Genomic DNA, 115343 nt, shown 5'->3' on the forward strand with positions numbered 1-115343 from the left:
CGAAAAAGGAGTTCCGCTAGTGGGAACTCCTTTTTTTGATCCGCTTTTATTTGTTTTCAAATAAGCTTGTGGAATGAAGAGGCTGTACACGGGCTTTCGGGTCCATGTAGGCTTTCGCATTGTTGACAGCCGTTGGTGCTTCACCAAATCCGCTGGCAATCAATTTGACCTTTCCTTCATACGTGCAGATGTCTCCAGCCGCATAGAAGCCTTCAATGTTTGTTTCCATTGTGGATTTCACGACGATCGAGTTCTTTTCGATTTCAAGACCCCATTGTTTAATTGGTCCAAGGGAGGAAACAAAACCGAAGTTGACGATCACGTCGTCTACATCAAGCACTTGTTTTTTGTCGCCTTTGACTTCTTCGAGCACAATCTGTTCAATGCGGTCTTCACCAATGAGCTCAGTTGGCACAAATGGTGTCACTACATTGACTTTCGAATTGTGCAGGTTTTCTACACTGTGCTCATGGGCGCGGAATTTATCACGGCGGTGAATAATGGATACTTCTTTTGCGATAGGTTCAAGCATTAGTGCCCAGTCTACTGCAGAGTCTCCGCCGCCAAGAACGGCCACACGTCTGCCGGCAAATTGGTTCAAATCATTAATGAAGTAATGCAGGTTGCTTCCTTCAAATGATTCTGCTGCACCTAGCTCAAGCTTTCTCGGTTGGAATGCACCGTTACCAGCTGTAATGATGATCGTTTTAGAATAATGAATCTCTTGATTTGTCACAAGTTTAAAAATGCCATCTGCCTGCTTTTCAACCGTTTCAACTGCTTGCTCTAAGCAAATGGTTTGATCAAATTTATCCATTTGTTCCTTTAAGTTATCAACTAATTCTTGTGCGCGGATTTTTGGAAAACCAGCCACATCATAAATGTATTTTTCAGGGTAAAGAGCGGATAATTGACCGCCGAGCTGAGGAAGGCTTTCAATGATTTTCACACTTGCCTGTCTCATGCCACCGTAAAACGCAGTAAACAATCCTACTGGGCCGCCCCCGATAACGGTAATGTCATATACCTTAGAATCTTCTTGCATTCCTTTAATCCTCCCAAATGAAAATTGTTATCACTATATCATATCATACCACATATCGTCGTTTGACTTGTTTTGAAAAACTTGTCGTTTTTTGATGCCGAAGCTTTGAAAAAGAGGAAAAAGTGAGAAAGACCGTTTATCATAAGGATTTTCAGTTTAAAGCCTTGAAAAAAGGAGCAGAACTCGCTATTATTGTTAAGGGAACTAAATATTAATTTTTTATGAATTTTTGTCGGATACGGTCAAATGCTTTCGTTTTATGTAGGTGAAAGTTCAGATTTTCACATACTTATTTTTTTGTTTAAATTTCATAAAATGCCGGAAAGCGGTTGAGAATAGCAATATGTAATTCTTTATCCGTTTTACAGCAAATTTAAAAAAGGTGGATGTGATTCCAGTGAATAAACCGAAAATCGTTGTATTAGGTGCAGGTTATGGCGGATTAATGACTGTAACAAGATTAACAAAACAGCTTGGCACAAATGATGCGGACATTACTCTTGTGAACAAGCATAATTATCATTACGAAACAACATGGTTACATGAAGCAAGCGCAGGTACACTTCATCATGACCGCTGTCGTTATCAAATCAAAGATGTGATTAACAGTTCCCGTGTCAACTTTGTACAAGCAACAGTTGAAAGCATTAATAAGGAAGCAAAGAAAGTTGTGACATCAGATGGCGAACTTTCTTACGACTACCTTGTTGTTGCACTTGGTGCTGTTCCTGAAACATTTGGTATTGCAGGACTGAAAGAATATGCATTCTCAATCTCTAATATCAACTCTGCTCGTCAGCTTCGTGAGCACATTGAGCTTCAATTTGCGACGTATAATACGGAAGTTGAAAAACGTCCAGAGCGCTTGACAATCGTTGTCGGCGGTGCAGGCTTCACAGGTATTGAGTTCCTTGGTGAGCTTGGAAACCGGGTGCCTGAGCTTTGCAAAGAGTATGATATTGATCAAAAAGACGTACGTATCATCTGTGTAGAAGCTGCACCAACAGCTCTTCCAGGATTCGATCCTGAATTGATCGACTATGCAATGAACTACCTTCAAGGTAAAGGTGTTGAGTTCAAAATTGGTACAGCGATCAAAGAATGTACGCCTGAAGGCATCATTGTTGGAAAAGACGATGATACAGAAGAAATCAAAGCTGAAACTGTTGTTTGGGCTGCTGGTGTACGCGGTAACCCAATCGTTGAAGAAGCTGGATTTGAAAACATGCGCGGCCGCGTAAAAGTGTCTCCAGATCTTCGTGTACCAGAAAATGATGATGTATTCATCATCGGTGACTGTTCATTGATCATCAATGAAGAAATCAACCGTCCATACCCACCAACTGCACAAATCGCGATGCAGCAAGGTGAAACAGTAGCGAAAAACCTTGCAGCACTAGTTAAAGGTGGTTCTCTTGAAAGCTTTAAGCCAGACATCAAAGGAACAGTTGCTTCTCTTGGTGAACACGACGCTGTAGGTGTTGCGTTTGGTAAAAAACTTCAAGGAACAAAAGCTTCTGCAATGAAGAAAATCATCGACAACCGTTCTTTATTCATGGTTGGCGGCCCAGGACTTGTTCTGAAAAAAGGAAAATTCAAGTTCTTCTAAACCGATATAGACAAAAACGTGTATCCTCGTGATACACGTTTTTTTATGGCATATTTTCTTACTTGGTCATCGGAAGCAAAGTATGGTATGATAAATTATCAGAAAATTTAGATTAAGGGAGTGAGCAATATGAATGCACATACAAAAGAGAAGAAGACCACCTGTCTATATTGTTCGGGGAAAGGATATTTTCAGCTATTGCTCGGCGGATCTGAAACATGTGAGGAATGTAAAGGGACAGGAAAGAAGCTTTAATCCAACTGCTTTTTCCATTGATTGACTTCATCTCTATTTCCAAGTTAAACTAATGATGGGATATTTGGGGGTGGAGATGAAGTGATCAGTTTACCAGTCGTTATCATTTCAGTTATTTTATTTTTCGTGTTATTCTTCGGTATTGGCTTTTTGCTCAATATGCTGCTGAGAATGTCATGGATTATGGCTATTTTATATCCAATTGTATGCCTTTTCATTATCAATAATCAAAAGATGATCGCTTATGTCAGAGAACCGGGCACCGCTTTTTCAGGAATAGGAGACCGCATCGTCTCTCTCGCAGCGGCAGATATCATTATCTTGTTAAGCGGTCTGATTGGTGCAATTGCATCAGGTTTTGTCATCAATGCACTTCGAAAAAGAGGGTATCAAATGTTTTAACTCACTTGTAGACATGCAAGTGGGTTTTTTTGTTTCTCCTTTGCATAGTTTCCATTTTGTTTGGAAACAAATAGATGGGTAGAGGAGTGACAAATAAAGATGAAAACATGGATGAAACGATTGTTCATGACAGCCCTTTTCATGCTTGCTCTCTTGACAAGCTTTACGGGCATATCTGGAGTTGAACCAAGTGATTTAGCTGTCTGGGTGAAAGAGACTGATCCTGGCAAGCAAGTATCTTCTTTTTTCCAACAGCAAAAAAGGGAAACGATGGCACTCAAAAGTGATGACTTGCGGGCTGTTTCTCTCGAAGAAGCGTTTAATTGGAATGATTACCCGAAGCAAAAGGTTGTCGCCACAGGCTATACAGCAGGTGTGGAATCAACAGGTAAAACGAAGGAACACCATGCATATGGCATTACATATTCAGGCGTCAAAGTGAAACGTGACCTATATTCAACTGTGGCAGCAGATCCATCAGTCTTTCCGATTGGAACCGTGCTGTTTATCCCAAACTATGGCTACGGAGTGGTCGCAGATACGGGAAAAGCCATTAAAGGTCATAAGCTTGATTTATACTATGAAACCGTAGATGATGTGTATAGAGAATGGGGTAAAAAAGTGCTTGATGTGTATATCATCAAAAAGGGCGAAGGGACGTTAACGGAAAAAGACTTAAACCAGCTCAATGAAGCAGAATCAATGCAAGTGTTCCGTCAGCAGTTTCAAGCCAATAAAGAATAAAAAAGCTTTGGACAAGTTTTAGGTCCAAAGCTTTTTTCGCTTCTACATGAAGTAATAATCTAAGATGAGTGTCAGTAAGATCCCTGTTAAGCCGCCAAAGAAGACTTCAATCGGCTTATGACCAAGAAGCTCTTTTAATTTCTTTTGCTTTTCTTTTTCTTCCGCACTCGGGAAATTCTTTGCTTCAGAAACAAATCGGTTAAAATCTGTCACCAACTTGTTAAGTACAGTCGCCTGTTCTCCTGCCTGTCTGCGCACACCTGTCGCATCGAACATGGTAATAATGGCAAAGATGGCGGAAATGGCAAAGATAGATGTATCTAGCCCGTGCTCTAAAGCCACTGCTGTTGAGAGTGCTGTTACGGCTGCGGAGTGTGAACTTGGCATTCCGCCTGTGCTTGTAATGAGCGACCAATCTAGTCGTCTAGAAATGATAAATTGAATCGGTACTTTTACAAATTGAGCAAAAAAGATGGCTGCAAGGCTGGCAAGCAGCGGAAAATTCGTCAGTACGCTCATGAACAAGAAACATCCTCTCTGTAAGAAAAAATATGGTGCGAAATGATGGACTGTGTACCCTAGTAAGATGAAAAAATGATAGCAGTATAAAATGCTGCCAAGTCCATGTTCAATTATAACATTAAAGAAAGTAGATGTGGAACGAGGAGAATGCAGGCGGGCTGCTCAAGTTTTCATCGCTTTTTTCATGATGCCCTTCCGCGTGTGAAAATATAAATGTTCATCAAGTAAAGACAGACTGGCAATGATCGTATAGGCACGTAAATTTTGATATAATAGAAGTTCCAATGTGAAAAATGGAGTTCATTGAAGGAGCGTGTGATAAATATGTTTTTCTCGACAAATGAATTGCAACATAAAGATACACTGGTGATCGGACTTTTTCAAAAGAGCCAATTATCAGGAAAAGCAAAAGAAATGGATGAATTACTTGAAGGAAGAATCACTGAATTATTAAAAGAAGGCGATATTTCATCTAAACGAAATCAGCTTTCGAAGTTTTTCCCATCCCCTGAAACAGGCATTAAACGCATTTATTTTGTCGGGCTTGGGAAGGAATCAGATTACACGTTTGAAGAGGCAAAAGAAGGGTTTGCCCATTTATTTAAAAAGCTCCATCAAGATAAAAAGCAAGCGGTTTCGGTCTTGCTGGATACGTTTATTGGAAAGGATCTGCCTGCCCAAGATGCAGCCCATGCCCTTTCTGAAAGCTGCCTTTTAGCTACATATGAATTACAAGATTTTAAACATAAAACAAATGAACCGGATCGCTTCATCGAGTTTGTTTATGCAACGACGGATCATGATACAGCTGAAATTCAGGCAAGTCTGAAAGTGGGCGAGGTCTACGGACAGTCCGTCAATTCGGCCCGTACCCTTGTGAATATGCCGCCGAACATGCTCACATCCTCTGATCTGGCTTCGTACGCGGCAGAGCTTGCGTATAAATACGAATTTGAGATTGAAATTTTAGATAAAGAACAGATGGAAGAGCTCGGGATGGGCGGGATTCTAGCTGTCAATAGAGGCTCAACAGAACCACCAAAGCTGATCGTTCTGAAATATCAAGGCAAGGAAGAATGGACAGACGTCATCGGGCTTGTCGGTAAAGGTATCACGTATGATACTGGTGGCTATTCTTTAAAGCCAAGAGCCAGTATGGTTGGGATGAAAACAGATATGGGCGGCTCTGCCTCTGTTTTAGGCGCCATGGAAATCATTGGTGAACTGCGCCCAGAGCAAAATGTCATTGCTGTCATTGCCTCGACAGACAATATGATCTCAGCTGACGCCATGAAACCGGATGACGTCATTGTGTCACTTAGCGGTAAAACAATCGAAGTGCTGAATACGGATGCAGAAGGACGTCTTGTTTTAGCAGATGGTGTGACATATGCGAAGCAGCACGGTGCCTCTGTCCTTGTAGACGTGGCCACATTAACAGGCGGGGTCATTGTGGCACTTGGAAATGAGACAACAGGCGTCATGACGAATAACGATGAACTATATGCTCAGTTTAAAGAGGCATCAGAAGAATGCGGTGAAATGATTTGGCAGCTGCCAATCACTGAAAAAGATAAAAAGCGCGTACGAAACAGCAAAATGGCGGATCTCAATAACTCACCAGGCCGCGATGGTCATGCGATCATGGCAGGAGCATTCATTGGTGAATTCGCTGAGGATACGCCTTGGGTTCACTTAGATATTGCAGGAACAGCAACAACAGAAAAGCCTTCATGCTTTGGGCCAACAGGGGCGACAGGTGTGATGGTACGGTCATTGGCCACATTTGTGGAACGATTTGAAGGAAAGAAATAAAGGATCAGGCTCTGCCAAATGGCGGAGCTTTTTTTATGTAGGACATACGCCATTTGACGAAGAAAATTTTCTATGGTAACATACGTTGGTACTTTAATTATCTACTACATTAGTAAACTAAAGGATTTCGGGGGTTTCACCATGAATGCAGTTGTTTTAGCGGTTGTTTTAATGTTGATATTAAGCTTGCTGCGGGTCAATGTCGTGATTGCGCTGGCACTCGGTGCTTTAGCTGGCGGACTTGTAGGTGGATTAGGCCTGGGAGGAACAGTGGAAGCCTTTACTGACGGGCTCGGAGGAAATGCGACAGTTGCCATTAGCTATGCACTTTTAGGGGCATTTGCTGCGGCGCTGACAAAAACGGGTCTTCCAGATGCCATGGTTGAAGGAGCAGTGAAGCTTCTAGGAAAAGAAGGCGACTCAAGAAGAAAAACATTATCAAAAGTACTGATCATTCTTGTGATTTTGATCGTATCTTGTTTTTCACAAAACGTCGTTCCTGTTCACATTGCCTTTATTCCGGTCTTAATTCCGCCATTATTAAAAGTGTTTAACGAGCTTCAAATTGACCGCAGACTGCTAGCGTGTGTCATGACCTTCGGACTCACTGCACCATATATTTTACTTCCAGTCGGTTTTGGACAGATTTTCCACGGAATGCTCCGTGATAACATGAAAGAAGCAGGATTGACTGTTCAATTAACAGATGTTCCATTGGCCATGCTTATCCCTGTAGGGGGCATGATGCTCGGGTTGCTTGTTTCCCTTTTTGTGTATCGGAAGCCAAGAGTATATGAGGATCGAGATATCACGGACGTAGAAAAATCAGCTTATACAAAAAAGAGCTTATTGTTCGCAGTGCTGGCTATCTTAGTATCACTCATTGTCCAGCTTTATTTATCTCAAAGCCTTGGCGTGGAAGGAATGATCTTCGGTGCACTGGCAGGCCTTCTTGTTCTGTTTGCCACAGGCATGATGAAACGAGATGAAGCTGATGCGCTGATTACTTCCGGTATGAATATGATGGCATTTATCGGCTTTGTCATGCTTGTAGCGGCTGGATTTGCCAACGTATTAACGAAAACAGGAGATATTGAACAACTAGTGAAAGCATCTTCTCAGTTCATTGGAAACAATCAAAGCGTAGCGGCCATTTTAATGCTATTAGTTGGTTTACTTGTGACAATGGGGATCGGTTCATCCTTTGCGACGATTCCAATCATTACAACCATTTTTGTTCCGTTATGTATGCACTTAGGATTTAGCCCACTAGCCACCATTGCCATTATTGGTTCAGCTGCGGCTGTTGGGGATGCAGGTTCACCTGCAAGTGACAGTACGCTTGGACCGACATCTGGGTTGAATATGGATGGACAGCATCACCACATTTGGGGTACTTGTGTTCCAACCTTCGTATTTTATAATGTTCCGCTTGTCCTGTTCGGCTGGCTTGCGGCAATTATTCTTTAACATAAAAAGCTTGTAGAAAAACGTTGTTTTTTCTATAAGCTTTTTTGTGATGTTTTCTCCATTTTTTTGCTGTCCAAAGGTGAAAAAATAATTAGGACAAAAGTATGAATTAAATGAATCTTTCTTCCTCTTTCTTACGTATATATGCTGATAAAAATGAAAAGGGGAAGAGGAGAGATGTCATTTTTTAAAAAGCTAGCGGCAAGTGCTGGGATTGGTGCAGCGAAAGTAGATACTATTTTGGAGAAAAACGCCTATTATCCAGGACAAGAGGTAAGGGGAACCGTCCATGTAAAGGGCGGGAAAATCTCTCAGGACATCCGCTATATCAATGTCAAGATTCAAACACAATATGTGATTGTGCAAGATGATGAAGAGCATAGAAAATATGTGAATATCTTTACTTTACGGGTGACGGATTCTTTTACCATCCAGCCTGGAGAAAAGCATGAATTTCCGTTTTCATTTATTCTTCCTATTGATACCCCGATGACTATCGGAAAAGTAGAAATTGCAGTGGTGACAGACCTTGATGTCCAAGGCGGAATCGATAAATCTGACTATGACCGTATTTTTGTTGAAGCACATCCTTGGGTGAAAAATATACTGGAAGCCACTAGAAATCTTGGCTTCCACCTGAACGAAGCAGACTGTGAACAAGCGCCTTACTTCCAGCGCCGTCTGCCATTTGTTCAAGAATTTGAGTTTATTCCGACATCAGACGACTATCGCTATATGCTTGATGAGTTAGAGCTGATTTTTCTGATAGATGAGAATGGATTAGACGTTATTTTCGAAGTCGACCGCAGAGCAAGAGGCCTGCGAGGGTGGCTGGAGGAAATGTATAATGACGGAGAACAGCTTGTACGCCACCGCTTCAGTCAATCAGATCTTGAAGATGTAGAAGCGCTTGAAGGAATGCTAGAAGAAATCATAGATCAATACGCTGAGTAATGATGAAAAAAGAGCTTGAATGAAGACAGGCTCTTTTTTCTATGATCCACTTGAAGATGATGTCTGCACTTATGACGCAGCTTGTTGTTTTCGAAAGGATGTGGCTTTTGATACAGAGCGATAAATTTTAGGTGCCAGCATCGCAAGTAATATGGTCAATGCGTAGTCTTTCACCATAAACCAGATCATAAAGAACCATGTGGTTTGATAGGAAATGGGTGCATTCAGCCACACATTTAATGCGAGGTACGTATAAGTCGTTCCGATCACATACATGACGGTCGTACCTGCAATAGCTGCAAGCAAAAAGCGGCCAAAGCCAGGATTTTTTCTTTTTTCTAAAATAAATCCAGCTAGCCAGGCAGCAGGAATATACGATAATACAAAACCACCGCTTTTGCCTAAAATAACCCCAAAGCCCGCTGAGAACTGTGCGAATACAGGTGCACCAGCAATTCCAACTAAGGCATATACAATCATAGCCAATGCGCCAAGCCGTCTGCCGAGCAAGAGACCAGCAAGTACACAAAAAAACGGCTGCATCGTAAGTGGAATTCCGCCGACCTGCAAAAACGGCACAATGGATGTGATATTGGCTCCAATCGCCATGAGTGCAGCAAACATTCCGACTAGCACAAAATCAGCGGTTCTTGTTTTCTGTTGCATGATGTTTCCCCCTGTCTTATCTGTACAAATAGATTAAGGGGATGAGAAGTATTTGTCAACCTGTTTTTATTATTGGTTAACAAAAAACCCACCCATGAAAAGGGCGGGTCTGTATTAAGCTTCTGTCATAGAAGACGCATCGATCGCTTGATGAACAGGCACATAATCATAGCCGAGATCACGAGCGACGGCTTCATATGTGATATGTCCGTTCATGACATTGACACCTTCTGCGATGGCTTTGTTTTCTTGAATGGCTTTTGCAGCGCCTTTATTAGCAATTTGCAGTGCGTAGGGAACGGTGACATTCGTTAAAGCAACAGTCGATGTCCGTGGAACTGCTCCAGGCATATTGGCGACTGCATAATGTATAATACCGTGTTTTTCATAAGTAGGCTGATCATGTGTTGTGATATGATCTATTGTTTCGACAATGCCGCCTTGGTCAATCGCTACGTCTACTATGACGGAACCAGGTTTCATTTGCTTCACCATTTCTTCCGTCACAAGCGTTGGTGCTTTGGCACCTGGGATCAGCACCGCACAAATGAGAAGGTCTGCCTCACTGACTGAATCTGCAATGTTGACAGGGTTAGACATTAACGTTTTCATTTGATGACCAAATTGATCGTCCAGCTGACGCAAGCGTTCTGCGTTTACGTCAATAAGAGTGACATCTGCGCCAAGTCCAATCGCCATTTTCGCTGCGTTTGTTCCAACAACACCGCCGCCTATAATTGTGACTTTCCCTCTTGATACCCCTGGTACGCCTGCGAGCAAGATGCCTTTACCGCCTTTTGGCTTTTCTAAAAATTGTGCACCGATTTGAGCGGCCATTCTTCCTGCCACTTCAGACATTGGTGTTAAGAGAGGGAGTGATGTTCCGTCCGTTACTGTTTCATAAGCAATAGCTGTGACGCCTTTTTGTTTTAAAGCTTCAGCCAAGGAGGGCTCTGCGGCAAGATGCAGGTACGTAAATAAGATGAGTCCTTCTCTGAAATATGAATATTCCTCAGGTAATGGTTCTTTTACCTTCATGATCATATCAGAAGATGCCCACACATCTTTCGCTTGATCAAGAATTTCTGCACCAACAGATACATAATCGTCATCAGTGAATCCGCTTCCAAAACCAGCGTTTGTTTCAATTAAAATCTGATGTCCAGCTGAAAGTAATTGAGAAGCTGCTCCTGGTGTTAATGCCACTCGGTTTTCATTGTTCTTAATCTCTTTCGGAATGCCGATGATCATGTTTATTCCTCCCATGCTTATCTATTCATATTGTATGTCTAGTGTATCCTGAATGTTTAAAAAATGCTTCGGTTGAAATAAAAAATAAAAAAACGCCTCTTTGTGAAATTTCACAAATGGACGTTTTTAAGCTTCATATCAAGGTATATGGTCATTTTCTCATTCATGTTTTTTAAATCTATTTCTGCAATGTCTGTAATACGTTTTAATCTGTAATTCAATGTATTGATGTGGATGTTTAATTGCTTTGCGGCAATATTGGCATTGCTGTCACAGTCAATAAATCGTTCAAGGGTTTCGACTAGGTTGGAATGATGCCTCAGGTCGTAATCTTCCAGCTTTGATAAAGAGTAACTGGAGTAAGATGAGCCCCTTCGTTTTTCAGCGAGGACATCTAAATATTGATAAATACCAAGTTCAGAAAAACTGTGTAAACGTTCGGTTTCAACAGGAAAGCGCTCTTTTGTTTTTAATACAGCCAGTGCTTCTTTATAGGAAGGCTGAATATAAGAGATGTTATCGTAAATTCCACCAATCGCTGCTTGAACGTGATGGATATGATAACGGTCAGACAGCTGCTGCAGCATGCCGCTTGTGAATTGTTTAATATCGTGCAGCGGGTGTTCCGTTTTGGGTGAGACAAGAATAATGAATTCGTGAAAATCAACAGTTGTTAACAGCACTTGGACTTGCTGCGTTGTTTCAAGCAGGTAAGATAGCTTTTTTTCTGTGTCTTCTGTGAGTTCGTCACGAAGGCGGAAAATGATGATGGCATACGTGTCTGGACATCTGATGCCAAGTCTTAAAAATAGGTCTAGCATCTCATCTTTTTCATGAATATGACCTGTGAGCATCTTCCAGAAAAGCTCCTGATTGCGTTCTTCTGTTTTCGTTTTGCGAATTTGTAAGTTAAGTAATTTGTTTTTAACAGCATGTGCTGCCATCTTCAGAAGGTCCATTTCTTCTTCTGAAAAAGGCTGTGTGGACTCAATCGCCCAGATAAAACCGAGTACTTCTTTGTCCTTCCAGATTGAAATGGCAACCCTGCTAGATAAACCCACCTCTGCAATTTGAGGGACACGAAGCGGTTCGTCTGTTTTAAGGAGTGTAGGAATGATGCCGTCCTTCCAAAGCCGATTAATGACTTTTTCCGGTACCCGGCGGGAGATAATGGTTGAAGTTCTGGCGGGATCAGTAAAATCATTATGTGTGCTATAAGCCAACAATCGATGATGCGTATCTTCTATAGTAATAGGGCAATTGAGCACATCACTAATTTGGTCTGCCACATCCTCTAAACGATCAAGACTATACTTGAATGGATCTGTCTTTTTTGTCATAAAAACCCCTGCTTTTTCGAATATTTCACGTACTTACATTATGAAGAGAAAGAGGTACGTAAATCAATAACAAAATGCCATAAATTTAAAAAAAGAGAAAGCCCAGAGAAGTAAGCACATCGATGCTGAATGAAGGCGAAAAAGAAATAGTACAATAATAACGTAGTAAAAAATCAATAGGCGGAAAGATTCAGTGAAGTGTGTCTACACTTATTAAGAATATATGACCAAAAAAATGTTAAATACTAGATAAAAAGCGAAAAAACAGTAATTCCATAGACTCATTTTGTAAAATAAAAACAGATTTGTTTGACTGTGTATCATTTCTGTTTTTATAATAATAACGTCAAAAAATAAGTGGATTAGCCCATTATATGGCGGCTATGCACGGGAGGTAATGAGGAATATGTCAGGAATTATTCGCGTAACCCCAGAAGAACTAAGAGCGACCGCTAAGCAATATGGTGTTGAAAGTCAAGAAGTGTTAAACCAAGTTGATCGTCTAAATAGAATGATCTCTGATTTAAAAGGAATGTGGGAAGGTGCTTCTAGTGAAGCATTTGCTGATCAATACGAGCAGTTAAAGCCTTCATTCATCAAAATGTCTGATCTATTAACAGATGTCAGCAATCAGCTTGATCAAACGGCAAATACACTTGAAAGCACTGACCAAGACATCGCAAGCCAAATCCGCGGCTAATCAAAGGGATTTCCTTTCTAAGTGTGAAAAGCAGAAAAAGCGCCGAGTGTGTCAATGGATGCCGGCGCTCTTTCTATTTTGTGAGGTGGAAATTTGTGTATATCGATATTACCATCGACTTAAAAAATTATGATGGCAGTGTGTTTGATTTGAGACTATCAAATTATTTACATATTAAACAAGTCATCCATATCGCCTGGCAGGCAAAACAAATCTCACTTCCTAAGCGAGAAGGCGGCTGGGTGCGAGTAGTCAATAAGAAAGCTGTGTTTTCAGGCGAATATAAGCTGTCAGACTGTGGAATCACCACAGGAGACAGGCTGGAAATACTATGAAAGGACTTTTGTAAATGGCAGATAAAAAGAGTTCCTATTTAGAAGAACAATTAGAAGCAGTTATGAAAAAAGAGGGTGGCACCTACAGCTTCATTTTTCAAAGAGAGACAATTAAACTCTTAGACGGTTTAGAAGCGGCACCGATCAAAGACATCAATCCTTCATTCAAAAAAGAGATTCAATTAACTGAAGATGAGGTCATCATTTCTATTCAACCGCCTCCTGCCTATCAGGAATTTCGTTTCATCCATGCAAAGGATGAAAAAAGCAAATGGATTTTTTCATACCAGCTTGTCGATGCAGTTTGCAAACACGACGTGAAGCGGCTGCATCCTATTGTTTCTCCTGAAAACATTGTTTTTCATCAAGGCTTAGCTCCTGCATTTTTGCATTACGGGGTCAAAGAAAGCATCCCGCCATATGAAACGGATGAACATCGTTTATTAAAAGAAGTCAAAGCCGTCATTCTTCGAGTGGTGGACCATGAATATCAGTTTCAAGAATATGTGGCTTACAGCGAAACGCTGAAACTATCTGAACTGGCAAAAGAGATCAGCGAAACGCAGTCTTTGGAAGAATTGTCTGCCCTCACTCAGCAAAAAATCGAAGCGATTGAAACGAAAGAGAAAACGCTATTAACTATTCCGAAAAAGAAATGGAAGATCGAACGATATATCGGACTAGGTCTGCTTGTCCTATTAATCCCGGCATTGGTGTACACCATTTACACCTTCTTTTTTGCGATGCCGAAACAAGAAGCGTATGTCGAGGCAAACAAATATTATCTCAACAAACAGTACAGCCAAGTGGTGGATACGTTAGAAAAATATTCAGCCAATCAAATGCCGGTCTCTCTTCAATATGAACTGGCCATTTCGTATGTACAAACGAATCAAGGCAACCTGTTACTCGATCAGCATAAAAAAGAAATCACAGATACATACACATTACAGACTGATCCGCAATATTTCCTTTTCTGGATTCATATTGGACAAGGCAATAGCAAGGAAGCACTTGATATTGCACGTGTACTTGGAGACGACCGGTACATATTCACGGCACTCGTCGCCTACCGCAATGACATTCAAAACGATGACAGTCTTACTGCAGAAGAAAAACAAAAACAGCTAGACCCGATTATTAAGGAAATGGCGAAATATGAAGAAAAAGAAACAACGGAGACAAGCACCAACGACTCCTCGGGTGCAAGCCAAACAGATGAAACAGCTGAACAAAAAGAGCAGTCAAAAGCCGATCAAGAGAAAAAAGAGAAAGAATCTGAAGCGAAAAAGAAAACCTCTCAGACGAAAAAAGATGAGAAAAAATAATTCTTTCGATACAACTGACAGTTGCTGCTGTCCCATGAGGAGGTGGAGCGTTTGAGTCTTCTTTGGGTTTTTTATGAGGAGGATTATCAAACCGTCCGTTTAGACGAGCAGTTCAATCGAGAAGCTGTGATTGGACCTGAAATAGAGCATACGGTGACAATCCCTACACTTTCGTTTGATGAAGGGGTCATCCGTTTATCTCCCGATGAACCGAATGATGGCTTTTTCATTTATCAGGGTGAAGGGAAGAAAGGCACATTACTTCTACATGAACCATATAAACTTGGATCACTTACACTTATGTTAATGGAAGCACAATATGACCAACACATTTATTACCTAGGAAATAGAGTCGAGCTGTCTTTTTCACGTGAGGAAAAAGATGGTATTGATGTGTGGAAAGAACAAGCGCATTCCATGTTTCAAGATGCGAGCCAGTTTACTTTGGAGAAAATCGAAGGAACTTGGTATGTCATGCCTCAGGACGAGACGATTTATGTGAACGGGAAAAAAATCCATGGTCCAGAGAAGGTTTATACTGGAGATGAACTGTTCTGGAACTTTCTAACGGTGACATTGAAAGATGATGATTTATTGCAGGTGACTGCATATGAACCATTTCAAACACGTTTGGAAAAAACAAGAGCACCAAGCACAGAAACAAAACAAAAATATCCTTTATATAGACGAACACCTCGTTTAATTTATGACCTGCCAGATGACCGGGTTTCCTTTAGCTTTCCTTCGCAGGAGAGTGAAAATAACAGCAGAGGGCTTTGGCTTGTTGTCCTTCCGCCGCTTGTGATGCTCCTTGTGATGGGAATTGTCGCTCTTGTCCAGCCGCGCGGGATCTTTATTGTCGTGTCGATGGCGATGTTTATCATGACCTTAATCACATCGTCCGTTCAATACTTTAAAGAGAAATCACAACGCAAAAGACGGGAAGAGAAACGGCAGCGAGTCTATTCTCTATACTTAGAAAATAAACGAAAAGAGCTGCAAGAGCTCTACGACCGCCAGCAATATATTTTGACGTATCATTATCCGTCATTTGAACAAATGAAGTACTTAACGTCAGAAATTAGCGGCCGGATTTGGGAAAAAACACTTGTGAGTGACGATTTCTTGCAGCTGCGTCTTGGGACGGGTGCAGTCCCATCAAGCTATGAATTATCGATGAGCGGCGGCGATATGGCCAATCGTGACATGGATGACTTAATGGAACAAACGCAGCACATGCAACAGGTCTATCGTGAAGTGAAGGATGTACCCATTACATTTGGTCTTGCAGATGGTCCAACAGGCTTGATTGGAAAGCCAGCCATTGTGAAAAAGGAGCTTCATCAACTTGTCGGACAGCTTGCTTTCTCGCACAGCTATCACGATTTGAGATTTGTCTTTATTTTTCATGAGCAGGAGTATGAGAATTGGGAATGGATGAAATGGCTTCCGCATTTCCAGCTGCCTCATACATACGGCAAAGGGTTTATTTACAACGAACAAACACGCGATCAGCTGTTGTCCTCGATTTATGAAATTTTACGTGAGCGTGATTTAGAAGAAGAAAAAGAGAAAAAAATCTTTACGCCTCACTTTGTGTTTATCGTGACAAATCACGAGCTTATTGCTGAACATGTGATTTTAGAATATTTAGAAGGCAGCCGGACAGACCTTGGCATCTCAATTATTTTTGCTGCTGAAACAAAGGAAAGCTTAGCTGAAAATATCTCGACGCTTGTCCGTTATATTAACGAAGAAGAAGGAGATATTCTCATTCAGCACAAGAAAGCCGTCCGAATTCCATTTCAGCTTGATACACATGAGCGCGGGGACAATGAGCTGTTTGCCAGAACACTGAGAACATTAGATCATCAAGTTGGAATGACCAACTCGATTCCTGAAACGGTCTCCTTCCTTGATCTTTTTCATGCCAAACAGGTAGACGACATTGGCATTCGTGAAAAATGGCTCACATCGGAAACGGCCAAATCACTATCTGTGCCAATCGGTTATAAAGGGAAAAATGACATTGTGGATCTGAATCTGCATGAAAAAGCACACGGTCCGCACGGCCTGTTGGCGGGAACAACAGGATCAGGGAAAAGTGAATTTTTACAGACGTACATTTTATCGCTCGCTGTACACTTTCATCCACATGAAGTCGCTTTCCTATTGATTGACTATAAAGGAGGCGGAATGGCGCAGCCGTTCCGAAATATTCCTCATTTACTTGGCACCATCACCAATATTGAAGGCAGTAAGAACTTTAGTGAAAGAGCGCTTGCCTCAATTAAAAGTGAATTGAAGAAAAGACAACGGTTGTTTGATCAATATCATGTGAATCACATCAATGATTATACGAAGCTCTATAAGGAGAAAAAGGCTGAACAGGCAATGCCTCATTTATTCTTAATCTCTGATGAGTTTGCTGAATTAAAAAGTGAAGAGCCGGACTTTATCAGGGAGCTTGTCAGTGCTGCACGTATCGGCCGAAGCCTCGGGGTCCATCTCATTTTGGCTACACAAAAGCCAGGCGGAGTCATCGATGATCAAATTTGGAGTAACTCCCGCTTTAAGGTGGCACTAAAAGTACAAGATGCGTCAGACAGTAAGGAAATTTTGAAAAATAGTGATGCGGCGTCCATTACCGTTACAGGCCGCGGCTACTTACAAGTGGGGAACAATGAAATTTATGAATTGTTCCAATCAGCTTGGAGCGGTGCGCCTTATATGGAAGATGGCTACGGATCAGAAGATGACATTGCCATTGTGACAGATACTGGACTCATTCCGTTATCAGGGGTAAGCACAGAGCCGGCAGTGAAGAAAGAGACAGTATCGGAGATTTCTGCTGTTGTGGATGAAATTGAACGTATGCAGCAGGAGCTTGGGATTGAGAAGCTTCCAAGTCCATGGCTTCCACCGCTTGAAGAACGGATTCCAAAAACACGTTATGCGTCGAGTGAAGAGCATGTCTTCCATTTTGCGCTTGTCGATGAGCCAGATCAGCAAAGCCAGCATCCACTTTCTTATCAAATGATGGAAGATGGGAACATTGGCATCTTTGGTTCCTCCGGCTACGGCAAATCACTTGCTGCGACAACACTGCTCATGAGCTTTGCGGAGAGATATTCACCTGAAGAATGGCATGCGTATATTTATGACTTCGGAAACGGGACATTGCTTCCGTTAGCCAAGCTGCCGCATACGGCGGATTATTTCTTAATGGATCAAATGAGAAAGATTCAAAAGTCGATGACGCGTTTGCGGGAAGAGGTTGAATACCGCAAGCGGTTATTCAGGCAGCAAGAAATGAGTCATATCAAAATGTACAACGCCTTAAATGAGAAAAAGCTCCCGTTCATTTTCATCGTGATCGACAACTTTGACATTGTCAAAGACGAAATGCATGAACTTGAATCTGAATTTATCCAGCTGAGCCGTGATGGACAATCATTAGGAATTTACTTCTTGATTACAGCGACTCGGGTAAACGCAGTCCGCCAATCTCTTATGAATAACCTGAAAACAAAGGTTGTTCATTACTTAATGGATCAAGGAGAGGCGTATTCGATTATTGGCAGACCGAAATTCAGCTTAGAACCGATTCCAGGACGAGTCATTATCAATAAAGAAGAGCTTTACTTTGCGCAAATGTTCCTGCCAGTTGAAGGAGAGAACGATCTCGAACTGTTTGAGCATTTGAAAGAAGAGATACAGCTTCTTCATGATCGCTTTGAATCAGATGAAAAACCAAAGCCTGTGCCAATGCTTCCTGATAAACTGACCATTTGGGAGCTAGAGAGTCGTTTAGAAGAACAAAAACAGCCGTATGACATTCCAGTCGGACTAGATGAGGAATCTGTTGCACCTGTTTACTTTGACTTGAAAAAGAATAAACACTGCCTCATCATCGGTCAAACGCAGCGAGGGAAAACAAATGTGACAAAACTGATGCTTGATCAGCTTTTAGCAGCAAGACCTGAGAAGCTGGCCGTGTTTGATTCGATTGATCGGGGTCTTTCCCATTATGCAAAGGAAGAGAATATCGATTACCTTGAAACAAAGGATGATATCACTGAATGGGCAGAGGAAATAGACCGTTTATTCAAGGTGCGGGAAGAGATGTACGTCGAAGCTGTACGCAGGGGAGAGACCGATAAGTTGTCGTTCCCTCAAATTGTGCTTGTGATTGATGGCATTACGCGTTTTCAGCAGACGATCGATCCGCGTCTTCAAGATCAATTGGCTGATTTCATGAAGTCATATGCACACCTAGGCTTTAGCCTGATCGCATCAGGGAATCATACCGAATTCAGTAAAGGCTATGATGCACTCACAAACGAAATTAAACAAGTTCGTCATGCCATGTTACTCATGAAAAAATCAGAGCAAAACATCATACCGCTTCCATATGCAAGACAAGAACCAGACATTCAGCCAGGGTTCGGGTATTTGGTTGAAAACGGGAAAGAGAAGAAAATCCAGGTTCCTTTATGTGCGGTAGAAAGGAAGAGTGTTCAATGACAGAGCAGCAAAAAAGCTCCATCAAAATCGTATCGACCATGATATTGATTCTTGTTCTGCCGGTTTTATTTTTCCACCTCATTGGAGATGACCCGGCAAAACAGAAAAAGAATGCCACACGTAATATTGCTGTGGTCAATGAAGATATGGGAGCGAGCGAAAGTGAAAACACCGCTCGTTTCGGACAGGATGTCGTGGCAGCATTATCAGAGCGTCCAGATTATACATGGACCGTAGTGAATCGCAGTGCGGCGGAAAATGGACTGAAAAACAGAAAGTATGACGCTGTCCTCTATATTCCGTCTGATTTCTCTAAAAATGTGCTCAGCTATGATAAAGACCACCCTGAAAAGGCATCCATTCAATTTTCTATTCAAGACCAGCTCAATTCAGTCAATAAAGAGAAAGTGCAAAGAGAGCTGGAAAATGCGCAAAAGAAAATGAATGAACAGATGTCAACGTTATACTGGAGTTTTGTATCACAGGAAATCGGCAATGTTAGAGAAGAGTTTGAGCATATTGTCGGCAAAGAAGTCGAATTCCAAAACACAATGTATAATTTCTATAAGCCGAACTCAAACAAACTATCAGATGCCGTTCAGCAGCAGAAGAAACAAATAGAAGAATTAAAAAATGCGATGACCGACTCACAGAAGCAGTATAAAGATGGTTTGAGTACAACAGAAGAAGCTAAGAACCAGTTAAAGGACTTTGTGAAAGCAGTCGATCAATACCAGCAGTATCAAGACAAACAAAAGGACCTCTTGATCAAAGCGCAATCGACAAGCAAAAAACAAATCCAGCAAGGGCTTAAACAGCTCGCTGATATTCAAAACCAAAATGCCCGCAGCTTTAGTGATCAAATGGGTGGGCTCAAAACAGACATCAACGGGGTACAAAGTCAGCTGAACACAACGGACAGCGCCATCCAATCTGTTCAAAAGTCGAGAGAGGACGCCATTCCTAAGCAAGCAACGGGATTAACGGATCTTGTGATGGCGTCTCAAGAAGAACTGATTAAAAAGTATGAAGATCGTTACTTAGAAGACTATCGAAATAAGATATCAGCCTTGCAAACGAAGCTATTGGCTAAACGGCAAGAGTTGATGGATGAGCCTGAGCGTCCAGTTGACTCTGATGATGACGAGCCATCAGATCAAGATAATGAAAAACCAGAAGAGATTGGGATTAACCTAGATGAAGAAACAAATGAACTCTCGCAAATTTCAACAGAAATGAACAACCTTGCAGATGAATTAGGAGAACAGGAGACGCCGCCTTCTACTGAAGATGGCAAAGAAGGTGAAGGCGATGAAAATCCTGCTCAGCCAGATACCGGCAGCACGAATTCATCTCAGGATGACCTTAAAGCACTCTCTACTCGTTTAGAAGAAGTGAAAAAGAAGATTCAAGAAAAAGCTGCCGCTCATAATGACGAATTGAAAGACAAAGTGAGTCAGATGAGTAAAGAGCTTGAGAGCCTTACGAAAAAAGTAGAAAAGCTTGAAAAGATGTTCCTATGGTTACAAGATCGATATAATGTGATTCCAAATGAAATCAAAAATCAGGAATCCTCTATTTTAAGCAAAGTAAAAGAGCTGAAGCGCAGAAACTCACCGATTGGTGAAGCCTTTAATGATAACCTTTTTGAGAAAAAATTTGAAACAAATTCAACAAGAACTAAAAAATTAATGAACTATTCCAATCAACTCTCCCAGCTAGAGCTGATGATTGCAAATGTCTATCAACCATCTAATAACTCTTCTCTACTAGACACAAAAGAAGAGAAAATCCAGTCCATCCTCTCCATCAAAAAAGAGGAAACAGAAAACTGGGATACGCTCAAAAACCAGATGTTGACGTCAAACGATGATGTGTCTACTTTTATTGATGAGATGCAGAAGTTTTCAGATGGCTATGCAGAATACATTTCGACTCAGCAGGCAAGCATGGAACAGGAATTAAATACAATCTCTGAAAGTGCGGACAATGTTGCGGAGCAAATGGCTGATCAAGGAGATGCAGTGTATACGGCAGACCTTGCAGGCAGTTCAATTGTTGTCAGTGCACAGGATTCAATTGGTCAAGAAGTGCTTCGTCTTTCTGATAATATGAGTTCGTTAACCGACCGCCAAAAAGGGGTGGCGGATTATACGAATAACATTGAAGAGAGTGTGACAACAGTTCAAGAAAAAGCGGATACGCTGAATGAAAACTGGAGCAAGAATGTCAACTCTACGAAGCTTGTTCAGCAAGATTTGAAAGGTATTTTAGGAAACACATTGAGTGATCAAGGCAACAGCAACTATGTGTATAACCACTTAGCCAATCCGCTGAAAATCAGCGGTGATGTGCCGGAAGAAAAAACGCAGACGGTACCGCCAGTGGTCATTTTGGTCATTGTGATGATCAGTAGTTTGTTAATTGGCTTTTTCAGCTCGTATTATGCGGCAGCTCCGATGCTGGTTAAAGGTGCACTGTTTGGCATCTTAAATCTATTAGTCGGACTCATGATCAGCTTGTTTGGACTGAACATTTACAAGCTTGCAGATGATCAAGCGATTCAGTGGTCCATTTTCACGATTTTACTATTAGTGGCTTGTTCCGCCTTTATTCGCACGGCGTTCCTTTTCGGCTCTATTGCCGGATGGATGGCAGCAACGGCGCTTATTTTCTTCTTTGTCGCACCATTAATTGATTTGGTGATGCCGAATTTCTATTTCACAAATCCAGTGACAGACGTGTACCTGTCCATCCAATATGGAAATGGAGATCACTTTGGAATGGGTGTTATAGGATTAGTGATTTTAACTGTCCTCTTCATGGCCATCCCGCTTGTGACAAAGCTATGGAAAGATAAAACGGAGGAACGTGATGTGACTCATGAGGCTTAATCTGTTCGTGAAAGGGGTGGCACTTGGTGTCATGTCCCTTTTTCTCCTCATTCCTGCTGCTTTCGCTGCTGGTGAAGATACGGATACAAATGTCAAGCCGAATGAATATCAGGAAAAAGAACTCAATATTAACTCAAGTATATTGAGGGATCAAACGAAATACGAACAAAGCAAAAAGACATCAACAGTCAAAACAGACATTCATTTTGCTGAACCGCCTAAAACTCCGGGAGGGTCTCTTTCTCCGCAGCTTTTCAGTGATCTAAAAGAGAACCCGCCCAAAACATCAGCTCACATGATGGAAGAGATGAATATCTCTTTTCGTGATGCCGCTGTATCAGCACCTTCTGGCGATGATCACAAGAAGCAGACATCAGCACTGCTTCCGATCATCTTTGGTTTCTTAATCGTCTTTGGCATTGTCGTGATGTTCATTCTGATTCCTAAGGTGAATGTGAAGGCTGAAAAGAAATAGCCTGTCTCTTTGAAAAGAGGCAGGCTTTTCTTATGCAGATTGCTTGATGTCATACCGTTCCACTACGTAAAATAGTGTTATCAAGGGAGGAGATTGTCATTCGAATTTCAATCGTTACAGGCGGATCAAAAGGATTTGGTCTAGCACTTGTGAACCGGCTGCTTTCACGCGGGGACCATGTGTATACGGCAGCAAGAAGTGCATCGCCGATTTACCATCCGGAGCTCACACATACACAGGTCGACCTGACAGATGAGAAAGCAGCAGCCAAATGGCTTCAAGATAGTCTCACGCCGCAAGCACTGGCAGCTGCTGATGACATCTTATTCGTCAATAATGCAGGCATGGTGACACCTATCAAACGTGTGGGGCAAGGCGGACAGGATACGCTTCATCAGCATTATACGTTGAATCTTGTCATCCCTGTTTTGCTGAGCCATGTTTTTACCAAGCAGACTCAATCATATAGCGGAAAGAAAACGATCGTTCACCTTTCTTCTGGAGCGGCGAAAAACCCTTATAAAGGCTGGAGTGCGTATTGTAGCTCAAAGGCAGGACTTGATATGTTTATGAGGACTTTGCATGAGGAACAGCAGGACGAGGCGTATCCAATCAACACGTTTTCATTTTCCCCCGGCACCATTGATACAGATATGCAGGGGGAGATTCGGAAGTCATCAAAACAGGACTTCGAACAAATTGACCGTTTTCAGCAATTATATGAAACAGGCACGCTGAAGAGTCCAGATGAAGTCGCAGGTATTTTGCTCGATCTTTTAGCGGATGATCCAGCTGGCGGATGCGTATACGATGCACGTGAGTATGTGAAAAAGCAGTCATAACGACTGTAGCAGCGTGAAGACAAACCCTCGCATTCGGTGTCAGTCCTGCATGCCGGTGCTCACGAATCTCAAATTCGCTCCGCGCCAGCTAGACTTCAAGGGTTTTCATATCACGCTTTACAAGAAGAAAAAAGCAGTCATCACGACTGCTTTTTTTCGTCTTGTACAAGCAAAACCAGCTGATTTGACATAAGCTAATCTTGAGACTCATAGAAAATATAACAGAACATTTGAGTTTCTTTTCAGAATATGTTAGGATGCTAAAAATATAGATAAGGAGGGGTTTCCATGAGAAAGGTTACATTAATGGATGTTTACACCCATCCAGTTGCTCAAAAGTATTTAAATCGTTCAGGAAAAGCCCATGCGATTGCTTGTGCTTATCACGCATTCAAGCTGGCGATGCAGGCGGGAATTAACCCAGATCTGGCTGTGAAAGCAGCACTCTTGCATGATATCGGCCACTATGAATGGTATACAGCCGGCGGAGAATGGGATTACGAGACATATAGAAGAAATGATATTCATGCCATTAAAGGTGCAGAGCGGGCACACAAACTGCTCATACGGCTCGGGGAGGAACCAAAAGCAGCCAAAGATATTGCACTTGCGATTCTGCTTCATACGGATTCATATTTGCCAGAGGGCGACCTCCATAAGGACACACTCCAGCAAATTGTGAAGAAAGCAGATGAAATGGATGAAGAGCCTGGCGGACACCACCATTACAGACAAATAGACGAATCATTGGCAATGAAAAAGATTGCCGATTTGGATCAGAAAGTGCAGCAGGCACTCCAGCCCATGAAACGCTCTGTTTAGTATGGAATGTCTCCATGAATCGTTCCGTGCTGATCGACATACAACGTGCGAATAACGGTACGGTTAAACGCAGATGTTCCTGACGTAGTGAGTCCGGTGTAATGCACCGTGACGGAATAAGCACCTTCTTTTTTCAATTGAATGGCTGATGAGGTACTTGTTTTCAGTGGATGATCCTTTTGTGCATCTTTAAAGTAATTGGTTTCCACTGATTTGCTTAACCGTTTAATCAGACCGCTTGAATGGGTCGATGCATCCCCTGACTTCGATGCAGCTGCTTTAATTTCTTCATTTAATGGTGAATCAAAGGATACAAGCAGCAGATAAGGAGCCTTTTTGCCTGAATTCGATCGAATCGTCCATTTTCCAGGAACGGGCTTATTGATTTGCACATGGTGTGAATATGCGCCTTCATATGGGAAAGATGCTTCCGATGTCTTAAGGTTTGTTAAGACGTCTCCATTTGGGGCGATGATTTCTGGCCGCGTCTCCTGCCTTTCATTTAACCATTGAATCGATAAGCCATTCGTTCCTTCCTCTACATAGAACGCTTCTGTTTTATCCTTTTCACTTTCTCCACCTTTCACATAAACATCTGTATTCAGCTCAGCAGAAACGGGCTCTTGTTCCTCTTTATTTTCATTTTCAGCGCTTGCGACATTTGCCAGAAGCTGATGCTGGAACACAGGAAACATACTTGTGCCGTTTTTGATTGAATGATGATCCCATTTTCCTGTTAAAATATTGTTTGCATACGATAGTCTTGTGCTGTTTACCGTGACGGCGCCATCATTTGCACCAAAGCTCTTTAAATACATGCCGCCTAAATACAGCACACCGCCAAATGTTCCCCATTCCGAGCCAGAGTAGGTGACATATTTATTGGGAAACGCCTCCAGCTGGTCGGTTTCACTTCGAAAAGCCGCCATCAGACCGGTTTGCAAAGAATAAAGCGCGTCGCTTTTTTGTCCAAGAATTTGCGCGAGCCAGCTTCCGCCCTTGCTATACGCTAGATCCGCAAGCGGTGTCCCGTTATGAGGAGAGCCGAGAGTAATGACCTTTTCCACATAGGGATGGGCTTTGAAATACACCAGTGCGGACTGTGTATCGACCCCGCCTTTACTATGACCAATCACAATGAGTTTTCTACCAAACGCATCATAGATTTCTTTGAGCTTTTCTGCTAATAGTTTGCCGTTCTTTTTCATGTCCTGATCTGGATGCAAATCTATGAATGCGCTTTCGTATCCGTTCAGAACAGCCTGCTTTGCCATATCGTTTCGATCGGACCAAGTGGAGGAGGAGCTGTTAATGCCATGAACAAAAACAAGTGGTGGTTTTGACTCGTCTTTTTGAACGGGCTCTTCTCCTTTAAACCACTTCCCCGGCGTCCCAGGTGGATCTCCAATTGTGCCTGCATACGTATAACTTGCAGAGGATAGAAAGAGCATGACAGCAACAATACAGATGAGTTTTTTCAAGACAATTCACCTCTTCGAATGATTTAAATTGTTGGCAGCACCAATCTATTATACTTCTTAAAAATGTAAAAACGTACTATTTGTAAAAATATGGTATTAATGTTGTGGGTTTGCCCTGAGTGACATTCACATGGGTTCATGCATACGCTGTGGGTAAATACACAAGTAAAGGGGCAGGTAGGATGGCACAACAAGGAAGTCCACAGCTTGTTTCATTAGTTGATCCATATGTTTATCAAACATTGCAGAAAGTGGTCGGTATGAGATTAATTGTGCAAACAGTGAAAGATACGGTGCGTGGGAAATTGAAGGAAGTTATGCCGGATCATATTGTGATTGAAGCGGGGGCGAAATCAGTTTTTTATGTGCGGATCCAGCAAATCGTGTCGGTGATGCCTGATCACAGTGAAAGAGTGTAACAAGCAGACGCATAGATGTCTGCTTTTTTTCATGCTTATAGAATGTATATCTGGAAAAAGTGCATGATATACCAATTGTTCTTTTTTTTTCAAAAAATGAGGTTCTAAAACAAGAAGCAGTTGACAGAAGGTGGGTTGAATAGTAGTTTTTTAATAAGATCAATACGTAACAGGAGGAGCATCTTTGTTAAAATCTAAAGTTCATTTTTGGACATTCCAAATATTACTTGTTTTACTCATTGTCTATGTATCAACTAAGGTTTCGTTTTTATTTCAGCCGATTATTTTATTTGCATCAACACTGTTTGTCCCCATCTTACTGGCGGGTATTCTCTTTTTCATCTTTAATCCAATTGTTCGATTTTTGTCCAAGAAAATTCCTAGGACACTCGCTATCCTGATCATTTATCTCCTGTTCATTGGACTCATCACGTTCATCGTCAATGCTGCTGGACCGGTGATTGTCTCGCAGGTCGGTGGACTTGTCAAAAGCTTCCCTGGTTATGTGACGGACATGCAGAAGTTTATCAATGACTTTTCGCATTCTAAAACATTTACTTGGATGATGAACCAAGATTATGTGTCTGTCTCAAAATTTGAACAGACGATCGTTTCGACATTAAAAGATTTGCCGGAAAATATCGCTTCAAGTATGTCTGCGGTGTTTGGCGTGATTGCCAATATCGCTTTAGCCGTCATCACAGTTCCGTTCATTTTGTTTTATATGCTGAAAGACGGGCATAAGTTTCCCGACAAGCTCGTTCAATTTTTGCCAATGCCTTACCGTAAGGAAGGTTTGAAGATTTTTAAAGAATTAAACGACACACTTGCGGCTTACATACAGGGGCAGATTGTTGTCTGTTTATTTGTTGGAGTGGCTTGTTTTATCGGATACTTATTAATTGGTGTGAAATATGCGCTTATTCTTGGCATTATCATTGCGGTCACAAATGTGATTCCGTACCTTGGACCATATCTTGGCGCGGCACCAGCTGTGCTGATTGCCTTTCTTGATTCGCCTGGAAAAGCAGTGGTGACAGTGATTGTGATTCTTGTCGTTCAGCAAATTGACGGAAATGTCATTTCTCCATTGATCATTGGGAAACGCCTTAACACACACCCTTTGACCATTATCCTGCTGTTAATTGGTGCAGGAAGCTTTGGCGGCATCCTTGGCATGATCTTTGCGGTTCCTGTCTATGCACTGCTCAAAGCCATCACCCTAAATATTGTCAGATTGGTTCAGCTGCGTCAGCGGTCTCGTAAAGAACAGCATTTAAACGTATAGGGCAGATGCACAACTTTTCCCTTTTTGCATAAGATGGTTGACATAAGCAGATAGGGGGAGATTCTGATGCCTGCAATCGTTGGACCTATTCATATCGAGTCATTAGGAGGAAACGGTGCAGCTACTTTCGGTGATGTACTGGCCATTGCCCCTTTGGCTGTAAACCACTCCACTGGCGGGGCGGGAGCCTTTAATTCAGGTGATTATATGTCTCTTACAAGTGATCCTAATGCGACGATGCTTTGGGACTTCACATTGTTTGACCAGCCTCAATCATTTAATGCATAGAAAGACAGCTGGTGATCAAATATCAGCTGTCTTTTTTTATTTGTGATACACGTATTGTTGAGCTGGGCAAATGATGTGGATAGAAAAGGTGGTGGACAATGCCAGCGATTGTTGGACCTATTCATATAGATCGTGTGTACGGAAATGGGGCGGCACATTTCGGCGGTGTTTTTCCCATTTCGCCAAAAAGTGTTGATTACTCCGCCGGTGGTTCAGGTACCTATCATGCAGGGGGCCTCGTCCAATTTTTTAACAGTCCAAACGTCACATTTGTTTGGGATTTAAATCTTATTAGTCAGCAAAGAGCTTCAATGCGTAGCCAGCTTTGAAAGGGATTTCCTTTTCAGAAGCTGTCTTTTTTTATGGTACAATGGATATGGATGTAAGAAGAAAAAAGAGGTGTGAACAGAGTCAAATGAAAATTAGAAAAGCACACATCACAAGCCGGCAACCAAAGACCTACAATGTATATTTACATGAAAATAAAAAAGAATATAAAACGCTTGTTGCCGTACCTGACATTGAATGGAGTATATCCATTGCGTACGAGGACGAAAAAGAGCAGCTGATCCATACGCTCGAGCAATCCTTAATGGAAAGAGCAGAAACAGACGAAGCCCGTGAGCTTGCACTAAAGATTGTGCACTGGGTCACAGAAATGTAAATTTTAAAACCAGGAGTGAAAACAGCGATGAAAGAAGAATCCGTAGACTTTTATTTGCAGCAAGGAATATTTGGACATGCTGAAACAAAACCCGATGAACGAAGAATGTTTCTCGGTTCATTAAGGGAACGAGCGCTTCTCGCCCTGACAAAGGGACAGGTATTACGAAATAAACCGTATCAAGAGGTCGAACAAGTCTTAAAGTCCAACCGTCAGGCCACTGTTCTTTTAAATGGTGAGTTGTCCTATGCATCTTATTCTCAATATGTGAAAATGGCTAATGCCGCTGGATGTTCCTTTAAAGTGGTGAATCATCATGAGGCGCATTCTCCTTTTGGTCTTGTGATAGAGCTATCAAATGCGGTCAATCAAGAGCACATCTATATAGAAGATGAGCTGTTTCAGAAGGCTTTTTCTCACGAATCTGTTGAATAGGTTTCCCTAGTGAAATGAATAGGCTATAATGAGTCAAAAGAGCATATGGGAGAGATGCGGATGGGCAAAGCATTGGTTTGTATTGATTATACCGTTGATTTTGTTGCAGACGATGGAAAATTGACATGCGGAAAGCCTGGACAGGCGATTGAGCCTAAGATCACAGAGATCACTTCTTCGTTTATTGATGAAGGACACTTTGTCGTCTTTGCAGTTGATCATCATGAAGAGCAAGACCCTTATCATCCAGAGACAAAGTTATTTCCGCCCCATAATATTCGCGGGACAAAGGGAATTGAACTTTATGGCAAACTAAGTTCACTATTTCACACGTCAAAACATTTAAAACATGTCTACTATATGGAAAAAACAAGATACTCTGCTTTTGCAGGCACTCAATTAGAAATGAAACTGCGCGAACGCGGCATCACTGAACTTCATTTAGCCGGCGTATGTACCGATATTTGTGTACTTCATACAGCTGTTGATGCGTACAATAAAGGCTTCGAACTTGTGATTCACCAGAATGCTGTAGCGAGTTTTAATGAAGCGGGGCACGAGTGGGCACTTTCTCACTTTGAGCAGTCGCTTGGTGCGAAAGTGGTTAAGTAAGGGAAGGAGAATGGAAGTTGGAGCATCGGTTTATTGACGACAGTTTATCACTACATACAGATCTTTATCAAATTAACATGGCAGAAACGTATTGGAGAGACGGCATTCATGAGAAGAAGGCAGTTTTTGAACTCTTCTTCAGAAAGCTTCCATTTGACAATGGCTTCGCTGTATTTGCTGGTTTAGAGAAAGCGATTGAATATTTATCGGACTTCTCCTTCACCGAAAGTGATCTAGCGTATTTAAAAGATGAACTCGGTTATAAAAGCGATTTCATTGATTATTTAAGCGGGTTGTCCTTTACAGGAACACTTCATTCAATGCGGGAAGGCGAAATTGTCTTTGCAAATGAGCCGATCATGCGCATTGAGGCAACGCTTGTAGAAGCGCAGCTAATCGAAACAGCCTTGCTGAATATCGTGAATTTCCAAACACTGATCGCAACAAAGGCGGCTCGGATTAAAGGAATCATTGAAGATGAGACAGCACTAGAATTCGGAACAAGACGTGCGCATGAAATGGATGCAGCGATGTGGGGAGCAAGAGCGGCACTCATCGGCGGCTTCCAGGCGACAAGTAATGTTCGTGCTGGGAAGCGCTTCAACATTCCAGTGTCAGGAACTCATGCCCATGCGCTTGTACAAGCATACCGCGATGAATATACGGCATTTAAAAAATATGCTGAAACCCATACAGACTGTGTCTTTTTAGTCGATACGTATGATACCGTGAGATCCGGTATTCCGAATGCCATTAAGGTAGCGAAAGAATTCGGAGACAAAATCAACTTTATTGGTGTCAGACTTGATAGCGGTGACCTTGCATACTTGTCTAAAAAAGCTAGAACGATGCTGGATGATGCAGGATTCCATGATGCAAAAGTCATTGCATCGAGCGATCTTGATGAACATACCATCATGAATTTAAAAGCACAGGGTGCCAAAATTGATGTGTGGGGTGTTGGGACAAAGCTGATCACAGCATTTGATCAGCCAGCTCTTGGTGCAGTGTATAAACTCGTATCTATTGAAGAAAATGGAAAAATGAACGATACCATTAAAATTTCGTCTAACCCAGAGAAAGTGACAACACCAGGACGTAAACGTGTGTACCGCATCATCAATCAATTGAATCATCATTCTGAGGGTGACTACATTGCGCTCGAAGAGGAAGATGTTCATAGTGAGGATAAACTGAAAATGTTCCACCCTGTGCATACATTTATCAGCAAATTTGTTACAAACTTTGTGGCTAAGGATCTTCATGTCCCTATTTTCGAACAAGGAAAACTTGTATATGACAATCCGGATATTCAAACAATTCAAGCCTATGTGCAGGATAGCCTCGGACTTTTCTGGGAGGAATATAAACGAATCAGCAAACCAGAAGAATATCCAGTCGATTTGAGTCAAAAATGCTGGGATAACAAGATGCAGTTTATCCATGACGTGAAAAATAAAATTAAAAAAGAGCTTTATGAAAGCTAATTGGAAGAAAAGGAGATCATCAAGCCGGGTGATCTCTTTTTTTATTTTTTGACCGATTCAAAGTGAACCATAAGCACAATCATTTGGTATACTGAAAGCACATCTTGTTTGTCATTGCATAAAGGAGGATTGGAGCAGTTGAGGGTGTTTGTTGCGAGACAGCCTATTTTTAACAGAAAAGAACAAGTCGTATCATATGAGCTGCTTTATAGAGATAGTGAAACCAATACATATAGCGCTGAAGACGGTGACCAAGCGACAACGGACCTCATTATTAATAGCTTTTTAAATATCGGTATCGAAACATTGACAGAGGGCAAAAGATGCTACATTAATTTCACCGAAAGCTTACTTTCGTCTGATCTGCTCACCTATTTTGATCCGCATCAGCTTGTGATCGAGATATTAGAAAATGTACCGATTACCCCGGCACTTATTATGAGATGTAAGCAGTTAAAAAAATGGGGATATACGATTGCACTTGATGATTTTTTTCTAAGCGGAACACATTTTAGTGACAAGTTGCTTGACGAACTCCTCTATTGCATTGATATTTTAAAAATTGACTTTCTGAAAACCACATCGGAAGAACGAAGAAATATTCTACATACGTATAAAAAATATCGACTTCGCTTCCTTGCAGAAAAGGTGGAAACGCGAAGAGAGTATGAAGAAGCGCTAGAAGCCGGCTTCCATTTGTTTCAAGGGTATTTCTTTAGCGAGCCTCGTGTCATATCAGGACGAGCATTATCGACCAGCTTCCATGCGTACCACCAGCTCTTAAATGAACTGAGCAAGGAACAGCCGAATATCCAGGTCGTGACTCATTTTATTGAAAGTGACCTTTCGCTGTCATATCAATTATTAAAAATGCTGAATTCAGGCGGCATGAGACGTCTTTATCAAATCAAAAGTATCCGGCAGGCGATTATCCTGCTTGGGTTTAATGAAATTCGGCGCTGGATCTTTATTCTTTCATTTAAAGAACTGAATGTCCAAGCCAACTCAAGCCAAAAAGAAATTATCAAAATGTCATTCATTCGGGCGAAAACGTGTGAACTGATTGCGAGTCGTACTGAACGAGAGCACCCAGCCTCTTATATGCTGACAGGTATGTTTTCTCTCATTGATACGCTTGTCAGGGCAGATATTACAGAACTTGTGAAAGAGCTGCCGCTTTCTGATGAAGTTGGTGAGGCACTGCTTGGCTATGAAAATGATTATTCATTTGTGCTAGGTGTAGCCAAACGGATTGAACGAAATGAATGGGATGATGAGATGTTAAATGGGGAACTCCCGAAGCAAGAAGCCTACGGCTGTTATATAGAAGCCATTGAATGGTGTCATAAAATGTTTGAATCTTAAGAAAAGCCGCTCACGTCAGAGCGGCTTTTTTTGTTATGCCCACTGTAAAAGAAGAAAAAGTCTGCTAGAGGCGAGAGACAAGTAGATACGAATGCCTTCTGGACTAAAGCGGATGTCAATGCCACTTTTCACACCGATTTGCTTCAGCATTCGGATGACACTTGTCGAATCAGAGCGCTCAGCAGCCTCCATGATGCGCTGTGCAAATGAAAGCGAGCTGGAAATCTGCTGTGTAATGAGTGAAGCATCAGCAACAAGTCGGGCTGATTCTTTTGCGGCTCGTTGAAACGAGTGGGCATCTACTGGAGGAAAAGTCATAGGTGTGCGCGGGTATGCATGGGTCATTGCGGGGACCTGCAAAGCAGGATAAGGAACATAGTAAAACATATGGTCACCTCTTCTCTCATTGACGTGAAATTGGACGGATATCTGTTCTAAATGTATGTAGAAAATCAGAATAAAGAATCAAAATGATCTTTCTATCTTTATAAATCCAACATAAAAATAGGTACTTTTGCGGTCAATTTCGGTGAATGTCGCCAAAAAATTGCGGTGTCCACAATAGGGTCTGTCGTCTGACCTATAACACGCAAAACCGAGGATACGGAAGGGATCATACGTTCTGATGTGAGAAAAGTGTGACGAATGATGCCTATTCTTGTCGCAAAAATGACGCAGTTCCTTTGAAATTGAGATAAAAGTATGATTTGAAAAGTCAGAAAATGATGAAAAAAGACCTATTGAATTTTGCGGTATCACGCACACATTTTGTGCATACTTTTCGGTGAAAAAATACTCAATTACATTTACACTGTTAGTAGCAGATCAAATACTTATGACCCAATCACCATACACAAATACATTGATCTTCCAAAAAAGGAGAGTGGAATCGATGGAAAAGTATGAAATCGAAGAACTTAAACAATTATTATGGAAACTTGAAAACGAAATTAGAGAAACAACGGCTTCTCTTCATAACATTAACAAAAGCATTGATCAATACGACAAATATGAATATGTGAAAATTTCTTAAAGACTTGATAATCATCAAGTCTTTTTTTTATCCAAATACATACAAAAAAAGGATATATTATTATATAATTGTTAAATAGTGATGTCAGTGGACATTTGCTCATGTCTTTTTAGTAAAATAAAAGGTGGAAGGGTGAGGTACAAGACCGAGTATGCTAAACTATCTAGAGAATACAAAAATCAAGCAGAATATGTCTGATTTTATTCAACATGCAGTCAGGCAGAAGGATTTACAACAACTGCTTCTAGAATTTACAGATAGAAAGAATGAATTTCCCTTTGGGCAATTGGCTTACAAGCATTATGAGGCATTTGGCGGACAAGACAAGCAAGCGATTACACAATTGTCAGCAGGGATTGAACTTCTCATCTTATCAGCCGATATATTAGATGATATTGAAGATCAGGATAAAGATTCGTATCCTTGGATGAACGTCGACCAAGGAGTGGCCATTAATGCTTCTACGTATTTGTATACGCTGAGTATCCAATTCATTACATCAATAGGTGAAAATGATTCTCAACTAATAGAGAAACTGTTCCATTTCATCAAAATGTCAATGGAAGGACAACATGAGGATTTGCGTCATATGCATGGAACAGAAGAAGAGTGTGTAGAGGTTTTAAGGAAAAAATCAGGATCATTAACAGCTCTTTCTAGTGTACTAGGTGTTTATTTAGCGACGAGAAAAATCAACTCAACTGTGGAATCATATTCAATATGTTATGGTGTTGCTGAACAGATCAGTAACGATTTTTTTGCGTTATTTTCGAAAACAAACGGAGATTTTCTAAAAAAACAAACGCTGGCATTTAGCTATTTACAAAGAGGTTTTAACGATGCCAGTCAAGAGCTTCTTACGTTCTTTTCCGGTGGTTTAGATGAGTCAGAACAAAAGTCATTTCAGCTGAAGCAGAAATTACTTGAAGCTGGTTTGACTCAGTACATGGTATCAATGAGAGAGATTATGCTGTTAAAAATGAGGCAAGGGATTGAACAACTTGATTTACCTAAAACAAATAAGGAACAATTGTATGCATTTATGACAAAGGAGGGCAATGATTGAACATTCAAAATATCATTGCATATCTAATAAAAAACCCAGGTGTGGTCGATGAATTGATATCTGGAAATGCAAGCTTAATTCATGCTGACGCACAAACAACTGCAGCCATTATACAGGGGGTAAAAAAAGAATACATGAATGCAAAATACATCTGGGAGTATTAATTTAAAGTTCATACCTGTATGATGATTTAATGATCTTTCTTAAGGATGTTTTAAAAATGAAGCTTACCTATACAAAATTGTCCACGTTTCTTGTATTTTTATCTTTTTTATTTGTGATCTATATTTCATATATCTATGTATTTGATATTTTTAATGGTGCACGTGTAGAAAAGAATGAAAACGGTCAAACGGAAGTTGTTGACGTTGAATATCTTTCTTTAGCTTATTCGTCGGGGTTAAAAGAAGGAGATATTATACTAAAGATAAACGGACAATCTAATTTAATTCAAGACCACATGATCAATGGTAAGCTTAGAAATGTACAAAGAATTGATATACAAAGAGGCAACCAAATCATATCACTTAAAAATAAGACGTTGATTGGTCGCGAAAGCTTATTTGTCTATTTAATCCCTCTTCTTCTATATTCAATATGCTTATTCTGTATCTTTTTTATTATTAAAATTAACAAAGAACCGCAACGAAAATCTGCATTTTTATTAATTTTATTCTTATTGTCAATTTGTATTGGGTATCTGAGTGCAGGTACGTCAGGAATTGGTGATAGATTTAGCCATTATGTTCTCTTATTGTGTTTATCAAGTGTGTCTATCTTATATATTCATTTTATCTATCAATATTTCAAGGAATTTGATGTGCATTTAACGAATCCAAAGCTCATCAGGTACTTATATTTGATCCCTATTTTTAACCTTGCCGTACATAGCGGGGTTTCGGTGTCATCTGAATTGAGAAAATATGTTCCTAGTATCAGTTTGCTGTTTTTTTTCGGAACAGTTTTAGTAGCTCTTTATTTAATAGTCAGAGGAATGAAGAAATATAAAAAAACAGCACATGGTTCAGTTTTAAAGTTTTTTGCCATTATGAATGTTTTGTCGTTCAGTCCATTCATTCTCTTTTTTGTTATTCCCTATGTGTTTTTTGATAAGTATTTGATTGATCCTTTTATTCTGACATCAATCGTTTTGTTAATTCCTTTTTCTCTCGTCTACCAATTCATGACGAACAAACTTTACAATATGGATTTTTTGATTAGCAGACTGAGGTACTATGGCTTTCTAGCCATCACACCGACCATTTTTGTTGTTGTCACGTTTTATATTCTGCAAAAACCAGAAGATTTGAAGTACACACTGAAGCTCGCATTAATCACCTACGCGCTCATGCTGGCTGTTTTCTATTTCAAAGAAATTCTAGATTTCCGCTTCCGGTTGAAGCGTTTTTCAGAGAAGCATAATTACCAGGACAGCGTGTTTAAATTTACGCAGCTTATTCGTGAGGCGTCATCACTTCATCAAGTGCTGTATCATTTGAAATACACCATTTTAGAAGTGCTTGTTGTTAATAAAGCCTTTGTGCTTGAAGTGAAGCCAGATGGGCAGATTGAAGAGATTGATGAATCTTCAGGTGATAGCAATCTATGGAAAGAGTATGTGGATCAATTTCAGGATATTTTAGGGGAAGTCGGGAAAATCATTGAGCTTGATAAAGGGTTTATGATGAAAATTGGCGAGCGGGGCGGTCACTCGTTTATGATTTGCTGTTTATCCAATTTACAGACACCGAAATTGACGCGTGATGAGATTTCTTGGCTGAAAACATTGGCTTTTTACACAAGTGTCAGTTTAGAAAATGTCGTCAAGATCGAAGAATTGATGGAGCATCTTGAAGATTTGAAGCAGCGTGAAGCGAACCCTGCTTGGCTGAAAAAAGTCATGTTTGCGATGGAAGAAAAGCAGCGCTCCGATTTAGCGAGGGATCTTCATGATTCCGTGCTGCAGGATTTGATATCGCTGAAAAGACAGTCAGAGATGTTTTTAACGAATTTCCAAAACGATCAATGCCCAACGTCTATTGAACAATCGCTTATCTCATGGAATGAACAAATGTCTAAGGTGATTCAAACCACGAGAGAAACATGTCATGAACTTCGGCCGCAGCTGCTGTACGATTTAGGTTTAGTCAAGGCGATGTCGAAGCTGACTTCTCAAATCCAGGAGGAAGCACCGTTTCATATCCGGCTGAATACGACTCGCTTTGATAAGGAGCTGGACATTGATATTGACTCCCAGCTCAATATTTACCGGATTGTTCAGGAGCTGTTATCCAATGCCTTGAAACATTCTCAAGCCAGCCAAGTGCTTGTGATGCTGATTTGTATTAAAGATCAGGTTGTTCTTCACTACGAGGATGATGGAGTCGGTTTTGATGCAAGCCATCTTGATCAGCACACCATGAGCATGGGCCTCTCGGGAATCAGAGAACGAGTCAAGGCGTTAAATGGGAAGCTTCACATTCACACAGCCCCAGAAAAAGGACTGAAGGTGAAAATTGAAATGGAATTGTAACGATTTATTAAGGAATAAGACTTGGCATCTGCCAAGTCTTTTATATAAAATGGAAGTGAGTGATTTAAAGGGAGGAAGACATGAAGAAGATATTGGTCATTGATGATCATCCGGCTGTCATGGAAGGGACAAAAAGCATATTAGAATCAGATCAGCAGCTATCAGTCGATTGTTTAAGTCCTGATGCAGAAGCCGCCTTTTTAAAGACGCATGACTTTTCCATCTATGATGTGATTTTGATGGATTTAAATCTCGGGGATATCAATGGAATGGACATTGCGAAACAAATTCTAGAAACCAACCAACAAGTGAAAATCATCATTTATACAGGGTATGAAGTAGATGATTATTTTGAAGAGGCCATTCGGGCTGGATTGCACGGTGCAATTAGTAAAACAGAGACAAAAGACAAAATTATTGAATACATACACCGCACATTGCAAGGAGAAGTTGTCATTCAGCTATCCTATTTAAAGAAATTAATTTCACAGCAGCAAGAAAAGCCAGAACAGGCGCAGCAGACCGATCACGAGCTGTTAACAGAGCGAGAGTGTTTGATCCTCAGAGAAGTGGAAAAAGGATACACGAACCAAGAGATTGCCGATGTGCTTCATTTGAGCAAACGCTCGATTGAATACAGCTTGACGTCCATCTTTAATAAGCTGAATGTTGGCTCTCGAACCGAAGCGGTGTTAATTGCAAAATCTGAAAGTGTGCTGTAAACGTGTGAAGGGAGAGAACCCTGATGGAAGTGAGTGGATCAAATACACTGCTTGAGGCACTTGGGATTGAGATTGTAGAGTGTAATAAGTCACGATGCGTGGCGACAATGCCAGTCGATCACAGAACAAAACAGCCATTTGGACTGCTGCACGGAGGAGCATCTGCTGCTCTAGCAGAAACAGTGGCAAGCATGGGGGCTGCGGCTCATTTAGACTTAACTCAGCAAGTTTGCTCAGGGATTGAAATCAATGCCAATCATTTAAAATCTGTACGTGATGGAGTAGTGACAGCGACGGCTGTTCCTGTACATGTAGGGCGCCGTACAATGGTATTTCAAATTGATATTAAAGATGATCGAGATCGGCACATCTGTACGTCAAGATGCACACTTGCTGTCATTGATCGCATATAAAAAAGCTCCCGGTGCAGCGGAAGCTTTTTTTAGGTTGGATTGATCCATAAAATGGTTTTTTTATAGAAATAAAAGAAGGACCTCACATGTGAGGCCCTTCTTTCGGTTTATAAGTACGAGTCTTCTTTTCGTTTAATCACGAAGTTACGAAAACCACCATAATCATCTTGTACACTTCGTTTGTCCATCTTGACTCCAGTATTGTAGGCGGCTCTTCCGATCAAGTGTGCGCCGACCGGAGCTGTTAAAAAGATAAAGACAATCCCAAGTAGAATCTTCGCAGAAATAATGCCTGCAAGAAACCATTCGTGAAAGAATACCCCAACTAATATGAGGACAACACCAAGTGTCGATGCTTTTGATGCAGCATGCATACGTGTGTAAACATCCGGCAGGCGAAGGACGCCAATGGCTGAAATGAGACAAAGGATGGCACCAAGCAGGATGAAGAAAATGACAATAGCTTTAGCGATGACGATCATTTTCAATCACTTCCCCTTTCTCAAGGAATTTGGAAAAAGCGACAGTGCCGATAAAGGCAAGGATACCGAGCAGTAAAATAATTTCAAAGAACGTTGTCGTTTTCAGTAAAATGGAAACGATGGCTGTCATCCCAATTAAATTGATTCCTATCGCATCAAGCGCACTTACACGATCAGGAATAGAGGGACCTTTGATAACCCGTATAACAAAAAGAAAGGTGGACAGTGCAAGAATGCCAAGTGACATTTGTAATATGAGCTCCATTACTTACCACTCACCTCCTGAATCGCTTTTTCAAATGAAACCCGGATATCGTGAATGGCTTTTTCCGCATCTTCAATATCCATCGCATGAATGTATAAAATCGAACGATCATCAGAAATATCAATGACTAGTGTACCTGGTGTCAAAGTAATCATGTTAGAAAGTATGGTAATTTCCCAATCCATTTTCAAGTCCGTACGAAAGGCGAAAATACCGGGCTTAATTGTGAGCTTTGGAGATAATACGGTCTTTAGTACACTTAAATTGGCAAGAAGCAGCTCCCGAATAAAAATCAATACGAGCTTGAAAATGGCATAAAGTGCAAAGCCGTAAAAACGTTGCGGGAAGAAACGGCGCAGCATAAAAATGGCGACCATCCCAAGTATAAACCCTGATACAAAGCCTGAGGCCGTGTATGTATCATTCATAAACATCCATGTAAAGGCGAGGAGAGCGTTTAATAATATTTGAAAGGCCATGTTCATCTACTCCTTCAGCACAGCTTGAATATATTTTTCTGGTGTTGAGAGCATTTCCGCTGCTTGATTGATATAAGGGGCAATGAACTCTGTCCCTAACCCAATGGCAAGCGACAAGATCACAAGCAGTACGCCAGGGTACACCATTCCTTTAATCGACGGTTTCCTTCTTCGCGTATCTTGTTCCTCACCCCAAAATGCGAGCATGAAAATCCTCATGACGCTATAAAGGACAAGAAGGCTGGACAGTAAGACAAGGATAGAAAAGGTCATGTGTCCAGCAGAAAAGCCGCCTTCCACAATTTTTAGCTTTCCTACAAAACCGCTCAGCGGCGGAATTCCTGCAAGGGATAATGCTGATATGAAAAACATCCAGCCAAGAAGTGGCTGTGATTGAATCAGCCCGCCCATCTTTTTCAGATTGTTTGTGCCAGCGTACACAAAGAGTGCACCTGCCAGCATAAATAAAGCCCCTTTGATGACCATATCGTGAATGAGATAATAAATGGCCCCTTGGAGTGATGCAGGAGTATTGGCTGCAATTCCAAATAAAATGACCCCGACCGCTGTCACAATGTTATAAATCACGATCTTTTGCACATCGGAATAGGCAATTGAGCCAATCACACCAAATATCACCGTCAGTGCGGCCAGCCACGCCATAAATGTATGAGTGAACCCTGTATCGTGTATAAAAATTAACGTAAAGACTCTGGCAATCGCATACAAGCCAACCTTTGTCAGCAAAGCGCCAAATAGAGCGGAAATCGCTGCAGGCGGTGCATGATACGACCCTGGAAGCCAGAAATAAAGCGGGAAGATCCCAGCTTTTAAGCCAAATACAATCATGAACAGAATGGAAATGACAGTGATTAATCCTGTTTGCCCTGATTCAGCGATCTTCACACTTAAATCAGCCATATTCAGTGTACCAGTGACTGCATATAAACAAGCGACCCCGACGATAAATAAAGCCGATGAGATGATGTTAAACACAATGTATTTGAGTGATTCACGAAGCTGCGGTTTTGATCCGCCCAGCACAATGAGCATGTATGACGCCATCAGCAGCAATTCAAAGAATACAAACAGGTTGAAGATATCTCCTGTTAAAAAGGCACCGCTCACGCCAGCTAACAAGAACTGTACGCCAGAATAATAGAACAGCCGCTCTCTTTCTTTTCCAATTGTTCGAAAGGAAAAAAGCACTGTGACAAGCCCAACAATGGAAGCGGTCAGTACGAGCAGTGCAGCAAACTGATCGGCCACAAGCGCAATGCCAAATGGTGCTTTCCAGCCGCCCAAATAAAGTGTTTGAATCCCATTTGTGAAAATCGTTTGGACCAAAAATAGATTGCACGCGATCGCTGTAAGAGACGCAAAAACGCTAAAACCTCTAGACAGCATGATATTTTTATTCATAAAAATCAGCAATGTAGCGGATAGAACTGGTACTAAAATAGGTAATATAACGAGATTATTCATGCTGATCATTTCCTCTCATTTGATCCATGTCATCTGTTCGCAGCTCTTGGAAGGCTCGGAAGGCCATGACGAGTAGAAATGATGTCACACCAAACGAAATGACAATAGCCGTTAAAATTAATGCTTGTGGCAATGGATCTACATAGGATGTAATCCCCTCAGTTAAAATGGGAGGAGCTCCTTTTTTTAAGCCGCCCATTGTTAATAGGAGTAAATGGACACCGTGGCTCAAAACAGCAGTACCAACGATGACCCGCAAAAGGCTTTTTGAAAGCAGTAAATAGGTCGCCGTCATAAAGATAATTCCGACGAGAATAGACATTAGAAATTCCATTATTCCTTCTCTCCAATCGTTTGAATAATGGTCATGGTGACACCGACAACAACCAAATACACACCGATATCAAACAGGACGGCTGTTGCCAGCTCTGTTTTCCCTAAAATCGGCAATTGAAAATAACCAAAGGTATGGGATAGGAAAGGGGCACCGAACAGGAAAGATCCCATACCAGTCAATAGCGCGATGAGCAGCCCCACACCTGCAACATAGATAAAGTTGAACGGCAGAATGCGTCTTACTGTCTTCAGATCGTAGGCTAAGAGCAGAAGGACGACAGCGCTGGCACTCATTAATCCGCCAATAAATCCTCCGCCTGGATTGTTATGTCCCGCAAGAAATAGGTGAAGGGAGAAGAGCAGGATGATGAATGCAGTGATTTTGGTTGTAACTTGTAAAAGCATATCATTCGTATCAATTTTTCTCATCGACGCACTCCTCTCTTCCGTTTTTCTTGTGTCTTTAATAATCCATAGATACCAAGTGCCGCAATCGCCAGCACGGTAATTTCAAACAGTGTATCAAAGCCCCTGAAATCAACAAGGATGACATTGACAATGTTGTCTCCGCCTGCAAGCTTGTAGCTGTTTTCAATAAAGTAAGACGCAATCGTATCAAGTGACTGATTGCTTGTTGAAGCGAAAGCAAGGCATGTCACAATGACACCAACACCTACTGAAATAATGAGATTGGTCATTTTAAATTTCCTTGTTTTTTGCTTCATGCTCAGCTTTGGCAAGTGATAGAAGCAAAGTAAAAACAGTGCCACAGAAATTGTTTCAATAATTAACTGGGTGAGGGCAAGGTCAGGTGCCCTGAAAATAACAAAAAATAGTGACAGCGTATACCCCATGACACCTAGCCCGATAATGGCTGTTAAGCGAGAACGAGCAAACACAGTCGTGAGGGTTGCTGCTATCATCACTAATGACAGAATGACCTCGTACGTGCCGATTGGAGCAGCATGCTCCATATTAAATGAGAAGGCATTCTGATAAAACATGAAACTCCCAAGCACGATAATCATGAACCCAAACACATAGACAAGGTAATCACGAAGGAAACCGGTCATATAACTGTTCGTCAGGCGATAGGAGCCTTTTTCTAAGCCGATCAGTGAACGGTCATATAAGGAGTTAAATGACCATTTCTCCTTAAATATGTTGTACATTGGACGCCATTTCGACAACGTCAAATATCCGATAATCCCTAAAGCTACAACACCTATTGTCATATAAAGCTCTGGCTGAAAGCCGTGCCATGCTTCAATTTTGACAACAAACCGTTTTCCTGGATCAATCGCATCGGGAATAATGGCTGCAATCGCAGGTTCAATGACAGAATAAGCTAGAATATTTGGGAAGAAGAAAAAGGTGACCACAAGTGCAGCAAGGATAATTGGCGGGATGAGCATACCAATCGGTGCTTCATGCGGCTTTTTTTCTAATTGATCTAACTGAAGATTGCCTCTAAATGTTTTAAAGAGAAGCATCATACTGTAAATGAACGTAAAGACACTAGCGAGCCAAGCAATCGCTGGGAAAATAGCGCCCCATGTTGAAATGTCAGTAAAGCTGATCTCAGAAATGCGCAGCATACTTGTGAAAAACAGCTCTTTACTTAAGAAGCCGTTAAATGGCGGAAGACCAGCCATTGAGAATGTACCGATTAACGTAATCGTAAAGGTAATCGGCATGATGGTCATTAAACCGCCTAACTTCCGAATGTCCCGGGTGCCGGTTTCGTGATCAATGATACCAGCCGCCATAAAGAGACTGCCTTTAAACGTGGCATGATTAATTAAATGGAAGATCGCAGCGAGAACGGCCGCGCCGAAAAAGGCGGGGTTGTTTTCATGGATTGCAGCTGCTCCTACACCCAGCATAAGCATAATCATCCCGAGCTGACTAACGGTAGAAAAGGCAAGAATGGCTTTTAAATCGTTTTGACGAACGGCGTGGAATGATCCCCAAAATAATGTCACAAGTCCAACGATGGATATGGTCCAAAACCACACCTCTGAAATAGCAAAGATTGGACTGAAGCGGGCAACAAGATAAATACCAGCTTTCACCATCGTAGCAGAATGCAGATAACTGCTCACAGGGGTAGGTGCTTCCATTGCATCAGGCAGCCAGATATAAAATGGGAACTGCGCTGATTTCGTAAAGGCACCAAGTAAGATCAGAATCATGGCAGGGATAAAGTAAGGTGATGCCATAATGAGCTGAAGCTGATTGACTGCTTCACGAATACTGAATGAATCAGTTATCAGGTAGATGAGGATGAAGCCACCAAGCATAGCTAATCCGCCAAAAACAGTAATAAGCAGTGATTTGGTTGCTCCATATCTAGAGCGTTCCCGCTTATACCAATACCCAATTAAGAGGAAGGAAGAAATACTCGTTAGCTCCCAAAACAAGTAAAGAACCACCATGTTGTCAGATAGAACGACACCGAGCATAGCGGTCATAAACATTAACAAATACGTATAAAAAGAGCCGAGTTGTTCTTTTTCCTTCGATAAGTAGAAAATACTGTACAAGACGACAAGTGCGCCAATTCCTGTAATCAATAGCGCAAATAACAAACTAAGACCGTCTACATACACAGTGAAATTCATTCCTAGAGAAGGAATCCATTCGACCTGTGAAAATAAGGTTCGTCCATTTGATGTCATCGTAATCATCTGGACAAAATAGCTAAATAATAGAATAGGCAAGATAAGAACAAACCACCCTGTATGTATACGCTTTACGTATTTAAAAAGAAAAGGCACAACAAACGCAAGCAAAAAAGGCGATAGGATGGCGAAGTGAATAAGCTGCAAGAAAATAAACCTCCTTCAATCAATATAAATTCACGTTCTAAAGAACTGGTAAATAAAATTATAGCGTAAATACAGACATAGTGCATTGGTTTGAACTGATTTACAGTAAACTGTATTTGTTTTGAGTTCTTTTGACCACAAAAAATATTTTATCAAAAATGAAACTCATTGTATATTGTTTTGTATTTCGTACATGCTTTTCTTAAAGGAGCTGATTACATGAAACTAAAAGCGGGCATCAGCTTAAGCATATTCTGCACGATTTTAGGAGGAGCATTCTTCATAGAACGAAATGATCAAAAAAGGTGGCAGGCGGAAAGTGAATGGCCGTTGTTTTCAGAACATCTTCTCTATATGACCTATCAAGAGGCAAGACAATATCCATTCCAGCCAAGAGAATATATACGCGTGGTCTCTGCCGAAGAATAAAACCCTTATAGGAGAAAAGAAATATAAAAAAAGCATGTGCCCGTAATAGAGCCCATGCTTTTTATTGTTTGATTAAGTAAACATTCTAAGTAAGATTGTTGCGCAGATCACAGTTGCTGCTCCGCCAAGACGTGTAGATACTTGTGCGAAAGGCATCAGACCCATTCTTCCAGAAGCTGAAAGGATCGCAACGTCACCAGTACCGCCAAGTCCGCTGTGACAGCCTGTCACAATCGCAGATTCTACTGGGTACATGTTCATCAATTTCCCAACGAAGTAACCTGAACCAACCATTCCAAGAACGACAGCGATACATACACAAACAAATGGAATAGAAATCACTGTTGCAACATCATCAAGTGGAATGTATAGAATCCCTAGACCGACCATAAGCGGCCATGTAAAGCTTCTTGATACAAACTTGTAGAACTGCTGTGAGCCTTCTTGCAGATGCTGAGGCATCACGTTTAAGTATTTGATTAAAGCGGCAAGTACAATCATTAAGATTGGACCTGGAATATGAACAAAGCTTTCTAACAAACCACCAAAAATGAACGTTGTACAAGCAACGAGTACACCAGCACCCATTAACCCGAAATCAACTTTTGGATCCATATCAGGCTGTTCAAAAATTTCATTTGCCTCTTTTGATTTTACAAGACGGCCATTCCCGTTTAGTTCAGGACGTTTTTCACCAAGCTTCTTCATTGCGCCAGCACAGATAATGGCAATGACGTTCCCAATGACGGCAGCAGGAATTAATTGAGAAATTAATGACTCTGCTGATACACCAAGAATTTGTGAATAAGCAATAGATAATGGCAAAATCCCTTCACCAACACCACCGGCGATAATCGGAACAATAATAAAGAAGAACGAGTGATGCGGTGTGTAACCAACTAAAAGACCAACAAGTATTCCGGCAGTCACAGCTGCAATTGTACCTGCAACAAGAGGAACAAACATACGAATAAGGCCTTGTACTAAAACAGTTCGCTGCATCCCAAGAATACTACCTACTACAAGAGCAGAAATATAGAAGTAAAGGAAGTTCGACGTTTTCATAAGAGACGTAACCGCTTCCAACGAGTTCGGATTCAGAACATGAAAAAAGACCAGGAACGATGGTACGAATAAAGAAAGAATCGCCGGTCCACCAATATCTTTTAAGATCGGAATACGTTGTCCTATATCTCCAAGGAAAATCCCCAAAATCATAATAACAGCGAAACCACCAAGCATATTTGCTGGAATTTTATTAAAATAAGCGGCAGTTAAAATAATCGCTGCAAGTACTAAATACACAGGTAAGTCAATAACACCAATTTTCCAAGACATGATCTTACGGAAAACGCTTTTATTATTGTCAGAATCGTCTGTAATCGATTTCAATTGTTGTGTATTAGCCACATAAACACCCCCAAATGCTATTTGTCTCAATTGTAGAAGATTCTGTGACACTCATCTATTTATTAAACTAAATTAAGTGTAATAAAAGTAAAATAAACAGGAGTTTTTATGTTTTTATCATACAAAAATCCCCTGAAGGTAGTTTATCCTTCAGGGGATTGATCATACATCGTATTTATCGTTTTCCTTTTAAATAAGGGGTCCCAAGTGCTTTCGGTGCATCTGCCCGGCCGATGAATCCAGTGAGTGCTAGGATGGTAAGCACATATGGTGCAATGAGCATATACACGTTCGGTATATCTTGGAATAGCGGTAGGAGAGAGCCAATGATGCTTAAACTTTGAGCAAATCCAAAGAATAAAGCAGCGCCCATTGCGCCGAATGGGTGCCATTTACCGAAGACAAGCGCAGCTAGTGCGATGAAGCCTTGTCCAGTAATGGTAGCATGTGAGAAATCAAGCGCGATGGTTGACGCATAAACAGCTCCGCCAAGACCACCAAACAGTCCACTAATAAAGACGCCGATATAGCGCATCCGGTACACTTTGATTCCCATTGTATCAGCAGCCATTGGGTGTTCTCCGACTGCACGAAGACGAAGACCAAACGGCATTTTAAATAAAACAAACCAAGCAACAACCGCAAGCGCTAATGCGAGTATGGACGTATAATAAACATCTTTAAAGAATATATCGCCAATTATCGGAATGTCACTTAAAAGGGGAATATCACCTTTATAGAAAGGCTCTGTAATTTTATCTGTTTGTGCTTTCCCGTAAATGAGTTTCACGACAAACAGTGTAGCGCCAAGTGCCAGCATGTTAATGGCAACACCACTGACCGTTTGATCTGCCCGGAATGTAATGGTTGCAACTGCATGAATCAAAGAGAACAATCCGCCAATCGCCATTCCGACGAGGAGCCCAAGCCACGGGGTCAACGCCCCAAACGTATCAGCATAAAATAAGTTAAAGATAATACTAGAAAATGCTCCGACGACCATCAAACCTTCAAGACCGATATTCACAACACCTGATCTTTCTGAAAAGACGCCTCCAAGAGCGGTTAAAATAAGTGGTGCAGCATAGACAAGTGTAGCTGGGACGATGATTTCAAGAATTTGCAGAAATCCCACTTATTTTCCCCCCTTTTTCTTCATTTGGTTCATCACAAGACGGATAATATAGCTTGAGGCGACGAAAAGAATAATGATCGCAATGACAATATCAACGACCTCAGTCGGTACGCCAGATTCAAGCGGCATATTTAAAGCACCGACCTTCAATCCACCAAGCAGCAGCGCAGCAAGAACAACACCAACAGCAGTATTTCCACCTAATAAAGCGACGGCGATTCCATCAAAACCTACACCGGTAAACGAGCCTTTAATTGAGGCATATTCAAATGTGCCAAGACCTTCCATTGCGCCTGCAAGACCTGCAAAAGCACCTGAAATCAGCATCGCATAAATGATATTGCGACGAACGTTCATACCAGCATAATGGGATGCCTGCTGGTTCATTCCAACAGCCCGCAATTCAAAGCCTTTAGAGGTTTTTTGAATAATGACCCACATCACGACCGCAGCTATAATGGCAACAAAAATACCATTGTGCATCCGGGAGAAATCGGTAATTTGTTCAAAAAATCCAGAGCGAAGCGAGGCAGTGGCATCGATTTTTTCTGTTTTATCTTTATTATTTGTTAAGACATTTGAGATCAAATAGTTTGTAACATGAAGGGCAATGTAGTTCATCATGATCGTGACAATCACTTCATGAACATAAAAACGAGCCTTTAAAAACCCAGGAATAAAGCCCCATAATGCACCAGCAGCAGCTGCGGTGATGAGTGCAAGCGGCAGATGGATATACATAGGTGCATGGACAGTTGTACCGATCCATACAGCAGCTACCCAGCCAATCAGCATTTGACCTTCTACACCGATATTAAAGAGACCTGTTCGAAATGCAAAAGCAACAGCAAGTCCTGATAAAATGTAAGGTGTGACTTGTCTGATGGTTTCTCCCATATAATAGGTTTCACCGAAGACGCCATTCCAAAGGGCGCCATAGCCTTCGATGACACTATAACCGCTTGCCAGCATAATAATGGCCCCAACAAAAAGACCAAGTACAATGGCTATAAGCGGAATTAGCAGATTTGTTAAGCGATTAGACATTTGCTTCTTTCCCCACTTCCTGTTGCGTACTTCCAGCCATTAATAGACCAAGCTCTTGCTCTGTTGTTTCTTTTGGATCAACGATGGCAATAATGCTGCCCTCGAAAATAACAGCGATCTTATCACTGACATTGATAATTTCATCAAGCTCAAATGAGATGAGCAGGACGGCTTTCCCTGAGTCCCTTTGCTCAATCAGACGCTTATGAACAAATTCAATTGCACCAACATCAAGTCCTCGTGTCGGCTGAGCGGCAATTAATAAATCAGGATTGCGGTCAACTTCTCGGCCAATAATGGCTTTTTGCTGGTTCCCGCCTGACAGGGCGCGTGCCTCTGTATATTCACTCGGTGTTCTTACGTCATACTCCGCAATGATTCGTTTTGCTTTTTGGTAAATATTTTTCATATTCATCAAGCCAAATTTTGAGTATGGGCGCTGATAATACGTTTGTAAGGAAATATTTTCTCCAATTGAAAAATCAAGCACCAGTCCGTGTTTATGACGGTCTTGAGGAATATGTCCAATTCCAGATTCGGTCACCTTCCGAGGCGGAAGGTTTTGAATGGCTTTCCCGTTTAGCATGATCGTGCCAGACTCTGATTTTTTTAGACCAGTAATGGCTTCAATTAATTCAGATTGACCATTGCCATCTACTCCAGCAATTCCGACAATTTCGCCAGCCTTCACTGAGAGGTTGAGATGTTTGACTGCCTCAATTCCTCGCGCGTCTTTTACCGTAAGGTCTTGAATTTGAAGCACTTCCTCAGCAGGGGAGGCGTCTTTTTTGTCTGTTTTAAATGAAACTTCACGACCGACCATGAGGCTCGCAAGTTCATCTTTATTTGTGCTTTCCACATCAAGTGTACGAATGCCTTGGCCTTTTCGGATAATGGTCACACGGTGACAGGCATCCATAATTTCTTTCAGCTTATGGGTAATTAAAATAATGGATTTGCCTTCATTGATTAAGTTTTTCATAATTTGTATGAGTTCTTTGATTTCTTGAGGTGTTAAGACGGCTGTTGGTTCGTCGAAGATCAAAATGTCAGCGCCGCGGTAAAGTGTTTTTAAGATTTCTGCACGCTGCTGCATGCCGACAGAGATGTCAGATACTTTTGCGGCAGGGTCTATTTTTAAACCATAGCGGTCAGAAAGCTCTTGTACTTGCTGTATGGCTTGTTCTTTGTCGATCTTTCCAAACTTCTTAGGCTCTTTTCCTAAGATGATGTTTTCAGCGACGGTGAATGTATCGACAAGCATAAAGTGTTGATGCACCATACCGATGCCTAAATCACTTGCATCATTTGGGCTAGAAATGGTTACAGGTTTTCCGTGAACCTTGATTTCACCTTTTTCAGGCTGGTAAAGACCGAAAAGCACGTTCATAAGCGTTGATTTTCCAGCGCCGTTTTCACCAAGCAGCGCATGAATTTCGCCCTTTTTCAGCTGCAGCGTAATGTTGTCGTTTGCTACAATGCCAGGGAATTCTTTGCGTATATTCAACATTTCAATGACATAATCCACAGGTTTAACCGCTCCTTTTTTAGGGTGCTGATGAAGATAAAAACTAGCAAAAGAAAAGCTGCAAAACGAGGCTGCAGCTTTTCTTTTACCACCTTTTACGAATAAAGAGGAGGTAAAGGAGAGGCAAGGGGATAAGGCGTGCTTATCCCGATGCTCAAATTAAGCTTTAAAATCTTTTAGTTCATCACGTGTTGCAGGGATTTTGACTTCACCCTTGATGATTTTTTGTTTCCATTCTTCTACTTTCTTCAATACATCTTTGTCAAGGTTGTCCTGAGATGGAGAAATGTCAACAGCGCCTTCTTTCAGACCGTAAGTGATCACTTCGCCGCCAGGGAATTTACCTTCTTTTGCTTTCGTTGTTAAGTCTTGTACCGCTGTGTCTACTTTCTTAATCATAGAAGTAAGAGTGACACTTTGTTTTGTTCCAGGTACTTTTCCTTCGTCATACTGGTCTTTATCTACACCAATAACCCAAACTTTACGGTTAGGATCAGCTTTTTTCAGGTTTTTCGCTTCTGTGAAGACACCAGTTCCAGTACCGCCAGCTGCGTGATAAATGATGTCGACGCCAGATTTGTACATGCTTTCAGCTGTTGCTTTACCGATGTCTGCTTTATCGAATGCACCAGCATATTTCACTTCCACTTTTGCTTTCGGGTTAGCTGCTTCAACGCCTGCGCGGAATCCAACTTCGAATTTTCTGATTAATTCAGAGTCAACGCCGCCAACAAAACCGATTTTGTTCGATTTTGTAGAAAGAGCCGCCGCAACACCTACAAGGAATGATCCTTCATTTTCGTTAAACATAATGCTGGCTACGTTGTCTTTTTTCACAACTGCATCAACAATACCAAAGTGATTATTTTTACGTTGATCTGCGATTTCACTAATAGAATCTTGCATTAAGAAACCAATTCCATAAATCAGGTCGAATTTCTCACGAGCAAGTGTGTTTAAGTTCGTTGTATAGTCAGCGTCTGATTTAGATTGTAAGTAATCAAAGCCGTTTTTACCTTTTTTTAAATTGTTGTCTTTCCCAAAAGCTTGTAAACCTTCCCAAGCTGATTGGTTAAACGATTTGTCATCGACACCACCGACATCAGTTACCATTGCAACAGTGAATTGATCTTTATCTTTTTTGCTTTCACCGCTGTTTGAGCCAGAGTTGCCGCATGCTCCAAGGATGGTTCCTGCTGCTACGACTAAGGACAATGCTAGTCCAATTTTGCGCTTCTTCAAAACATAACCCCCTATAAAAATTTAAAAGTTTCAGAAAAGTCTCGCGAAAAAAGACCGTTCTACCTCTTCTTACCCTTCTGAAAGGGGTATTTTATCCTGCTTTCTCCTGAAACTTATGGAGGGCAGGAGAGAAGATGTAAGACATCAGACTTATATCTCGTTGAACTAATCAATCATAATTTATCATTTCCAATCGAATAAATAAATAGAAATTTGTTTTATTTTTAAAAAAATGTTAAAAGGCTAAATTCGATGTCTTTTTATCTGCTGAAATATGATATAATGCCGCTTTTGTGATGTGCTCTACTACAGTGGAACCGCTGATATCAAGGGGTTTGTGACATCGTGTGCCATAAAAAAACATCTGGCCTCTATAAAAGGTCAGATGTGTCAAATTATAGATATTGCTGAATCAAATTCATATTTGTTGTACTGAGTTTATATTGGAAAACAGGACGTCCAATTGTCCCGTATGCCATTTCGACATCAACTACTTCGATGTCCTCAAGGAATTTCAAGTATTTTCTAATGGAGACTTGAGAGATTTCTGTATGATTCGCTAGGTCTTCGGTCGTGAAAGCTTGATAACCGAATGATTGAATACTTGTCCAGATGAGTTTGAGTGTGCTTTTGGTCAGGCCTTTTGGCAGAAGGACTTTTTCTGTCTCTGCTTTTTTATGAAAGAGCTTCGCATCTAAATCATTTTGCGAGATGCTGTTCATCGTTTGGTACAAGGCGTGTTTACGTTTATACTCTGAGAGCGCTGATTGGAAACGTTCAAACTCAAATGGCTTGATTAAATAATCAACGGCCCCGTTTCGCATCGTTTGCTGGATGACATCGACTTCATTGGCAGCTGAAATGACAATGACATCAACAGAATGATTTTGCTGGCGTATTTCTGATAATAGGGCCAGTCCATTTTGTCCAGGCATATAAATATCGAGCAGTACAAGGTGAATGGCTTCTGTTTTTAAGATGTCCAGTGCCTGCTGAAAAGAGGTGGCAATCCCTTTTAATTCAAAGCCGTCGATTTGGGTCAGGTAGCGTTTGTTCAGCTCCCCAACCATTGGGTCATCTTCTACTATTAACACATTAATCATGTGAATCCTCCTTTTGTTTATACGGAATGCGGAGACTAAAGGTCGTTCCTTCTCCTTTTTCACTCGTTACAATCAGGTGTCCGTTCAATTTTTTGATGCTTTGGTCAACAAAGTAGAGACCGAATCCTCTGTCTTCTCCTTTAGTTGAAAAGCCTTGATCAAACATGATGTCTTGTTCGTCTTTTGTGAGACCAACACCTGTGTCCGTAATCTCAATATGAAGCTGCTCCTGGACGTATCGGAATGAGATTGAGATGTTTTTCGTCTCAGTATGAGAAACAGCATCGAGTGCGTTATTTAACAGGTTGCCAATCACGGTAATGAGATCATGCGTCACTGCTGGGTCCTCTGAATTTGGGACTTGTGTGCTGCATATGACTTCTAAGGTCGCGCCTTGTTCCCTGATGTAGCTTTGTTTTCCTAGTAAAAATCCTGCTAAAACAGAGTTTTTCACATGGTTGATGATTTCATTTGTTTCCGTTTGCTGATATATCGCAATATCTTTGATATAGGTGCCAAGGTCATCGTAGTTTTTGAGCTGAACCAATCCTAAAATGACATGAAGCTTGTTCATAAATTCATGTGACTGGGCACGAAGGGCATTTGCATACATTTTGACCCCGCTCAGCTGCTCAGCCAAGTGTTTGACTTCTGTTTTGTCACGGAAGGTGGCGATTGCCCCGACAATCTCGCCTTTTAACGTAATCGGGACCTCGTTAAAGACAAGCTCCAGTCCGTTCATTCTCACGTCGCGGTCAAGCAGCGGCTTGCGTGTTTCAATGACTTGCTTTAAACCGCTTGAAGGGAGGAGAGCCTGAACATCTTGTTCTCTAGGGTCAACCATAATGCCCATATTATGAAAGAGCCGTTTGGCTTCAGCATTGGCTAGCTTGATTTTACCGTGCTGATCGACGGCAAGAATCCCTTCTTTTGTTGATTCTAGCATGGCGCTTCGTTCTTTTAATAGTGTGGCGATCTCATCTGGCTCTAGTCCAAACATAATCTTCTTCACTTTTCGTGCCACAATGAGTGCTCCGATGATACCAGAAAGAAGACTGAGCGATATGACGAAGTAGAGCGGAAGTAAGCTTTGATGAATAATCAAGTCAATTTCCTTTAACGTAATCCCTACTGCCACAGCCCCGAGCTGCTTCCCATCTTGATCATAAACAGGAACAAAAGCACGCATGGATCTGCCAAGTGTTCCAGAAGCCGTACTAATATGTTCTTTACCCTGTAATGCTAGTTTTTCATCACCGCCAGCAAACCGCTTCCCGATCTTCTGCGGATTTGGATGGGTTTTGCGAATGCCGTTCATATCCATCACGACAACGAATTCAGTTTTGGTGATTCGCTGAACACTTGTTGTATATTGACGAAGTACTGAATATGATCGATTTTCTTCTAATGATTTCGCTGTGATCGGAGCCTCTGCGACCATTTTGGCAGTGGAGAGGGCGATGTCACGTTCCTGCTGATGAATGTTATTAGCTGTTTCCGACCAGATCGTAAAGAATGTGATACAAAGGGAGATCAGGACAACGATACAAACAAAAATCGTCAGCCGTGTTTGCAGTCTTAATGTTTTTTTCACGAGTATACCCCTAACGCACGATTTTTTCGTAATAGTAATACTTTAACGGGAAAATGTAAGTTTGTGAAGGAATGTACGTGCAAAATCACAAATTTGATTTTGCTGCCAGTTTACTTTGAAAGCATCTTGTCAATCCGTTTTAAGTGAGCCATAATAAATGTGAGCTTATGAGAAAGGATCTATTTATGAAAAATACATATTTGACTGGATATTTTCCGCTGATTTCGATTTTACTATTCAGCTCTGCTTTTTCGATTTTCACAGTAGGGATCACGACTGATTTCTTGACTCAAGCAGGTATTTTAAAAGGAATGCTGGAATTTTTCTCGGAACAGGGCATACGACTTGCTCTTTTTGCTGCTTTTGCACTTGTTTATTTTATGATTTTATCTGCCTTGAAACTGATTGCAGATACGGTGTTAGAGCTGGCACTACTCTTTTTCGCGAAAGATCCTGAAGGGGAGAACTTAAAGAAAATTCGGATTGCATCCGTTGTTTATTTATTTGCCAGCTTGCTTGCATTTCTGTTGACGCAGCAGCTGATTCTGCTTGTCGGACTGTTTGTTTTAGCAAGTCTTGTCTATTTTATCTGGGTTGTGGTTCGCATTTATCAATCGCTTTCCATGCTGAATTTAATTGGATTTATGATGTTTATTCTTCTGTTTTGGGCAACGTTTTTAATCGGCATTTTGTACTTATTTATTAAGCTTTATAACAGTGTTATGGCGAGTCTGCCTTCTTAAACAGACAAAGAAAGCATCCTCCACCATCGGAGGATGCTCAGCGTGTAGACAAACCCTCGCATTCGGTGTCAGGGCTGCGCTCCGGTACTCGTCCTTCCTAGACTGCAAAGGTTTTCAGGTCACGCTGAAAAGAAGACAAAGGGCTAAAATAAAAATCATTTTAGCCCTTTGTCAACAATGTGAGCATCCTCCAACATCGGAGGATGCTTTTTTATGAAAGAAACCGTTTTTGAATATCGGGTGTAGGCCTCATACAAGATGTTTTTTGACCAAACCATTTGTAGCGATTTTTCGCCATCCGCTCATAAAACCAATCACGGATAGGGCGGGGAATGGCAATGAGTAAATAACTCCATTTGTAGATCCCTTTTAAATGCCGCGTGGCTTTTAAGATGCCTGTCGACTTCGTATAAAGGGTGCCTTTTTCAATATAAATGAATGAATTGAACTCATCTAAAGGCAAACCGTTTTCTTTTAAAATGCGCTGCCCTGTATCTGATTGTAATGAAGCAAACATCATTCGCTCATCTGGATCACGCTTAATCACAAACTGAACAGCGCCGCTGCACACGTTGCAGACACCATCAAATAAAATTAAATGGGGTGGATGTGTTGAATGCATTGCAATCAAACCTCCTGTTTATCTGGCGTATTGCATCGTATTTTTCCAAATACGTAAGTGCGGGCTGGAGCTGTAAATCGATTCAACCGTTCCTCTATCTCTTCCAACCCATACACCCATTGTATATTGATCTGTCAGTCCAACAAACCAAATGTCTTTGTAGTCATTGGATGTCCCTGTTTTACCACCAATGTAAGGGGAACTGAAATTCGCTTTTTTCCCTGTTCCGCTTTTTACAACGGAGGCAAGCAGTTTACGCATGGTGTCATTTGTCCGCTGAGAATACACTTGCTTCGGTGACTCTTTCCACTTGTAAAGGGTCTTACCGTTTAAGTCTGTTACCTTTGTGATCGAATGACTTTGCGTGTAAGCTCCTTGATTACCAAAGACGGTATACGCATCTGTTATTTCTAGCGGTGAGAAGCCCTTCGTAAATCCGCCAAGTGCAGAAGGAAGGCGATAATCATCCGCTACGATATGCTCGAATGAGAACTTTTCTAAATAGCTGAAGCCTTTTTTGACACCGACTGTATCCAGCATTCGGATCGCAGGTGTATTGTAAGAGTTCTTAAAGGCTGTTTCAAGTGTGACGGTTCCATACGTTTTATGATTATAGTTCTGCGGACAGTATCCGCTGCTGCAAAACTTGCCGGCACTGATTTTGCTTGAAGCTGTTGCACCGGTTTGGTCGATGTAAGGACCATAGTCTAAAAGCGGCTTAATTGCAGAACCAGGCTGTCTTTGCGCTTGATAGGCGTAGTTGAAATCAAACTTTTTATAGTTTTTTCCGCCAGCAAGTGCGACAATTTGATGCGTTTCATGATTAATGACCGCTGATCCGCCTTCTACACCTTGGTAAGGGAGTTGCGCATTGAGCTGATAGACGGCTCGTTGCTGTAAGGAAGGATCAAGTGCCGTATAAATTTTGACACCATCCTGAAGCAGGGCACTAACTTTTTCAGATAATTCTTTTTGAATGGCTTTTTTTGCTCCATCTGTTTTGGCTTTCTTCAAGCGGTTTGTAAAGCCTTCCTGATCTGACACAAGATCGGTGAATTCCTCATTGGTATATGTCACATAGTCAGGGTAAAGGTTTTTCTTTTCACTTAAGGACAGGCTGATTTTTTCTTTGACGGCTTTTTTGTATTGCTTTTTGGTGATGACACCGTCTTTCTTTAAAATACCAAGCAGTCGTTCTTGGCGTTTCTTCGTGTGCTTGAATTGTTTCAATGGGTCATACAGTGTTGGGTTGTTTGGAATCGCAGAGATAAATGCCATCTGTGCAAGCGTTAAAGAACTAAGCGGCTTATCAAAATAGTAATTAGCCGCAGAACCGACACCGTAAACACCATTACTGAAATAAATCGTATTTAAATAGCTTTCGAGAATTTCATCTTTCGAGAATTTCCGCTCTAATTCATAGGAATAGAGAAGCTCTGTAAACTTTCGGGTGAACGAACGTTCATGGCTTAAATATAAGTTACGGGATAATTGCTGTGTGATCGTACTCGCTCCTTGGCTGATGCCATGGTTTTTGACATTTGAGGCAAGGGCACGAACAACCCCCATAAAGTCAATGCCTTTATGGTCATAAAAGTTCCGGTCCTCTGAGCGGAGGAACAGCTCCTTCACAGAATCAGGAATTTTATCATACGTCACGAACACTCGGTTTTCATCGTTTGATACGATCTCGGAGATGAGAGAACCATCCCGATCATACATATAACTGTTTTGGGAAAAATCTATCTTTTCCAGCTTGATTTTTTGATCAAGCACTTCGTTAACAGGCTTGACACTTGCAGCTTCTTCCTTTGATAGATAAAAAGTCAGAACAAATAATGGAATGAGGGCAGCAAGTAATAACCAACCAATGATTGCACGAAACATGAGGTCACTCACTTTCTTCAATTTTCTAGCCATATCGTACCATTCTTTTGCGAATACGAGAAGGTTATTTTTAGAAAAGAATGGGCGTGAAGTCTAGTGAATAAGGCTTCTACACATGAAAAAAGAGTACCTGATGATGGATCAGACACTCCTTTCTTTTGTCTTCCCATGCGAGCGGACCGCCCATAAAAATAACGCGCCAAACAGAAAAATGCCGGCAGTGACATAAAAGACAGCTGGAATCCCGTAATGACTCGCCACAATGCCGCCAATCACCGGACCGACGACATTCCCAAGAAAGCGGAAGCTGACATTGTATCCGAGCACTTCCCCTTGCATAGAGGCAGGTGCTTTGATCCGAATATACGCCGTCGTACACGGAATAATCCCGCCAAGTGCCATCCCATATAGAAAACGGAAAAGTACTAACATCACATAGGAATCCGCCATCGCTTGCGGGATGAATAAAATAGAGGAGAGGATGAGAAGGGCAAGCAGCACCTTGTCGTGACCAATTCGATCTCCGAGATCTCCCCATTTTCGTGTAAAGAGCAAATTGCCAAGTCCAGTTGCAGAGAACGCAAGACCCGCATAAAATGCGAGATTAACAGGACCGTGTAAATCATGAATGTATAAAGCCAAAAGTGGCTGAATGCTAAAGTTCCCTACTTGTGTAATAAACGTTAAAAGCATCGTGACCACAAGCAAAGGCTGTTTGAAAATATGAACGAGTACATCCTTCCGTGAGTAAGAAACGCGCTTTGCTTCTTTTGAACGGATGGGCTGTTCTTTCACTCCGAAAATAATCACAATAGCTGACACATAAATGACAGTCGCTGTGAGGAAAAACGTATAAATAAATCCGACGCTGTCTGCCATGAAGCCGCCCATTAATGGACCAAACAACCCCCCGGCGACATTACTCATCTGCATCGTTCCAAGGGTTTTACCTGCAGTTGCCTTTTCCGTCTGTGCAGAGATCAGTGCCATTGAAGTCGAGATAAAGCCTGTGACAAGCCCCATGAAGAGCCGCAGTGCGAATAGCTGATAAACGGTTTGCACAAGCCCCATTAATAGAATACTTGTTGCAATCCCAATTCCGTTAATGAGCAAAATCTTTTTATAGCCATGACGGTCACCAATCCGTCCCCAAATCGGAGAAATCAGAAAGGCCGTTAAAAACGTGACCCCAAAGACATAGCCGCTCCACCTTTGGACAAATTCATTTGAATAGCTGCTATCAAGAGATTCTATGTAAAGTGATAAAAAAGGGACGATCATTGTAATGCTGGCAGATACAAAAAAGTTCACAAACCACATGATGTACAAGTTTTTCTTCCTGTTTGTGATAGAGACCACCTTCTTTATTTATTTCGTGTTCCTTAATAATTATAAAGGAAAATAAACGATCTTTCATCTGATGATAGGTTGGGCATAGTGAATCTGCATTATTTTCAAGAAAATGAAGTGATTTCAAGGTCCGTCTTAATATAATGATATCAGGATGAAAAACTGACGAGAAAGTGAGGTGGGACTGGTGGAACAGAAGGCGGTGCTTGTGGTCGATTTTGAATTTACGATGCCTGATGGAAAGTATCATCCACAAAATTTTTTTCCTGAAATTATTGAAGCTGGGGTAGTGAAAGCGGCAAGTGAAACGATTATAGACACGTTCTCTAGCTACGTCAAACCGAAAAAGTTCCCGAAGCTGACGAAGCGCTGTAAATCGTTCCTCGGCATTACGCAGCAGGATGTAGAGAGCGGAATTTCCTTTGAGGCGTTTATCGAGAAGCTCGTGTCGCTTGATGGGGGAGAGGATTGTGAGATTATTACATGGGGCAATATGGACATGAAGGTGCTGAAGCAAAACTGTATGCTGAATCACATTGCCTTTCCTTTTAAGGGGAAGCTGAGGGACCTCGCCTTTGAGTATAAAACCTTTTTTGGTGATCGTACACTGACAGGGCTTCGCAAAGCGGCAAAGGAATACGGCAGTGAAGGAGCTGGTAAGCATCATAAAGCACTTGATGATGCTATGACGACTTATCAGCTGCTAACCCTTTTTGAAAAAGACAGAGCTTATGTGGAAAATCCGCAAACAACCAAAATTGGTGAGCTGATCGATTTCTCACACTTTTTTGATTCGGCTGATTAGCGGGCGTCTTCTGAAAAATAATCTTTTTCGAGAGAAGATAGGCACGCTCTTGATTTTTCAGCCCATTTGGAATCATCCGCATGGAGCGTTTGTTTTAATTTATCTACAGCTTCTTTTAGTGATACTTGATAATCTGGTATACCGCCATCATAAGGCTTCACCATATGATGAGGGATATTCGTCTGTTCACGATAGGCCAAAGCCCGTCTCTCTTGGAAAAAAGGCACGTCTGCTTCTTTTGGGTGATGCAGGTCGCCTTGAGTGGGATGTGTCAGAACGGCTTTTACTTGAACGAGATAGGTCGATGGTTTCACTGCTGTCACTTCCCCAACGTAAACACCTGTTTTGTAAAATCCTTTCACAACTTGTCCAATTTGAATGTCTTGTCCCATTTGAATGTCTGTCATGTGAAATTCCTCCATTTCCTTCTCGCAGGAAGGTATTTCATTTCTTTTAGCCAATATAGTGAAGTAAACGAGCAAAAGGGGGAATGGCGAATGCTGTCGTTCATCGCACTCTTTCTACTGTATTTTCCTGAAGATAAAAGGGAGTACATCCCAGCGGCAATCACCACGGTGATTTTCTTCATTGCTGCTTTTATTTGCTTTCGTCTGATCGTTCGTGCGTCTAAGAAGCAGGAGCGGATAGATGAAAAAAGGACAAAAAAAATGGATTGATCATTTTCTTCTTGTATCTTCAGGAAACTTCACGGTGACGGTTGTACCAGACTGCAGCGAGCTTTTGAAACGAATGGTTCCATGGTGATTTTCAATGATAGAAAATGTCACTGTCAGCCCAAGTCCAGTCCCTTTATTTTTCAGGGTGTAATATGGTTCGCCAAGCTTTTTCATTTGGCTTTCTGTCATTCCTACACCGTTATCCACGAAACAAAGGCATATTTTATGATTTTCTTTTGAAGCAAAAAGTTCAATTTCCCCTTCGTGTTCTGGGGCTGCTTCGATCGCATTTTTGATTAAATTAATCATGACTTGCTTGATCTTCGTTTCATCACCTTGAATGTATAAGTCTGGTTCAATGGATTGATGAATCGTGACTGATTTGAAATTCGCATAGGATGTCATCAGTGATGCACATTCCTCTAGTAACTTAGATAGATTGAGAGATTCAATTTGATAATAGTTTTGTTTCGCAATGTCAAGATAACTCGTGATAATATCCTGCGCCCGGTCTAACTCGGACAGAACGAGATTTTTATAATCTTTATTGGTTGACGGCTCTTTTGTATTGTCACTAGAAAAGAGCAATTGGATAAAGCCTCTCACCACTGTCAGCGGATTGCGTACTTCATGGGCAACGCTTGCAGCGAGTTCACTTACAATTGTCAGTTTTTCTGACTGGACGAGCTGTGTTCTCATTTGCGCATTTTCTTTGACGAATTCAATGGAATAGATACTTAGCACAAGAAAGAATATGTAGTAAAGGGTTGAGAAAAATAACTCAAGTAACTTTTGCTGCATAATAAAGGCTGGGCTGTATTCCATTAAGCTGACCGCAAACAGTCCAATGTAAATAAAGAATCCTTTGGAAAAACCGATAAGCACTCCATACATCAGCTTTTTCAGCTTCGAATATTGACGCCATTTCCGGTAGAACAGAAATGGGATGAAAAAGTAAATCGGAACAACAATGAGTCCAACCCATAAGAAGGAGCCATACATCACGAATTTGACCATGGAACTTATCAAGATGGCGATGATCCCAGCAGTGTACCCTCCGTATAAAATGGCAAGTACAAGAGGGATGGATTGAAGCCCAGTCTGCAAATCTAAAATCGAACCAACTGGATATATAATACATAGTGCTGAAGAGATGGATGCGAATACTGTGATGAGCAGTTTATTCGTTTTTGGGAAATGAGCAGGGGTCCGGCTTAGCCATAGCGCATGATATAAAAAGATTGGAAATAGAATAAAAGATACATGGAGCAGAAAATCCTTGAACATTTCCATTTAAATGCTCTCCTCGTAAATAATTGTAATTCCTCTCATTATATCATCTCATGTACAAAGTAGATATGATAAAAGGAGGGTTTTTTTCTTTAAAAAGAACACCCGTTAGGATGTTCTTTCGATCGTATAGGGCTTATTCAGATGATCGCGTGAACGCTTGATGAAGGCGTTTCAATCCTTCTTTGACTGTTGAAGCAGGACAGCCTAGATTCATCCGAATAAAGCCGTCTCCTTCGTGTCCGTACACGTGACCAAGCTCTAGGATCACTTTGCCCTTTTTCAGCAGATTCCGTTTCAATTCCGCTTGACTGAATTGATAATCCCGAATGTCCAGCCACAATAAATAAGAAGCATCTGGTTTCATATAACGTATATTTGGAAGGTGTTCGTCAATATAGTCCATCGCCATTTTTATATTGTTTTCGAGATAAAGAACAAGTGCATCGAGCCACTCATCCCCGTGGCGGTATGCTGCTTCCATCGCAGGAATCGCAAATGCATTCAGTTTGGCTAGTCCGTTTCTTTGCAATTCATTGGTGAAAAGGGTTCTTTTTTCTTCATCGGAAATGATAATGGCAGATGCTTGGAGGCCAGCTAAATTAAATGTTTTACTTGGTGCAATACACGTCACTGTGATATGTGCTATGTCGTCAGAAAGACTAGCAAATGGCACATGCGGCTTTCCGTATAGCATCAAATCAGAATGAATCTCATCTGAAACGACTGTGACACCGTGCTTGACACATAAGTCTCCTACTCGCTTTAATTCTTCTTTTGTCCACGCTCTTCCGGACGGATTATGCGGATGACAAAGGAACATGAGCTTCGCTTCTGGTCTGCTCAGTTTTTTCTCTAAATCATCAAAATCCATAAGATAGCGGTTGTTTTCTATTTTTAAAGGGTTGGTTGAGACTGTACGTCCATTTCGCTCAATCATTTGATAAAAAGGCGTATACACTGGTGACTGTATGACCACTTCGTCATTCGGTGCTGTAAAGGCTTGGACAGCAAAACTAAGTGCCGTGACAATCCCTGGTGTGAAGGTGACGGCTTCTGTCTGAATCGACCACCCGTGTCTTCTTTTGAGCCATTCGGCTACTGCCTGCTGCGTATCCTGGTCTTGAAAGGCATAGCCAAATACGCCATGATCCAATCGCTCTTTCAATGCATCAAGGACGACCTGCGGCGCTTTAAAATCCATATCTGCCACCCACATCGGCAGCGCATCTGTTGTCAGGAACAAAGACTCTGCTTGGTCCCATTTCACTGATTTTGAACCTTTACGTATGATCTGTTCGTCGAAATTCATGAAACCCACCTCTAGCCGTTTTTCAACCATTGTTGGTTGTGCTAAAATAAACATCACAAAATTTATTATAAGCGGTGATACCGATGAAAGATAGTCAAGCTGTAGAAGAGATGATTCAACTTATTAAGGCATGGGACCCTTTTCAATATGGAGAGGACTTTTATGAAACGGAGCCTGCTGACGTCATCAGTGCATTATACGACGCAGAAGACTCTTTATCTTTAGCAAAAGACATTCAAGCCATTTATCATCACTCATTTGAGCAGCTCCTGCCTTTCGAAAGCTGTCAACATATAGCGAATCAGCTTTTCGTCATACGAGACAGCAGCTCCTGCACACGCTAAGACAGGCTGAAATGTCCGATTTGATCAGACACAAAGACCGGATTTTCCTCAGGAACGAGGTGCCCGGTTTTTTTTAATGCATGCAAGGTCGAGTTTGGCAGATCCTTGTGCAGTCTTTCTCCTATTTGAATGGGAACGATCCGATCTTCCTCACCCCAAATGAGCAGCACTGGTGTCTCCATTTTCTTTAGGACATCCGAGGTCAAATCGCCTTCCCGGTGCCGAATCAAGCGGAAAATTCCTCGGAAAATTTGATCATCAGAAAAAGGCTTTAAATATCCGTCCACCATCTCTTGATCAATGATGGAATGATCATGTACAACAGCGGTTAAATTTTTCATTATGCCTTGCTTCAAGAGCTTTCTTTTAAGATAGAGATAAAAATAAGGAATATATGTGCTGTAAACAAGCGATCTCTTTGATTTATTTAAATACCCTGAGCTGCACAAAAGTACCGCCTTTTCAAATAGGTCTGGCCGTTCAGATGCAGCGTATAAAGCAATTTGGCCGCCCATCGAATGACCCACTAGGATCGCATGCTGAATCTGCAAGTAACCAGCTAGCTCAATAATGATCTTTCCCATGTTGCGATAGCTGTAAATAAACGTATTCGACTTCTCGGACTGTCCAAACGGCGGCAGATCGATTGCAATTAAATTGAAGTCTTGTTTCAGAAGCGGGATGAGCTTTCGATAGCTGAAGGTAGAAGAGAAGAGTCCGTGAATTAAGATCAATGTTTTCTTTCCCTTATTTGGATAGTGCTCATAATAGATATCTAAACCGAATTTACTTTTCATATAAGCTGGCTGAACAAAGTCCACACTCATCACTCCGATACTTGATACTCTCTCTGTTAGGTGACTGTATTGTACCCTAAAAAGTGGATTTTAAGCTATGGTTAGCATCTTTTCCCTGCTTAGCATAATGGGAAAAACGTGCTATAATGTTCAGAAGATTTTTTAAAACTAGCTTTTACAATCTGAGGTGTGAAATCAAATGAAACTAACAGAAAAAGAAACTGAAATATTAGAGATTTTAGATGAAAACAGCCGCGCCGATTTAAATACAATTGCAAAAATGGCAGGCGTGACAACAGAAGAAGCAGAAGCCATTATTCAAAAACTAGAAGATCAAAAAGTCATTATTGATTATTCAACCATGATTGACTGGCGTAAAGTGGATGGTCATGAAGGCGTCACAGCAATGATTGATGTAAAAGTGACACCAAAAAGAGGCGTCGGATTTGATGAAATTGCTGAACGTATTTATCGCTTTCAGGAAGTGGAGTCTGTCTATCTCATGTCAGGTGTTTATGATCTATCTGTTGTGATCCGCGGAAGATCTATGTCTGATATTGCCCGCTTCGTATCTGAAAAATTATCGACACTTGATTCCGTGGTTTCAACAACTACCCACTTTATTTTGAAGAGATATAAACATGATGGGAAAGTGTTTGAAACAGGAGACGATGACAAAAGAATCGTGGTGTCTCCTTAAATGAAAAAGTCTTATTTATCTGAAACGGTACAAAGCATTCAGCCGTCAGGTATTCGGAAATTCTTTGATTTGGCAGCCACAATGGAAGGGGTCATTTCCCTCGGTGTCGGCGAGCCAGATTTCGTGACAGCTTGGAATGTCAGAGAAGCAAGTATTATGTCATTAGAACAAGGGCTTACCTCTTATACGGCGAACGCAGGGTTGTTATCTTTGCGAAAAGAACTGAGCCACTATTTATATAAGCGGTTTCACATTGACTACAGTCCTGAAGAAGAACTTATTATCACAGTTGGCGGAAGCCAGGCACTTGATTTGGCCTTTCGTGCGATTTTAAACAGCGGGGATGAAGTGATCATTCCAGAGCCTTGTTTCGTAGCATATGGGGCCCTTACGACACTTGCAGGCGGAGTACCTGTTTATTTAAGTACCTCGGCTGAAAAAGATTTCAAAGCAGACTCGGCGGATCTACGCACGAAGCTGACGCCTAAGACAAAAGCGATCCTGCTTTGCTCACCATCAAATCCAACTGGCTCTGTCTATTCAAAGGAAGAGCTTGAAGATATTGCTCATTTTGCAAAAGAGCATGACCTTCTCATTATCACGGATGAGATTTACGCAGAGCTGACGTACGATGAAGCTTTTACAAGCGTAGCGGCAATTCAAGATATGAAGGAAAGAACGATCCTGATTTCAGGCTTTTCAAAAGGGTTTGCCATGACAGGCTGGCGCTTAGGATATGTGGCAGCACCACCTGTACTGCGCGATGCTATGCTGAAAATACACCAATATTCTATGATGTGTGCGCCCGCTATGGCACAATATGCAGCAGAAGAAGCTTTGAAAAATGGGCTTGAAGATGTAGAGAAAATGAAGAAAAGCTACAGAAGGCGCCGTAATTTGTTTGTCGGCTCTTTGAATGAACTGGGGCTGACATGCCACCAGCCAAACGGCGCATTTTACGCTTTCCCGTCCATTAAAACGACGGGCATGACGTCAGAACAATTTGCCGAGGAGCTGCTCCTGAGTGAAAAAGTAGCCGTTGTCCCTGGTAATGTCTTCGGGCCGAGTGGTGAAGGTCATATTCGCTGTTCATATGCTTCGTCTCTTGACCATCTTCAGGAATCACTTTCAAGAATCCAGCGCTTTTTGCAGGAACGACAAGTGAAAGAAGAAGCACCTGTCATCATAAAATAAAAAAAGGCATCAATCCATTAGGACTCATGCCTCTCAAATTAGGGGGGAATACTAGAAAGCATTCTTGTTTTCAGGTATTCCCCCTTTTGAACTGATCTAAACCCAATTAAAAAATATTTTGCGTAACTGACCGTTCTGTGATATAGTTTTTAATTGCGTATAAACGAATATTAAAACATTTATTTAGGAGTTGTTATCATGGCGACAAAGTTTGAAGTAGGCAGTGTTTACACTGGTAAAGTAACAGGATTACAAGCGTATGGTGCGTTTGTTGCATTAGATGAAGAAACTCAAGGACTTGTGCATATTTCTGAAGTAACACATGGCTTTGTAAAAGACATCAACGAGCACCTTTCAATTGGTGACGAAGTACAAGTAAAAGTTCTTTCTGTTGATGAAAAAGCAGGTAAAATCAGCCTTTCTATCCGTGCTACACAAGATGCACCTGAAAGAAAAGAAAGCAAACCAAAGAAACAAAGACCACAGCAAGTGAAAGAAGAAGCTGCTGCACCACAAGGTTTCAATACACTTAAAGATAAACTTGAAGAGTGGATTGAGCAATCTAACCGTAAAGATCTTATCAAGAAATAAAAAAAGCACCGCTTCAAACGGTGCCTTAGGCTGCCTCGTATAGGCGGCCTTTTTTATGTCTTTTTGTTTAGCGAACCTCTGGATTCGGCTCGTCACGGCGAACAGCTTCTTCGCTTGGCTTGAACAATAGACCAAGGTTAACAAGACCTGCAATTCCAACAAGACCATAAATAATACGTGATAATGCAGAGCCTTGTCCGCCAAAGATCGCTGCTACTAAGTCAAATTGAAAAAAGCCGATTAGTCCCCAGTTAATAGCACCGATAATCGTGAGCACGAGGGCAATACGCTGAATAGCACTCATCGTGATTCCTCCTTTCGCTACAGCATCAATACATTTATATTTTGCAGATTTTTAGCCAAACTATGCGTAAGAAAATGGATTAAAGCAAATTACTTTACTTTTGGAATGATTGAGGCGCATAATGTAGCGCGAGGAGGAGATCAAATGGATCGATTTACTTATTGGAACCCAACGAAATTAATGTTTGGAAAGGGAGAAGTATCAGCCCTTTCAGATGAACTCAAACACTACGGAAAAAACGTATTACTTGTATATGGTGGAGGCAGTATTAAACGAAACGGCCTTTATGACCAAGTTGTCAGCATCCTAAAAGAATCAGGAGCTGCAATCACTGAACTTGCTGGTGTTGAGCCAAACCCGCGCTTAACAACAGTAAGAAAAGGGGTTGAGCTTTGCAAAGAGAACAACGTTGATTTTATTTTGGCAGTCGGCGGCGGCAGTGTCATTGATGCAACGAAAGCGATCGCAGCTGGAGCGAAGTACGATGGAGATGCTTGGGATATCGTGACGCGTAAGCATGTCCCAATGGAAGCTATTCCGTTCGGTACTGTGTTAACACTTGCTGCAACAGGTTCTGAAATGAACTCTGGATCAGTGATCACAAACTGGGAAACAAATGAGAAATATGGCTGGGGAAGTCCAGCAGTCTTCCCTAAATTCTCTATTCTTGATCCAGTGAACACATTCACTGTGCCAAAAAACCATACGATTTATGGCATGGTTGACATGATGTCACATGTGTTCGAGCAATATTTCCATCACACGGAAAATACACCTTATCAAGACCGTATGTGTGAAGGGCTTCTTCGTACGGTCATTGAAACAGCACCGAAGCTGATCAACGATCTAGAGAACTATGAGCTGCGTGAAACCATCTTATTCACTGGCACCATTGCCCTTAATGGAATGCTGTCAATGGGGGCACGCGGTGATTGGGCTTCTCATAACATTGAGCATGCGGTATCTGCTGTTTATGATATCCCTCATGCCGGCGGACTTGCCATCTTGTTCCCGAACTGGATGAAGCATGTCATTCAGGAAAACCCAGGCCGCTTTAAACAATTAGCGGTACGTGTATTCGATGTGGACTCTGCGGGCAAAACAGACGAAGAAGTGGGCTTAGAAGGAATCGACAAATTGTCAGCTTTCTGGACAAGTCTTGGTGCACCAAGCCGTTTAGCGGACTATGATATCAACGATGAGAAAATTGATTTAATTGCAGACCGTGCAATGGCACGCGGTGAATTTGGTCAATTTAAAAAGCTAAACAAAGAAGATGTTCTAGCCATTTTGAATGCTTCTTTATAATCGAACAACCAAAAGATAGCTGCTTTCGAGCAGTTATCTTTTTTTGAGTTCGACGTGTACATATGTTAAAGTAGTCTTTCATGTTTTTGGATATATACGCTGTAAGGAGATGTATCAACAGATGGAAAATTTTATTTACTATAATCCAACGAAATTAATGTTTGGAAAAGGACAACTAGAAGGACTAAAGAGCGAACTCGCTCGTTATGGAAAACGAGTGTTACTTGTATATGGTGGAGGCAGCATTAAGAAAAATGGTCTTTATGACAATGTGATCAGCGCGTTAAATGAAGCAGAAGCTGAAGTATTTGAGCTGTCAGGTGTTGAACCAAACCCGCGCCTTACCACAGTGGAAAAGGGAATCGACATCTGCCAAAATGAAAAAATTGATTTCTTATTAGCTGTTGGCGGCGGCAGTGTGATTGACTGTACAAAAGCGATTGCAGCCGGAGCAGAGTATGACGGAGATGTGTGGGACATTATCTCTAAGAAAACAACCGCTCAAAAAGCATTGCCGTTTGGCACAGTACTGACACTTGCAGCAACCGGTTCAGAAATGAATCCAGACTCTGTCATCACAAACTGGGAAACAAATGAAAAATATGTGTGGGGCAGTTCAGTCACTCATCCTGCTTTTTCCATTCTAGACCCTGAGCATACATATTCTGTGCCAGAAAACCAGACGGTGTACGGCATGGTCGATATGATGAGCCACGTCTTCGAGCAATACTTCCATAATGTAAAAAACACGCCGCTACAGGATCGAATGTGTTTTGCTGTTCTTCAAACAGTCATCGAGACAGCACCAAAACTGCTTGAAGACTTACAAAACTATGAGCACCGTGAAACGATCCTTTATGCAGGAACGATCGCTTTAAATGGCACGCTGCAAATGGGCTACTTTGGAGACTGGGCGTCCCATACGATTGAGCATGCGGTATCGGCTGTCTATGACATTCCGCATGCAGGCGGACTTGCCATCCTCTTCCCAAATTGGATGCGTCATACACTCGATCACAATGTGGGACGCTTTAAAAACCTCATGCTGAACATGTTTGACATCGAGACAGAAGGAAAATCAGATCGTGATATCGCATTAGAAGGCATCGACAAGCTGTCAGCCTTCTGGACAAGCCTCGGTGCACCAAGTCGTTTAGCGGATTATGACATTGGTGAAGATCAGCTGGACAAAATTGCCGACATTGCGGCGAAAGAAATGGAATACGGTGGTTTTGGTAACTTTATGAAACTTAGTCGTGATGACATTCTTTCTATTTTGAAAGCTTCTTTATAATCCTGCTTGCCGTTTCTCATAGAGAGAAACGGCTTTTTGCTATGCCAGTGACGATCACTTGATTTCAATAGCTAGTTCCGCTAAAGTGAAAGGGACAGAACTAACGTAATGGAGGGCTTACAAGCGATGACACATATTCAATTTGACTACTCGAAAGCGTTACCTTTCTTTCAAGAACATGAGCTTACATATTTAAAAGATTTTGTGAAGGTGGCCCATCATAATATTCATGAACAAACGGGTGCAGGCAATGATTATTTAGGCTGGGTTGACTTACCGAAGCAATATGATCGCGAAGAATTTGCCCGCATTAAAAAAAGTGCAGATAAAATTAAGTCTGACTCTGATGTCTTGCTTGTTGTCGGAATCGGCGGCTCTTATCTCGGCGCACGTGCGGCGATTGAATTTTTGAACCACTCTTTCTATAACACGCTGCCAAAAGGCAAACGCAAGACGCCGCAAATCATCTTTATTGGAAACAACATCAGTTCTTCTTATTTAACAGATGTGATGGATCTATTGGAAGATGCAGATTTCTCTATTAACGTCATTTCAAAATCTGGAACAACAACAGAGCCAGCGATTGCGTTCCGCATCTTTAAAAAGCTCCTCATTGAAAAATACGGTGCTGAAGAAGCGAAAAAACGTATTTATGCGACAACTGACAAGGCACGCGGTGCACTGAAAACATTAGCAACTGAAGAAGGCTACGAATCATTTATCATCCCTGATGATGTAGGTGGACGCTATTCTGTATTAACAGCAGTTGGTCTATTGCCAATCGCTGTGAGCGGTGCAGACATTGATCAGATGATGGAAGGCGCGTCAAAAGCAAGCGAAGACTTCGCTTCATCTGAGCTTTCTGAGAATGCGGCATACCAATATGCTGTCGTCCGTAATGTCCTTTACAATAAAGGCAGAACGATTGAAATGCTGATTAACTATGAGCCAGGCCTGCAATACTTTGCAGAATGGTGGAAGCAATTATTCGGTGAAAGTGAAGGAAAAGATGAAAAAGGAATTTATCCTTCATCTGCGAACTTCTCAACAGATCTTCATTCACTTGGTCAATATGTTCAAGAAGGAAGAAGAGACTTGTTTGAAACAATCGTCAATGTAGACAAACCTCGCCATGAGCTTGTCATTGAAGCAGAAGAACAAGACCTTGATGGCTTGAACTATCTAGCAGGAAAAACGGTTGATTTCGTTAATAAAAAAGCATTTGAAGGAACGATGCTTGCTCATACAGATGGAAAAGTACCGAATCTTATCGTCACAATTCCTGAGATGGATGCTTATACATTCGGATACCTCGTTTACTTCTTTGAGAAAGCATGTGCGATGTCTGGATATCTACTAGGCGTCAATCCATTCGACCAGCCTGGAGTAGAAGCTTATAAAGTGAATATGTTTGCTTTATTAGGAAAACCAGGCTTCGAAGAGAAAAAAGCCGAGCTTGAAAGCCGTCTAAAACAATCGTAAGAATGAAAAAGCACACCTTTTGATAAGGGTGTGCCTTTTTTGTTTTCTCATGGTTCCTGTGCAAGCTTTCTCATGCTCTGTACATAGAATAATGAGTAGAGGAGAGTGAAACATGAGAACGAATCATATTTACATTCACGATATTTCTGGCCAGGCAATCGTCAACTTTGGCAATGTCGGACGTATTTGTTCTATGAGTGCTGTCAAAGATACTGAAGGTGCTGGCAGTGTGAACGAGACGAATCAATTATCCAATCAAAGCTTATTTGATGCTGCTTTACAAACAATGTACAAATCACGAGAGGTAGATGTATGAATTCCTCTCTTTAACGAACCCTATTATACAAAAAGGAGGGTTTCGTATGATTCATGTACCATCCAGGCTGCCTGGTGAAAGCTTTTCACTTTACCATTTAGAAGAGACCATGAAGCCGCTCGGTTATGTCATTAATGGCAACTGGGATTATGATCACGGGTACTTTGATTATAAAATTGATAACCGTGATGGCTATACTTTTCTCAGAGTTCCTTTTACAGCCGAAAAAGGCCAGCTGGATCAGCCAGGCGTTGTGGTGAAAATGGGAGATCCATTTCTCTTAAAGCATGTATATCAAGATAAGTTAGATGATCATGCGATGGTTGGAAATGTGGGAGCATCCTTTAATCAATTCCAAGAACCAAAAGAGAAAGATGGAGATGTATCAAAAGCTTATACTGAGATTGGCTTTTCACTCGTCAAGGAATTAGAAGACGCACTGCTTTAAAGGCTGATCAGTTCATCCTCTGGATGAAGCTCATATCCAAAGGGAGGATTCATCATGGGTCCTTCTTTTTTTTGTACACCGACAATGATCACATGATGCTCTAAAAAGTGATGGAGCACTGTTAAGAATGTTTCTCCGGCTAACGAAGCTGGAACCGGTATGATGGTGACGTGTTTATGCAAGGTCATATGGCTTTTTTTCTTTAACGCTTTGAACTGTTCCTTTAGAAGAAAATGTTCGACCATTAAATGATTGACTGCATCAGAGGTATGAATGACTTGATTGGCTCCAGCACGCTCGGCATTTTTCACGTAACGATCTGTTAAGATTTCAATTAAACAGTATAGCGAAGGGTTTAATCCTTTTGCTGCAAGTAATGTTAAAACACTCTGCATATCAGCTGTCACTTCATTTTCGTGCTGATCTGCGGTAATCATCAGTGCATCTGCACCGGTAATATTGGCTTTGCGAAGTGTGACATCTTCGGTGCCATGCCCTTTAATAAAATGAACATTCTCTAAAAGCGGCCCTTCCTTCAAGGAGTCATCAATCAGCACAATCGGCATAGCTGGATCAATTGTTTGAAACGACTGAAGCAGTTTGTTCGTTTTCTCATTCCAGCCGACGATAATGAGATGTCCTTTCCCTTTAAAGGCGACCTTTCCTTCTACATAATGGTGCTGCTTGCTGAACACAGCGGCGGCAAGCGTGGCGAAATAAGCTGTGACAAAGCTTGCGCCGATCAAAATCAGAGCCATACCCGCTACTTGTCCAGGCATGGTTTGCGGCACAAAATCACCATAGCCTACCGTAGAGACTGTAATGAGCGCCCACCAGATCCCATCAAAGATCGTATGATACTGCTTCGGTTCAAGCAAAACGATTAATTGTCCAAAAAAAAGAAGCAAGAAACAGATGATGATGGCAATTCGAAGATAGAGTGGCCACCTTAGCCAAGCGATAAAGATACGATTTGATTTCATCGGACTCTTCCTTTCAGGAGACTGCTAATGTCAGTATGCCCGATTGAGGAACATTTTTTCATCTTCGTCATGTATTGAAACAGATCCCATATCTTAAAATAAGAGAGAAGAAGGAGGGAATGCGAATGTCGTTCGTTCAAAAGACCGTACTTCTTTTTATCGGTGCGCACTTTTTATCATCAGCTGTGATCTTGCTCGTGTTTGACTTAAATGCTGTGAATCATTTTATGAGTGATTTTTCATGGCTGCACTTTTTTCAAGACCTATACGGAACAGTGACCTTTTATACAGCATGCTTAGGTGTGTTCTTCTTTTTCATTGGTGCGGTTATTCCCCTTAAAAAGACCTAGTGCTTTTTTCTGTACACGTTACATAAAAGTCATTAAAATTGTAAATAAATATATAAAATAAAAAGGAAGCTGATGAGCATGCTGTTTTTTTATTTTTTAACATTTGCCGCATTGGGATTGTCATTTTGGGCACAATTTAAAGTAAAGAATAATTTTGAAAAGTATTCAAAGGTTGAAGCATCCAGTATGAAAACAGGTGCGGAAACCGCTCGACATATTTTAGATCGCAACGGGTTATATGACGTGCCTGTTGAACCGGTAAGAGGAACTTTGACTGATCATTACGACCCGACGCAGCGTGTGGTTCGCTTATCTGAACCTGTGTACTACGGTCATTCCATATCGGCCATTTCAGTCGCATCACACGAGGTTGGACATGCCTTGCAGCATCAGGAATCCTATGGTGCGCTTGTCTTGAGACATAAGATCTTCCCTGTCGTGAACTTTGCATCTGGTGTTGCCCCGCTTCTTTTCCTTGGAGGAATCTTGCTCGGCAGCCTTAACTTAATCGGGCTTGGGATCATTTTGTTCTCAGCGGCTGTGTTTTTTCAGCTTGTGACATTGCCTGTCGAGTTTAATGCAAGTTCTCGTGCAAAAGATATCATTGTTTCAGAAGGAATCATTAGAAGCAGTGAAGAAAGAGGCGTGAACAAGGTGTTAAATGCTGCAGCTCTTACGTACGTCGCAGCGGCCCTTGTTTCCTTGTTTGAATTGCTCCGTTTTGTAATGATCTTCCTAAATGGCCGTAATGATTAATTGATGCCAGAGGAGGTGAGCCCTTACCATTGTTAGGTAAGGGTTTTTTTGTATATTTTAAACATATTTTTAGTCATATTACTCATTGCTGCGACAGCATTTTTTGTTGTCACTGAATTTGCGATTGTGAAAATTAGAGGCTCTAAAATCAATCAGCTGATTGAAAGCGGTGATAAGAGAGCCATCCACGTACAAAAGCTCATATCAAATCTCGACGAATATTTATCCGCCTGTCAACTCGGAATTACCATCACCGCTTTAGGCTTAGGGTGGCTGGGCGAGCCGACGGTGGAGCATTTTCTGCATCCGCTGTTTGAGGAATTAGGGCTTCATTCCGCATTAACCGACATCCTATCATTTATCATCGCATTTGTGATCATTACGTTTTTACATGTCGTTGTGGGAGAACTGGCGCCTAAAACGATTGCCATTCAAAAGGCAGAGGCCGTCAGCCTTGTGACAGCAAAGCCACTCATCTTTTTCTATAAAGTCATGTACCCGTTTATTAAAGCATTAAATGGGGCGGCACGAGGCATTGTGAAATTATTCGGTTTTCATTCTGTCAAAGAACATGAAGTGGCGATCAGTGAGGAAGAATTGCGTCTCATTTTATCTGAAAGCTATGAGAAGGGCGAAATTAACCAATCTGAGTACAAATATGTGAATAAAATTTTTGAATTTGATAACCGGGTGGCGAGAGAGATCATGATCCCTCGTACAGAAATTTCAGCCATAGAGGTTGAACAGACGCTTGAAGACATGACGCATTATATGCTGAACGAAAGATACACACGCTACCCTGTTATTAAAGAAGACAAAGATCATGTGATTGGTGTCATCAATAGCAAAGATGTGTTTAAGGCGAGCTTCCTGAATCAAGATGTGACGATTGAAGACTTAATGCGTCCGGTGATTCGGGTGATTGAAAGTACTCCTGTTCAAGAATTGCTCATTTTGATGCAAAAGGAACGAATTCATATGTCAGTGCTCGTAGACGAATATGGAGGAACAGCCGGACTTGTCACAGTAGAGGACATTTTAGAAGAAATCGTGGGCGAAATTCGGGATGAATATGATCAAGATGAAACACCTCATATCGTCAAAAAAGGTGACTTCCACTATGTAATGGATGGGAAAGCCTTGATTGATGAAGTAAATGATTTATTGGATTTAGCCATTGAGAATGATGATGTTGATACAATTGCTGGCTGGATGATGACACATAAATTTGATTTTGAGATTGGAGATACGATTGAAGCAGAAGGCTGTGAATTTACCATCATAGATGCAGAAGACCATCATATTCGGACCATTGAAATCAAAAAGGTTCACTTTTTCTAAAAACCTCGTAACACTTGACGAGGTTTTTTTAGTTGGTAAACTTTAGGTAAGAGAATGCCTTCTGCCGATAAGCAGTGATTTATTTCACATAAAAAGGGTAAGGTTTTATAGAAATGACAAAAAGGAGCCGCTCATATGAAAAAAATCAATGTACAAACAGACAGACGCGATGAGATGATCGACGTGACGAACGAGATCCATCAATATGTCAAGGAAACAGGTATTCAAAACGGAACCGTCATTATCTACTGTCCTCACACGACAGCAGGGATGACCATTAATGAAAATGCGGACCCGGATGTGAAACGAGATATGCTCCGCCGGCTTGACGAAGTCTTTCCGTGGGAACTTCCGAATGACCGCCATATGGAAGGAAATACAGCCGCACATATGAAAGCGAGCTATATGGGTGCTACGCAGCATGTTCGCATCAATCATGGTGATCTTGTACTTGGCACGTGGCAGGGAATCTATTTCTGTGAGTTTGACGGGCCGAGACATCGCCATTTTTATATACAGGTGTCTTCAAACGAATAAGAGATGGGGGAAATAAATGGGAGATATCACGAAATTACTGCAAATCAAATATGGAATTATTCAAGCGCCAATGGCAGGAGGAGCCGTGACATCGCAGCTGGCAGCCGCTGTTTCACAGTACGGGGGACTTGGCAGTTTGGCAAGTGGATATGTGCAGCCTGACAATTTGAGGCAGCAGATCAGACAGGTCAAACAGCTGACAACTCGCCTGTTTCAGGTCAATGTATTTGTACCAGAGCCAATTCCTGAAGTCAAAAAAGAGGATGTGGCATTTTGGGAGAAGAGACTGCCTGCATGTCCAGCAGCTGATAGGCTGCCGAGCGAAGAGGAATTGTGGGATGATTTTGAACAGAAAATCGACATTCTTCTGGAAGAAGACGTACCGGTCGTTTCCTTTACCTTCGCTTGTCCAAATGAACAAACGATTCATCGCTTAAAACAAAAGGGGATCTTTTTAATTGGAACCGCCACAACAAAAGAGGAAGCACTGCTTTTAGAGGAAAAAGGGATGGATGCTATTGTTCTGCAAGGAAGTGAAGCAGGGGGTCACCGAGGTACCTTTTTACCTGCAAAAGGAGATGCCCTGGTGGGACTCTTTAGTCTGATCTCTGACGTCAAGCCGCTCTGTCATGTGCCATTGATCGCCGCAGGCGGGATCACAGAACGAGCAGGTGTGAAAGCCGCTCTAGCGCTTGGAGCGGATGCGGTTCAAATCGGCACACGATTTTTAGCCAGCCAGGAAAGTGCTGCGGCAGACGTATACAAAAAGGCGATTTTACAGGCAGAAAGCAGTGAAACGAAGATCACGAGGCTTTTTTCTGGGAAAAGAGCAAGAGGAATTGTGAATCAGTGGATGGAGGAAGAAAGACAGAATGAAGATAGGGTTCTTCCTTATCCGGTTCAGCATGTATGGACGACACCGATGCGAAAAGCAGCCGCGGCTGCAGGAAACCCTGATCAAATGGCTCTTTGGGCAGGACAGGGCGTTAGCCGTATTCACTCGATTTTAACTGTTGAGGAGATCATGCATGAACTGACGCACATATAACATCATGTTGGGTGGTGTGAAAGGATGGGCATCTTAAAGCATTCATACCGAAAAAAAGGACAAATTGAATTTTGGTTTGATGAATTTCCGCACTCTCCTGCCGTCCTTACGCCCATTCGTCATTACTATTTTGTTCGTTACGTAAAATGGAGCCGGCACGATCCGCCGGTCACAAGAAAAGACTTAGAAAAAATGGAGATCCTTGCGAACACGATGCTTGGCACGCTGCAAGATTATCGTAAACGCAAGGCATACAAAAGCCCCTTGTCATAACCAATAGACAAGAGGCTTTTTTTAGCTGCCAAACATTTGCCTGAGATAAATCACATCCATCCGGGTGGTCTGCGGCAATAGATAAGCAGATTGAACAGCACCTGGCCGCCTTCTCTTATTCAATTTGTCGATAATTTCTGCCGCTGTTAAAATCCCAAGTCCATGTCCGTAATATTGATCTTCTCCTAAGTAAATCACATTTTCCCCGCGCCACTGTGACTGCTGATAGCTAAACTCTGGATTTTCAAAATATAAGCAATCCCCATAGATAAAGTCATTCCCGCGTTCTGTATAAATCGACAATGTATCATAATGCCAGTCATACAGGGTTAAGCTGCGAAGCCTTCGGTTAAACTTCTCGTCTCCTACCGTTTGCAAGACCCCCATATAAAATATGATCACAATGGCTGTGGCACATTCAAATGCATATTGTGAGCCATTTTCAAAAATGTCTTTAATTCCTCTAGATGGTTCCACTTGATAGCGCAGCTCTAGTGCTCCTGCTTCCGATACACGCCAAAAGGCATCATTTGCACGAGATTTTTGGAAGATGGCAAATGAGGCACCACTTTTATGCAAATCTCTTGCAGCATTCATAATGTTCGATCTCAATGTGACCTCAAATAACAAATCAGATGCTTGCCTGTAGCGGAACGTATCATTTGAGGCTTGTAACTGCATCAAAATGATCCGCTTTTGTCCCTCTAGCTGAAATGAAGCCAGCTGCTCATTTGTCACTGGCTGTCCTGAAAGGATAATCATATGAAAAGCGCCCCCTTTTGTATTAGCGTATGCAGGGTGCTTGGGCAAGGAATCAATTTGTGAAAATAAACAAAAAGGCATCCTTTTTATTTGAAAAACATGAAAATAATATGAAGATGTCCGATATATAACATATCGTTTAAAAGGAGGGAAAACATGAAAAATGCAATAAAATGGTTGAAAAAACCATCGATTTCTAAGAGACTGATTATTTCATTCACGCTCGTTCTTGTCTTGCCAATTATTACACTCAGTACGATTTCATATCAGATTGCCAAAGAAGAATTAGATCATGAAATCATGTACGGAGCAAACACAAGAGTCAATGAACTGAATGACATGATTCAGCAAAAGCTTATCAATAAGGAAAACGCAGTAAAACTCTTTACTGAAACATCTACTGCTGCAGACTTTAAGAAGAACAACCAGGACGAACTGTATGAGCATTTCGAGATATACAGTAAAATCAATGAAGATGATGTGGTTGGCTTTTATGCAGCAAGTAAAAAGCGTGATTTCATTCAGTTTCCTAAAGTAGACATGCCAAAAGGCTATGATCCAACAACGCGTGATTGGTATCAACTAGCTATGCAGGATGAGAGTGGTAATCCAGTTGTTACCAATCCGTACATCTCGGCCACAACAAACGGCATGGTTGTCACGATTGCCCAGCGTCTGAAGGACGGGTCGGGAGCGATCGGAATTGACATTGATGTGCAAGACATTGTCGATAAAATAAAAGCGATTAAAATTGGACGACAAGGATATCCAATTATTGCGAATAAAAACAAACAAATTGTGGCTCATCCAGAAGAAAAGTCAGGATCTAAGGTCACTGAAAATATTTCATCTATCCTTTACAGCGGAAAAGAAGGAACGTCAACTTATGAGAATAAAGGAGAACAAAAGCGTCTTGTTTTTGTGACAAATGATTTAACAGGTTGGAAAATTGCTGGAACGATGTTTGTAGCAGAAACAGAAGAAGCAGCACAGCCAGTTTGGAATTCTGCCATTATTCTTTTAATTTCTTCATTTATCCTTGGCGGCGTTGCGATCTTCTTTATCGTTCGATCCATCACAATTGGACTTCGAAAGCTTGTTGATTTCTCAAACAAAGTGAGTGAAGGGGATTTAACCGAAACCCTTGAAACCAAATCGAAGGATGAAATAGGAGAGCTGACAAGAAGCTTTAGCAAAATGAGTGAATCCCTCCGTGACGTCATTCGAGCGGTACAGCAATCTGTCGACAATGTGGCTTCCGCTTCCGAGGAGCTGACGGCAAGTGCCAGCCAAACAAGTCAAGCAACCGAGCATATCACGATGTCGATTGAACAATTTTCAAATGGAAATGAAGCACAAAACGAGAAAGTCGAATCTAGTACGAATCAGCTTGTGGCAATGAATGAAGGATTACAAGACATGTCACATACGTCATCAGAAGTGGCTGCTGTCTCACTTCAATCGACAGAGGCGGCTGGTCAAGGCGGCCGAATTGTTGAAAGCACAGCGAGCCAAATGAAACATATTGATACATCTGTACAAGAAGCAGAACAAGTCATGAAACAATTAGAATACAAGTCTAAAGATATTACGAGCATTTTAAATGTTATTAACGGCATTGCAGATCAAACGAATTTACTTGCGCTAAATGCAGCCATCGAAGCAGCAAGAGCAGGTGAATCAGGACGCGGCTTCTCCGTCGTTGCAGAAGAAGTGAGAAAACTAGCTGTCCAATCCGCAGATTCAGCGAAAGAAATTGAAAAGCTCATTCAAGAAATTGTGTTAGAAATTGCTAAATCTCAAGATATGTTCAAAACGGTCAATCGAGAAGTACATGCAGGACTCGGTATGACAGAAGAAGCAAAAGAAAGCTTCCAGAACATTTATGAGGCGGCAGAAGGAATGTCGAAAAAACTGACTCAATTAAACGATACAGCGATTGATCTATCGAGCGGTTCAAAGCTTGTCTCACAAGCTATGCAGGAGATGCGCCAAGTCTCTAGAGAAAGTGCGGCAAACATTCAGGACATTGCGGCTTCTGCTGAAGAGCAGCTGGCATCTATGGAAGAAATCTCATCTTCTTCTGTGACACTTGCTAACATGGCAGAGGAACTAAAAGAGCTCACAAGTCAATTTAAAATTGATTAAAAAATGATGAAAAAATACCCAGAATTGTCTGGGTATTTTTTTTATGTTTAAACATCGTTTTCAGCCTGTAAAAATAAACCTTTCATCCGATAATAACTTTAGAGAAGTAAAGGGGGAAAGAGAAAATGGGGAAAATGATCCAATGGTTAAAAAAACCATCCATTTCAAAAAAATTAATTATTGCCTTTTTGGTAGTCCTTATCCTGCCAACCACTGCACTGACAATTAGTGCATTTTTTACATCAAAGACAGAGCTAGACAAACAGATTATGGGCAGTGCGATGAGTCAAGTCAATGCATTTGATACCTTAATCAATGAGAATATAGGAAACAAAGCAGATGCTGTGACCCTGTTTACAGATACACTCAAAGCGTCTAATCTTCAAGAAAAAAATAGAAATGCGACCATTAAAGAATTGCAGCAATTTGGAAAAATTAATGAAAAAGATGTTTCTGCTATCTATGCAGGCTCCGAAAAGGGATTGTTTATGCAATATCCTGTTCAAAAGATGCCTGATGGCTACGATCCAAGAGAGCGTCCATGGTATCAAGAGGCACTCAATGCAGAAAACGGCAAACAAGTCATCACAAAACCATACGTAGCAGCCTCCACAGGGAAAATGGTCATCACCATTACTCAAAAAATGAAAGATGGTTCAGGTGTTATTGGAATTGATTTAGAAATTGACACCCTACTGCAAAAATTAAAAGAAATCAAAATTGGGCAAAAAGGCTATGCCTTTATCATGGAGAAGGATAAAACAGTTTTAGCAGATCCGACCCAAAAGCCAGGAAGTCAGGTAAATGAGAATCTGGCGAATATTATTTTTAAAAACAAAGAAGGAAACGGCAGCTACACACTCAAAGGAATAGATAAAAAGGTTGCGTATGTGACCAATGAATTAACCGGCTGGAAAATCGGTGGAACGATGCTCGTATCAGAAGTAGAAGATGCAGCAAAGCCCGTTTTCAATACAGCCATTATTGTGTTCAGTGTGACACTTATCGTAGCAGGTACCCTTATCTTCTTTATCGTCCGCTCTATATCTAAAAGATTATCCAACCTTGCCCGCTTCTCGAAAAAAGTCAGCGAAGGTGATTTGCGCGATAAGCTTGAGATCCAATCAGATGATGAAATTGGCCAAGTTGGGAAAGGCTTTAATACAATGATTGACTCATTAAGAACCCTCATTGGTGCCGTCCAAACCTCGGTCGAAAATGTCGCTTCTTCATCAGAAGAACTGACCGCCAGCGCAGGGCAAACAAGTAAAGCAACAGAGCATATTACACTATCCATTGAACAATTCTCCAATGGAAATGAAAGTCAAAATGACAAAGTCGAATCCAGCTCAGACGAGTTAGAAGAAATGAACCGAGGCCTTCAGCACATGAATGAGTCGGCTGAATCCATTACTGCTTCATCGATCAAATCAACAGATATCGCAGGGGAAGGCGGACAGCTTGTGGAAAAAACCGCTTCTCAAATGAATGTGATTGATCAGTCCGTGAAAAAAGCAGAGAATGTCATCAGCGCTCTTGAAAGTAAATCAAAAGACATTACACAAATTCTAGGTGTCATCAATGGAATCGCTGACCAAACGAATTTACTTGCGCTAAATGCAGCAATCGAGGCAGCAAGAGCTGGGGAATCTGGCAGAGGCTTCTCCGTTGTAGCAGAAGAAGTAAGAAAACTGGCTGTTCAATCAGCCAATTCGGCGAAAGAAATCGAGAATTTGATTAAAGAGATCGTTCAAGACATCGATGTATCACAGGAAGTATTCACTGCGGTGAATCGAGAAGTTCAATCAGGCTTAAGCTTCACTGAACAAACAAGAGTCAGCTTCCATAATATTTTCGAAATGACAAAAGAAATTTCTGACCAGCTTCAAACGATGAATCAAACGGTTATCCAGCTTTCAAATGGCTCTGCCCATGTGTCAGAGGCTGTCCGTGAGATTGCAGACGTCTCACGTGAAAGCTCCGCAAACATTCAAGACATTGCGGCTTCAGCGGAAGAACAGCTGGCATCAATGGAAGAAATCAGCTCATCCTCTGCTACGCTCTCATCAATGGCAGAAGAATTGCGTGATTTGATCAGCAAATTTAAAGTCGAATAGACATAATGAAAAGAGCCCTTCAGCTAGAGGGCTCTTTTTGATTGAGTGAATCAAAAGAAATAGGTTAATTTACTCTTTTTGATTAATTTAAGAACATTAAGTCTTGAAAAATAATTCGTATTACCTAAGAATAGAAGGGAAAGACCACAAATCATAATTCAAAAGGAGTAGAGTCATGAAAAAAATCAACTTTTTTAAGCACTTTACAATGTCGAAGAAATTAATTACTGCATTCTTAGCGATTCTCCTAGTGCCAATTCTCGTATTGGCAGCATTTTCTTATGAAGTGGCCTCAAAGTCTCTCAATGATGAGATTATGTCTAGTGCTGCAAATGGTGTTCAGCAATTAAACGAACTCATTAATAAAGATGTACAGCCTAAAATTGATATCGTTTCCTATTTAGCCAAATCGGTGAAAAAGAGTGAATTGGCTTCTAAAAACAAGGATTTACTCAAGGTGAAATTAGAGCAATTATCGGAAACAGATGAAGATGTGGTGGAAGTATTCATTGCAGATCAAAATGGTAAACTAACCGAATATTCCAAGATTCACAAAGGTAGTGCCTCGAGCGCAAAAAACGAATCGTGGTTTCAACAATCGATGGGAGATGAGAAACTCATCATTTCAGATCCTTTTGTCGGCAAATCATCAGATGACCTGCTCATCACAATATCAGAACAATTAGCAGATGGTTCTGGTGTGATTGGGATCAATGTGCGCTTGAACACGATCGTGAAAGATACAAACAGCATCAAAATTGGCAAAGAAGGCTATGCGTTTGTCGCGACTGCAGATCAGCATTATATTGCCCATAAAACAGACAAGCCTGGGGCGAAATTGACAGGTGATTTCATCTCGAAATTGTATGATAAAAAACAAGGCAGCTTCAAATATGAATACAATGGAAAGCCGAAGCAAATGTTTTTTGACACAAATGAAGCAACAGGCTGGAAGCTTGCTGGAACAATGTATACGGGCGAAGTCAAAGAAGCTGCACAGCCAGTTCTCGACTTAACAATGATCATACTGGCAGCTGCGATGGCCATAGGCGGAATCGCGATTTATTTTATTATTAAATCGATTCGAAAGCCACTGATAGAGCTCTCTGAATCGGCTGAGAAAATCAGTCAGGGTGATCTGACCCAGCATATTGAAGTTCGTACGCACGATGAAATCGGGAAGCTTGCGCAGAGTTTTAACGAGATGTCAGCAAAGCTGAAACACGTCATTAAAGCTGTTCAGAATTCCATTGAAAATGTGGCCGCCTCTTCTGAAGAATTAACAGCAAGTGCAGGACAGACCACCCAAGCGACTGAGCATATCACATCGTCTATTGAACAGTTCTCAAACAGCACTGAACACCAAAATGATATGATCGAAAAAAGCTCAGTCCAGTTGAACGAAATGGATCGCAGCTTATCCCATATGGTCGATACGACCTCACATATGATGGAATCGTCGATTGATTCGAGCAAAACGGCTCAGGCTGGTGGAGAACTCGTTCAAAAAACAGCAGGTCAAATGCAAACCATCGAGCAGGCAGTGAAAGAAGCAGAGCTTGTTATTCAAGGCTTAGAGCAGAAATCAAAGGATATTACGAACATTCTGGGTGTCATTAACGGCATTGCTGACCAGACCAATCTCCTTGCTTTAAATGCTGCGATAGAAGCCGCTCGGGCAGGAGAAGCAGGCAGAGGTTTCTCTGTTGTTGCAGAAGAAGTTCGTAAGCTGGCAGAGCAATCAGGAAGCTCTTCAAAGGAAATTGAAAGCCTGACGAACGAGATTGTGGAGGAAATTGAAAAGTCACAGAAAATGTTTAAACAAGTAGCAGGTGAAGTACAAGCTGGATTAAACATTACAGATGAAACGAAAGTCAGCTTTGAGAAAATCACCGATAAAACATCAGAAATGACAGAACAAATGAAACAAATGAACGGAACCGCCAAAGAACTCTCGCATGGCTCAAATGATATTTCACATGCGGTGAATCAAATCAAAGAGCTTTCAAGAGAAAGTTCCGCAGGCTTCCAAGATATCGCAGCATCCGCAGAAGAACAGCTGGCATCTATGGAAGAGATCAGCTCATCCTCTGCCACGTTATCTCAGATGGCAGAAGAGCTAAGAGAGCTCATTAAACAATTTAAAATGTAAGAGATATAGGGAAGCACCTGACGTTTTGACGTCAGGTGTTTTTCCATTCGATGCATATAATTTGGGTGTTTTGGACTTATTTAGACTTTAATAAATTAAAAAAGTAAACAACCTAGTAGTACTTCCGATATATATACTATCTTACTAAAAGGAGTTTTCTTTTTTATGAAATTCATACAGTATTTCAGGAAGCCATCTATTTCAAAAAAGCTCGTATTCTCTTTCTTATTTATTCTCTTATGCCCAATCATTGTATTGGCATTCTCTTCATATCATACGGCGAGCACCTCATTAAATGATCAAATCATGCAAAGCGCCAAGGAGAACGTAGAGCAGCTAGATAAAAATATTACGAAGGTTGTAAAAGTGAAAACAGACGCAGCCGATTTCTTTAGCAAATGGATCACGGAGAAAAAGCTTAAGCAAAAAGGAACGACCGATATTCAAGGGCGCTTTGAGCAGTTCATGAGTATGAATGATGACACAGAAGGCATTTTTGTCGCTTCAAGTGATGGCAAAGTGTTTTCAAGATATCCTAATAAAAAAATGCCTGCTGACTATGTCGCAACGGAGCGGGATTGGTATAAAGACGGCTGGGCGAAAAACGGGGAGCTGTCTGTTTCAGCACCATATGCAACGGTGTCAACCGGTACGCTTGTGGTGACCATCTCTAAAAAACTAGAGGATGGATCAGGCGTTATCGCGATGAACCTAGACATTGCGAATCTAGTTAAAGAGTCCAATAGCATTAACATTGGGAAACATGGCTATGCATTTATTGGAAGTCCAGATCGCACATATGTGGCGCATCCAAAGAAAAAAGCGGGAACAAAAATATCTGGTGGTGAATGGTTAGAAAAACTGTATTCACAAGATAACGGAGCTATGAGCTATATGTTTGAAGGAAAAGAAAAGCAAATGGAGTTCACCACAAACAAGAGAACTGGCTGGAAAATTGTCGGGACGATGTTTGTCAGTGAAGTAGAAGAAGCTGCACAGCCAGTCTTTAACATGGCCGCTATCATTTTAGCAGGCGCGCTCATCATTGGCGGGATTCTGATCTTCTTGATCATCCGTTCCATTACAAAACCACTTTCCACTCTTGTCTCCTCTTCGAAGAAGATCAGTGAGGGAGATTTAACAGAAAAAATTGATGTCCGGTCAAAAGATGAAATTGGACAGCTAGGCACAAGCTTTAATGAAATGAGTGAGTCATTAAGAGATGTCATCCAAGCTGTACAAACATCTGTAGAAAACGTGGCTTCTTCATCTGAAGAACTGACGGCAAGTGCAGGTCAAACAACAAAAGCAACCGAACATATTACATCATCTATTGAATCATTCTCAAACGGCAACGAAAATCAAAGCGAAATGGTGGAACAAAGTGCGTCTCATTTAAAACAAATGAACGAAGGACTGAACGAAGTCGCAGAAACGTCTGATGTCATCACAGCGTCATCTATTCAATCAAAAACAGTCGCGGAATCAGGCGGGCAGCTTGTGGAGCAAACCGTTGGCCAAATGAAGACGATCGACCATTCAGTGAAAGAAGCTGAAGGGGTGATCAACGGGCTGGAGCATAAATCAAAAGATATCACAAACATCCTAGGCGTGATTAACGGCATTGCGGATCAAACGAATTTACTTGCACTCAATGCTGCCATTGAAGCAGCACGTGCAGGTGAGTCAGGCAGAGGCTTCTCTGTTGTCGCAGAAGAAGTGCGTAAACTTGCAGTTCAATCATCGGATTCAGCAAAAGAGATTGAAAAGCTTGTGAAAGAAATCGTATCTGAAATCGAAACATCTCAAAATATGTTCAAATCAGTGAATGAAGAAGTGAAGAATGGTCTTTCCATTACAGATCAAACGAAAGAAAGCTTCTCACAAATTAATCTGCAAACAGCGGAAATCGCAACAAGAATCAATGAAATGAATACAACAGTACGCGAACTTTCAAAAGGATCTGAGCAAATTTCTAAAGCGGTGAATGAAATTGCAGATGTATCACGAGAGAGTTCAGCAAGCATCCAAGATATCGCCGCATCTGCTGAAGAACAGCTTGCTTCTATGGAAGAGATTAGTTCTTCATCTACGACTCTTTCCCAAATGGCGGAAGAATTACGTGATTTAATTAAAAAATTCAAGATCAGCGAATAAGATCAAGTGGTTCTCCTCAAGGGGAACCGCTTTTCTTTTTAAGAGGTCATCTCGTACAATAGAGGAAATCGAAAGAATAGGAGAGATGTTATGCGTTTATCAGATAAGAAGGTCATTGCGTTTGTCAGTGATGATTTTGAAGATTTAGAGCTATGGTATCCGGTTCTGCGTTTAAGAGAAGAAGGGGCAACTGTGCATCTTGTAGGAGAAAAAGCAAAGCATGAGTACATCGGAAAATACGGTGTGCCGGCTGTATCTGATGCAGATTTTTATTCCATTCAAGCGGATGAATATGATGCTGTGCTTGTCCCTGGTGGATGGGCACCAGATAAACTGCGCCGTTATCCAGAAGTGTTAAACATCGTTCGTTCATTTGATGCAAAGGCAAAACCAATCGGGCAAATTTGCCACGCTGGCTGGGTGCTGATTTCAGCAGGAATCCTGCAAGGCAAAAAAGTAACAAGTACACCTGGTATTAAAGATGATATGACAAATGCTGGAGCGGACTGGTTTGATGAAGCAGTCGTCACAGATGGCCACCTCGTCTCGAGCAGACGTCCGCCGGATCTCCCTCCATATGTGAAAGCATTTGCGGATGTGTTAGCGGCAACATAAACAAAGGATCCGAAACAAAAAACAAAGGGCGAACTTGCACATCATGTTCGCCTTTGTTTATCATTTCATGCCCCATTCATTTTGTCTGTCGGCAGGATACATCACACCCATTTGTTTTCTCGCCTCGTCCATGACGGACATGGTTTGAACAGATAAGGCAAATGTATTGACTGGAGACTGACCCATTCCTTGCTGAATACACTCAATAAAATGACAGATTTCATAATACATGGCTGGCTGATCATCTTTGAGAGAGATATCGGTTTGATGTCCTTGACGATCGTGGATCGTGATACGCGAAGGACGGTGGAATTGATCAATCAACATCGTGGCGTCCTCTCCTTGAATTTCCGCAGATAAATGAGACGTTGAAATTTTAGAATGGAAAAGGAGTGCTTGATGCCCGTCATATTGTAAAAGGACAGAGCCGCTCCCATCTACACCAGAAGAAAGCTTATAGCCTCTCGCGGTGATTTGATTCGGCAGACCAAATAAATAGATCGCCGGGTAGACAAGATACACACCGATATCCATTAAAGAACCATTCGATAATTCAGGCTTAAAAGCATTTGGAATCTCGCCATTTCGGTAAGCATCGTATCTTGAGGAATATTTACAGTAATGAGCGACCACTTGCCGAATGGGCCCGAGCTGATCAAGATGCTGTTTGATTTGCAGGAAGTTTGGCAGAAATGTCGTTTTCATCGCTTCCATTAAACACACTTGATGTTTTTTCGCTGCAGCAATCATCTCTTCCACTTCTTTTCGGTGAGAGGCGAATGGTTTTTCGCATAAAACGTGCTTTTGGTGCTCCATCATCAACATGGCCTGCTCCTTATGAAGGGCATTTGGACTTGCAATATACACGGCATCAAACGCATCACTTTCCGCCATTTGATGTAAGTTCGTAAAAACTGTATCAATCCCGTATTTTTCGGCAAATGCCTGGCCTTTTTCAGCGGACCGTGAATAGACGGCTGTACATGTAAAATCAGCTGCTCCTTCACCGGCCTGTAAGAATCGATCTGTAATCCAGTTCGTTCCGATGACAGCAAATCGAATCATGTCATTCCCTCCTTCTGCTTTTCTCTGATTATACATCCTTTGAAAGCGTTTGTATGAAAGAACATTCTTTTTATTGAAGAGCGGATGAAACCTTTATATAGGCTGATGCGTCTTACATAAAGGATATAAATGTACGAAAAGTGGGTAGTTTCTTCCTTCATTCGGGTAATACTCTGATAGAAGGGAGAGGAGGAAACGAACATGAAGCGCACCCTGCATATAGGAAGTACATACGTCTTTGCGCTTTTATTCATAGCAGCCGGTATTTTTCATGTGATAGAGCCGAGCGGCTTTGCCCGTATGATGCCAGGCTGGGCATTTCCATATGTGATAGTCTATGCGACTGCATGCCTTGAATGGCTGCTGGCTGTCTTGCTGCTTTTGCCAAATGTCAGGATTGCAGCAGCAAAAATCATGGCTGTCTATCTTGTACTCATTTTCCCTGCAAACTTATTTGCTGCACGAGAGGGAATTCCATTTCCAGGTCAAAAAAGCACAGAGCAGGCCTTGCTATGGATAAGGCTTATTGGACAGCCGATTCTCATTATATGGGCGATGTCCATTGCGAAATGGGAAAAAAAGCTGAAACAATGACCACCATATCATGATCAGATAGTGTACAATTTATTAATAAAATAGCCCGAGTTTGGAGGAACGATATGAATTCTATGCAAATGTGGAGCAGTCGATTTAGAAAATTTTTTCTTGATAACAAGTTTGTTCTCTTTTTACTCGTCCTGCTATTAATCGGATTGAATATCCTTGTTTTCATGAAAACATCTTTTATTTTCACACCGCTCATTGTACTCGTCAAAACCATCGCCTTACCGATTATTTTAACGGGGGTCGTGTATTATTTATTAAATCCGATTGTCAACTTGTTAGAGAGGTTTAGAGTCAAACGGATCTTTTCAATTTTGCTTTTATATATTGTCATTATTGGTATCATTACAGTGACCATTGTGTCTATTATTCCTTTTTTACAAGCACAAACGATGAGTCTGTTTCATAACCTTCCGAAATATGTTGATACGGTAGAAGAACAGATTCGCCAACTAACGGGAAGCAACTTTATTAATCAAGCGCAGAAAGCGATGAATTTTAACGTCTCTGAATTGGTGAGTAAAGCGTCAAGTCAAGCGACGAAGATTTTGGAAAGCACCTTTACCGGAGTGGGGACTTTCTTAGGGGCGCTCACCGAAATCATCATTTCGATCGTGACCGTTCCGTTCATTCTGTTTTATTTATTAAAAGACGGTAAAAAATTGCCTGACTATTTCCTGAAATTTATTCCGAATAAGTTTAGAGATCATACACATATTGTGCTTCACGAAATGAACCATCGCCTGAGCTCTTATATTCTCGGACAGATCATTGTCAGCTTCTGTATTGGTGTTCTTCTTTTAATCGGTTATCTGATTATTGGACTTGACTATGCGTTGCTGCTGGCAATCATTGCGGCATGTACAAGTGTGGTGCCTTACCTTGGTCCAACGATTGCGATTACACCAGCGATTGTGATTGCGCTTGTGACATCACCAGTGATGCTTTTAAAACTCATCATTGTCTGGACAGTGGTTCAGCTCATTGAAGGGAAATTTATTTCACCTCAGGTCATGGGGAAAAACCTTCATATCCATCCGATCACGATTATTTTTGTTCTATTAACAGCAGGTAAATTGTTCAGCGTAGTCGGCATCATTGTCGCGATTCCAACATATGCCGTCCTGAAGGTCATCACGACCCACTTGTTTGATTGGTTCAAAATGCGATCCAATTTGTACAAAGAAGAAAAGGTTTAATGTCATAATCTTTTTTTGAAAAAAATATAGTATCATAAAGACGAGCTTTCGATGAAGAAAGCTTGTCTTTATGTGGACATAGATGGTTGGCCTGTTCAAAAGATCAGAATTGAAAGGAAAGAAAATCATGAATCTATGGGATTTATTCGTGGCACTGGTTTTAGGAATTGTCGAAGGATTAACAGAGTATGCACCTGTCTCATCTACAGGTCACATGATCATAGTCGATGATCTATGGTTAAAATCAAAGGAAATCATTACGCCAGAGGCGGCAAACACATTTAAAGTCGTGATTCAGTTAGGCTCTATTTTAGCTGTCATGATTGTGTTCAAGGATCGTATTTTGAACTTGTTAGGCTTAAAGAAAAATATCACCGAAGAACAAAAACGCAGCGGGCATAAGCTGACTATTGCTCAAATTGCAGTAGGACTCGTCCCAGCCGTCATTTTAGGATTCTTATTTGAAGACTATATTGATAAATACTTGTTTGACGTGAGAACAGTCGCTGTCGGTTTGATTTTAGGCGCAGTGTTGATGCTTGTCGCTGACTGGATCAATAAACGTAAAACAGAAACAAGCTCTGTCGATAACATGACGTACAAACAGGCGCTTTATATCGGACTGTTTCAATGTTTGGCATTATGGCCAGGCTTCTCTCGCTCAGGTTCGACGATTGCAGGCGGGGTTATTCTTGGTTTGAATCACCGTGCTGCAGCTGACTTTACATTTATCATGGCGATGCCGATTATGGCGGGCGCAAGCTTGTTAACACTTGTGAAAAATGCCGAATATTTAACAATAGACATGCTGCCATTCTTTATCGTCGGCTTTGTGAGTGCATTTGTTGTGGCTCTCTTTGTTGTTCGATTCTTCCTAAAACTGATCAATAAAATCAAACTTGTGCCTTTTGCGATATACCGAATTATCCTAGGTGTGATTTTATTTATCCTGTTCATGTAATGCTGTAAACGACTCTTATAAAAGAGTAGTTTCAGCGTGTAGACAAACCTTCGCATTCGTTGTCAGGTCTGCGCGCCGGTGCTCATGAATGTCAAATTCGCTCCGCTCCGGTGCTCGTCCTTCCTAGACTGCAAAGGTTTTCAAACACGCTGAGCTGAAAAGAAGACAAAGGGCTAAAATAAAGATCATTTTAGCCCTTTGTCAACAATCTGAAACTACTCTTATAAAAGAGTAGTTTTTTTGTTGTTTCAGCTCTTTTAAACAGTAAAATCACCCTCTTAATTGGTAGAAAAAGAAGTTTTTTCATAATTTAGTGTTTAAGAGACAGAGGAAGGGGTAGTACATAAACATACCAATTAAAGGAGGAGTTAGAAATAATGAGAAAAGCAAGCAAATTTGTTGTTAGTTCTATGATTGCTACGTCAATGGTTGCTGCCCCTCTATCTCTTACGACTTTTGGTCAAACGGCTGAAGCTGCTACGACAACAGGTGTTGATGGAAGTGTCTCTATTGATCCAGTAGCCATTGCCGATAAAATTGAACAAGCAGTAAAATCATCTCAAAATCGTGATGGATTTGTAAAAAATGCGGCGTACAGTGCCTTCTATGAAGCAGGTCAAAACTATAACGTAGTTGTCCAAAACTTAAGCCAAGATCATGACTTTAGCGGACTGAACAATGTTGTCTACTATGATAGTGTTGAATATGATGGTATTACGTTTGGTATTTGGGTATTTGAAGATGGTACGTTCGTCAACAATGGTGACGGCGGCTATATTAACTGGACATTTGTTGGCAGCTTTGACCGTGAGGAAGGAAGCGGCACTGTCGATTTCCATAAAAGATTCTAATCTTATTGCCAAAAGTCTGCCGATTCACCGGCAGACTTTTTTTATAACGCACATTCTTCTATGTCAAAACCTAAATCTTCAATGATGTGATGATCCGTTTGGACTTGCTGGCCTTTTGTTGTTAAATAATCGCCTACGAAAATGGAATTTGCCGCATAAAGGGCAAGCGGCTGAAGCGTCCGTAAATTGAACTCTCTGCCTCCAGATACTCGAATTTCCTTGGTTGGATTGACAAACCTCATGAGCGCCAACACTTTCAATGCTTTGATCGGATGTGTTCGTTCTTGATGCTCAAGCGGTGTTCCCTCGATTGCATGAAGAAAGTTGACTGGAATGGAATCCGCATCAAGGGCTCTGAGCGCAAAAGCCATTTCAACAATTTGCTGGTTGGTTTCACCCATCCCAATAATAACCCCTGAGCAAGGTGACATGCCCGACTGTTTGACCTCCTCAAGGGTCGACAAACGATCATGATATGTATGAGTTGTCGTAATGTGAGCATGATGATCTTGATGTGTATTGATATTGTGATTATACCGATGAACCCCTGCTTCCTTCAGCCGCCTCGCTTTGTCTTCATTTAATAACCCAAGACATGCACACACCTTCAAAGGCATGGTCTCAGTGATCTCTTTTACTGCTGCCGTCACCTCATCTAACTCTCTGTGAGAAGGTGCTCTGCCGCTTGCGACAATACAATAAGTCCCCGCTTTTCTCTTGAGCGCCTCACGCGCGCCAGCCACAATCGTTTTTTGATCAAGCATTGTATATCGTTCAACCGGTGCTTTTGAAATGATCGACTGTGAACAATAACCACAGTTTTCAGGACAATAACCGCTTTTTGCGTTAAAAATCATATTTAATTTCACCTTGTTTTGAAAAAAATGAAATCGTACTTGATAGGCTGCATGCATCATAGATAATAATTCTTTATCGTCAGCTGCAAGAATGTCTAGACCTTCTTGCAGCGTGATCCGTTCATTTTTCAGCGCTTTCTCCGCCATCGCTTCCCAAGACAAAGATATTTGTTTTCCCATCATAAGCTCCTCTCATTATGTTAACTTATTTTTATTAAAAGTTAACATAAGAGATGGTCGTTGGCAAGCATTGGATAAATGAAGTCTATGAATATACATGTAGACACACAAAAAGGCGATGATCATGAAGTCATCGCCTTTTCATATGTAACCAATATGGCTTATCGAACAGTAATATAGTTAATCACACGTTCTCCAAGTGAATTATAGTAAGAAACCGTCACTGAACCACGTTGTACGGCACGAATCCAAGTGAAGTTTGGAGCTGTTTGATCTAATTGAATCGCATAAGTTGCGCCCGTCACAGTAATTTGGCTTGCTGGAAGAGAGACGGCGATCGAAGAACCTACAGGAAGCGTACGGGTCAACGTAATTACTTTATTCATAATAGGAGCTTTTGCTATGACTGGTTCTTTTGGCTGTGCAGCTGCATGAGCACCTTCAGTTTGGAAGAACGTAAGAGCACCTAAAGCAGCTAAAGACAATGTACAAGCTTTCATTAATTTTTTCATCGGTAACACTCCTTTTTTTGGTATATACATATATTAATAATAATAGAATTATATGTCAATAAAATTATGTAGAAAAAAGAGTATTTATGGTGAAAATTGTCATATATTATTCATATGCCTTCTCTTTTTTAGGGGAAAAAGAGGCATAAAAAAAAGCTGGGCTCATCCCAGCAATGTAAAGCTTTATGAAAAGAGATCATCAATCGTCGTCTCGCTGTTTTGGCTGACGGCCTTTTTGCTTCTCTTTTTCTCTAATGTAGTGAATAAAATCGATGGTTTGTCTTCGTGCTTCTTCGGAAAAATCGGAGGCAGCCTTAAACGCAATTTGCAAATCAGGATCGTCTGCAAGGTCGGCATCAGTTCCGCCTTTGTCCTTACCTGTGAGAAGATAATCCGTTGAGACCCCATATAACTCGGCGATTTTCACAATCATCTCACCGTCGGGCTTTCTCAAGCCATATTCCCAATTTGCATAGGTGGACATCGCCTTTAATCCGAGTTTTTTAGCAACCGTTGACTTGCTCCATCCATGCTTCTCTCTTAATTCAGTTAAAATCTTTCCAGTCAAATTATCCATTGGAAACACCTTTTTTCATGTTATGAGTAAATTTTATCATGAATTACACGGAAAAGATAAATAATTACACAAAAAGAATAAAAAATGATTGACTTACTCGTTTCGTGTATATTATCATAATGAATATAACTTACACATATTGAGTAAGAGGTGGAAAGATGAAACTTGAACATTTACGAGAAGAACGCATTTTACAAGGAAAAACACAAACCTATATGGCGAAAAAATTAGGATATAAGTACACGAGCGGCTATGCAAATATAGAAATGGGCAGAACGAAGCCTAGCTTAGAAATCGCAAAGCATATTGCAGATCTGCTGAATAGAGGTGTTCAAGAGCTTTTTTTGACCAAAAGTTACACGAAATGAGTAATTCTCTAAAGGAAGAGGAGCATTTCTTAGAAAAGGGGAGGCGAACAAAATGAATATTGAACATCCAATGGTAGCGCAGATGAATGACTTTGGATATCCAAAAAGCTACTGGTCATATGACATGAAACGTTATGGATATCAAACAGAGATTGAGGACAGTCTGGAGGGATTTGAAGAAGATGAAACATCAGATGACGTTTGATGCCATAAAGGAAGCGCAGCTTTGTTTAGTCCAAGCTGGCGGCTGGATCACCTTTCATCATCAGAAACCGGTGTTTGTTTTTTCCACAGCAGAAGACAAGCAAACATACATGACCCTCTTGGCGGAAAAGTTCGCTGAAGCAAAAAAGGAGGAATCAAGACGACGTGAAACGATGGAAGAAAATCATAAAAATCCTCAAATGCTTGCTCAAAGCGAGTAAAAACGAACAAAACATCCGTCAGTGGGAAAAGGATGACGGAAGATCATAACATGGTCATCCATTTCATCATTGAGACAGAGTTTTTAACAAAAGATACATTGATAAAAAGAATACGAGCAGCTGCAAAAGCACAATGCCCGCATAAAATAAAAGGCGCACTATCACTCGAGATTCGCTTATTTGACGACATGCCGCTTGACATAGCTGACTGTCAAAACAAGCGTACATACGCAGAAAAAGGTTTGATACGCCCGGTGCACGTCAGCATCTTTCAGCCAAGACTACAACATATTCAAGAAGCACTTCATTCTATTGCGGATAAGGTCCCTCTACAGATTGTCGATTTAAGAGTTTCACAGTTTTATAGTATGCGTCCAAGAATTGAAATCATTTTAAATACGATAGGTGATGGCACGAAATCCTCACCAAATAAGGAGACAAGCATATGAACGAGCCAAAACAATTATTCATTCAAGAAAACCAGACATTTGTCGGTGAGATGGAAACAGGAAAAATTCAAGTCATCGTGTTAGATGGGAATGTAGGAACGGCTTATAAGTTGGATGTACCTGAACATGGAAAAACCATTATTCAAACGGCAAAAGGTCACTTTGCAAGAGTAGATCACGAGATTGGTTTTAAAATCAGCTAGATCACAACACAATACGTCCAAGACGGAAAGCCTGCGGACACTGATCAAGACCCTATGAAAAGGGGACTGATTGGTGTCCGTTTTTTATTTTCTTAAAAAAGGGAGAGAGCCAATATGCAAGATTTACTTATCGAATACAAACGAGCATTAAAGGATGCTAGAAAAAGATATGAACCATTTAGAGAAAAAGAAGACAAACAGCTGTCAGATCAAGAGAAGCATGATAAAAAAATTATCGCCAGTATGGTCAGCGATCTCGAATACGTCGTGGAATGGCTTCAAATCGGTAGACAGCCAGGTGCACGCAGAGGATTAGACAGACGTTCAGTCTATCAGCGCACCATCCTAGCAAATCCAGAAGTGTTAGAGGCTTTATCACATGAATATACCCTCATCCAAGAGAATGAAAGAGATGTCAGTGAGCGGGACAAGAAACGAATTGACGAAGCCTTGTCCGTTTTAACGGATCGAGAAAAGGATGTATTCTTTATGCACACAACACAAGGATTATCGTTTAGCGAGATTGCGATTATGCTGGATGTGAAAAAAGGAACTGTCCAAAAACATATGGAGAGAGCTCGGACAAAGATGTCCAAAAAAGTACAAGAACGCCTATTCGAAGCAGCTGAATAGGCGTTTTTTCTTTTACAAAATAAATGGAGCAGCACTTGTCTTACAGTTGCCACCTATAGTTAGAAAGACCAAACGGATGTTTGCTATCCCTACACAAATGATTCCTTCACAGGAAATCGTTCGAATTAAAAGGAGGCGGCAGGTGAATGTAAATGAAAGATAAACGGGTAGGAGCCAAGCAAGATTATATGAAAGGGATGACGTACCAGCAAATTGCTGATCATTACAATGTCTCGATCCATACCGTGAAATCATGGAAAAGACGATACGGATGGCAAAGGCAAAAAGGTTCGTCAAAGCAGGCACACTCGATCTTCAATCAGTTTCTTTCAGATGAAACAATTGAAATCATGGAGAAAATGGGCGGGCGTACATCGCTTGATTTAATCTGGGATCAAATTCAAATTCAATATGCTGCCATTATTCGGGCGCAGCGCATCATGTATGTGTCAGATCAAGAGGACATGATCAAAGAGCTGAAAAAGGCGGCATACAAGCCTTCTTCATTAGAAGAAACAGTAGAAGGCATTCAGCCAGAACAAGAAATCAGCACAGAAGAATATTCGTTTCAATTTTCGTGGGATCGGCATGCCACCTTTTTAAATGCCCAATCCCGTGCAATGGGAGAGCTCAGGCGTCTCATTAAACAGTTTGAAGAGCTCGCACATGCGAAGGATGAACGAAGATTAAGGCTAAAGCAAATTGAACTGACCATCGAAAAAACAAAAAAAGCAGTGCGCGAAGAAAAAGAGGAAGATCTTCACATCATGATCAAGCGAAAAGAGGATAACTCATGACGTCATTGATTGAAAAAGAAGTCAATCCTCACTTTGAACATTTTCTATTCGATTGGAATCAGAAGTTTCAATTTTTAGTAGGCGGCTACGGCTCCTCCAAAAGCTATCACATTGCGTTAAAACTCATTTTAAAGCTGCTGGAAGAAAAACGGACAGCACTTGTCATTCGAGAAGTATATGATACGCACCGTGAATCAACATTTTCTCTATTACAAGAGATCGTCAGCGATCTTGACATCGATCATGTGGTGAAGTGCCGCAGTTCGCCGCTTGCCTTGACGTTTCGAAATGGCAGCAGCATCTTATTCAAAGGGCTGGACAAGCCTGAGAAATTGAAATCGATCAACAACATCTCGATCATTTGGATTGAAGAGTGTTCAGAGGTTTCTTATGAAGGCTTTAAAGAGCTGCTTGGAAGGCTGAGGCATCCGTCCTTACCGCTTTATATGATGTTATCGACCAATCCTGTTGGTCAAGATAATTGGACGTACAGACATTTCTTTCGAGATGAACAGCTGAAGCGATTTGTCCTAGATGACGAAACCTTATACAAAAAGCGCACCGTTGTCATCAAGGATACGTACTACCATCACTCCACAGCGGAAGATAACCTATTTCTCCCTAAAAGCTATGTGAAGCAGCTGGATGAGCTGAAAGAATACGACCCAGACCTCTATCGAATTGCGAGGAAGGGCTATTTCGGGATCAAAGGCACAAAGGTTTTTCCTCAATTTGAGGTAAGAAACCATTCTGACGTATTAGAAGCGATTCAGCAGATTGACAGGCCGCTGAAACGAGCAGGCATGGATTTTGGATTTGTTGAATCGTACAATGCGCTCATTCGATTAGCCGTCGATCATGAAAAAAAGTACTTATATATTTACTGGGAATATTACGACCGCGGGAAAACAGATGATGAAACAGCCGTTGATCTAAAAGAGTTCATTGAATCAAAGGAACTCATCAAAGCCGATGCAGCAGAGCCTAAAACCATTCACTATTTTCGGCAGCATGGATTTCAAATGGTGGCTGCACATAAATACCAAGGCTCCCGTTTGCAGTATACAAAAAAGATCAAACGGTTTAAGAAAATCATTTGCTCTGATGCTTGTCCGTACACAATCTATGAACTTCAATCACTGACCTATAAGGCAGATAAGGATGGCCGTTTAGAGGAAGATGCATTTCAAATCGATCCGCACACATTATCAGCCATTTGGTATGCGCTGGATGATTATGAAGTGACGGATTTAAAACAGACCGCCTCGGAGCGTGTCCGACCAAACAGAGAGAGGAGGTCCATACAATGAAACAATTGAAAGCAACGATTATGAAGGCAAACATGTCTGATCATACAAAACAAATGTATGCAGATGAATTTTCCTACGAAAAAGATGACATTGTTCCCCCGCCTTACAACATCAATGAATTAAAAAGCATGGCAGAATATTCAACCATTCTTCAGCAATGTATTGATGCGTACAAAACCAATATTTTAGGCTTTGGGTTTGGGGTAGAATACGCCTTTGACTTTAATGCAGAAGGTGTAAAACCGGCAAAAAAGAAAGCCGCAGAGAAGGAATGGACAAGACTTGAAGAGTTTACGAAGTACATGAACTATGATGAGTCCGCTGATGTGATTCTTGGCTATGTCCTCGAAGACCGAGAGAAAACGGGCAATGGTTTTTTAGAGGTGCTGAGAGATGGACAACGAAAGCCGGCAGGAATCGAGTATTTAGATGCGCTTCATATCCGCATTTGCAAGCTTAGTGAGCCAGTCGACGTCGAATTCAGGTACACCGAAAATGGCGAAATGAAGACAATGAATCGAAAGAAACGATTCCGTAAATATGTACAGGTGATCAATGAAAAGAAAGTCTTCTTCAAGGAGTATGGTGATCCGCGCATTTTGCACTGTGAAACAGGCAAGTACGATGACACCACACCAGAGCCGCTTCGCGCAACAGAAGTGATTCATTTTAAAATTGGCAGTGGAACATATGGGATTCCCCGCTGGATTGGCAACATCGTCAATATGTACGGTGCTCGCAAGGCAGAAGAGCTGAACTATCTTTATTTTAAACAAGGGCGGCATGTACCAGGTGCCATCATTGTCGAAAATGGCATGCTGTCAGAATCCTCTTATCAGCAGCTTCAAGATTATATGGACGATATTGAAGGATCTGATCATGCACATAAATTTCTATTGCTTGAAGTTGAAGGTTTACCGACAGAAAAAGGGTTAACGGGAGAAGAAGATGTCTCAAATGTCAAAGTAAACTTCAAATCTCTAGCTGAGATCCTGCAAGAAGATGCGCTTTTTTTAGAATACGATGAAAAAACAAGAAACAAAATCCGCTCTGCGTTTCGCCTTCCGCCAATTTACACAGGTGAGTCTCAAGACTATAACAAAGCGACAGCAGATACAGCGCGTAAAACAACAGAAGAGCAGGTATTTCAGCCGGAACGGCATCTCATCACAGGAAAACTCAATACTCTTTTCCTGCCGGATCTTGATATTTGGCATGTCCGTTTTCTATTAAATGGCCCTGATTTTAGAGACCCATTAGAGATTGCGAAAGTACTGACGCCATTTATTCAGGCTGGGGCAGTGTCACCTAACGATTTGCGCGATTTAGCAGGAAGAATTCTCGGAAAAACGCTAGAAGAATGGCCTGAGGAACTATATCACCGACCTTTAGAAAGCCGCATGAAATCAGCTGAAGAAAAGTCTCAACCAGAGCCGGACCAGCTGACGAAATAAACAGAAGCGCGTGCACTTTTTTGAAAGGGGGTGAACATATGCCAAGAGAACTAAAAAACGCTAAAATTACGCATGTTTCCTACGTGGACAAAGCAGCGAACAAGAAGAAATTCTTTTTGATGAAAGCAAAGAAAAAGCGGCCTGACTTTCAAAAGGAGGTCAGTGTCCTAACAAAGGCTGAAGATGCTCATCGCCTCGTGTACGGTGTCGTGTATGAACCGAATACGCCTGATGCACATCAAGACTTTATGACAGCCAAGGAAATTGAAAGAGCGGCACACGGCTTTATGAAGGATGCCCGTCATATTGACAAGCAGCATGATTTTCAGGATGGTGTTGGCGAAGTGGTTGAATCGTATATTGCTCCGGCTGATGTAGAGGTAGGCGGGGAGCTGATTCGAAAAGGGTCTTGGGTGCTTGTGACAAAAGCTTCCCAAGAGATTTGGGATCAAATTCAGAAGGGCCACATTACAGGCTATTCAATGGCTGGAACGGCGGACATCGTCGCCATAGAAGAACAAGATCAGCTTCTATCTCAAGGCACGAATGAGAGAGGGCTTTTTTCTTTGCTGAAAAATTTCTTTTTAAAAGAGGAAGGTGCAAACATGTCACAACCATTTTGGAACGTTTTAGACCATCTGCTGGAAACCTTACAGTCAAGTGATGGTGATGAGGCGGATGTAAGAGCTGCCTTAGAACAGCTCATTCCAATCATGCAGGACATCCTGAAGACAGAGGATGTACTTCAAACGATTGGTGAAAGGCCAGCCGCCGTACAAAAGGAAGATGCTGCTTTGACGACAGATCAAGTACGAGAGCTCGAAAAAGCAAAAAAGGCCATCGAAAACGTCTTACAGCAGGCTGAACAACAGGAAACAGATCAAACCGGGGAAGAACCTGTCCAAAAAGTGCTCGAGCAAGTCGTTGCACCGATTCGTCATCAGCTCTCTTCCTTAGAGAAATCAGCCAGCAGAGAAAAAGCAGCGGTGCAGGAAGTGCTTGAGCAGCAGCTTTTGCCTATTTCAGAGCGAATTCACATGCTTGAAAAGGCGCGGGGCATGTCAAAACAGACAATCCACGATACACAAAACGACACGACAACACCCATATGGGATGGCTTACTATAAGCCTAAATAAGGAGGAAACAGTGTGAGAAATCAAGAGTTGATTCGCAAGGCTGAAATGACACTTGCCAGCTTAAAAACCGGCGGTCTCATGAACGCAACCCAATCCAACACATTCATTAGAATGATGCAAAACACACCAACCGTTTTAAATGATGCACGCATCATTCCGATGGAAAGTGATTCACAAAAAATCGAAAAAATTGGCTTTGGCCAGCGTATTTTGCGCCCAGCAGAAGAAGGCCAAGCGCTTGATGCAAAAGACCGTGTTGTCCCAGCGACAAGCACTGTCCAGCTAAATGCGAAAGAGGTCATTGCAGAGATTCACATGACCTACGACAGCATTGAAAACAATATTGAAAAAGACGGAATCCAGCAGACAATTATGCAAATGCTGGCTGAACGAGCGGCGGTCGATATTGAAGAGCTCATCGTCAATGGGGATACGACTTCATCAGATCCATTTTTAGCCCAAATGGATGGCGTGAGAAAACAAGCAGTATCTCATATTGTTGATGCAAATGGAGCGGAAATTAGCCGCCAAATGTTTAAACAAGCCTATAAAGCGATGCCGTCAAAATATTTACGTGTACCTCAGGATTTCCGTTTCTACACATCCCCAAGTTTAGAGGTTGAGTGGAAGGATCAAGTAGCAAACCGTCAGACAAATCTCGGAGATGCGGTCATTCAAGGCGGACTTTCTTCTGCATTCGGTGTGCCGGTCAAAGGTCTTGCCAATATGCAGCCATATGACGAAGCGGGAACAGACGTATCAGATATTTTGCTGACACACCCTAAAAATATTATCGTAGGTTTTTCTCGTAATATTCGAATTGAAGTAGAAAAAGATATTCGCAGCCGTAAATTTATTATTGTCCTGACAGCGAAGCTAGACAGCAAATTTGAGGAAGAGGATGCTGTAGCAAAAGTGATGAAAGTGAAAGAGTAGGTGAAGGCAGGCCATGATTATTTCTCCTGAAGAAGTACAAGCCTATTCTGTATTTGAGCGTGTGAAAAATCGATCTGTAGAAAGACTGACAGCAGATATTATCGAAGCCGAAGCTGCGGTATTTCAGATCGTAGGTCATGATTTCTCAAGCGAAAAATATCAGCCCCTTCCTGAAAAAGCAAGAATCGCATTATTAAAAATGGCCCAATATTTTGCCATGCTGAATGATGACGAATCTATGATGAAAGGCTTTACGTCAGAAAAAATGGGTGATTATTCATATGCGAAGGCAGCTGATCAAGTGAAAGGCAAACCTTATGTATATGCCCTGCTTGTCGATTACATTGAACCATCATTAACTGGCGGCAGTACCAAATTAAAGGTGAGATCATTATGAGTTATCACTCTTTATTAACAGACCGCTGTGATCTTTTTCACCTTGAACATCAGGAGGCTTCCCGAGGAAAATTCGGGGTTCCAGCTGATGACTTACAAATGACTCTTTCCTATCCCGATGCTCCTAGCCTGACAGATCTGGCTTGTTATGTCATAGAAAAGAATCAGTCACTTGTGCAAGAAGAGCCGAATACAGTGATTTATCAGTCCTATCTTGTCCATTTCCCTTTAGCAAGTGATATTCGCCTGCATGACAAAATGGTGTGGAACGGCATCTCACTTAAGTTGCAGCAGCCCAAAATAGTGAAAAATCATCACATTGAAGTGATGGCAGTCAGGAAGGAAAATCTATGAAAATTGATGGACTTGACCGGCTGCTTTCACAGCTGGAAACAGCGTGTGCCGGCGGCTTAAAAGCAGAATATCAAGATTTGTTGCAAGACATGGGCCTAGAGCTTTTGGACATCATTCAGGATGAGCTAATCAAGGAGAATGCTGTCGATACAGGCCGGCTTCTAAGCTCCTTTACGCAAGGAGACAAGGAGAATCATTTTCTTATGTCAAAAGGTGGTCTCACGCTTGAAGTGGGAACGCAGCTTGAATATGCCTCCTATGTCAATGACGGACATGCTGCTTCTTCAAGTGGAGAGCGAAGATGGGTGCCTGGCAGATGGGCTGGCAGCCGCTTTGAATATGATCCGAATGCAAAGACAGGAATGATGCTTGCCTCTCAATGGATAGATGGAAATGGCTACTGGGATCATGCTGTCATGCTCTATGAGCAGATGTTTGAACAGTCGCTGGATCGAAAGCTTCAAAGCTGGTTCGATCGACATTTTGGGAGGTGATGAAATGAATCAAGAAGTCGGGGCAATCATGCATTATATTTACACACACTTTCCTGTGACAATGTATGATCGACTTTTGCCAGAGCGTTTTCAAGTGCCATCCGTTTATGTGCCGCCCGTAACAGTCATCAGCGGTCCAGATACGGTATCTACGTTTATGAAATCTTATTCGCTGCAAGTGAAAGTGTTTCATATGGATTCAGAAAAAGCGCATGACGCAGCAGAAACAATTGTTGATGCATTGCTTGCTGATCGTCAAATGATTCAGATGATGAGTGAAGATGGAAAGGTGCTTGATGATTATGTCCGCATAAAAAGAGTGGAAACAAGAATGATAGATCAAGGCGTAGCAGCGATTGTCCTGACGTGGGATAGCAGCTATTGGTACAACCGGGACAAACAAGCAAGCCTTGAAGATATCAACTTTTCAGATGGGGTGATCAAACGTGAGCAAGACTAAAAAAGCAGAGCCCGCTCAAACAGCTGGCGAAGAAAAAGAATTTGGCTTTTCATTTGAAGCCTTAAAAGAGCACAGTAAGGATCTTTTTGGGGTTAAACCAGAAATCCTTGAAGGTGCTCTTTTTTATATCAAACATCAACCAATTACAAAAACAGAAGCGAAAAAGCACATTGATGTTTTTTTGTCCAAGGAGGTTTAAAGGATGAACGGAGGCACATTTACACCAGGTACAGAGAAAAAGCGTCCTGGCATTTACTTTAATTTTAAAACAACAGCAGAGCAGCGAATTACTTTAGGCGATCGAGGTACGGTGGCACTTCCTCTTGTGATGAGCTGGGGAGAACCAAAAACCTTTATTTCCGTTTCCAATATGGAAGACTTAAATAAAAAGGTTGGACTCAACATTGATGACAAGTCACTTCTTCTTTTCCGTGAAGCAAAGAAAAAAGCACAAACGGTCTTGCTTTACCGCCTAAACGAAGGGGAGCCAGCCAAAGCTGAAATCGCAGAAAACTTTGTGGTCACAGCCAATTATGGCGGTCTAAAAGGAAATGAGATCACTGTACAAGTGGCAGAAAATGTACTTGATAGCACAAAGCGTGACGTCATCACTTATCTTGGAACAGATATTGTCGATAAGCAGGTTGTCACGGATGTCAAAGATCTTGTGAAAAACAAATATGTTCAATTTTCTGGTGAAGGTGAAGCCGTCATCACGGCTGGTGTGGCACTAAGCGGCGGGAAAAATGGTGTGGCAAGTGTCGCAGATTATACAGCTTTCCTAGAAGCAGCAGAAACAGAATACTTTGATGTTATTGCTCTCCCGATCGATAATAGTGAGCAATTAAAAGCGACCTTCGCTTCATTTATCGAGCGTTTACGTGATAAGCAAGGACGTAAGGTGCAAGGAGTTGTGGCCAACTATGCAGCTGACCAAGAAGGCATCATCAATGTGACAAGCGGTGTTGTGCTGGAAGATGGAACAGAACTAACGCCTGCTCAAGCAACAGCATGGGTCGCAGGGGCAAGTGCAGGAGCAAACTTCAATCAGTCACTGACCTTTGTAGAATACGAAGGAGCAGTGGATACATTAGAACGCCTTGATAATGATCAAGTAGAATACCGATTATCACAAGGGGAGTTCCTGTTCACCTTTGATGCGAGAGATCGTACCGTGAGTGTTGAAAAAGATATTAACTCCTTGACAAGCTTTACAGCTGAAAAGAACCAGCAAATGGCGAAAAACAAAATCATTCGTGTGCTTGATGCGATCAACAATGATTTGACGTTCGAATTAAAAAATCTGATTAAATTACGCAAAGCCAATGGCAATGACATTCCAGCATCAGATGATGGGGTGCAGCTTGTGAAAACACTGATTACTCAGTATCTCACACAGCTTCAAGATGGCAGCGGCATTACAGGCTTTAACTCAGAAACAGATATCGTGATCGGTCTCAATGAAGATCGTGATGGATTTATCATCGATCTAGCGGTTCAACCAGTAGATGCAGCAGAAAAATTCTATTTCAATGTGGAGGTGAAGTAAGATGGCTTTTAAAGCGCAAAATACAATTTCAGGTAAAGAAGGTCGTCTTTTCTTAGAAGGTGAGGAGCTTGCCTTTATCAAAACGTTTGAAGCAAACGTGGAGAAAAACAAATCAGAAGTCAATGTGATGGGCCGCCGAATGACTGGTCATAAAACAACAGGGGCAAACGGAACAGGAACGGCAACATTCTATAAAGTCACGTCACGTTTCGTTCAATTAATGCTCAACTATGTGAAAAAAGGGGAAGACCCATATTTCACTCTTCAGGCTGTAATTGACGATAAGTCATCAGGCCGAGGTACTGAGCGTGTGACATTATTTGATGTCAACTTTGATTCAGCTAAAATTGCTGGACTGGATGTCGATTCAGAAGCGCTTGAAGAAGAAGTTCCGTTTACGTTCGAGGACTTTGATCTTCCTGAAAAGCTGAAGAATTCCTTTTAATGAACAAAAGGCATACAAATGACGAAAATATATGTTATTTTTATTTTATTCAACGATATGGTATAATTTTTCATAGTTACAGAGTAGCTACAAAAGAGTTACTGTGTAACCCCAAAAAGTTTCTTAGAAATATGTTTACATGCAAAGTACTTTGCATAAAATAAAAAGAAGCCAGGATGCGTCAACATCCCGGCAATGTACAATGAGGCCCTCAAGGGGCTGGCTAATCAATTAGATAGTTTTAAGGATAGACTTTCCCTTCAACCGTCCAAAGCTCAAGGGGAGTCTATTTTTTGTCTATATACGTCAACAGGGCAACGATAAATGACCCGAATGCAAGCATTAACATAAGCGCTTGAAATGTTGACATGAGCATCACCCCCTTCCTATCGGGGATGAGCCAGACACCCTTGAGCAAGCCATTTAATTGTACAAATTAAATTATACATGAAAAGATTGGAAAGCACATTCAAAAAATGGATGTGCTTTTTTGCATTCAAAAAAACATAACAAAGGGAGTTTTTAAACATGAGCGAAAAACAAACATTTGATCTTTCATTTTTTATGCCAGGACAAACAGTAGAATCAGAAGAGGTCAAAGTACCGATTTCTAAGCGTTTTGTTGATAAAAAAGGGAATGTCATTCCTTTTGTCTTTAAAGCCATTACAACTGAACGCATTGATGAACTGGAAAAAGAAAATACGACCTTCAAAAATGTCAAAGGCAGAGGCCGCGTAAAGGACTTAGACAGTCAGCGCTTCTACGCACGAATTGCGATTGAATCGACCATTTATCCAGATTTCCGCTCAAAGGAATTAAGGGAAGCCTACAGCACACAAGATCCAGTTGAAGTAGCAAAACGCGTCCTGTCAGTTGGCGGTGAATATGCGAACTGGTTAAACAAAGCCATCGAAATCAATGGATTCGAAGACGAAATTGAAGATTTAGAAGACGCAGCAAAAAACTAATAAAAGATGGGGATAAAGAAGCGGTGTTTTTATATTACGCCATGCACGAGCTTCACTACTCCCCATCTGAACTCCTAGATTTATACGAATCACCAAGACCGTTCAAAGCATTCCTATTCGGACTCATCAGCTACAAACTAGACATGCTAGAAAAAGAAGCAAAGAAAGGAGGGAAATAATTGGCGAAACTCACTGCACGATTTGAATTAGAAGACAAAGTATCGAAGAAGCTTATGCGCATTCAAAAACGATTTCAAACGTTTGAGAAGCAGCTAAAACCATTTAGAAAACCAGTGAAAATAAACCTGGAAATAGATGAAAAGAAGTTAAGAAACTTCAGTTTATCGCTTCGGAAAATTTCAGTATTTTCCATGAGACTGGATCAGGGAATCTATCGTGATTTAAAAGCATTAAACAATCAGTTAAATATGCTCCCAAATCATCTGGTCATATCCATTCAAGCGAAAGGACTAGATGTCATTAAATCCAGCATAAACCGTTTAAAACAAGCGGGAACAAGCCCCATTCTGCTGACGTTTAAACTAAACGATCAATTGTCAGGTAAAATGTCATCGATCAAAAAATCTATCTATCAGCTCATGAACAGAACGTATTATATGAGATTAAACATGGTTGACCAAGCCACCGCTGCAATTCAACGAATCAAAAAGACACTCAAAAGCTTGACGATGTCTAAACACGAAATCAGAGTGTCTGTTCAAGACAATGCAAAGAGTAAGTTGAAAAAACGAGATCAGGCTGAGTCGATTGTGAAAGAACAAAACATAAAAAAAGAGCCTGAGGCTGTTAGTCCATCAGTGAAAACAGATGAATCTAAACAGAGTTGGCTTCAAAACCTTGCCAATAAAGGATTAAATGAAATTCAAAAATATGCAGGTGACGTTGCAGACAAAGTGAAGGAAAAATTGAGTCCTAGAAAGTTTTGGGATGAAAAAGCACTTCCTTGGGTTGAAAATAAAATGGAAGATTACAAACAAGATGTGATCGGAAGAATTAAAGAGAAGATTAAATTTAATCCTGAAGAAAAACTAGATCAATTGGTGAAGACTGGATTAGATCGTCTCTTTGGTGCAAGTGATCAATCAAGTGAAAGTGCCACTCCAGCACCAACAACAGTACCAACAACAGCACCAACATCAACACCATCAAATCCAGCTCCCAAAACGAAACCTCAGCCGCGAGGTGGAAAAGGCTTGTTTCGCAATAGTTGTTGCCCCTGTTGTGCAAGAGGTTTAAGCAGGGGAGGATCTACTAAAACTAAAAATAGAAATGGTCAATCACCAAGACAATCCACAAACCCAAATGCCACAACAAGAACCGAAATGAATAGAAGACCTCCAAGTAGATTAGGGAAACTTAAAACAAATGCAGGTAAATTATTTGGAAAAATTCCTAGTGGACTAAAGAAAGGTGCGGGTATCGCAGCTTCAGTTGGCGGACTTACGGGTTTAGTGAAAGGTAGCAAGGGGTTAAGTGGATTAGGGAATGCGATGAAGAGTATAGGTAAAGGGAGCGGCAAGTTATTAAAGAAAGTACCTATTCTAGGAAGTGTACTTAGTGCAACAAATCTAATCGGTATGAACAAAGAGAATGCTGGTGAAAAGATTGGTACGACTGGAGGCGGCATCGCTGGCGGGATGGCAGGTGCTGCAGCAGGTGCAGCTATTGGAAGCGTAGTCCCAGGGGTAGGTACAGCCATCGGCGGTCTAGTAGGCGGCATCGCTGGAAGTATGGGTGGAGAATCTATCGGTGAAACAATTGGAAAATGGTTTGATGGCGGCGGATTTGAAAAGATTGGCCAAAAAGCCATTGAAATCAAAAATCAAATTGTCGAAGTTTGGTCAACAGTTGCGGCTTGGTTCACAGAAAATGTATGGACACCATTAAGCAATACGGTTGTCACAGTAGCGTCATCCATTTGGTCAAGTTTAGTCAATGCCTGGACATGGATACAAGAAACCTTCAGTGCAGTTGCAGGCTGGTTTATTGAAAATGTATGGACACCGCTAAGCGATACAGTCGTCACAGTAGCAACGACCATATGGACAAGTCTAGTCAATGCCTGGACATGGATACAAGAAACGTTCAGTGCAGTAGCGGGTTGGTTTATTGAAAACGTTTGGACACCGCTAAGCAGCACAGTCGTTACGGTAGCAACGACCATCTGGTCAAGTTTAGTGAATGCCTGGACATGGATTCAAGAGACATTTAGTGCAGTTGCAGGTTGGTTTATTGAAAACGTTTGGACACCGCTAAGCAGCACAGTCGTTACAGTCGCTACAGGGATTTGGACAGCATTATCAAATGCATGGAAAACGATACAATCAATCTTTGGAGCTGTATCGTCATGGTTTATGGAAAATGTGTGGAATCCACTTGTAGATACCGTAGGAACCATTAAAGATAGCATCGGGAAAAAGTTTGAAGAAGCGTATAAAGTCGTGACAGATATATGGGATGGATTATCCAAATGGTTTGAGGACAACATTCAAAAGCCGATTGTAAAAGTAGCAGAAGCTATTAGTGATGGGTTTTCTGCAGCATTTGGTTGGGTTAAAAAGATTTTTGACAAAGCAGGCGGTATTGTAGATGTAGTCATAAATTGGATTGTTGGGAAGAAAAAACCCGATAACAATGCCACAGGCGGCTATATCACCCAGCCAACCTTATCATGGGTCGGAGAAGCAGGTAACGAATTTGTTATTCCAACTCAAAATAACCGAGGACGCGGGAAGATGCTGCTTGCTCAGGCTGCTTCTCATCTTGGAATGTCTGTTATGCCAAGCGGAGCAGCTGGAAATCAAGTATCAAGCTCTCCAGCTCCTACAGCAGTAGCTTCATCATCTTCTGTCGGTTCAATAGACGGATCTGTCTCGATGACTGGGAACATTCAAGCCTCCAGCATAGGCGAGCAATTTAATAAGGATTTTGAACAAGGATTAAATCAAAAAGTGATTACACTTGATCAATGGAAGCAAAAGAATATTCAGCAACCTTTTGCTCAATTGACCTCAGACTCAGGTAAGTATGGTCAGCAAACAGTTGCTGCTTTTGCGAATGGTCAGCAGGTGACACCCACAGGAACAGACAGCTTTTTGCAAAGTCGTGTAAAAGCACCATACCAACAAGTGATGACAGCATCACCAACTTGGGGTTCTGGAACAGTTAATGGTTTTGCCACAGGTCAAAATGCCACATCAGTTGGTACTAGCCAATACGTAGATCAGCACATCAAACAACCATTCCTACAAGCAAAACAAGAATCACCAGGCTGGGGCTCAGGAATGATGGATGCCTTTAACAACGGCATGCGTTCAAAAGCAAGTGAAGTCACACAAGCTGCCAAAGAAATGGCGAAGAAAGTAGAGCAGGCGTTTAGAGAGGAATTAGACATTCATTCCCCTTCACGCGTCATGATGAGTCTTGGGAAATTTGCATCGATCGGTGTCGTTAAAGGGCTCGACTCAGTGGATGTGAAAAAGTTTGCTGAAAATCAGGCTGGTTCATTAATCGGAGCTTTCAGTGGTATGGGGGTTTCAGGTCTTAGTGTTCAGCAATGGCTCATGGCAGCTCTCATGGCAACTGGCACATCGATGAACTGGCTTCCAGGTCTTATGACCATTGCACAGCATGAATCGAATGGAAATCCGAGAGCAATCAACTTATGGGATTCCAACGCTAAAAAGGGAACGCCTTCTAAAGGCTTAATGCAAACCATTGGACCGACGTTTAACTCCAATAAAGGCAAAGGTATGAATGACATTTGGAACCCAATTCATAATGCTGTAGCCGCCATTAACTACATTAAGGGCAGATATGGAACAGTCTTCAATACACCGGGATTACGAAGTATGAGAAGAGGCGGGCCTTATAAAGGCTACGCAAATGGTGGACTGATTACTCAGGAGCAGGTTGCTAGAGTCGGAGAAGGAAACAAACGCGAATGGATTATTCCTGAAGAAAGAGGGATTCGGGGGAGATATTTATTAACGCAGGCAGCCGAAGCACTTGGGATGCAAGTATATGACCCAGCAAATGCGTCTGCACCTTTACCAGAATCACAAATGCAGCAAGTCACCTCAGCTCATTCTTCTAGTGGTAAAACAGCGTCAGGCAATAAGCAAATTACCATTCAATTCAATGGGGATCAGCATTTCCATAATGGACAAGATCAGCAATCGCTTGTCGAAAAAATTAGACAAATGCTCGTAGATGAACTGGAAGTAGAGCTTCATACAGGAACGAAGGGGGTCGTGATCGATGGGTAAATCAGTGTATCAATTGTGGATTTCCCAAGGAAAGGACAAGTTGCGATTCCCTGTCCTTCCATCCGAACTTGAAATCACAAATAACGTACAAAATGAAACGGTAAAGGTTGCTTCTTTTGGAGAACTGACCTTTATTGATGTCCCATCGGCTAAGCAAGTATCATTCACTTCATTATTTCCTAAGAAATATTCGCCGATTGCTGAATATAAAAGCATTCCATCACCAGAGAATGCAATAGCGAAAATTGAACGAATGATGCGTTCAAAGAAGTCTGTGCGGCTGATTGTAACGGGGACAAAAATCAATATGACGTGCAGCATTGAAAGCTTCACCCATAAAGAAGGGTCATATGATATTGGCGATCGTGAATTTACGATCGAGTTAAAGGAATACAAAACCGCATCGCCTAGGAAAATTAAACGAAAGAAAAAAGCAAAACAAACGAAAAAGAAAAGGCCTTCAAAAACACCGCCAAAAATGTACACTGTCAAAAAAGGAGATACGCTATGGGCCATTTCAGGCAGGTTTTATGGCGACAGTACAAAATGGCGGCGTATTTGGAATGCCAATAAAGCAGCGATGATTAAACGTAGCAAACGCAATATTAAGCAGCCGGGGCATTGGATTTTCCCTGGACAAAGGTTAAAAATACCACAATAGGGGGGCTGGCATTGATCGAGCTTTTTGCCATCAGAAGCGGCACCATGTATGAGCTTGTCACAGAGAGTGTGACACTTCAGGGGCAAAGGTATCAAGCCCCTCGCTCTATTCAGGCAAATATTATCACTAAACAAGGCAGTCAAACATATTACCGTGTCTCAGAAGGGGACACGGTTCTTTTTAAATGGAAAGGAAAAGAGTTGTTCAGAGGCATTGTGTTTTCCCGTACGCCTGTTGAAGGGAAGCTGACCTTTACCGCATACGACATGCTTCAATATTTGGTGAAAAACCAAGATGTCTATGTTTTTTCAAAACAGAGAGCAGATCAAATCTTGAGACGGATTGGGGCTGACTTTCAAATTCCCATGACCTCCATCGCCAATACCGGTCATGTCATAAAATCGCTAGTGTTTAAAAATGATACGAGCCTATATGACATGATTCTGAAAGCATTAAAAGAAACAAAGCGGCAAACCGGCAGAAACTATCAAATCTATTCTGCTAAAGGAAAGATGGGGCTGAGAGCTTGGCCAGATCCAGAGGACGTATGGGTCATTGAATCAGGTGTCAATCTCATTGGCTATCAGTACAGCACCTCGATTGAAGAAACAGCCACTCGTGTCAAGCTGCGTACGTCTGCAGATGAACAAGGGAAAAATAAGAAAAAAGGGAGCAAATCAGAGATTGTAGTGGTCGAACAGGATAAAGCAGGTCAGAATAAATACGGTATTTTACAGCATGTTGAGACGGTTACAGGGCAAATCAACCAGCCGCAGCTGCAAAAAAGAGCCAAAGTACGGCTGGCAGAGAAAAAAGGCGTGAAACAAGAAGTCAAAAGCATCCAAGCGCTAGGCATTCCTGAACTGCAAAGCGGTCTTCCAATCTATTTGAAAATCCCTGAAATCAACGTAAAAAAAACCTACTGGATCGATCAAGACAAACATGAATTCAGTGGGGTGAAACACACCATGACAATTGATGTCGTTGAGAAAAATTCCATCCCAAAGGGTGATCAAGCGTGAGGTTAAGTGAAGCGATTAAACGATTAGCAGTGAATGCTGTAGATGCCGCCTCTCCAATTGATCTGGTGGTTGGAGAAGTCACGGCAGTTTCTCCTGTAAGCATCCGGTTAAATGAAAACCATAAGCTGGTCATTCCGGAAGAATTACTGATTTGGCCAAAGCGCCTAAATAAGGGTGAGGATGATGGACTGAAAAGGGGAGACAGCATTATGGTGCTCGCAATGGCAGGAGGGCAGTCCTTCTACATCATCGACAAATTGTAAGGGAGGTGATGAACGTGGCACTTTCACCAGAGGAAGAAATCGAGGAAACAGAAGAAGACGAAGAGGTGGAAACCTCGACGACGTATCGAATAGATGTTGAAACTGGCAGACTGACAGGTGAAACCATTTCAGGCATTGAAGCAATTCGTCAATTCGTTTATATGACACTCAGGACAGAGCGGTATGCATATCCTATCTACAGCCACGACATTGGCACTGAAATCCAGGAGCTATTGACGGATACAGAAGCCACGGATGAATACAAAGAAATGGAGATTCCGAGACTGCTAGAGGAAGCATTGATTGTCGACGAACGGATTGATCATATTGAAGAATTAGAGGTCACAAAGCAAAATGACTCGTTTCATGTCAAGCTAGCTATTGTCACAGATGAAGGCACATTAGAAATAGAGGAGGTGATGGAGGGCGATGTTTGAGGAACAAACGTATGAAGCATTGATAGAAAGAATGCTGGACAGATTGCCAGATGACATAGATAAAAGAGAAAACAGCGTCATTTGGAATGCCTTGGCACCTGCTGCCGCTGAATTAGCCCAGTCCTATATTTGGCTTGATCAAGTATTCGAGCTGGTCTTTGCAGATACAGCACAAGGAGAGTTTCTAGATCGGCGGGCTGCTGAAGTAGGAATTGAAAGAAAACCAGCCACTAAAGCGATTTGGTCCGCAGCTATTCAGCCGGAGGATATCAACATCCCAGTTGGCTCACGGTTTTTTATTGAAGACGTCTATTTCCAATATTCGAAAGAAGGCACGCTAGAATGCGAGACACCTGGCAAGATCGGCAATGGTCAATTAACAGATCAGCCGCTGCTTTCACTTGATACAATCCCAGGGCTTGAATCGATTATCATGAAAGATTTGGTGATACCGGGACAAGAGGAAGAAGATGACGCTTCGTTATATGATCGTTACTTAATACGTGCTAGGCGGGAGGCTGTCAGTGCCAACAAGGCGCATTATAAAAAATGGGCTGAGGAAGTGACAGGGGTTGGCAGAGCGAAAGTATTCCCGCTTTGGAATGGAGAAGGAACGGTCAAAATTGTCATCACAGACGGCAATCTAGATGTTGCATCAGATCTTCTTGTTAAAAGAGTACAGGAATATATCGACCCTGAGCCAGGCGAAGGAGAAGGACAAGCGCCTATCGGTTCAAAAGCAACCGTCGAAAGCGCCAAATGGCTGGATATTGACATAGAAGTAGCCGTCGAACTTCAAATGGACTGGACCCTTGAAGGAGCGCAGAAAGAAATAGAAGAAAAGGTCAAAGCGCTGTTGAAATCAATCGCATTTGAAAAGAGTACCATTCGAATGTCCGCCTTAAATGACATTCTGTACCATTCAGAAAGTGTATCAGATTATGCAAACGTGTTATTGAATGGGGAATCGAAAAACTTAGTGTTACAGGACATTGAGATACCGCGTCTGAGGCAGGTGAAGGTTATTGAGCAAACAGGATGAAATGAAAAACTACTTGCCGCCATATTTTACAGAGATTTATGAAGTAGATCATCTACTCAAAACAGAAGCACCGGAGTTTGAGCAATTGGATGAATCCATTTTCGATTTAACGGATCAGTTCTTCCCTTTAACTGCGACATGGGGATTGAATAGATGGGAAAGAATGCTGAAGGTGCAGCGAGAATCAGATGACTCCATTGAACTTCGCAGGGCACGCTTACTCAATATGATGTCAAACATTCCACCGATCACGTATCTTTCATTAGAGAAATCGGTGAATCGCTTTCTCAAAAATCCAAGTGCCATCATCCGTCTCACCACCAATCGCTATCATTTCGCCTTACGTGTGAACCTAGATGACCTGCAAAACACTAGATATATTGTAGAAATACTTGAAACGTTAAAACCAGCGCATTTGGCTTATACGTTCACTGCATTTCATCATACCGATGTACATGAAAAAAATGACCATCACGGGAGGCTCACACTGCGAAGCAGAGTGGGTTTTTTCGATCATATCCCGATTTTACTGAATGGTGAATTTGTATTAAATGGTACGTTTTATCTTAGCGGGACAAGAGGTTCAACCGATGTACCTGCTCGTTTTCGGCATTCGTTGAAGATGAGAATGCCGCTTCAGCATAAGTCAGAAACCACATATCGCATGAATTATGTCATGACTGGAGCGTTAAATGAAAAAGGGCAAAAAGCGGCACTGACTTTACGCACAAAGAACCAGCTGTCACATCAAACCAAAAAGAAGATGACGTTCCGATTGCCAGTACATGTCCAAACTGAACAGCGCGGCAGCTTACTGATTAAGGATCATTACTGGATTCTCGATGGATCTGTTCCGCTGGACGGATCAAAAATGCTAGCAGCAACTTCTCAAAAAATAGAGCTATAAGGAGGATCACAATGGCTGATCAATTAACCGTAACAACACTATATGCACGTCAACAAATGGCAAAGGCAAGAGCAGAAGGAACAAAACTCACAAAAGTCGTCAAAATGGCATTTGGAAATGGTGGGACGAAGGATGGGAAACCAATTTCACTAGACGGAACTGAACAAAAACTCAAAAAAGAACTAGTCCAAAAAGAGATTGATTCGTTTACCTTCATGGAACCAGCAAAAATCCGCTACACCTGCACGATCGCCGAAGGAGAACTGGCAGGAGAAGTCATCAACGAACTAGCACTTGTCGACGAAGCCGGCAAATTCACCGCCATCCGCACCATGACAGACAAACAAAAAGACGGCGACATCGAATTTGTTTTTGAGATTGATGATATTTATTAAAGGAGGGGAATGAAATGGACATCAAATCACCTTTACCGTTTGAAACCTCTGACAAAGCACATGCCAACTTATTTAACCGGATGGTCGACACACTAGTAGAGAATGACAATGCGCTCAGCCAACAGATAGAGGGAATCACCAATGAAAGCTTATTTAAACTAACAGGCGATCAAGCCATTCAAGATGCATCAGTCAGCGGTGAGGAATATCCAATTGGCATTACGTTCATGGATATTGGACAAGCGAATGATACTGGATATCCTACGAGATTTGGCTTTGTGAAAAATGAAAAATATAGTAACTTTCGATTTGTTCAATATTACTATGGGACTGGAAACGAAGCGGGCAGTTATTTTGATAGCACAGGTACGTGGTGCCGTCATTGGTGGACGGGGTCTGGCTGGACTGAATGGCACAAAATCTCTGGGTTCTGTCATGCCAACATAGGTACTACTGGGAAGCAGTTATTAACCAAAGGAGAGTATCAAAAAGTCCTTTTTAATCGAAAAATAAAAGACAGTCATAACAATTTTGATATCAAAAATAATCGTTTCATCTGCCCTGAGAGCGGAATGTATTCAGTGAATGCAGGTGTTTATATTGAAAGCTTTCAACGATACGCAAACTTTGAATTATCGATCTACTTAAATGGAAGAAGATATAAAAATATTGCACATGAAAGACAAAGTCCAACAAGCCCATCTGATACGTTGAGCTTAAGTATGGGACTTTATGGTACTGCCAATGTACCGGCTAATAAAGGGGACTATTTAGAAATGTACCTATATGTAGGATATGACGGAGATGTTAGTCGTTATGTATCTGAAAATTCAGGCTGGTATAACTATTTTGATATCACAGAAATAGGCGGCAGAAATTTCTCGAGAGTATAGGAGGATTCTATGATTTTATATGAAGCCATTAAGTATAAATACCCCGATGCGGACCCGCAAAAGGATTTTGAACTTAGAAATGACGGCGACGGTTCGTATATCAACGAGTGGCATCTAGATGTGCCAAAGCCAACGGCAGAAGAATTGAAAGAATGGTGGGAGGAATCTCAAATCAATCCAAGGTATCAACCACCTCTTCCGCTAGATTATCTAGCACAAGAAGTAGCCAAAGAAAAGCTAATGAGAAAACAGCTTGAACATCAATGTGATCATCTAACAAACGAACTAAAAGCGTTAAAAAATGAGATCCTTTTATATAAAGGAGAGAGTGAATCATGAATTATTGGGTAATGGCATTATATTTTCAATGGGTGACCCC

At 41.5% G+C, this 115343-nt stretch carries 125 protein-coding genes and 4 pseudogenes (1 of these 129 running past the window's edge); 93 read left to right on the forward strand and 36 right to left on the reverse strand.

The genetic code is table 11. The features are described from left to right. Nucleotides 1–46: 46 nt before the first annotated feature. Nucleotides 47–1045, reverse strand: a complete 999-nt coding sequence (gene yumC, locus C6348_RS14960) for a ferredoxin--NADP reductase 2 (RefSeq protein WP_034659862.1) — start codon at nucleotides 1043–1045, stop codon at nucleotides 47–49. Nucleotides 1046–1436: 391 nt separating this feature from the next. Between yumC and C6348_RS14965 the strand changes: the two genes are divergently transcribed. The 4 genes from C6348_RS14965 to C6348_RS14975 all read left to right on the forward strand — a co-directional run bounded on the left by C6348_RS14965 (nucleotide 1437) and on the right by C6348_RS14975 (nucleotide 4055). Beyond that, a complete protein-coding gene (locus C6348_RS14965) occupies nucleotides 1437–2654 on the forward strand; it encodes an NAD(P)/FAD-dependent oxidoreductase (RefSeq protein WP_164847198.1) in 1218 nt (405 codons plus the stop codon). A gap of 129 nt (nucleotides 2655–2783) precedes the next feature. Then, entirely contained in the window at nucleotides 2784–2909 is a 126-nt protein-coding gene (locus tag C6348_RS18930; protein ID WP_181185437.1) for a YuiA family protein, read from the forward strand. An 81-nt stretch (nucleotides 2910–2990) separates the two neighbouring features. Further along, nucleotides 2991–3311 carry a YuiB family protein gene (locus C6348_RS14970; protein WP_039181171.1) on the forward strand — a complete coding sequence of 107 codons (321 nt, stop codon included), beginning with the start codon at nucleotides 2991–2993 and terminating at the stop codon, nucleotides 3309–3311. A 99-nt stretch (nucleotides 3312–3410) separates the two neighbouring features. Continuing rightward, nucleotides 3411–4055, forward strand: a complete 645-nt coding sequence (locus C6348_RS14975) for a 3D domain-containing protein (RefSeq protein WP_106036546.1) — start codon at nucleotides 3411–3413, stop codon at nucleotides 4053–4055. A gap of 42 nt (nucleotides 4056–4097) precedes the next feature. Here the strand turns inward: C6348_RS14975 and C6348_RS14980 are convergent, their stop codons facing one another. Further along, nucleotides 4098–4574, reverse strand: a complete 477-nt coding sequence (locus C6348_RS14980) for a divergent PAP2 family protein (RefSeq protein WP_095285825.1) — start codon at nucleotides 4572–4574, stop codon at nucleotides 4098–4100. Nucleotides 4575–4901: 327 nt separating this feature from the next. Here C6348_RS14980 and C6348_RS14985 point away from each other — a divergent pair, with 327 nt between their 5' ends. From C6348_RS14985 to C6348_RS14995, 3 genes are all read left to right on the forward strand, one after another. Beyond that, complete coding sequence (locus C6348_RS14985) at nucleotides 4902–6392, forward strand: leucyl aminopeptidase (RefSeq protein ID WP_106039120.1); 1491 nt, start codon at nucleotides 4902–4904, stop codon at nucleotides 6390–6392. A 141-nt stretch (nucleotides 6393–6533) separates the two neighbouring features. Beyond that, complete coding sequence (locus C6348_RS14990) at nucleotides 6534–7862, forward strand: Na+/H+ antiporter family protein (RefSeq protein ID WP_060597228.1); 1329 nt, start codon at nucleotides 6534–6536, stop codon at nucleotides 7860–7862. A 177-nt stretch (nucleotides 7863–8039) separates the two neighbouring features. Then, nucleotides 8040–8816, forward strand: a complete 777-nt coding sequence (locus tag C6348_RS14995; RefSeq protein ID WP_106043621.1) for a sporulation protein — start codon at nucleotides 8040–8042, stop codon at nucleotides 8814–8816. Between the two features lie 69 nt (nucleotides 8817–8885). Here the strand turns inward: C6348_RS14995 and C6348_RS15000 are convergent, their stop codons facing one another. The 3 genes from C6348_RS15000 to adeR form a co-directional block, all read right to left on the reverse strand. Then, nucleotides 8886–9482, reverse strand: a complete 597-nt coding sequence (locus tag C6348_RS15000) for a biotin transporter BioY (RefSeq protein WP_003212636.1) — start codon at nucleotides 9480–9482, stop codon at nucleotides 8886–8888. Nucleotides 9483–9596: 114 nt separating this feature from the next. Then, a complete protein-coding gene (ald, locus tag C6348_RS15005) occupies nucleotides 9597–10733 on the reverse strand; it encodes an alanine dehydrogenase (RefSeq protein ID WP_106043622.1) in 1137 nt (378 codons plus the stop codon). A gap of 110 nt (nucleotides 10734–10843) precedes the next feature. Further along, complete coding sequence (gene adeR, locus C6348_RS15010) at nucleotides 10844–12073, reverse strand: sporulation transcriptional activator AdeR (protein ID WP_034659848.1); 1230 nt, start codon at nucleotides 12071–12073, stop codon at nucleotides 10844–10846. Nucleotides 12074–12479: 406 nt separating this feature from the next. Here adeR and C6348_RS15015 point away from each other — a divergent pair, with 406 nt between their 5' ends. From C6348_RS15015 to C6348_RS15050, 8 genes are all read left to right on the forward strand, one after another. Continuing rightward, a complete protein-coding gene (locus C6348_RS15015; RefSeq protein WP_003213769.1) occupies nucleotides 12480–12773 on the forward strand; it encodes a WXG100 family type VII secretion target in 294 nt (97 codons plus the stop codon). 95 nt (nucleotides 12774–12868) lie between these two features. After that, the gene (gene yukD / locus C6348_RS15020; protein ID WP_003213579.1) at nucleotides 12869–13108 is read left to right on the forward strand and encodes an ESX secretion system protein YukD; all 240 of its coding nucleotides are present in this window, start codon (nucleotides 12869–12871) and stop codon (nucleotides 13106–13108) included. 14 nt (nucleotides 13109–13122) lie between these two features. Continuing rightward, nucleotides 13123–14436, forward strand: coding sequence for a type VII secretion protein EssB (gene essB / locus C6348_RS15025; protein ID WP_106030444.1), 1314 nt, complete (start codon nucleotides 13123–13125; stop codon nucleotides 14434–14436). Nucleotides 14437–14487: 51 nt separating this feature from the next. Continuing rightward, nucleotides 14488–18963 carry a type VII secretion protein EssC gene (gene essC, locus C6348_RS15030; protein WP_106043623.1) on the forward strand — a complete coding sequence of 1492 codons (4476 nt, stop codon included), beginning with the start codon at nucleotides 14488–14490 and terminating at the stop codon, nucleotides 18961–18963. Continuing rightward, nucleotides 18960–21857, forward strand: a complete 2898-nt coding sequence (gene esaA / locus C6348_RS15035) for a type VII secretion protein EsaA (RefSeq protein ID WP_106043624.1) — start codon at nucleotides 18960–18962, stop codon at nucleotides 21855–21857. Before essC ends, esaA begins: the two co-directional genes overlap by 4 nt. Beyond that, the gene (essA, locus tag C6348_RS15040) at nucleotides 21847–22332 is read left to right on the forward strand and encodes a type VII secretion protein EssA (RefSeq protein WP_034659843.1); all 486 of its coding nucleotides are present in this window, start codon (nucleotides 21847–21849) and stop codon (nucleotides 22330–22332) included. The genes esaA and essA overlap by 11 nt, the downstream gene beginning before the upstream one ends. Before the next feature lie 98 nt (nucleotides 22333–22430). Continuing rightward, a complete protein-coding gene (locus tag C6348_RS15045) occupies nucleotides 22431–23174 on the forward strand; it encodes a (S)-benzoin forming benzil reductase (protein WP_223251587.1) in 744 nt (247 codons plus the stop codon). Nucleotides 23175–23462: 288 nt separating this feature from the next. Further along, nucleotides 23463–23996, forward strand: coding sequence for an HD domain-containing protein (locus C6348_RS15050; RefSeq protein ID WP_060597222.1), 534 nt, complete (start codon nucleotides 23463–23465; stop codon nucleotides 23994–23996). On the opposite strand, the gene C6348_RS15055 is transcribed toward C6348_RS15050, so the two are convergent. Then, the gene (locus tag C6348_RS15055) at nucleotides 23993–25477 is read right to left on the reverse strand and encodes an esterase/lipase family protein (protein WP_060597221.1); all 1485 of its coding nucleotides are present in this window, start codon (nucleotides 25475–25477) and stop codon (nucleotides 23993–23995) included. The two genes, C6348_RS15050 and C6348_RS15055, sit on opposite strands and share 4 nt — an antisense overlap. A 182-nt stretch (nucleotides 25478–25659) precedes the next feature. Here C6348_RS15055 and C6348_RS15060 point away from each other — a divergent pair, with 182 nt between their 5' ends. From C6348_RS15060 to C6348_RS15100, 9 genes are all read left to right on the forward strand, one after another. Continuing rightward, nucleotides 25660–25896, forward strand: coding sequence for a YuzF family protein (locus C6348_RS15060; protein WP_003213721.1), 237 nt, complete (start codon nucleotides 25660–25662; stop codon nucleotides 25894–25896). A gap of 184 nt (nucleotides 25897–26080) precedes the next feature. Next, the gene (locus C6348_RS15065; RefSeq protein WP_034659839.1) at nucleotides 26081–27184 is read left to right on the forward strand and encodes an AI-2E family transporter; all 1104 of its coding nucleotides are present in this window, start codon (nucleotides 26081–26083) and stop codon (nucleotides 27182–27184) included. Between the two features lie 66 nt (nucleotides 27185–27250). Continuing rightward, entirely contained in the window at nucleotides 27251–27472 is a 222-nt protein-coding gene (locus C6348_RS15070) for a spore germination protein (RefSeq protein ID WP_034659837.1), read from the forward strand. Between the two features lie 98 nt (nucleotides 27473–27570). Further along, nucleotides 27571–27801 (forward strand): spore germination protein, encoded by a 231-nt coding sequence (locus tag C6348_RS15075; RefSeq protein ID WP_106043626.1) that lies wholly within the window; start codon nucleotides 27571–27573, stop codon nucleotides 27799–27801. A gap of 86 nt (nucleotides 27802–27887) precedes the next feature. Next, on the forward strand, nucleotides 27888–28136 hold the full coding sequence (locus C6348_RS15080) for a YueH family protein (protein ID WP_034660684.1): 249 nt from the start codon (nucleotides 27888–27890) through the stop codon (nucleotides 28134–28136). A gap of 27 nt (nucleotides 28137–28163) precedes the next feature. Continuing rightward, nucleotides 28164–28571, forward strand: a complete 408-nt coding sequence (locus C6348_RS15085) for a YueI family protein (RefSeq protein ID WP_106043627.1) — start codon at nucleotides 28164–28166, stop codon at nucleotides 28569–28571. A 60-nt stretch (nucleotides 28572–28631) separates the two neighbouring features. Further along, a complete protein-coding gene (locus C6348_RS15090; RefSeq protein ID WP_095285834.1) occupies nucleotides 28632–29183 on the forward strand; it encodes a cysteine hydrolase family protein in 552 nt (183 codons plus the stop codon). A 17-nt stretch (nucleotides 29184–29200) separates the two neighbouring features. Next, entirely contained in the window at nucleotides 29201–30670 is a 1470-nt protein-coding gene (locus C6348_RS15095) for a nicotinate phosphoribosyltransferase (protein ID WP_034659831.1), read from the forward strand. Nucleotides 30671–30808: 138 nt separating this feature from the next. Beyond that, entirely contained in the window at nucleotides 30809–32035 is a 1227-nt protein-coding gene (locus C6348_RS15100; protein WP_034659830.1) for an EAL and HDOD domain-containing protein, read from the forward strand. A gap of 33 nt (nucleotides 32036–32068) precedes the next feature. On the opposite strand, the gene C6348_RS15105 is transcribed toward C6348_RS15100, so the two are convergent. Beyond that, nucleotides 32069–32422: a YuzC family spore coat inner layer protein gene (locus C6348_RS15105; protein ID WP_106043628.1), complete on the reverse strand. Its 354-nt coding sequence runs from the start codon at nucleotides 32420–32422 to the stop codon at nucleotides 32069–32071. A 505-nt stretch (nucleotides 32423–32927) separates the two neighbouring features. Between C6348_RS15105 and degQ the strand changes: the two genes are divergently transcribed. The 6 genes from degQ to C6348_RS15135 all read left to right on the forward strand — a co-directional run bounded on the left by degQ (nucleotide 32928) and on the right by C6348_RS15135 (nucleotide 37802). Continuing rightward, nucleotides 32928–33068, forward strand: coding sequence for a degradation enzyme regulation protein DegQ (gene degQ, locus C6348_RS15110; protein ID WP_003213123.1), 141 nt, complete (start codon nucleotides 32928–32930; stop codon nucleotides 33066–33068). Nucleotides 33069–33219: 151 nt separating this feature from the next. Beyond that, entirely contained in the window at nucleotides 33220–34134 is a 915-nt protein-coding gene (locus C6348_RS15115; protein ID WP_106043629.1) for a polyprenyl synthetase family protein, read from the forward strand. Then, nucleotides 34131–34298, forward strand: coding sequence for a competence pheromone ComX (gene comX, locus C6348_RS15120; protein WP_081311380.1), 168 nt, complete (start codon nucleotides 34131–34133; stop codon nucleotides 34296–34298). Before C6348_RS15115 ends, comX begins: the two co-directional genes overlap by 4 nt. Before the next feature lie 56 nt (nucleotides 34299–34354). Then, entirely contained in the window at nucleotides 34355–36667 is a 2313-nt protein-coding gene (locus C6348_RS15125) for an ATP-binding protein (protein WP_106043630.1), read from the forward strand. Between the two features lie 80 nt (nucleotides 36668–36747). After that, a complete protein-coding gene (comA, locus tag C6348_RS15130; protein ID WP_058013793.1) occupies nucleotides 36748–37389 on the forward strand; it encodes a two-component system response regulator ComA in 642 nt (213 codons plus the stop codon). A gap of 23 nt (nucleotides 37390–37412) precedes the next feature. Continuing rightward, on the forward strand, nucleotides 37413–37802 hold the full coding sequence (locus C6348_RS15135; RefSeq protein ID WP_034659822.1) for a hotdog fold thioesterase: 390 nt from the start codon (nucleotides 37413–37415) through the stop codon (nucleotides 37800–37802). Nucleotides 37803–37909: 107 nt separating this feature from the next. Here the strand turns inward: C6348_RS15135 and mnhG are convergent, their stop codons facing one another. Genes mnhG through C6348_RS15170 form a run of 7 tightly spaced genes read right to left on the reverse strand, consistent with a single transcriptional unit; the run spans nucleotide 37910 to nucleotide 43680 of the window. Further along, nucleotides 37910–38284, reverse strand: coding sequence for a monovalent cation/H(+) antiporter subunit G (gene mnhG / locus C6348_RS15140; protein ID WP_003213369.1), 375 nt, complete (start codon nucleotides 38282–38284; stop codon nucleotides 37910–37912). Next, nucleotides 38268–38549: a Na(+)/H(+) antiporter subunit F1 gene (locus C6348_RS15145; RefSeq protein ID WP_106043631.1), complete on the reverse strand. Its 282-nt coding sequence runs from the start codon at nucleotides 38547–38549 to the stop codon at nucleotides 38268–38270. Before C6348_RS15145 ends, mnhG begins: the two co-directional genes overlap by 17 nt. Then, nucleotides 38549–39028, reverse strand: coding sequence for a Na+/H+ antiporter subunit E (locus tag C6348_RS15150; protein WP_066030467.1), 480 nt, complete (start codon nucleotides 39026–39028; stop codon nucleotides 38549–38551). The genes C6348_RS15145 and C6348_RS15150 overlap by 1 nt, the downstream gene beginning before the upstream one ends. A gap of 6 nt (nucleotides 39029–39034) precedes the next feature. Beyond that, nucleotides 39035–40513, reverse strand: coding sequence for a Na+/H+ antiporter subunit D (locus tag C6348_RS15155; RefSeq protein ID WP_106043632.1), 1479 nt, complete (start codon nucleotides 40511–40513; stop codon nucleotides 39035–39037). Then, nucleotides 40506–40847, reverse strand: a complete 342-nt coding sequence (locus tag C6348_RS15160; protein WP_066030469.1) for a Na(+)/H(+) antiporter subunit C — start codon at nucleotides 40845–40847, stop codon at nucleotides 40506–40508. Before C6348_RS15160 ends, C6348_RS15155 begins: the two co-directional genes overlap by 8 nt. Further along, nucleotides 40847–41278 (reverse strand): Na(+)/H(+) antiporter subunit B, encoded by a 432-nt coding sequence (locus C6348_RS15165; RefSeq protein WP_106043633.1) that lies wholly within the window; start codon nucleotides 41276–41278, stop codon nucleotides 40847–40849. The genes C6348_RS15160 and C6348_RS15165 overlap by 1 nt, the downstream gene beginning before the upstream one ends. Beyond that, nucleotides 41275–43680, reverse strand: coding sequence for a Na+/H+ antiporter subunit A (locus C6348_RS15170; protein WP_106043634.1), 2406 nt, complete (start codon nucleotides 43678–43680; stop codon nucleotides 41275–41277). Before C6348_RS15170 ends, C6348_RS15165 begins: the two co-directional genes overlap by 4 nt. A gap of 219 nt (nucleotides 43681–43899) precedes the next feature. Here C6348_RS15170 and C6348_RS15175 point away from each other — a divergent pair, with 219 nt between their 5' ends. Next, nucleotides 43900–44109 (forward strand): hypothetical protein, encoded by a 210-nt coding sequence (locus C6348_RS15175; protein WP_012011099.1) that lies wholly within the window; start codon nucleotides 43900–43902, stop codon nucleotides 44107–44109. Between the two features lie 72 nt (nucleotides 44110–44181). Here C6348_RS15175 and C6348_RS15180 read toward each other — a convergent pair whose 3' ends face one another. The 7 genes from C6348_RS15180 to malK form a co-directional block, all read right to left on the reverse strand. Beyond that, nucleotides 44182–45519, reverse strand: a complete 1338-nt coding sequence (locus C6348_RS15180) for a 2-hydroxycarboxylate transporter family protein (protein WP_106043635.1) — start codon at nucleotides 45517–45519, stop codon at nucleotides 44182–44184. Between the two features lie 175 nt (nucleotides 45520–45694). After that, entirely contained in the window at nucleotides 45695–46654 is a 960-nt protein-coding gene (locus C6348_RS15185; RefSeq protein WP_060597207.1) for an ABC transporter permease, read from the reverse strand. Further along, the gene (locus tag C6348_RS15190; protein ID WP_003212654.1) at nucleotides 46655–47701 is read right to left on the reverse strand and encodes an ABC transporter permease; all 1047 of its coding nucleotides are present in this window, start codon (nucleotides 47699–47701) and stop codon (nucleotides 46655–46657) included. Beyond that, complete coding sequence (locus C6348_RS15195; protein ID WP_106030433.1) at nucleotides 47694–49229, reverse strand: ABC transporter ATP-binding protein; 1536 nt, start codon at nucleotides 49227–49229, stop codon at nucleotides 47694–47696. Before C6348_RS15195 ends, C6348_RS15190 begins: the two co-directional genes overlap by 8 nt. Nucleotides 49230–49388: 159 nt before the next feature. After that, nucleotides 49389–50471 carry a BMP family lipoprotein gene (locus C6348_RS15200; protein ID WP_034659810.1) on the reverse strand — a complete coding sequence of 361 codons (1083 nt, stop codon included), beginning with the start codon at nucleotides 50469–50471 and terminating at the stop codon, nucleotides 49389–49391. A 395-nt stretch (nucleotides 50472–50866) separates the two neighbouring features. After that, complete coding sequence (locus C6348_RS15205; protein ID WP_106043636.1) at nucleotides 50867–51574, reverse strand: response regulator; 708 nt, start codon at nucleotides 51572–51574, stop codon at nucleotides 50867–50869. Next, nucleotides 51567–53168, reverse strand: coding sequence for a malate sensor histidine kinase MalK (malK, locus tag C6348_RS15210; protein ID WP_106043637.1), 1602 nt, complete (start codon nucleotides 53166–53168; stop codon nucleotides 51567–51569). Before malK ends, C6348_RS15205 begins: the two co-directional genes overlap by 8 nt. Nucleotides 53169–53353: 185 nt before the next feature. On the opposite strand from malK, the gene C6348_RS15215 reads away from it, so the two are divergent. Next, the gene (locus C6348_RS15215; RefSeq protein ID WP_034659805.1) at nucleotides 53354–53911 is read left to right on the forward strand and encodes a YufK family protein; all 558 of its coding nucleotides are present in this window, start codon (nucleotides 53354–53356) and stop codon (nucleotides 53909–53911) included. Between the two features lie 211 nt (nucleotides 53912–54122). Here C6348_RS15215 and C6348_RS15220 read toward each other — a convergent pair whose 3' ends face one another. From C6348_RS15220 to C6348_RS15230, 3 genes are all read right to left on the reverse strand, one after another. Beyond that, nucleotides 54123–54533 (reverse strand): thiol-disulfide oxidoreductase DCC family protein, encoded by a 411-nt coding sequence (locus tag C6348_RS15220; RefSeq protein ID WP_106043638.1) that lies wholly within the window; start codon nucleotides 54531–54533, stop codon nucleotides 54123–54125. 18 nt (nucleotides 54534–54551) lie between these two features. After that, the gene (locus C6348_RS15225; protein WP_106043639.1) at nucleotides 54552–56453 is read right to left on the reverse strand and encodes a transglycosylase domain-containing protein; all 1902 of its coding nucleotides are present in this window, start codon (nucleotides 56451–56453) and stop codon (nucleotides 54552–54554) included. Between the two features lie 108 nt (nucleotides 56454–56561). Continuing rightward, nucleotides 56562–57740 carry an MFS transporter gene (locus C6348_RS15230; RefSeq protein ID WP_249117089.1) on the reverse strand — a complete coding sequence of 393 codons (1179 nt, stop codon included), beginning with the start codon at nucleotides 57738–57740 and terminating at the stop codon, nucleotides 56562–56564. 217 nt (nucleotides 57741–57957) lie between these two features. Here C6348_RS15230 and kapD point away from each other — a divergent pair, with 217 nt between their 5' ends. Next, entirely contained in the window at nucleotides 57958–58575 is a 618-nt protein-coding gene (gene kapD / locus C6348_RS15235; RefSeq protein ID WP_095285843.1) for a 3'-5' exonuclease KapD, read from the forward strand. Here kapD and kapB read toward each other — a convergent pair. Next, complete coding sequence (gene kapB / locus C6348_RS15240) at nucleotides 58572–58982, reverse strand: kinase-associated lipoprotein KapB (protein ID WP_317615467.1); 411 nt, start codon at nucleotides 58980–58982, stop codon at nucleotides 58572–58574. The two genes, kapD and kapB, sit on opposite strands and share 4 nt — an antisense overlap. 90 nt (nucleotides 58983–59072) lie before the next feature. On the opposite strand from kapB, the gene C6348_RS15245 reads away from it, so the two are divergent. Further along, on the forward strand, nucleotides 59073–59252 hold the full coding sequence (locus C6348_RS15245) for a hypothetical protein (protein ID WP_034659795.1): 180 nt from the start codon (nucleotides 59073–59075) through the stop codon (nucleotides 59250–59252). Here C6348_RS15245 and C6348_RS15250 read toward each other — a convergent pair whose 3' ends face one another. Then, complete coding sequence (locus C6348_RS15250; protein ID WP_106043640.1) at nucleotides 59253–60545, reverse strand: ATP-binding protein; 1293 nt, start codon at nucleotides 60543–60545, stop codon at nucleotides 59253–59255. 133 nt (nucleotides 60546–60678) lie between these two features. Continuing rightward, nucleotides 60679–61854 (reverse strand): MalY/PatB family protein, encoded by a 1176-nt coding sequence (locus C6348_RS15255; protein ID WP_106043641.1) that lies wholly within the window; start codon nucleotides 61852–61854, stop codon nucleotides 60679–60681. Nucleotides 61855–61937: 83 nt separating this feature from the next. On the opposite strand from C6348_RS15255, the gene C6348_RS15260 reads away from it, so the two are divergent. Next, on the forward strand, nucleotides 61938–62198 hold the full coding sequence (locus C6348_RS15260) for a YugE family protein (RefSeq protein ID WP_003213422.1): 261 nt from the start codon (nucleotides 61938–61940) through the stop codon (nucleotides 62196–62198). On the opposite strand, the gene C6348_RS15265 is transcribed toward C6348_RS15260, so the two are convergent. Beyond that, complete coding sequence (locus C6348_RS15265; RefSeq protein WP_034659788.1) at nucleotides 62195–63019, reverse strand: alpha/beta fold hydrolase; 825 nt, start codon at nucleotides 63017–63019, stop codon at nucleotides 62195–62197. The two genes, C6348_RS15260 and C6348_RS15265, sit on opposite strands and share 4 nt — an antisense overlap. Nucleotides 63020–63194: 175 nt before the next feature. On the opposite strand from C6348_RS15265, the gene C6348_RS15270 reads away from it, so the two are divergent. From C6348_RS15270 to yugI, 3 genes are all read left to right on the forward strand, one after another. Then, nucleotides 63195–63695 carry an Lrp/AsnC family transcriptional regulator gene (locus tag C6348_RS15270; protein ID WP_003213765.1) on the forward strand — a complete coding sequence of 167 codons (501 nt, stop codon included), beginning with the start codon at nucleotides 63195–63197 and terminating at the stop codon, nucleotides 63693–63695. Further along, nucleotides 63696–64889: an aminotransferase gene (locus tag C6348_RS15275; RefSeq protein ID WP_066030476.1), complete on the forward strand. Its 1194-nt coding sequence runs from the start codon at nucleotides 63696–63698 to the stop codon at nucleotides 64887–64889. It abuts the gene before it with no gap. A gap of 198 nt (nucleotides 64890–65087) precedes the next feature. Then, nucleotides 65088–65480 (forward strand): S1 domain-containing post-transcriptional regulator GSP13, encoded by a 393-nt coding sequence (gene yugI, locus C6348_RS15280; RefSeq protein ID WP_034659784.1) that lies wholly within the window; start codon nucleotides 65088–65090, stop codon nucleotides 65478–65480. 67 nt (nucleotides 65481–65547) lie between these two features. Here yugI and C6348_RS15285 read toward each other — a convergent pair whose 3' ends face one another. Then, on the reverse strand, nucleotides 65548–65784 hold the full coding sequence (locus C6348_RS15285) for a DUF378 domain-containing protein (RefSeq protein ID WP_003212952.1): 237 nt from the start codon (nucleotides 65782–65784) through the stop codon (nucleotides 65548–65550). Nucleotides 65785–65928: 144 nt separating this feature from the next. Between C6348_RS15285 and C6348_RS15290 the strand changes: the two genes are divergently transcribed. The 5 genes from C6348_RS15290 to C6348_RS15310 all read left to right on the forward strand — a co-directional run bounded on the left by C6348_RS15290 (nucleotide 65929) and on the right by C6348_RS15310 (nucleotide 70632). Beyond that, nucleotides 65929–67092, forward strand: coding sequence for an iron-containing alcohol dehydrogenase (locus tag C6348_RS15290; RefSeq protein ID WP_106043642.1), 1164 nt, complete (start codon nucleotides 65929–65931; stop codon nucleotides 67090–67092). A 121-nt stretch (nucleotides 67093–67213) separates the two neighbouring features. After that, nucleotides 67214–68386, forward strand: a complete 1173-nt coding sequence (locus C6348_RS15295; RefSeq protein ID WP_106043643.1) for an iron-containing alcohol dehydrogenase — start codon at nucleotides 67214–67216, stop codon at nucleotides 68384–68386. A gap of 126 nt (nucleotides 68387–68512) precedes the next feature. Next, nucleotides 68513–69868, forward strand: coding sequence for a glucose-6-phosphate isomerase (locus C6348_RS15300; protein ID WP_106043644.1), 1356 nt, complete (start codon nucleotides 68513–68515; stop codon nucleotides 69866–69868). A 112-nt stretch (nucleotides 69869–69980) separates the two neighbouring features. Beyond that, nucleotides 69981–70184 carry a hypothetical protein gene (locus C6348_RS15305; RefSeq protein ID WP_223251579.1) on the forward strand — a complete coding sequence of 68 codons (204 nt, stop codon included), beginning with the start codon at nucleotides 69981–69983 and terminating at the stop codon, nucleotides 70182–70184. A 46-nt stretch (nucleotides 70185–70230) separates the two neighbouring features. Next, nucleotides 70231–70632 (forward strand): YugN-like family protein, encoded by a 402-nt coding sequence (locus tag C6348_RS15310; protein ID WP_034659780.1) that lies wholly within the window; start codon nucleotides 70231–70233, stop codon nucleotides 70630–70632. Here the strand turns inward: C6348_RS15310 and C6348_RS15315 are convergent. Next, entirely contained in the window at nucleotides 70629–71615 is a 987-nt protein-coding gene (locus C6348_RS15315; RefSeq protein ID WP_106043645.1) for a potassium channel family protein, read from the reverse strand. The two genes, C6348_RS15310 and C6348_RS15315, sit on opposite strands and share 4 nt — an antisense overlap. Nucleotides 71616–71740: 125 nt before the next feature. Between C6348_RS15315 and C6348_RS15320 the strand changes: the two genes are divergently transcribed. The 6 genes from C6348_RS15320 (at nucleotide 71741) to C6348_RS15345 (ending at nucleotide 75920) form a co-directional block, all read left to right on the forward strand. Continuing rightward, complete coding sequence (locus tag C6348_RS15320; protein ID WP_060597199.1) at nucleotides 71741–71965, forward strand: YuzI family membrane protein; 225 nt, start codon at nucleotides 71741–71743, stop codon at nucleotides 71963–71965. 81 nt (nucleotides 71966–72046) lie between these two features. Further along, on the forward strand, nucleotides 72047–72721 hold the full coding sequence (locus tag C6348_RS15325) for a zinc metallopeptidase (protein WP_041816317.1): 675 nt from the start codon (nucleotides 72047–72049) through the stop codon (nucleotides 72719–72721). Nucleotides 72722–72769: 48 nt separating this feature from the next. Further along, nucleotides 72770–74062 carry a hemolysin family protein gene (locus C6348_RS15330; protein ID WP_106043646.1) on the forward strand — a complete coding sequence of 431 codons (1293 nt, stop codon included), beginning with the start codon at nucleotides 72770–72772 and terminating at the stop codon, nucleotides 74060–74062. Nucleotides 74063–74197: 135 nt separating this feature from the next. Beyond that, the gene (locus tag C6348_RS15335; protein WP_106043647.1) at nucleotides 74198–74599 is read left to right on the forward strand and encodes a secondary thiamine-phosphate synthase enzyme YjbQ; all 402 of its coding nucleotides are present in this window, start codon (nucleotides 74198–74200) and stop codon (nucleotides 74597–74599) included. Nucleotides 74600–74615: 16 nt separating this feature from the next. Further along, nucleotides 74616–75647, forward strand: a complete 1032-nt coding sequence (locus C6348_RS15340) for a nitronate monooxygenase (protein WP_106043648.1) — start codon at nucleotides 74616–74618, stop codon at nucleotides 75645–75647. A gap of 24 nt (nucleotides 75648–75671) precedes the next feature. Next, the gene (locus C6348_RS15345; RefSeq protein ID WP_106043649.1) at nucleotides 75672–75920 is read left to right on the forward strand and encodes a hypothetical protein; all 249 of its coding nucleotides are present in this window, start codon (nucleotides 75672–75674) and stop codon (nucleotides 75918–75920) included. A 21-nt stretch (nucleotides 75921–75941) separates the two neighbouring features. Here the strand turns inward: C6348_RS15345 and C6348_RS15350 are convergent, their stop codons facing one another. Next, a complete protein-coding gene (locus C6348_RS15350) occupies nucleotides 75942–76682 on the reverse strand; it encodes a protein-glutamine gamma-glutamyltransferase (protein WP_106043650.1) in 741 nt (246 codons plus the stop codon). Nucleotides 76683–77021: 339 nt separating this feature from the next. Here C6348_RS15350 and C6348_RS19275 point away from each other — a divergent pair. The 9 genes and pseudogenes from C6348_RS19275 to C6348_RS15375 all read left to right on the forward strand — a co-directional run. After that, a pseudogene (locus C6348_RS19275) lies at nucleotides 77022–77888 on the forward strand (cache domain-containing protein); the annotation flags it as partial. 114 nt (nucleotides 77889–78002) lie between these two features. Next, nucleotides 78003–78830 (forward strand): methyl-accepting chemotaxis protein, encoded by an 828-nt coding sequence (locus C6348_RS19280; RefSeq protein WP_407060619.1) that lies wholly within the window; start codon nucleotides 78003–78005, stop codon nucleotides 78828–78830. Between the two features lie 281 nt (nucleotides 78831–79111). Beyond that, nucleotides 79112–80002 (forward strand): annotated as a pseudogene (locus tag C6348_RS19285) (cache domain-containing protein); the annotation flags it as partial. After that, on the forward strand, nucleotides 79997–80947 hold the full coding sequence (locus C6348_RS19290) for a methyl-accepting chemotaxis protein (protein WP_374955724.1): 951 nt from the start codon (nucleotides 79997–79999) through the stop codon (nucleotides 80945–80947). The pseudogene C6348_RS19285 and the gene C6348_RS19290, both read left to right, overlap by 6 nt. Before the next feature lie 316 nt (nucleotides 80948–81263). Next, nucleotides 81264–82157, forward strand: a pseudogene (locus C6348_RS19295) (HAMP domain-containing protein); the annotation flags it as partial. Beyond that, entirely contained in the window at nucleotides 82152–83099 is a 948-nt protein-coding gene (locus C6348_RS19300) for a methyl-accepting chemotaxis protein (RefSeq protein WP_411266111.1), read from the forward strand. The pseudogene C6348_RS19295 and the gene C6348_RS19300, both read left to right, overlap by 6 nt. A 165-nt stretch (nucleotides 83100–83264) precedes the next feature. Beyond that, nucleotides 83265–84311 (forward strand): annotated as a pseudogene (locus C6348_RS19305) (HAMP domain-containing protein); the annotation flags it as partial. Continuing rightward, nucleotides 84303–85256, forward strand: coding sequence for a methyl-accepting chemotaxis protein (locus tag C6348_RS19310; RefSeq protein WP_376745187.1), 954 nt, complete (start codon nucleotides 84303–84305; stop codon nucleotides 85254–85256). The pseudogene C6348_RS19305 and the gene C6348_RS19310, both read left to right, overlap by 9 nt. A 90-nt stretch (nucleotides 85257–85346) precedes the next feature. Then, nucleotides 85347–85871 (forward strand): type 1 glutamine amidotransferase domain-containing protein, encoded by a 525-nt coding sequence (locus tag C6348_RS15375; RefSeq protein WP_106039136.1) that lies wholly within the window; start codon nucleotides 85347–85349, stop codon nucleotides 85869–85871. A 60-nt stretch (nucleotides 85872–85931) separates the two neighbouring features. Here C6348_RS15375 and C6348_RS15380 read toward each other — a convergent pair whose 3' ends face one another. Beyond that, on the reverse strand, nucleotides 85932–86936 hold the full coding sequence (locus tag C6348_RS15380; protein WP_106043654.1) for a Gfo/Idh/MocA family protein: 1005 nt from the start codon (nucleotides 86934–86936) through the stop codon (nucleotides 85932–85934). A gap of 201 nt (nucleotides 86937–87137) precedes the next feature. On the opposite strand from C6348_RS15380, the gene C6348_RS15390 reads away from it, so the two are divergent. From C6348_RS15390 to C6348_RS15405, 4 genes are all read left to right on the forward strand, one after another. Beyond that, on the forward strand, nucleotides 87138–87530 hold the full coding sequence (locus tag C6348_RS15390; RefSeq protein WP_106043655.1) for a DoxX family protein: 393 nt from the start codon (nucleotides 87138–87140) through the stop codon (nucleotides 87528–87530). A 65-nt stretch (nucleotides 87531–87595) separates the two neighbouring features. Next, nucleotides 87596–88738: an AI-2E family transporter gene (locus C6348_RS15395; RefSeq protein WP_034659761.1), complete on the forward strand. Its 1143-nt coding sequence runs from the start codon at nucleotides 87596–87598 to the stop codon at nucleotides 88736–88738. 127 nt (nucleotides 88739–88865) lie between these two features. Next, nucleotides 88866–89699, forward strand: coding sequence for an undecaprenyl-diphosphate phosphatase (locus C6348_RS15400; protein WP_106043688.1), 834 nt, complete (start codon nucleotides 88866–88868; stop codon nucleotides 89697–89699). Between the two features lie 377 nt (nucleotides 89700–90076). Next, complete coding sequence (locus C6348_RS15405; protein ID WP_106043656.1) at nucleotides 90077–90550, forward strand: stress protein; 474 nt, start codon at nucleotides 90077–90079, stop codon at nucleotides 90548–90550. Nucleotides 90551–90591: 41 nt separating this feature from the next. Here C6348_RS15405 and bioB read toward each other — a convergent pair whose 3' ends face one another. From bioB to C6348_RS15420, 3 genes are all read right to left on the reverse strand, one after another. After that, nucleotides 90592–91587: a biotin synthase BioB gene (gene bioB, locus C6348_RS15410; protein WP_034659758.1), complete on the reverse strand. Its 996-nt coding sequence runs from the start codon at nucleotides 91585–91587 to the stop codon at nucleotides 90592–90594. Nucleotides 91588–91748: 161 nt separating this feature from the next. Then, on the reverse strand, nucleotides 91749–92099 hold the full coding sequence (locus C6348_RS15415) for a hypothetical protein (protein WP_034659757.1): 351 nt from the start codon (nucleotides 92097–92099) through the stop codon (nucleotides 91749–91751). 199 nt (nucleotides 92100–92298) lie between these two features. Next, nucleotides 92299–92676, reverse strand: coding sequence for a helix-turn-helix domain-containing protein (locus tag C6348_RS15420; RefSeq protein ID WP_034659756.1), 378 nt, complete (start codon nucleotides 92674–92676; stop codon nucleotides 92299–92301). Between the two features lie 158 nt (nucleotides 92677–92834). On the opposite strand from C6348_RS15420, the gene C6348_RS15425 reads away from it, so the two are divergent. From C6348_RS15425 to C6348_RS15505, 18 genes are all read left to right on the forward strand, one after another. After that, nucleotides 92835–93044 (forward strand): helix-turn-helix transcriptional regulator, encoded by a 210-nt coding sequence (locus C6348_RS15425; RefSeq protein ID WP_223251428.1) that lies wholly within the window; start codon nucleotides 92835–92837, stop codon nucleotides 93042–93044. A 52-nt stretch (nucleotides 93045–93096) separates the two neighbouring features. Then, nucleotides 93097–93249: a hypothetical protein gene (locus tag C6348_RS18935; protein WP_164847178.1), complete on the forward strand. Its 153-nt coding sequence runs from the start codon at nucleotides 93097–93099 to the stop codon at nucleotides 93247–93249. Then, nucleotides 93227–93469 (forward strand): hypothetical protein, encoded by a 243-nt coding sequence (locus C6348_RS15430; RefSeq protein ID WP_223251580.1) that lies wholly within the window; start codon nucleotides 93227–93229, stop codon nucleotides 93467–93469. Before C6348_RS18935 ends, C6348_RS15430 begins: the two co-directional genes overlap by 23 nt. A 50-nt stretch (nucleotides 93470–93519) precedes the next feature. Further along, nucleotides 93520–93918, forward strand: coding sequence for a RusA family crossover junction endodeoxyribonuclease (locus C6348_RS15435; protein ID WP_106039164.1), 399 nt, complete (start codon nucleotides 93520–93522; stop codon nucleotides 93916–93918). Beyond that, the gene (locus tag C6348_RS15440; RefSeq protein ID WP_034659753.1) at nucleotides 93915–94121 is read left to right on the forward strand and encodes an XtrA/YqaO family protein; all 207 of its coding nucleotides are present in this window, start codon (nucleotides 93915–93917) and stop codon (nucleotides 94119–94121) included. The genes C6348_RS15435 and C6348_RS15440 overlap by 4 nt, the downstream gene beginning before the upstream one ends. Nucleotides 94122–94235: 114 nt before the next feature. Then, the gene (locus C6348_RS15445; RefSeq protein ID WP_106043657.1) at nucleotides 94236–94754 is read left to right on the forward strand and encodes a sigma-70 family RNA polymerase sigma factor; all 519 of its coding nucleotides are present in this window, start codon (nucleotides 94236–94238) and stop codon (nucleotides 94752–94754) included. 152 nt (nucleotides 94755–94906) lie between these two features. Next, nucleotides 94907–95551: a phage terminase small subunit gene (gene terS, locus C6348_RS15450; RefSeq protein WP_106043658.1), complete on the forward strand. Its 645-nt coding sequence runs from the start codon at nucleotides 94907–94909 to the stop codon at nucleotides 95549–95551. Nucleotides 95552–95559: 8 nt separating this feature from the next. Further along, the gene (locus C6348_RS15455) at nucleotides 95560–96861 is read left to right on the forward strand and encodes a PBSX family phage terminase large subunit (RefSeq protein ID WP_189293928.1); all 1302 of its coding nucleotides are present in this window, start codon (nucleotides 95560–95562) and stop codon (nucleotides 96859–96861) included. Further along, nucleotides 96858–98315: a phage portal protein gene (locus tag C6348_RS15460; protein ID WP_106043660.1), complete on the forward strand. Its 1458-nt coding sequence runs from the start codon at nucleotides 96858–96860 to the stop codon at nucleotides 98313–98315. Before C6348_RS15455 ends, C6348_RS15460 begins: the two co-directional genes overlap by 4 nt. A gap of 38 nt (nucleotides 98316–98353) precedes the next feature. Then, nucleotides 98354–99442 (forward strand): XkdF-like putative serine protease domain-containing protein, encoded by a 1089-nt coding sequence (locus C6348_RS15465; RefSeq protein WP_106043661.1) that lies wholly within the window; start codon nucleotides 98354–98356, stop codon nucleotides 99440–99442. A 22-nt stretch (nucleotides 99443–99464) separates the two neighbouring features. Further along, nucleotides 99465–100388, forward strand: coding sequence for a phage major capsid protein (locus C6348_RS15470; RefSeq protein WP_034659746.1), 924 nt, complete (start codon nucleotides 99465–99467; stop codon nucleotides 100386–100388). A gap of 13 nt (nucleotides 100389–100401) precedes the next feature. Further along, the gene (yqbG, locus tag C6348_RS15475) at nucleotides 100402–100785 is read left to right on the forward strand and encodes a protein YqbG (protein WP_106038237.1); all 384 of its coding nucleotides are present in this window, start codon (nucleotides 100402–100404) and stop codon (nucleotides 100783–100785) included. Further along, complete coding sequence (locus tag C6348_RS15480) at nucleotides 100782–101138, forward strand: YqbH/XkdH family protein (protein WP_106043662.1); 357 nt, start codon at nucleotides 100782–100784, stop codon at nucleotides 101136–101138. The genes yqbG and C6348_RS15480 overlap by 4 nt, the downstream gene beginning before the upstream one ends. Then, nucleotides 101135–101632, forward strand: a complete 498-nt coding sequence (locus C6348_RS15485) for an HK97 gp10 family phage protein (protein ID WP_095285858.1) — start codon at nucleotides 101135–101137, stop codon at nucleotides 101630–101632. The genes C6348_RS15480 and C6348_RS15485 overlap by 4 nt, the downstream gene beginning before the upstream one ends. A gap of 4 nt (nucleotides 101633–101636) precedes the next feature. Next, nucleotides 101637–102092: a phage tail terminator family protein gene (locus C6348_RS15490; protein WP_106043663.1), complete on the forward strand. Its 456-nt coding sequence runs from the start codon at nucleotides 101637–101639 to the stop codon at nucleotides 102090–102092. Next, nucleotides 102079–102291, forward strand: coding sequence for a YqzN/YkzM domain-containing protein (locus C6348_RS15495; RefSeq protein WP_106043664.1), 213 nt, complete (start codon nucleotides 102079–102081; stop codon nucleotides 102289–102291). Before C6348_RS15490 ends, C6348_RS15495 begins: the two co-directional genes overlap by 14 nt. A 3-nt stretch (nucleotides 102292–102294) precedes the next feature. Beyond that, complete coding sequence (locus C6348_RS15500; RefSeq protein ID WP_066030490.1) at nucleotides 102295–103641, forward strand: phage tail sheath family protein; 1347 nt, start codon at nucleotides 102295–102297, stop codon at nucleotides 103639–103641. 1 nt (nucleotide 103642) lies between these two features. Next, complete coding sequence (locus C6348_RS15505) at nucleotides 103643–104086, forward strand: phage tail tube protein (protein ID WP_003213309.1); 444 nt, start codon at nucleotides 103643–103645, stop codon at nucleotides 104084–104086. Between the two features lie 286 nt (nucleotides 104087–104372). On the opposite strand, the gene C6348_RS15510 is transcribed toward C6348_RS15505, so the two are convergent. Further along, nucleotides 104373–104462, reverse strand: coding sequence for a putative holin-like toxin (locus C6348_RS15510; RefSeq protein ID WP_081311383.1), 90 nt, complete (start codon nucleotides 104460–104462; stop codon nucleotides 104373–104375). 152 nt (nucleotides 104463–104614) lie between these two features. Between C6348_RS15510 and C6348_RS15515 the strand changes: the two genes are divergently transcribed. The 13 genes in view from C6348_RS15515 to C6348_RS15575 are tightly spaced (at most 41 nt apart) and all read left to right on the forward strand, a layout consistent with a single transcriptional unit that may run on beyond the window. Further along, nucleotides 104615–105055 carry a phage tail assembly chaperone gene (locus C6348_RS15515; protein WP_066030491.1) on the forward strand — a complete coding sequence of 147 codons (441 nt, stop codon included), beginning with the start codon at nucleotides 104615–104617 and terminating at the stop codon, nucleotides 105053–105055. Between the two features lie 41 nt (nucleotides 105056–105096). Next, nucleotides 105097–105234 carry a hypothetical protein gene (locus C6348_RS15520; protein WP_095285871.1) on the forward strand — a complete coding sequence of 46 codons (138 nt, stop codon included), beginning with the start codon at nucleotides 105097–105099 and terminating at the stop codon, nucleotides 105232–105234. After that, nucleotides 105235–109344 carry a transglycosylase SLT domain-containing protein gene (locus C6348_RS15525; protein ID WP_411266110.1) on the forward strand — a complete coding sequence of 1370 codons (4110 nt, stop codon included), beginning with the start codon at nucleotides 105235–105237 and terminating at the stop codon, nucleotides 109342–109344. Further along, a complete protein-coding gene (locus C6348_RS15530) occupies nucleotides 109337–110005 on the forward strand; it encodes a LysM peptidoglycan-binding domain-containing protein (RefSeq protein ID WP_095285860.1) in 669 nt (222 codons plus the stop codon). The genes C6348_RS15525 and C6348_RS15530 overlap by 8 nt, the downstream gene beginning before the upstream one ends. Nucleotides 110006–110016: 11 nt before the next feature. After that, nucleotides 110017–111027, forward strand: coding sequence for an XkdQ/YqbQ family protein (locus tag C6348_RS15535; RefSeq protein WP_106043665.1), 1011 nt, complete (start codon nucleotides 110017–110019; stop codon nucleotides 111025–111027). Beyond that, nucleotides 111024–111290, forward strand: a complete 267-nt coding sequence (locus tag C6348_RS15540; RefSeq protein ID WP_106043666.1) for a DUF2577 family protein — start codon at nucleotides 111024–111026, stop codon at nucleotides 111288–111290. The genes C6348_RS15535 and C6348_RS15540 overlap by 4 nt, the downstream gene beginning before the upstream one ends. Nucleotides 111291–111304: 14 nt before the next feature. After that, nucleotides 111305–111727, forward strand: coding sequence for a DUF2634 domain-containing protein (locus tag C6348_RS15545; RefSeq protein ID WP_106039144.1), 423 nt, complete (start codon nucleotides 111305–111307; stop codon nucleotides 111725–111727). Further along, nucleotides 111720–112769, forward strand: coding sequence for a baseplate J/gp47 family protein (locus C6348_RS15550; protein WP_106043667.1), 1050 nt, complete (start codon nucleotides 111720–111722; stop codon nucleotides 112767–112769). The genes C6348_RS15545 and C6348_RS15550 overlap by 8 nt, the downstream gene beginning before the upstream one ends. Next, nucleotides 112753–113676: a YmfQ family protein gene (locus C6348_RS15555; protein ID WP_106043668.1), complete on the forward strand. Its 924-nt coding sequence runs from the start codon at nucleotides 112753–112755 to the stop codon at nucleotides 113674–113676. Before C6348_RS15550 ends, C6348_RS15555 begins: the two co-directional genes overlap by 17 nt. A gap of 11 nt (nucleotides 113677–113687) precedes the next feature. Next, nucleotides 113688–114071, forward strand: a complete 384-nt coding sequence (locus tag C6348_RS15560; protein WP_003212666.1) for a phage tail-collar fiber domain-containing protein — start codon at nucleotides 113688–113690, stop codon at nucleotides 114069–114071. Between the two features lie 14 nt (nucleotides 114072–114085). Continuing rightward, the gene (locus C6348_RS15565; RefSeq protein ID WP_106043669.1) at nucleotides 114086–114964 is read left to right on the forward strand and encodes a hypothetical protein; all 879 of its coding nucleotides are present in this window, start codon (nucleotides 114086–114088) and stop codon (nucleotides 114962–114964) included. 9 nt (nucleotides 114965–114973) lie between these two features. Continuing rightward, nucleotides 114974–115303, forward strand: a complete 330-nt coding sequence (locus C6348_RS15570) for an XkdW family protein (protein WP_095285863.1) — start codon at nucleotides 114974–114976, stop codon at nucleotides 115301–115303. Continuing rightward, nucleotides 115300–115343 carry the start of an XkdX family protein gene (locus tag C6348_RS15575; protein ID WP_095285864.1) on the forward strand. The gene runs 130 nt beyond the window's last position, so 44 of the gene's 174 nt are visible here — the first part of the coding sequence; it begins with the start codon at nucleotides 115300–115302; its stop codon lies beyond the right edge, outside the window. Before C6348_RS15570 ends, C6348_RS15575 begins: the two co-directional genes overlap by 4 nt.

Origin of the sequence: Bacillus sp. YBWC18 (assembly GCF_002998775.1) — a bacterium.
Taxonomy (GTDB): domain Bacteria; phylum Bacillota; class Bacilli; order Bacillales; family Bacillaceae; genus Bacillus.

Excerpts from the sequence above, each read along its gene's own strand:
- C6348_RS15230 (WP_249117089.1), bottom strand. The coding sequence starts at position 57,740 with ATGTGGTTTGTGAACTTTTTTGTATCTGCCAGCATTACAATGATCGTC.
- C6348_RS15520 (WP_095285871.1), top strand. The coding sequence starts at position 105,097 with ATGCACGAGCTTCACTACTCCCCATCTGAACTCCTAGATTTATACGAA.
- C6348_RS15380 (WP_106043654.1), bottom strand. The coding sequence starts at position 86,936 with ATGATTCGATTTGCTGTCATCGGAACGAACTGGATTACAGATCGATTC.
- C6348_RS15155 (WP_106043632.1), bottom strand. The coding sequence starts at position 40,513 with ATGAATAATCTCGTTATATTACCTATTTTAGTACCAGTTCTATCCGCT.
- C6348_RS15175 (WP_012011099.1), top strand. The coding sequence starts at position 43,900 with ATGAAACTAAAAGCGGGCATCAGCTTAAGCATATTCTGCACGATTTTA.
- C6348_RS15405 (WP_106043656.1), top strand. The coding sequence starts at position 90,077 with ATGAGAAAAGCAAGCAAATTTGTTGTTAGTTCTATGATTGCTACGTCA.
- C6348_RS14980 (WP_095285825.1), bottom strand. The coding sequence starts at position 4,574 with ATGAGCGTACTGACGAATTTTCCGCTGCTTGCCAGCCTTGCAGCCATC.
- C6348_RS15390 (WP_106043655.1), top strand. The coding sequence starts at position 87,138 with ATGAAGCGCACCCTGCATATAGGAAGTACATACGTCTTTGCGCTTTTA.
- C6348_RS15190 (WP_003212654.1), bottom strand. The coding sequence starts at position 47,701 with ATGTCTAATCGCTTAACAAATCTGCTAATTCCGCTTATAGCCATTGTA.
- adeR (WP_034659848.1), bottom strand. The coding sequence starts at position 12,073 with ATGACAAAAAAGACAGATCCATTCAAGTATAGTCTTGATCGTTTAGAG.
- C6348_RS15425 (WP_223251428.1), top strand. The coding sequence starts at position 92,835 with ATGAAACTTGAACATTTACGAGAAGAACGCATTTTACAAGGAAAAACA.
- C6348_RS15060 (WP_003213721.1), top strand. The coding sequence starts at position 25,660 with ATGGCACAACAAGGAAGTCCACAGCTTGTTTCATTAGTTGATCCATAT.
- C6348_RS15440 (WP_034659753.1), top strand. The coding sequence starts at position 93,915 with ATGAACGAGCCAAAACAATTATTCATTCAAGAAAACCAGACATTTGTC.
- C6348_RS19310 (WP_376745187.1), top strand. The coding sequence starts at position 84,303 with ATGAGTGAGTCATTAAGAGATGTCATCCAAGCTGTACAAACATCTGTA.
- C6348_RS18930 (WP_181185437.1), top strand. The coding sequence starts at position 2,784 with ATGAATGCACATACAAAAGAGAAGAAGACCACCTGTCTATATTGTTCG.
- C6348_RS15085 (WP_106043627.1), top strand. The coding sequence starts at position 28,164 with ATGAAAGAAGAATCCGTAGACTTTTATTTGCAGCAAGGAATATTTGGA.
- C6348_RS15260 (WP_003213422.1), top strand. The coding sequence starts at position 61,938 with ATGAAAGATAGTCAAGCTGTAGAAGAGATGATTCAACTTATTAAGGCA.
- C6348_RS19290 (WP_374955724.1), top strand. The coding sequence starts at position 79,997 with ATGATTGACTCATTAAGAACCCTCATTGGTGCCGTCCAAACCTCGGTC.
- C6348_RS14990 (WP_060597228.1), top strand. The coding sequence starts at position 6,534 with ATGAATGCAGTTGTTTTAGCGGTTGTTTTAATGTTGATATTAAGCTTG.
- C6348_RS15310 (WP_034659780.1), top strand. The coding sequence starts at position 70,231 with ATGATTCATGTACCATCCAGGCTGCCTGGTGAAAGCTTTTCACTTTAC.
- C6348_RS15150 (WP_066030467.1), bottom strand. The coding sequence starts at position 39,028 with ATGGCCTTTCAAATATTATTAAACGCTCTCCTCGCCTTTACATGGATG.
- C6348_RS15445 (WP_106043657.1), top strand. The coding sequence starts at position 94,236 with ATGCAAGATTTACTTATCGAATACAAACGAGCATTAAAGGATGCTAGA.
- C6348_RS15465 (WP_106043661.1), top strand. The coding sequence starts at position 98,354 with ATGCCAAGAGAACTAAAAAACGCTAAAATTACGCATGTTTCCTACGTG.
- C6348_RS15510 (WP_081311383.1), bottom strand. The coding sequence starts at position 104,462 with ATGCTCATGTCAACATTTCAAGCGCTTATGTTAATGCTTGCATTCGGG.
- C6348_RS15345 (WP_106043649.1), top strand. The coding sequence starts at position 75,672 with ATGGGCATCTTAAAGCATTCATACCGAAAAAAAGGACAAATTGAATTT.
- C6348_RS15505 (WP_003213309.1), top strand. The coding sequence starts at position 103,643 with ATGGCTTTTAAAGCGCAAAATACAATTTCAGGTAAAGAAGGTCGTCTT.
- C6348_RS15050 (WP_060597222.1), top strand. The coding sequence starts at position 23,463 with ATGAGAAAGGTTACATTAATGGATGTTTACACCCATCCAGTTGCTCAA.
- C6348_RS15250 (WP_106043640.1), bottom strand. The coding sequence starts at position 60,545 with ATGGAAATGTTCAAGGATTTTCTGCTCCATGTATCTTTTATTCTATTT.
- C6348_RS15145 (WP_106043631.1), bottom strand. The coding sequence starts at position 38,549 with ATGGAGCTCATATTACAAATGTCACTTGGCATTCTTGCACTGTCCACC.
- C6348_RS15000 (WP_003212636.1), bottom strand. The coding sequence starts at position 9,482 with ATGCAACAGAAAACAAGAACCGCTGATTTTGTGCTAGTCGGAATGTTT.
- C6348_RS15135 (WP_034659822.1), top strand. The coding sequence starts at position 37,413 with ATGGAAGTGAGTGGATCAAATACACTGCTTGAGGCACTTGGGATTGAG.
- C6348_RS15480 (WP_106043662.1), top strand. The coding sequence starts at position 100,782 with ATGAGTTATCACTCTTTATTAACAGACCGCTGTGATCTTTTTCACCTT.
- C6348_RS15215 (WP_034659805.1), top strand. The coding sequence starts at position 53,354 with ATGAAAAATACATATTTGACTGGATATTTTCCGCTGATTTCGATTTTA.
- C6348_RS15270 (WP_003213765.1), top strand. The coding sequence starts at position 63,195 with ATGAAACTAACAGAAAAAGAAACTGAAATATTAGAGATTTTAGATGAA.
- C6348_RS15515 (WP_066030491.1), top strand. The coding sequence starts at position 104,615 with ATGAGCGAAAAACAAACATTTGATCTTTCATTTTTTATGCCAGGACAA.
- yugI (WP_034659784.1), top strand. The coding sequence starts at position 65,088 with ATGGCGACAAAGTTTGAAGTAGGCAGTGTTTACACTGGTAAAGTAACA.
- comA (WP_058013793.1), top strand. The coding sequence starts at position 36,748 with ATGAAGAAGATATTGGTCATTGATGATCATCCGGCTGTCATGGAAGGG.
- C6348_RS15460 (WP_106043660.1), top strand. The coding sequence starts at position 96,858 with ATGAAACAATTGAAAGCAACGATTATGAAGGCAAACATGTCTGATCAT.
- C6348_RS15165 (WP_106043633.1), bottom strand. The coding sequence starts at position 41,278 with ATGAGAAAAATTGATACGAATGATATGCTTTTACAAGTTACAACCAAA.
- C6348_RS15415 (WP_034659757.1), bottom strand. The coding sequence starts at position 92,099 with ATGAAAAAATTAATGAAAGCTTGTACATTGTCTTTAGCTGCTTTAGGT.
- mnhG (WP_003213369.1), bottom strand. The coding sequence starts at position 38,284 with ATGATCGTCATCGCTAAAGCTATTGTCATTTTCTTCATCCTGCTTGGT.
- C6348_RS15375 (WP_106039136.1), top strand. The coding sequence starts at position 85,347 with ATGCGTTTATCAGATAAGAAGGTCATTGCGTTTGTCAGTGATGATTTT.
- yumC (WP_034659862.1), bottom strand. The coding sequence starts at position 1,045 with ATGCAAGAAGATTCTAAGGTATATGACATTACCGTTATCGGGGGCGGC.
- kapB (WP_317615467.1), bottom strand. The coding sequence starts at position 58,982 with ATGACAGACATTCAAATGGGACAAGACATTCAAATTGGACAAGTTGTG.
- C6348_RS15500 (WP_066030490.1), top strand. The coding sequence starts at position 102,295 with ATGAACGGAGGCACATTTACACCAGGTACAGAGAAAAAGCGTCCTGGC.
- C6348_RS15570 (WP_095285863.1), top strand. The coding sequence starts at position 114,974 with ATGATTTTATATGAAGCCATTAAGTATAAATACCCCGATGCGGACCCG.
- C6348_RS15490 (WP_106043663.1), top strand. The coding sequence starts at position 101,637 with ATGAATCAAGAAGTCGGGGCAATCATGCATTATATTTACACACACTTT.
- C6348_RS19300 (WP_411266111.1), top strand. The coding sequence starts at position 82,152 with ATGTCAGCAAAGCTGAAACACGTCATTAAAGCTGTTCAGAATTCCATT.
- C6348_RS15395 (WP_034659761.1), top strand. The coding sequence starts at position 87,596 with ATGAATTCTATGCAAATGTGGAGCAGTCGATTTAGAAAATTTTTTCTT.
- C6348_RS15340 (WP_106043648.1), top strand. The coding sequence starts at position 74,616 with ATGGGAGATATCACGAAATTACTGCAAATCAAATATGGAATTATTCAA.
- essA (WP_034659843.1), top strand. The coding sequence starts at position 21,847 with ATGAGGCTTAATCTGTTCGTGAAAGGGGTGGCACTTGGTGTCATGTCC.
- C6348_RS15255 (WP_106043641.1), bottom strand. The coding sequence starts at position 61,854 with ATGAATTTCGACGAACAGATCATACGTAAAGGTTCAAAATCAGTGAAA.
- yqbG (WP_106038237.1), top strand. The coding sequence starts at position 100,402 with ATGATTATTTCTCCTGAAGAAGTACAAGCCTATTCTGTATTTGAGCGT.
- C6348_RS15075 (WP_106043626.1), top strand. The coding sequence starts at position 27,571 with ATGCCAGCGATTGTTGGACCTATTCATATAGATCGTGTGTACGGAAAT.
- C6348_RS14975 (WP_106036546.1), top strand. The coding sequence starts at position 3,411 with ATGAAAACATGGATGAAACGATTGTTCATGACAGCCCTTTTCATGCTT.
- bioB (WP_034659758.1), bottom strand. The coding sequence starts at position 91,587 with ATGGGAAAACAAATATCTTTGTCTTGGGAAGCGATGGCGGAGAAAGCG.
- C6348_RS15160 (WP_066030469.1), bottom strand. The coding sequence starts at position 40,847 with ATGGAATTTCTAATGTCTATTCTCGTCGGAATTATCTTTATGACGGCG.
- C6348_RS15300 (WP_106043644.1), top strand. The coding sequence starts at position 68,513 with ATGACACATATTCAATTTGACTACTCGAAAGCGTTACCTTTCTTTCAA.
- C6348_RS15205 (WP_106043636.1), bottom strand. The coding sequence starts at position 51,574 with ATGATTAATGTGTTAATAGTAGAAGATGACCCAATGGTTGGGGAGCTG.
- C6348_RS15220 (WP_106043638.1), bottom strand. The coding sequence starts at position 54,533 with ATGCATTCAACACATCCACCCCATTTAATTTTATTTGATGGTGTCTGC.
- C6348_RS15530 (WP_095285860.1), top strand. The coding sequence starts at position 109,337 with ATGGGTAAATCAGTGTATCAATTGTGGATTTCCCAAGGAAAGGACAAG.
- C6348_RS15485 (WP_095285858.1), top strand. The coding sequence starts at position 101,135 with ATGAAAATTGATGGACTTGACCGGCTGCTTTCACAGCTGGAAACAGCG.
- degQ (WP_003213123.1), top strand. The coding sequence starts at position 32,928 with ATGGAAAAGTATGAAATCGAAGAACTTAAACAATTATTATGGAAACTT.
- C6348_RS15090 (WP_095285834.1), top strand. The coding sequence starts at position 28,632 with ATGGGCAAAGCATTGGTTTGTATTGATTATACCGTTGATTTTGTTGCA.
- C6348_RS15350 (WP_106043650.1), bottom strand. The coding sequence starts at position 76,682 with ATGATTATCCTTTCAGGACAGCCAGTGACAAATGAGCAGCTGGCTTCA.
- C6348_RS15290 (WP_106043642.1), top strand. The coding sequence starts at position 65,929 with ATGGATCGATTTACTTATTGGAACCCAACGAAATTAATGTTTGGAAAG.
- C6348_RS15305 (WP_223251579.1), top strand. The coding sequence starts at position 69,981 with ATGAGAACGAATCATATTTACATTCACGATATTTCTGGCCAGGCAATC.
- C6348_RS15105 (WP_106043628.1), bottom strand. The coding sequence starts at position 32,422 with ATGTTTTACTATGTTCCTTATCCTGCTTTGCAGGTCCCCGCAATGACC.
- C6348_RS15315 (WP_106043645.1), bottom strand. The coding sequence starts at position 71,615 with ATGAAATCAAATCGTATCTTTATCGCTTGGCTAAGGTGGCCACTCTAT.
- C6348_RS15335 (WP_106043647.1), top strand. The coding sequence starts at position 74,198 with ATGAAAAAAATCAATGTACAAACAGACAGACGCGATGAGATGATCGAC.
- C6348_RS15225 (WP_106043639.1), bottom strand. The coding sequence starts at position 56,453 with ATGGCTAGAAAATTGAAGAAAGTGAGTGACCTCATGTTTCGTGCAATC.
- C6348_RS15435 (WP_106039164.1), top strand. The coding sequence starts at position 93,520 with ATGGTCATCCATTTCATCATTGAGACAGAGTTTTTAACAAAAGATACA.
- ald (WP_106043622.1), bottom strand. The coding sequence starts at position 10,733 with ATGATCATCGGCATTCCGAAAGAGATTAAGAACAATGAAAACCGAGTG.
- C6348_RS14995 (WP_106043621.1), top strand. The coding sequence starts at position 8,040 with ATGTCATTTTTTAAAAAGCTAGCGGCAAGTGCTGGGATTGGTGCAGCG.
- C6348_RS15560 (WP_003212666.1), top strand. The coding sequence starts at position 113,688 with ATGGCTGATCAATTAACCGTAACAACACTATATGCACGTCAACAAATG.
- C6348_RS14985 (WP_106039120.1), top strand. The coding sequence starts at position 4,902 with ATGTTTTTCTCGACAAATGAATTGCAACATAAAGATACACTGGTGATC.
- C6348_RS19280 (WP_407060619.1), top strand. The coding sequence starts at position 78,003 with ATGTCGATTGAACAATTTTCAAATGGAAATGAAGCACAAAACGAGAAA.
- C6348_RS15320 (WP_060597199.1), top strand. The coding sequence starts at position 71,741 with ATGTCGTTCGTTCAAAAGACCGTACTTCTTTTTATCGGTGCGCACTTT.
- C6348_RS15245 (WP_034659795.1), top strand. The coding sequence starts at position 59,073 with ATGCTGTCGTTCATCGCACTCTTTCTACTGTATTTTCCTGAAGATAAA.
- C6348_RS15285 (WP_003212952.1), bottom strand. The coding sequence starts at position 65,784 with ATGAGTGCTATTCAGCGTATTGCCCTCGTGCTCACGATTATCGGTGCT.
- C6348_RS15115 (WP_106043629.1), top strand. The coding sequence starts at position 33,220 with ATGCTAAACTATCTAGAGAATACAAAAATCAAGCAGAATATGTCTGAT.
- essB (WP_106030444.1), top strand. The coding sequence starts at position 13,123 with ATGGCAGATAAAAAGAGTTCCTATTTAGAAGAACAATTAGAAGCAGTT.
- C6348_RS15080 (WP_034660684.1), top strand. The coding sequence starts at position 27,888 with ATGAAAATTAGAAAAGCACACATCACAAGCCGGCAACCAAAGACCTAC.
- C6348_RS15420 (WP_034659756.1), bottom strand. The coding sequence starts at position 92,676 with ATGGATAATTTGACTGGAAAGATTTTAACTGAATTAAGAGAGAAGCAT.
- C6348_RS15565 (WP_106043669.1), top strand. The coding sequence starts at position 114,086 with ATGGACATCAAATCACCTTTACCGTTTGAAACCTCTGACAAAGCACAT.
- C6348_RS15295 (WP_106043643.1), top strand. The coding sequence starts at position 67,214 with ATGGAAAATTTTATTTACTATAATCCAACGAAATTAATGTTTGGAAAA.
- C6348_RS15275 (WP_066030476.1), top strand. The coding sequence starts at position 63,696 with ATGAAAAAGTCTTATTTATCTGAAACGGTACAAAGCATTCAGCCGTCA.
- C6348_RS15430 (WP_223251580.1), top strand. The coding sequence starts at position 93,227 with ATGAAACATCAGATGACGTTTGATGCCATAAAGGAAGCGCAGCTTTGT.
- C6348_RS15070 (WP_034659837.1), top strand. The coding sequence starts at position 27,251 with ATGCCTGCAATCGTTGGACCTATTCATATCGAGTCATTAGGAGGAAAC.
- terS (WP_106043658.1), top strand. The coding sequence starts at position 94,907 with ATGAAAGATAAACGGGTAGGAGCCAAGCAAGATTATATGAAAGGGATG.
- C6348_RS15125 (WP_106043630.1), top strand. The coding sequence starts at position 34,355 with ATGAAGCTTACCTATACAAAATTGTCCACGTTTCTTGTATTTTTATCT.
- C6348_RS15400 (WP_106043688.1), top strand. The coding sequence starts at position 88,866 with ATGAATCTATGGGATTTATTCGTGGCACTGGTTTTAGGAATTGTCGAA.
- C6348_RS15550 (WP_106043667.1), top strand. The coding sequence starts at position 111,720 with ATGTTTGAGGAACAAACGTATGAAGCATTGATAGAAAGAATGCTGGAC.
- C6348_RS18935 (WP_164847178.1), top strand. The coding sequence starts at position 93,097 with ATGAATATTGAACATCCAATGGTAGCGCAGATGAATGACTTTGGATAT.
- esaA (WP_106043624.1), top strand. The coding sequence starts at position 18,960 with ATGACAGAGCAGCAAAAAAGCTCCATCAAAATCGTATCGACCATGATA.
- C6348_RS15015 (WP_003213769.1), top strand. The coding sequence starts at position 12,480 with ATGTCAGGAATTATTCGCGTAACCCCAGAAGAACTAAGAGCGACCGCT.